Here is a 114,302-nt window from a genome sequence, read left to right on the forward strand (position 1 = left end):
GGTTCTACCTGGCCGGGTCGATGGCGTCCTTCCGCTGCCGGCACGCGCAGCTGTGGCAGCTGGTGCTGTCGCCGAACGGCGTGCCTGGGGGGTATGTGGCGCCGCGTTGAGTCTGGTGTGTTTGCCGCTGCCGGGGATGGCTCGGCGCTCCTTCGGCGTCAACAAAACGCCCAGCGACGACGGGCGCCCTTCGTACTGCGCGTCGTTGGAGCGACCGCCTGAATTCTCAACGTAGGCATAGCAGTCGGCCGAGAGTTCTCGCCGACTGAGAGCGCCTGGGTTGCGCTGCAGCTAATGTGCTGCAAGCGAAATGCGCTGACGCATGCAGCCTTGCGGCGGATGCAGATGGGTATGTTTGATCCTAGGGAAGGTCTGAACAAATATGCAAGAAATCTGATGGTAGTGCCGGCCGCTGGCCGGCAAGCTGTAGGTCCATCAGATCGACGTTGAGAGACCCGCCATGCAGCTGACATTCGGGGATGCCGAAGGCCTGAGCCAGCACAAGAAGACGCGCCGCGAGCTGTTCCTCAATGAGATGGATCAGGTGGTTCCCTGGAAGAAGCTGCTGGCGCTGATCGAGCCGCACTATCCGCTGACCGGACGGCGCGGTCGTCAGCCTTATCCATTGGCGACGATGCTGCGCATCCACCTTCTTCAGCAGTGGTACGCCCTGAGTGACCCTTCAATGGAGGAGGTGCTGTACGACACGCCTGCGATGCGGCGTCTCGCCAGCATCAACGGCGTGGAGTGAATTCCTGGCGAGACTACGTTCCTCAACTTCCGCCGGTTGCTGGAGACCCATGGGATTGCGGCGGACATGTTGGAGACCGTCAATGCATATCTGCGGCGTAAGGGCTTGAGCCTACGCACCGGCACGATCATGGATGCCACGATCATTCATGCGCCGAGCTCAACCAAGAATGCTGAAAAGGCGCGGGACCCGGAAATACAACAGGCCAAGAAGGGCAATCAATGGTACTTCGGCATGAAGGCGCACATCGGCGTGGATGAGTTCTCCGGCCTCGTACACCATGCCAAATGCACGGCAGCCAACGTCGGGGGCGTAACGGTCACCCACAAGCTCTTTCATGGCAAGGAAGACTGTGTCTTCGGTGACAGCGGCTATACCGGGGCAGACACCCGGCCAGAGCTGGAGGGCTGCAAGGCGGCCTTTTTCATTGCGAAAAAGCGCGGCAAAGTGAAGGCGATCAAGAGCGCCCGGACTCGTCACCAGGAAGAGCGCTGGGAGAGCTGCAAAGCCAGCATACCCGCGAAGGTTGAGCACCCATTCCGGGTCATCAAGCGGCAGTTCGGCTACACCAAGGTGCGCTACCGGGGCTTGGCCAAGAACAACGCTCAGGTGCTGACACTATTCGCCCTATCCAATCTATGGATGACGCGCCGGCAGTTCTTGCCGGCCCAGGGATAAATCCGCCTGAAGGAGCCCAACGGCACCTTCAAAACCCATTTTTCAATGAAATTTTCTGCGTCGAGCACGCGTAGAACGCGCGTGCCTCATGAATTCAGCACTGAGCGCGATCTGCTCAGACGATCCCTAGGGCACGACAGTTTCGCCCTCAGCCCGTTGCGTATGCGCCGGACTGCGAGTGATGCGGATGGCCCTGCGACTCCGTCGCCTTCAATCTTGTTTGCTGGCCGCGAGCTTAATGAAAGTGCCGTTCCTGCGTCGGGGTCAAGTCAATGCCTCACAAGCCTATGGCGTCGCTGGGGCGGCACAAGGATGGAAATTGAACACGAAAACGATGGTGGTGTACTCGCTCTACTTGCTGGGAGCTCTATTTTTCTCTCAGCGCTTAAGTGCCCAAGAGGGAGTGGAGCCAAGGTTTTGCCTCACTGGGCACGAAGGAGGCTGCTTTCCGACCCTTGTCCAGGCCGAAGCGCAAATGCGCAAAGTGTCGCCCTATGGCCGCTTCTTGAAGCGAAAGCAGACGACCATGTCCTCCCGGCTGGTGGGTCCCGTGCCCAGTCTTCAAATTCACTATTACGTCGAAAATCAATTGCCGGAGAAGTTCTTTCAAACGGGATACTCTGTCGGTTGGCCTGGGCCGCGGTTCGGAGTGTGCGAGGCGGCGGCGGTGCCGGGCAAATACGCGGACCACTACTGCAAAAGTGCCGAGGAAGCAGTCAATGGTTTTCTCGCATATCTGAATGCTGTAAATGGTTGGTGTAAGCATTCTCTCGATAGCATTACGGGTAGTTACCCGGAGCGCCCTCCAATTATCTCTGGCCATTGGGTGAGTTCGGGGATGGAGTCGTACTCGAGTCCCGACTTTCTCTATGGAAAAAAATACCAGTATACGCAGGACTGCGGAAGTGGTAGTCAGACGAAATCCTCAGGGTCGGTGACGAAGAATGTCTTCTTCAATTGCCCTGCGAATTTCAAGACGTTTACTCAATTTGATCCCGCGTATCATCCGGGTGATAGGAACTACCTTTGGCCATATGTCTGTACTCCCTACCCGGGAAAAACGGAAACCATATACGTCCACTATCCATCCCAGACTGAATCCTGTCCGATAAACAGCAATCCATGTTTCCCGGCTACCGGAGACAAAGTGCGTGATGAGGAGGACTTCATCTTCGCAGGCAGGGGGTTTTCCCGGCACTATCATTCCCTGGGGCAGTTGCAGGCAGGGTCAGAGCTCGGCGCAGGCTGGTCGCACAGCTACTCCGATTATGTTACAGCGCAAGGGGACGTCAGAATAACGGAGCGGGGTCATCTGCAAACGTATTATCGAGGCCGGGGAAGCCAGGCGGCTGGCGAGACGTTGCGGCGGCAGCCAGACTATTCGCACATACTCGTCGACGCACAAGGCATGTCGCGTGTTTACGATCCATACGGAAAGTTAACGGCAGTCGAAACGGGAGTGCCGATGAGTAGCGTTGCGCTCTCGTACGATTCGAAAGGTCGAGTTGAGCGGGTCGTAGATGGAACCGGCCGTTTTCTTACATTCGGCTACGACCACCACAAGCTCATCTCGATTACGCTGCCAGATGGCTCTCGCGCGATCTACAGCTACGATGCCGAGGGTAATCTGACGAATGTGGTGCGGCCCGACGGCTCATCGCGCAGTTACCTCTATGCAGAGGATGGGCATGCACCCGCTGAAGGTCGGCACCTTCTGACGGGGATCATCGAAGGCGATACGCGTTATGCCACCTTTACGTATGATGCCAACGGCAAAGTAACGGGCAGCGAACTGCATGCGGATGGCGCAAGCGTTGATGGAGTACGAATTACGTACAACGGCGATGGCACCGCGACCTCGATCAACAGTCTTGGTGAGGTCCGTCAGCACACTATCAGTGGCGGCCAGTACCGTGCGATCACCAAGACGGTAGATTCGCTCGGCGCGAGAAATCTAACCTTCGATACCATGGGGCGACTGACCTCCAAGGCTGATGCACTTGGCAACGTCACTTCTATCTCGTATGTCGACCGGAGCAGTGGCCCGATCTCCCAGATTGTCACTCGCACTGAGGAATCCATCGGGAGGATCAGCCGCGTAACGCGTGACGCAGACAACCGCGTAGTCGAGCAGAGCACGAGCCAAAAGACTCCGGAGGGGGAGCAGCTGTCGATGCTGTCCCGTCAGGTACATGATGCCCAGGGGCGTCTGCTGTTCGCCTGCCAGTACGACGTCAAGCAGACCGTCGACTATCTCTGCGGCTCACTGGCCACAGCACCGGCCAACGTGCGCCAGATCCAGAACACCTATTGCACAGATGCAGACGCGGCCGCCAGTCCAGGGCTATGCCCGCTGGCCGGGCTGAAGCTTTCAGGGCGCGATTCTGCCGGGGCGCTGACCCGTTTCGAGTACTACGCTGTCAATGATGCTGGTTGCGATGGCAATGGCGATTGCCGCTATCGGAAGGGCGATCTGGCGGCGGAAATCGACGCGCTGGGCCGCCGCACCGAGTACCTGGAGTACGACGCCGCGGGGCGTTCGCTGCAGGTGCGTGGCATTGATGGGCTGGTAGTCGAGCAGTTGTACGATGCCAGCGGCCGAGTGCTGAGTGAGACGATCAAGGGTGACGCGCCCTCTCGTGATCGCATTCGTCTGTATGAGTACAACAGCATGGGCCAGATAGCTCGCATCGTGGAGCCTGACGGAACCTGGGCTGCCAGGCATTACGACAGTGCAAGCCGTCTCATTGCGGTTGAGGATGCCGCTGGGAACCGCATCAATTATGCATTGGATAGCGCTGGAAACCAGATTCAAGAAGACGTTCGGGACAGCGACGGGAGTCTGAAGAAGACGCTTGAACGGAGGTTTGATGCGTCTGGCAGAATGATACGTATTGCCGGAGCGTCGGGTCACGCGACTCACGTTCGCTACGATGCCAATGGTTCGCCCTTGGAGGAGCAGAATCCGCTTGGTGTGGTGGCGCGCGCGCACTATGACGGCGCTGGGCGCCCCATCGAACACGTGCACGACGTCGATGGCATCGGGGCTCAGGTTCGCTACGGATATGGTCCGGAGGGGCTGCTGGAGAAGGTGTTGGATCCGAAGGGGCTGACCACGACCTATGCCTACAATGGCTTCGGTGAGCTTGAAGTGCAATCCAGCCCCGACACAGGCGTTACTCGTTTCACGCATGACCGTCTCGGAAGGGAGTTGACGCGCACTGATGCTCGCGGGGTCGTGGTGAGCTTCGAGTACGATCCGGTGGGGCGCCAGACTGCCACGCGCTTCGATGATCCGGAGTCCGACGTCCAATACGTCTATGACCAGCCATCCCTCAAATGCCCGCCAGGCGAGCGGTCAGGCATGGGGCGGCTGGGAAGCGTGATTGATGGTAGTGGTCGCACTGATTATTGCTATGACCAGACGGGCGACCTGTTGCGTCGCGTGCAGCGCACTGGCGGACAAGAGCTAGTCCTGCGTTACAGTTATGAATCGTCAGGTCGTATCCGTTCCATGACCTATCCGGATGGCAGTGTGGTCGACTATGCGTATGACGGACTCGGTCAGATCACCACTATAGGTGTAACCCCGTCGGGGGGTGTGCGTGAAGTGCTTCTGCACAGTGTTGTGGCACTGCCCTTTGGGCCATTGCAGTCCTGGACATATGGCAATGGCCGGCGCTTCAAGTATGAGCATGATATGGACTACCGGCCCGTGGCGATCAGTGATGATCGGAACGGTATGGACGTCAATATGGGACTGGATGCGGCCGGTAACATCTCAACCTTGGTAGATCGTCGCCACGAGGATCAAAGCGTAGTCCTCACTTACGACGCACTGGGTCGTGTGACCTCTTTCGAAGACGCAGAGTCCGGCGCGGTCATCGAGCAGTACAGCTATGACTCGACGGGCAATAGATTGAGCTTTGGCAATGCGGCTGGCGTGCAGCATTATGCTTACGCTGCAGATAGCCATAGGCTGATTGGGGTAGATGGTGTAGCACGATCTTACGATGAGGCTGGTAGTACGTTGCGCATCGGAGATGGCTGGGCGTACCGGTATGATCTTGCCGGTCGTCTAGCTGATGCGACCAATGCCGATGGTGGTGTGAGTCGCTACCTTCATAATGCGGCCGGTCAGCGGGTGTATCAGCAGACTGACTCCAGTACAGCACTACACTTGTATGGAAAAGGCGGTGAGTGGCTCGGTAGCTACGATGACGGTGGCAAACCCATTCAGCAGGTTGTATGGCTGGGCACGAAGCCGGTTGGCCTGATCCAATCGGGAAAGCTCCTTTATATCGAGCCCGACCATCTGGGCTCGCCGCGCACCGTGATTGACCCGCAGCGTGACGTGCCCGTCTGGGTTTGGAGTTTGCTGGGAGAGTCATTTGGCAGTGGAGTGCCGTCGGAGGATCCTGATCAAGATGGGGTTAGGCAATCATTCGACCTTCGATTTCCAGGCCAACGGTACGATCCCGCAACAGGGATGAACTACAACTACTTTCGGGATTTAGAGCCATCTACAGGGCGATATGCGCAGAGCGATCCCATTGGACTGGCAGCCGGGCCGAGCACGTACGGATACGCCTCTTCTTCACCCTTGGTTCATGCCGATCCATTCGGCCTATCAGATCGAGAGTTGGGCGATCACAAGAGCGGTAAGCAGTGGATAGAATGCGGCAAGGGTTGCAGCATTCGTATTGACTATAGGCTGGACATGCGGACTGGCCAGCGAGTTCGTCACCTTCACTGGAAGTGCCGTAGCGGAGACGAGGGGGTATGTGGCGAGAACGGTGAAGAGTCGCATGGCGGTGTTTGGGAGGACCCGCCTTGGCACATTCAGCAATGTGCGTTGCGGAATGGGTTTGCGGGTGCTCCCGCACCGACGCCAAGCCCGTCGCAGCGGATGGTTGTTCCTGAGATGACTCCTGGTGCAAAGGCGGCCACCATGGGAAGTACATTCATAGTTATTGGTGCGTTCTTTGGCTGGCTGATCGGAGGGTGAAGAAATGAGTGTTGTTTCATTTAGTGATTTGAGGGGTGTTGAATTTCATGACGCTGTCCTCATTGACATCTTTTTCTCTGTTAGGGACGAGACTTGTGTGGTCAAGTTGGAGATGTACGACACTAAAGAGTCTCAGGATCGAGTGGCCGTAACGCTGTCGTTTGAGGGGGTCGCAAGCTGCCTGACAAGATTGGATTTCCCTGCTCTTTTTGATAATTCTTCAGCGGGCAATGTCCAGAACTGCAGGGTCGATGTGGGCAGGGGAGTGGTACGGCTTTATTTGGTCGATGGGCTGATCGAGATTTCTGCCCGCTCCACGCGATTGACCAGGGGTTGATGATGTTTGAGTGCGGTGATGTGAAGGGCGTGGAGTTGATCAGTTCATTCAAGGAGCTTGTTGAATTGGACTTGGATAGCTCGGTGCTGGTTGAGGTTGAGTTTTGCGTACCTGAGCGTACTTGTTCGCTGAAGTTGTTGATCTGCAGAAGTCAAGATTCACTTGAGCGGGTAGCCGTCGTCCTTCATCTGGCGGGTGTTGCATCGTCCTTCGCAACGCTGGATATGCTGAATCTGGCCCGAGATGAGAGGTACGGGAACGTCCAGAACTGCAGGGTAGACGTCAGTCGACGATCCGTGAGTATCTATCTGAAGGATGGGCTGATTGAGGTCGTCGCCGAATCGGTATCCATGGTGGGCGATTGACGCTGCGCGGTCGAGTTAGCTGGCCGCCAAAGGTGGGCGCGGAACAGTCGAGGATTTCCTTCGATTCAACGCTTAAGACCCGCGGTCAACGGCTTGCGTCGGTGGGCACAGTCACCCAGGAGAAGGTCCGCAGACCAAGCCGGCAGAGCAGAAAATTGCACACCGTCCAGACATGCCATGTCGAAGTTCAACGGAACATAGTTCGGCTTTACTTGGCCGATGGACTGATCGAGATCACCGCTCGGGCGTTGCGGCTTGTGAAGGACTGAGATGACTTGGGTGTTCATTGCGGCGGCGTCGTTGTATCCGAAGCTGTGCAGGCGATGATGGTACGGGCCCTGCTCGAGACGCAATGAAAAACGCCCGGCAGTGCCGGGCGTTTTCCGTACAGCGCGTCGTTGGAACGGACGCTTACTTCTTGCTGTCACCCGAGGTCAGGCCGCGCTTCTCGAGCAGGGGCTCGATCTGCGGCTCATGCCCGGCGAAATTGCGGAACAGTTCCATCGCGTCGACGCTGCCGCCCTTGGACAGCAGGGTCTGGCGGAAGTGGTCGCCGTTCTTGCGGCTCAGGCCGCCGTTCTCGCGGAACCACTTCTGGGTGTTGGCGTCCAGCACTTCCGACCAGATGTAGGCGTAGTAGCCGGCCGAGTAGCCGCCCATGATGTGGCTGAAGTACGGGGTCTTGTAGCGCGGCGGAACCGGCGCGTAGTAGATGCCGTCCTTCTCCAGCGCGGCGCGCTCGAAGGCCATCACGTCCTTGGCCGCCGGCACCTTGTCGGCCGCCAGCTGGTGCCAGTTCTGGTCCAGCATCGCCGCACCCAGGTATTCGGTGGTGGCGAAGCCCTGGTTGAACTTGGCCGCGGCCAGCACCTTGTCCAGCAGCGCCTGCGGCATGGCCGAACCGTTCTGGTAGTGCTTGGCGTAGTTCTTCAGGATGGCCGGGTTGTCGGCCCACATCTCGTTGACCTGCGAGGGGAACTCGACGAAGTCGCGCGGCACGGCGGTGCCCGAGAAGTACGGGTACTTCACGTTGGAGAACATGCCGTGCAGGGCGTGGCCGAATTCGTGGAAGGTGGTGCTCACCTCATCCCAGGTCAGCAGGGTCGGCTGGCCGGCCGGCGGCTTGGGGATGTTCAGGTGGTTGGCCACCACCGGCTTGAAGCCGGTCAGCTTGGACTGCGAAACGTAGGAGTTCATCCAGGCGCCACCGCGCTTGGATGCACGCGCGTACGGGTCGAAGATGAAGATCGCCAGCTGGCTGCCGTCTGCATCGAACACGTCATAGACGGTGACGTCGTCGTGGTACACCGGCAGGTCGGTGCGCTGCTTGAAGGTCAGGCCGAATTCCTGGTTGGCGGCGTAGAACACGCCGTTCTCCAGCACGTTCTTCATCTCGAAGTACGGCTTCAGCTGCGACTCGTCGAAGTTGTACTTGGCCTGGCGCACCTTCTCGCTGTAGAAGGCCCAGTCCCACGGCTCAAGGGCGAAGGTGGCCTTGCCGGCGGCCTTCTGTTCCTTGTCGATCATCGCCTGCAGGTCGGCGGCTTCGCGCTTGGCGTTGGCCACGGCGGCCGGGGCCAGCTTGCCCAGCATCGCGTTGACCGCTTCGGGGGTCTTGGCGGTCTGGTTGGTCAGGTTGTAGGCGGCGAAGTTGGCAAAGCCCATGAGCTTGGCCTTGTCGGCGCGCAGCTGCATGATGCGCGAGACCAGCGCGGTGTTGTCGAACTCACCGCCGCGGCTGCCACGGCTGACCGAGGCTTCGTAGATCTTCTGGCGCAGCGCACGGTTGGCCAGGTTGGTCAGCGGCGGCTGGCCGGTGGTGTTGAGCAGGGTGATCACGTACTTGCCGTCCAGGCCACGGGCCTTGGCGGCTTCGGCGGCGGCGGCGATCTGCTCCTTGGACAGGCCGTCCAGCTGCTTGACGTCGTCGACGGTGATCGCCGAAGCGTTCACTTCCGACTGCACGTTCTGGCTGAACTTGGTGCCCAGGTTGGCCAGCTCGGCGTTCATCTTCTTCAGCGTGGCCTTGTCGGCCTCGGACAGCTTGGCGCCGGCGCGCACGTAGTTGTCGTAGTACTTCTCGACCAGGCGCACGCCTTCGGCGTCCAGGCCCAGCTGGGTGCGGGTGTCATACAGTGCCTGGATGCGGGCGAACAGCTTGCCGTTCAGTGCGATCGCATCGCTGTGCGCGGCGAACTTCGCCGAGTAGTCGGCCTGCAGCTTCTTGCGCGCATCGTTGGTGTCGGCGCCGACCAGGCTGAAGAACACGGTGGTCGCACGGTCCAGCACGTCACCGCTCTTTTCCAGGGCGATGATGGTGTTGTCGAAGGTCGGCTTGGCCTTGTTGTTGGCGATCGCGTCCACTTCCTTCAGCTGCTGCGCCATGCCGGCGTCGAAGGCCGGGGCGAAGTCGCTGTCCTTGATCTTGTCGAACTGCGGGAAGTGCAGCGGCAGCGGGCTGTCGGCGAAGAACGGGTTGGCCTGCTGGGCGTTGGCGGCAGCAGCCGGGGCGGCGCTGGCCAAATAGGCGGGCAGGGCAAGGCCGAGGGTCATGGCCACGGCAAGGGCAAGGCGGGTGGTCAAGGCGGTACTCCGGTAAGGCAAACAAGTGCCCGAGGGTAACCCGCCGGCCGCCGGCGCCACTTGTGTCAAAAGGCATGCCCGGCGCGCCGCGCGGCGTGGGCTGCGATTACCATGGGCCTCCCCACCCGGATCGCTGCCATGCCCAACGCGTTCGACTTCGGCTTCGTGGACCTGGACGGCCAGCCGCAGGCGCTTGCCCAGTACAAGGGCCGGCCGCTGCTGCTGGTCAATGTCGCCAGCCGCTGTGGCTTCACCCCGCAGTACACCGGGCTGGAAGCGCTCTGGCAGGATTACCGCGATCGCGGCCTGGTGGTGATCGGCTTCCCCTGCAACCAGTTCGGCGCGCAGGAGCCGGGGGATGCGGCGCAGATCCGCCAGTTCTGTTCACTGGATTACCCGGTCAGCTTCCCGTTGTCGCAGAAGATCGAGGTGAACGGCGAAGGCGCCGACCCGCTGTGGGCCTGGTTGTCGCACGAGAAGCGCGGGCTGCTGGGCATCGCCCGCATCAAGTGGAATTTCAGCAAGTTCCTGGTCGACCGCCAGGGCCAGGTGGTGGCGCGCTATGCCCCGACCACCAAGCCCGAACAGCTGCGCGGAGCGATCGACGCGCTGCTGTAAGCGGCGGCACGCGCAGGCCGCTCTCAGCTTTCCGCGGCGGTGGCCTGCGACTGGCGGTTGCGGACTTCCTCGGGCAGCGCTTCGATGATTTCCTCGAGGATGCCCGGCAGGCTGGCTTCGCTGTAGCCGCGATGGGCGTGGGCCACCTGTCCATCGCGGCCGATGATGAACATGTGCGGCACGGCAGCGATGCCGTACTGTTCGGCCAGCGCGCCACGCGGATCGTGCAGGTACTCCAGCTTCGGCCAGTCGCGGTGGCGCACCAGCCGGTTGACGTCGTTGCGCGGCTCGCCCCAGTTGATGGCGTAGACCTTCATCGCGTCCTCGCCGACCACCTTCTGCAGGTGCGCCAGGATCGGCAGTTCCTTGCGGCAGGGGCCGCACCAGGACGCCCAGAAGGTCACGATGACCACCTTGCCGCGCTGGTCGGCCAGGTTGACCGGCTTGCCCTGGCGGTCATTGCCCAGTGCCTGCGGCGGCACGTCGCCGGGCGCGGGTGACGCGGCCCAGGCCGGAATCGCCATCGCCGCAAGCACGCCCGCAATCACCCCAGCCCGCATCCACGGCGGGAGCCGCCTGATCTTCATCCCTGTTCCCCTGGTCGGGCCGGCGGCCCGTGCAGTGCAGACGATGCCGCCACAGCAGCGGCCGCGCAAGAGGGGCGTGCAGGGCTTACTTTTCGACGAAGGCGCGTTCGAACACGTAATGGCCCGGCTGGCCGATACGCGGCGACACCTGGAAGCCACGCGCATCGAGCACGGCGCGCAGGTCGGCCAGCATCTGCGGGCTGCCGCAGATCATTGCGCGGTCGTTCTCCGGGCTCAGTTCCGGCAGGCCCAGGGTGCGCTGCATCTCGCCGCTTTCCATCAGCTGGGTCAGGCGGCCCTGGTTGGCGAACGGCTCACGGGTCACGGCCGGGTAGTACAGCAGCTTGTCGCCGATCATCTCGCCCAGGAACTCATGCTCGCGCAGTTCCTTTTCGAAATAATCGCGGTAGGCCAGGTCCTTTTCGTAGCGCACGCCGTGGCAGAGGATCACCTTCTCGAAGCGCTCGTAGGTTTCCGGGTCCTTGATGACCGACAGCCACGGTGCCATGCCGGTGCCGGTACCCAGCAGGTACAGGTTCTTGCCCGGGTGCAGGTCGCTGATCAACAGGGTGCCGGTGGGCTTCTTGCCGACCAGCACCTTGTCGCCCGGTTTGATGTGCTGCAGGCGCGAGGTCAGCGGGCCGTCCTGCACCTTGATGCTGAAGAACTCCAGATGCTCTTCCCAGTTGGCGCTGGCGATGGAGTACGCGCGCAGCAGCGGCCGCGCCTCGGTCTCCAGGCCGATCATCACGAACTGGCCGTTCTCGAAACGGAAACCGCTGTCGCGGGTGAGGGTGAAGCTGAAGTAGGCATCGGTCCAGTGGCGGACCTCAAGCACCGTTTCGGCGCCGAAAGCGGAAGACATGGGGGCATTCAGGCAATGGATTCGTCCCCGCCATTCTACCTCAAATGAGAGGGGTTCTCATTATCCGGAACGAGAGGCGTTCTCACGTCCGTTCAGCGGTAGCCGGCTGCCTGCAGCTCGAACAGCTCGGCGTAGCGTCCGCCCTGGGCCATCAGTTCGGCGTGGGTGCCGCTGGCCTCCAGCCGGCCCTCGGCCAGCACCAGGATGCGGTCGGCCATGCGTACCGAGGAAAAGCGGTGCGAAATCAGCACCGCCGTGCGCTGCTCGGCCAGCTCGCGGAAGCGCTGGAATACCTCGAATTCGGCGCGTGCATCCAGCGCGGCCGTCGGCTCGTCCAGGATCATCACCTGCGCATCGCGCATCCACGCGCGGGCGATGGCGATCTTCTGCCATTGCCCCCCGGACAGGTCCACGCCCTGCTTGAAGCGGCGGCCGATCAGCTGGTCATAGCCGCCGGGCAGGGCATCGATCACCTCTTCGGCCATGCCACGGCGCGCGGCATCGGCAATGCGTGCCTGGTCCGTCATGGCCTCGACCTGGCCCACGCCGATGTTTTCGCCTGCGCTCAGGTTGTAGCGCACGAAGTCCTGGAAGATCACGCCCAGGTTGGCGCGCAGGTCGTCCAGGTCGTAGTCGCGCAGGTCGCGGCCATCGAGCAGGATGCGCCCCTCGTCTGGTTCGTACAGGCGTGCCAGCAGCTTCACCAGGGTGGTCTTGCCGGCCCCGTTCTCGCCCACCAGGGCCAGCACTTCGCCGGCGTGCAGCTGGAAATCCAGGTGGCGCACCGCCCACTGCTCGGCATCGGGGTAGCGGAAGCCCACGTTCTCGAATACGAAGCCCTGCTGGATCGGGCGCGGTACGGCCACGGCGCCCTCGCGCGAATGGATTTCCGGTTCGATCTGGAAGAATGAATACAGATCGTCAAGATACAGCGCCTGGCTGGCCACCTGCGAGAAACCGATCAGCAGGCCTTCCAGCAGCTGGCGCAGGCGCAGGAAGCTGCCGGCGAGGAAGGTCAGGTCGCCGATCGAAAAGTCGCCGCGCACCGTCCGCCAGGCGATGTACGCGTAGGCCGTGTAGTAGCCCAGCGTTCCCAGCGCCGCCAGCACCGTGCCCCAGAACGCGCGCCGCCGTGCCAGCGCCCGGTTGGCCAGGAACAGCGCCGCCGACAGCCGCCGGTAACGCTCCACCAGGAACCGGTGCAGGTTGAAGATCTTTACTTCCTTGGCCGTTTCCACGCTGGCACCCAGCTGGCGCAGGTAGTCCAACTGGCGCCGCTCGGGCGTCCACAGGAAGTTGAGGCTGTAGCCGGCCGCGTTGAAGTGCGATTCGCCGATGAAGGCCGGCACCAGCGCCACGGCCAGCAGCAGGATCAGCCACGGCGCGTAGACCAGCAGGCCCACGGCCAGGCTGGCCACGGTGATCGCATCCTGCACCTGGCCGAACAGCTGGCTCATCAGGTTCATGCGGCCCATGGTCTGCCGGCGCGCGCGGTCCAGCTTGTCCTGCAGATCCGGGTCTTCGAAGTCTTCCAGGTCCAGCGTGGCGGCGTGTTCCATCAGCCGCACGCTGGTGGCGTTGGCGAACAGTTCCGACAGCAGCGCATCGGCGTAGCTGACCAGCCGGCCGAGCAGGTCGGAGGCGATGGCCAGGCCAAATTCAAGCGCCAGCAGGCCCAGCAGGGGATTCAACAGACCGCTGGACAGCGCCTCGCCCAGCGGCGGAAAACCCGCACCGTGCTGGCTCAGGTGCAGCGCCGTATCGATGATCAGCTTGCCCACGTACAGCATCGCCACCGGCAGCAGGGCGCGGATCAGGCGCAGGCCCAGGCTGGTCAGCGTGAGCGCGGGGCTGGTCTGCCACACCTGGCGCAGGAACGGCGGCAGGTTGCGCATCGCCTTGAAGCGCTGGCGCAGGCTGGGTTTCTTTTCGGTGGCAGCAGGCATGCCGCCATTGTGCGCGCGCAAGGCGTGCAGAGGGGGTCAGATCCCTTTGCAGCGCAAAGGGATCTCACCCCGTCCTCCATCCATGGCATGAATCCATCGTGTCGACCGAGGTCGACACCTACCAACAGCAGCAGGAAATCTGTCGAAGGCGGGGTGGGTCAGGCCGCAGGGGCGTGAGCCGCATGGATGCGGCGACCGGGCTTACAGGGACGTACTTGCAGCGTCCCCTGCGACCTGACTCACCCCGCCATCCCAAGGAGAGCCAGCCGTTGACGTTGCCCTTGCTCTGGCTCTGGCTGTCGCCTCTGCCGGTGCCGGGCGCAGCCCGGCCCGAAGAACCCCCTTACGGCAGCGGCGGCAGCAGCCCGGCACCCAGCCGGTTCCAGGCATTGATCACCGCAATCCCCATGCTCAGGTCACTGATGCCCTTCTCATCGAAATGCGGTGCCAGCGCATTGAACGCCGCCTGCGACGGCGCTCCTTCGGTCAGCCGGGTCAGGGCCTCGGCCCAGCCCAGCGCGGCACGTTCGCGTGCATCGAAGAAACGGCTTTCGTGCCAGGCCGGCAGGGTGTCCAGCTTGCGTGGCTCGATGCCGCCCTTGCGCAGCGCGGTGCCGTGCATGTCCATGCAGTAGCCGCAACCATTGAGCTGGGATACGCGCAGGAACAGCAGTTCCATCAGCGTCGGGTCGATCGAACTGTCATGCACCGCCTTGCTGGTGGCCAGCAGGCCCTTGAACGCATCGGCGGCCAGGCGGGTGTAGGGGACGCGGGGAGAGGCATGGTCGGACATTTTCAGCTCCACGGCGGCCACGGTGGCCGTCTTACACTACAAGGACGCCGTACCGCTTCCGTTCGTGACAACCCCCTGCAGCTTTTCCGGATTCAGCACGCTGTACACGTTGGCGATGCGCCCATCGACCACCTCCACGGTGGTGACCGAGTGCAGCTGGTCGCCGTGGAAGCGCAGGATGGCCGGTTCGCCGTTCACATGGCCCAGCTGAGCGGTATGCCCCAGGCCGCGGCGGGCAATCGCCCAGAACAGGCGGCCGATGCGTTCGGCGCCCAGCAGCGGGCGTACCGCCGCGGTGACCACGCCGCCGCCGTCGGATACCAGCCGCGCATTGGTGTGCAGCAGGGCCTGGATGGCCTCGCTGTCGCCCCGCTGTGTGGCGTCCATGAAGCGCGCCAGCAATTGCCGGTGCTGGCCGGCATCGGCGTTGAAGCGCGGCCGCCCGGCCTGCAGGCGCTGCTTCGCGCGGTGCACCAGCTGCCGGCAGTTGGCTTCGCTGTGGCCGATCAGGGCGGCGATTTCGCGGTAATCGTGGTCGAAGGCCTCCTTCAGCAGGAAGGCGGCGCGTTCCTCCGGGCCCAGCTGCTCGAGCAGGGTGAGGAAGGCCACGGACACCTCATCGGCACGGGCGTGGGCCAGCGCGGGGTCGCTGAGCGGCTCTGCCTCCAGGCTGATGGCCAGCGGTTCAGCCAGCCAGGGCCCTACGTAGTCCAGGCGCTCGCGCTTGGCCGCGCGCAGCCGGTCCAGGCCCAGCCGGGTGGTGGTGGTGACCAGCCAGGCTTCCGGGTCGCGCACGCTGGCCGGATCGGCGCCGGACCAGCGCAGCCACGCATCCTGGACCACGTCCTCGGCATCGCTGCGGCTGCCCAGCAGGCGGTAGGCCAGGGCCATCAGGCGCGGGCGGTGGGTCTGGAAGGCGGTTTCTGTGTTCATGTCGACCAGGACGCCGAAGAGGGGGCAAGCGTGACAGGGAGGGTGGGGTCAGAGTCCCCTGCAGGGGATCCGGTCCCATGATTGTGATCCTGCAGCCGGGGGAGGGGGTAAAATGGGCGGATTACCCCCGCCAGCCTTCAGCAAGCGAGCAAGCCGTGACATCGATCAAGCAGGAAGACCTCATCCAGTCCATCGCCGACGCGCTGCAGTACATCTCGTACTACCACCCGGTCGACTACATCAAGAACCTCGCCGCCGCCTACGAGCGCGAGGAGTCGCCGGCCGCGAAGGAAGCGATGGCCCAGATCCTGATCAATTCGCGCATGTGCGCCGAAGGCCACCGTCCGATCTGCCAGGACACCGGCATCGTCACCGTGTTCCTGGAAATCGGCATGGACGTGCGCTGGGACGACGCGACCATGGGCGTGGAAGACATGGCCAACGAAGGCGTGCGCCGCGCCTACCTGCACCCGGACAACAAGCTGCGCGCCTCGGTGCTGGCCGATCCGGCCGGCAAGCGCATCAACACCAAGGACAACACCCCGGGCGTGGTCAACGTCAAGGTGGTGCCGGGCAATACGGTCGACGTGATCGTCGCCGCCAAGGGCGGTGGTTCGGAAGCCAAGACCAAGTTCGCCATGCTCAACCCGTCCGACTCGATCGTCGACTGGGTGCTGAAGACCGTGCCGACCATGGGCGCTGGCTGGTGCCCGCCGGGCATGCTCGGCATCGGCATTGGTGGCACCGCTGAAAAGGCGATGCTGCTGGCCAAGGAAGCGCTGATGGAGCCGATCGACATCACCGAGCTGCAGGCCCGTGGTGCGTCCAACCGCATCGAAGAGCTGCGCCTGGAGCTGTACGAGAAGGTCAACGCGCTGGGCATCGGTGCGCAGGGACTGGGTGGCCTGACCACCGTGCTGGACATCAAGATCAACGATTACCCCACCCACGCGGCCAACCTGCCGGTGGCGATGATCCCGAACTGCGCTGCCACCCGCCATGCGCACTTCACCCTGGATGGCAGCGGCCCGGTGATGCTGGACCCGCCGTCGCTGGAAGACTGGCCGAAGCTGACCTACGACGCGTCCAAGGGCACCCGTGTGGACCTGGACACGATCACCCCTGAAGACGTGGCCAACTGGAAGCCGGGCCAGACCCTGCTGCTCAACGGCAAGCTGCTGACCGGCCGCGACGCCGCGCACAAGCGCATGGTCGACATGCTCAACAAGGGCGAGCAACTGCCGGTCGACCTGAAGGGCCGCTTCATCTACTACGTCGGCCCGGTCGATCCGGTGCGCGACGAAGTGGTGGGCCCGGCTGGTCCGACCACCGCGACGCGCATGGACAAGTTCACCCGCCAGGTGCTGGAGCAGACCGGCCTGCTGGGCATGGTCGGCAAGGCCGAGCGCGGCCCGGCGGCGATCGAAGCGATCCGTGACAACAAGTCGGCCTATCTGATGGCCGTCGGCGGTTCGGCCTATCTGGTGTCCAAGGCGATCAAGGCGGCCAAGGTGGTTGGCTTTGCCGACCTGGGCATGGAAGCGATCTACGAATTCACCGTGCAGGACATGCCGGTGACCGTGGCGGTCGACTCCACCGGCGAATCGGTGCACAAGACCGGCCCGCGCGAATGGCAGGCCCGCATCGGCAAGATTCCGGTGGTGGTGGAGTAAGTCTTCCGCTTCCGTTTCAGGCAACGGCGCCCGCGTGGCGCCGTTGTTGTATCTGGAGCGGGGGTTAATGAATCTGCAGCGATCGTGCTGCTTCGGTTGGCATCCACCCAGGCAGGACAGCCAAGCGCACGCAGGCGCAGTGTGTGAACGAGACTGTTGTCGCGCTGAGCCTGACCCCCGAAGAGCAGACGAGCCCGGAGTTGAGCGTGAGCAGGGTTCAGGAAAACTCTATTTTGCAGTCCGACAGAGGGATCGAACGGCCGTCGGTAACAACGAACTGATCACCTTCGATTCGGGCCAACAACAAGCCAAGGCCTCTTGCACCGGCTTCGATATCTTTTCTCCATCCATCAAGATCGCCGTGATAGGAGATGGCATGGAAAAGAGGCCCGGACGGAGGAGTTATTCTGCAACCTCTTTCATTGACTCCGCCGCTAAGTGCGTTGGATGGTTCAGTAAAGAACGTTATGTCATCAAACTGCTTTCGAAATGTATTCTTGCCATTATCCGAAAAGTACACAACCTGCTGGCCCGCCACTCGCGTAGCGCCCGGCACAGTCCGCGAATCAGACTGCTCGATCGTCGCACCCAGAACCTGCTCCAGCACTTCCCGATCATTGTTCATTACACGCCTCATCTGGTCGTCCGAGAAATCGCAAGCTTGAAGTCTGCCATGCTCTCAGCATTCATTAAGCACAAGTCGGCCTACCTGATGGCGGTCGGTGGTTCGGGCTACCTGGTGTCCAAGGCGATCAAGGCGACCGAGGTGGTCGCTTTTGCCGACCTGGGCATGGAAGCGATCTACGAGTTCACCGTGCAGGACATGCCGGTGACCGTGGCGGTCGATTCCACTGGCGAGTCGGTGCACAAGACCGGGCCGCGCGAATGGCAGGCCCGCATCGGCAAGATTCCGGTGGTGGTGGAGTAAGTCTTCCGCTTCCGTTTCAGGCAGCGGCGCCCGCGTGGCGCCGTTGTTGCCTGTGGCCGACAGCCGGGGTGGCGCTCTGGTAACGTACGGACAGACGTAATGGAAGGGAGTCCATCGTGCCATCGTGGTTGCGTATTGTGGTGCTTCTGTTCGCTGCCTTGGCATGTGTTGCCTGCGGGCCGCGCTATTTCGTCGAGCCACCAACCCACGAGGCGGGGAAGATCTGTGCGTCGGTCTGCCAGAGCCAAAAGGCGACGTGCGACTTCCACAACCGCGCCCGTGCCGAGTCGGACCAGGGGAGCTGCGAAAGCGAGAAGAGCCGGATCATCAGCCGTTGCAGTGGTATTGCCGACGACAAGCAGCGGCACAACTGCGAAGGGGGCAACGGTGCCGGAAACTACTGTGGTCCTCCGGCGCTTCCTTCATGCAATGCTCCGTACGCCCAGTGCCTGCTCTCCTGCGGCGGCACGGTGAATGAAGTCCGCACCGACACCGGTGTTCCCGTGTACTGATCGAGGGCGTGTGTGGATGCCTGCACGAGCAACCGCAGTCTGCTAGGGTCCGCACATTCCTGTACTGGATGTGCCCATGCGCCTGCATCGATCCGTCGCGGCTGTGTTCCTGCTGGTCCTGGCCGGTTGCAGCACAACGTCATCCTACGAAGGCGAGGATTTCTCCGCGTCCGCGCAATGCCGCATGCAGTGCCAGGCCGGCTACCGCAGCTGCATGGGGCAGAATGATTCCATCGGTGGCCGCCAGAGCAATTGCGAGCAGCAGGTGGTGCCGGCGCCGGACAAGCGCTGCAAGGACGTCGCCAACCCCGAACTGCGTCGTGCCTGCGAACTGAAGGCGCATGACTGCACGATGCGCGCGCCGATGATGTCCTGTGGTGAACGCCGGGATTCGTGCATGAGCACCTGCGGCTGAACGCAGCGCTGCGACCGGGCGCATAATCGTCTGATCCTCCCGCACAGGATCCACCACATGAGCACCACGCTGTATGGTTCGACCAGCACCGCCGCCCTGGTGGTGCATTGGCTGTTGATCGAGCTGGGCATCGAGCACGAACTGGTGCTGCTGGATTTCGACGTGCGCGAGCACAAGTCGGCTCAGTACCTGGCGCTCAATCCGGCCGGTGTGGTGCCGACACTGCTGATCGATGGCCTGGTACTGACTGAAGCGGCGGCCATCGCGCTGTACCTGGCCGATCGCCATCCGGATGCCGGCCTGCTGCCCGCGGTGGGCACACCGCAGCGCGCCGACGCCTATCGCTGGATGTTCTGGTGCGCCAATACGCTGCAGCCGGCCTACCGTGCCTGGTTCTATCCGAACGAGGTGGCGGGCGAGGTAAACGCCGAGGCCAGCCGCGAAATGGCACGTCAGCGCCTTGAAGCGGCCTGGCAGCATGTCGCCGCGCACCTGGAGTCACATGGTCCATACCTGCTGGGTGCCACGCCCTGCGTGGTCGACTACATGCTGGTGATGCTGATGCGCTGGTCGCGCAACATGCCCAAGCCCAGCGACACCTGGCCGGTGCTGAAGGCGCATGCCACGTCGATGAAGGCGCGCCCGGCGTTCGCCGAGGTGTACCGCCGCGAAGGCATCACCGACTGGCTGTAGGCCCGTCCTGTAGAGCCGAGCCATGCTCGGCTGCATTCACGGTTTGCACGCAGGCCGCAGCCGAGCATGGCTCGGCTCTACCAGAGCGCGGCGGGTTACAGGATTTCCAGCACCGTTTCCGGTGGCCGGCACAGGCGCGTGCCCTTGTCGGTGCGCACCACGGGGCGGTTGATCAGCCGCGGGTGTTCGGCCATCGCCGCCAGCAGCGCGGCCTCGTCCGCATCTTCCAGGCCCAGTTCGGTGAACTGCGCTTCCTTGCTGCGCACCAGCGCCTGCGCGTCCAGCCCGGATTCGGCCAGCACCTGGCGCAGCGCGGCGACGTCCGGCGGGCTGTCCAGGTAGTCGATCACCACCGGCTCGAAGCCCGCATCACGTATCAGCTTCAGTGCGCCGCGCGAGTTGCTGCATGCCGGGTTGTGCCAGATCGTCACCGCCATCAGAACCACTCCAGCAGCGACACGCCCACGCCCACGTAGGTGGCTTTGTGGTTGTAGTCGATCATGCTTTCGCCATAGCCATCGAACACCTGGATGTGGCCACGCAGCAGGTTGCTGATCGGGAAGCCGTAATCGAGCTGCAGCGCGCCGTGCGAACGGTCGCCGGTGCGCAGCGAATGGCGCGCCATCAAGGCGACTTCATGGCCATTGCGGTTCCAGATCAGGGTTGCGTCGCCGCGGCCCATGTAATCCTCGATGTCCGGATTGTTGTCATCGCTGCGGCTTTCCGGAATGCGGTACCAGGGCCGCAGCACCAGCGCCCAGTTCTCGCGGTCCAGGCCGATGTTGAGCATCACCCGGTTCCAGCTGCGCGACAGCGGGTCGGGGCGGCCGTTGGACTGGTGGTTGAGGCTGATGCCGGTCATGCGCCCACGCCAGCCACCGATCGAGTAGCCGTTGCGGAACACCATCATCACTTCCGGTTCGTAATTGGTTTCGCGGAACGGGCGCGAGTTCTCGGCGTTGTAGGCCTGCCAGCGCGAGCTCTGGGTATAGCCGGCCCAGATGTCGCCGTTGTCGCCGAACAGGTTCTCGGCAATCTTGGTCTTGAAGCTGATCTGGAACTTCAGCTCGGTGCTGTCCAGCACCTGCGGCGTGGTTACGCTGTTGGCCGGGTTCGGCGACTGCGGCATCTGGTTCTTGTCGCTGGTCCAGAACGCGGGCAGCAGGTAGACCGGCTTGTAGGCGCGCAGCTGGAACGGGCCCAGCTTGGAGTCCTCGGCCAGTTCCCAGCGGCTGTCCAGCAGCGAACCGCGGCCGGCATTGGCCAGCGCGCTGTCATCGGGGGCGGGGCGGAAGATGTCGCCCACGCGGGCGCGCAGGTTCTCCTCGCCCTGGCTCAGGCGTGCGGCACGGCGTTCTTCGCGCAGGGCCTGGGCGGCCTGCTGGGCGGCGGCATCGGCCTCGGCGGTGGCCTGCGGGCTGCGGCCGAACAGGCGGTCGTAGCAGGCCAGGCGCGCAGCGTCGGTATCGATGGCCGCGCAGCCGGCCGGCGTGGTGTTGGCAGTGGGCGCGATTTCCTGCGCGGCCAGCGGTGCACTGGCCAGGGCCAGCGCCAGCGCCAGCGGCGCAAGGCGGGGAAGCAAGTTCGGCAGGGTCATTGCAGCAGGCCCTTCAGGGTGAATACGGGAAGACACACAGTGTGGCGGCTGCCCGCGGCAACGGCCAGCCCCAGCGGTTTATGCCCGTGCGGGGCGTGCGCGTGACGTGAAGGTCCGCGCCTCACAGGAACCAGGCGAAGGCGAACAGACCCAGCATGGCGATCACCACGGCCAGTTTCAGCGCCAGCCCCAACAGGATGCCCAGCCAGGTGGCCAGCCCGACCTTGGTCGAGCGGCCCAGTTCGCGGGTATGCCAGTACTCGCCCAGCAGGGCCCCCAGCAGCGGGCCGGCGAACAGGCCGATGGGCATGAAGAACAGGCCGACGATGCTGCCGATGAAGGTGCCCCATAGCGCTTTGCGGCTGGCACCGACCCGCTGCGCGCCGACCACGGTGGACAGGACATCGACCAGCAGGGACAGCGCGGTCAGGACACCGAGGGCGAGCAGGGTGGGCCAGCCGACATGGGCGAAGCCGTCGGCCCATGCCGCCAGCAGCAGGCCGACGAAGACCAGGGGCACGCCCGGCAAGGCCGGAAGGATGATGCCGGCGATGCCGACCAGGACAAAAATGACCGCTAGCAGATACAAGATGAATGAGAGGTCCATGCTGCCCCGTATGGTTGTCTTTTTGGGGTTGACAGTGAAGGATTTTGCCAGTTGCTTTTTCGTTTTGGCCGGGTTAAGTTGCAGTCGCTGAGCTTGGCAAGGTCACCGTGGATCGTGGCCTGATGAAGCAAGATCGTTCCGATCCGCTGCATCGATGCACCTCGCTTCCCCCTTGCTTGTCAGCCGCCCAACAGGCGTTTCCAACAACAAGAGAGAGTCACCAGGGAGTAGTGAGATGTCTGATCGCGAGAGCGGTACCGTCAAGTGGTTCAACGATGCAAAGGGCTTCGGCTTCATCAGCCGTGAAAACGGCGAAGACGTGTTCGTGCATTTCCGCGCCATCCAGACCCAGGGCTTCAAGAGCCTGAAGGAAGGGCAGAAGGTCACCTTCACCGTCGTGCAGGGCCAGAAGGGCCTGCAGGCCGACGCAGTGCAGCCGGTCTGACCGGTCCGCATCGCATCGCATGAAAAAGGCCCGCGCAAGCGGGCCTTTTTCTTTGCCATCGGCCCGTCCCCGATCAGCGCAGGATGACCCTGCCGTTGACCACGCGCACATAGGTGTTTTCGCGGATGCCGGCCAGGTCGCGCTGGTTGACCACCACGGTACGGCCATCATCCATGCGCACGGTGATGTCGTAGGTATCGCTGGTCACGTTCTTCTGGATCTGGTTGCCGGCAAGGGCGCCACCGACCGCGCCAGCGGCGGCGGCGATGTTCTTGTTGCCACGGCTGCCACCGGTGTGGTCGGAGATTTCATGGCCGGCCACGGCGCCGACGATGCCGCCCAGGATCGCGCCGGTGGCGCTGGGCGCGGTGCGGCCGGAGGCCACGGTGTTGATCTGGGTCACGATGCCGCAGTCGGCGCAGCGCCCCTGGTTGTAACCGCCGTTGTTGCCGTAGCCGCCGTTGTTGTAGCCATTGTTGTAACCACCGCCGCCGTAGCCGGGCGAGGTGGCACAGCCTGCCAGGGCAAGGGTAGCGATGGCGCTGGCGGCGATGAGCTGGATCTTCATGGGGCGTCTCCTGGCCGTGAAGGCGGGTGCATGGGGTGGTACTGCGTCGTGCAGCAGGGTGGTCGAATCGTCCGCTTTTCAACGTGAACGAGGCGCCAATCAGTCCCGCCTTCCCCGGCTGCAGGATGAATCAGCGGAAGTCCTGGTGGCAGGCCCGGCAGTCCTCCTGCACCGCCTGCACCACCTTGGCCAGCGCGGCGCAGTCGCTGGGCGGGGCGGCCAGGGCGGCATTGAGGCTGGCCCGGTACTGACTGGCGTGCTGCTGGAAGCGCGCATCGTCCTTCAGGCGCGGGAAGGCCAGATCCAGGTCGTTGGACAGCAGGCGCAGCGACTGCAGGCGCGGCTGGCTGTCGGCCAGGCTGCAGCGGTTCTGCTGCTGGGCCTGCTGCAGCAGTTCGGCCTGGCGCTGCATCACGTGCATCAGGCTGTGCGGGAAGGGATCGCCGCCGGCCTGCAGGGCACGGCCGACCATCACCGTGGCGACCAGGCCGATCAGCAGGCCGAGCACGAGCACTAACAGATAGCGCTGGGCGGTGGAAGGACGAGGGGACGGGCTGGCGTTCATGCGGGCTCCTCCATGGGTGATGCGCGGGCGTGCAACGGTGGGTTCGATGGCAGCTTGCTGTGGCCGCCGCTGCCTGCACGTTAAAATAGCCCGATGAACGAACAGGTCAAACAACGCTTTGCCGGCATCGAACGGCTGTATGGCGTGGGTGCGCTCGAGCGCCTGCAGGGCAGCCGCGTGGCGGTGGTGGGCATGGGCGGCGTCGGCTCGTGGGTGGTGGAGGCACTGGCGCGGTCGGCCGTGGGCCACCTGACCCTGATCGACGCCGACGATATCTGCGTGTCCAACACCAACCGCCAGCTGCCGGCGATGGAAGGCAACTACGGGCGCAACAAGTCCGAGGCCATGGCCGAGCGTTGCCGCGCCATCAATCCGCAGATCGACGTGGACGCGGTGCAGGCGTTCCTGACCACCGGCAACATGGCCGAACTGCTGGACCGCAACTTCGATCTGGTCATCGATGCCTGCGACAGCTTCCGGGTGAAGGTGGAAGCCATCGCCTGGTGCCGCCGCCGCAAGCTGCCGCTGCTGACCGTGGGCGCCGCTGGCGGCCGCACTGATCCGACCCTGGTGCGCATCCGCGATGTCTCGCGTACCGAGCATGACGCGATGCTGGCGCTGATCCGCAAGAAGCTGCGCAGCGAGTTCAATTTCCCGAAGAACGCCAAGCGCTATTTCGGTGTACCGGCGGTGTACTCGCTGGAGAACGTGAAGTACCCGCAGGCCGATGGCAGCGTCTGTGGCCTGCGCCCGAACCTGGGTGCCGATGCGGCGCTGAAGCTGGACTGTGGCGCCGGGCTGGGCGCGGCGACCCACATCACCGGCGCGTTTGCCTTTGCCGCGGTGGGCAAGGCGCTGGAAATGCTGCTGGAGCCAAAGAAGGCCAAGGCCGAAGCCGCCGAGGTTTGACCGGTAGCGCCGGGCCGTGCCCGGCGAAGCGGCGATCAGGCGGCGGGCAGCGCGAACAGCCGCCGTGCGTTCCCGCTCGTCACCCGTGCCACGGTTTCCGCGTCACTGCCGCGCAGCGCGGCCACGTGGCGCGCGATCACTGCCAGCCGTGCCGGTTCGTTGCGCTGGCCGCGGATGCCTGCATCGGGCTGGTCCGGCGCGTCGGTTTCCAGCAGCAGCTGCTCCAGCGGCATCTCGCGCACCAGACGCTGCAGGCGCTGTGCACGCTCGTAGGTCAGCGGCCCGCCCAGGCCCAGCAGAAAGCCCAGCTTGTGCAGCTGCGCGGCCTGTTCGGGACTGCCGGAAAAACTGTGCACCACGCCGCGCAGGCCGCCCACGCGCTTGATCGCGGCGATCACCGCATCCACCGCGCGCCGCGCGTGCACGATCACCGGCAGGTCGAACTCGCGGGCCAGTTCCAGCTGGCCGATGAAATAGCGCTGCTGCGCCTCGGCATCCAGCCCCTCGACGAAGAAATCCAGACCGCATTCGCCAATGGCGCACGGGCGTTCGCGTTCGATCCAGCCGCGCAGATCGGCCAGGTGCCCGGGCTGGTGTTCGGCCAGGAACATCGGGTGCAGGCCATAGGCGGGGTACAGGCCCGGCACCTGCTGGCAGACCTGGCGCAGCTTTGGCCAGCTGGCGGCCGTCACCGCCGGCACCACCTGCGCCTGCACGCCGGCGGCGCGGGCACGCGCGATCACCGCGTCGCGGTCAGCATCGAACTCGCTGGCATCCAGGTGGCAGTGGCTGTCGACCAGCACGCTCAACGCTGTTCCAGCGGTGGCGGTACCACCGCGCTGCGGTTCTTCCAGTTGGCCAGCAGCAGGGTGCCCAGGCCCAGCACCAGCTCGTCCACGAACGGGATGGGATCGGGAATGAACAGGGTCAGCGCGAACAGGCCGGCGGTCAGCTTGAACAGGGTGGGGTAGCGCAGCCGGCGCGCCCATTGCAGAACCGGCAGCAGCATCGGGTTGGCCATGGCGGGAATCCTCTCGGGGGAGATGCAAACGCTACCACGGGCGCAGCATTTCCCGATGCTGAATGGGTTACGGCCATGAGCAGGAAATGTGGAGATTCCGTTCAGGCAGGCCATGCTGCAATCTCCCCCGAGAACGTTGCGGGCGGTCCGCAAGGAGCAGGTCATGAAAAGCACAACTACAACGGTCCTGGTCGCAGCGGGCGCGCTGCTGGTCGGTGGCATCGCCACCGCCGCCTTCATGAAGAGTGGTGACAAGGCCCCGGCTTCGCTGGGCGCGGCAAACCCTTCGGAATCGCGCCTGGTGGATGGCAGCGCCACCGATGACGGCGCGCGCGGCGATGCGGTTGATGCCAGTGCACCGCGTGGTCTGGAATATGCCGATGTGCTGAAGGTCGACCCGATCACCGAAAAGCAGAAGGCCTACGCCACCGTGATCGGCACCGATCCGGTGCGTGAGACGTCCACCACCCAGACCCCGCATGAAGTCTGCGAGGACGTGGTGGTGCAGGAGCGCCTGCCCGAGCGCGACGGCAACGTCGGCGGTACCGTGGTCGGCGCCGTGGTCGGTGGCCTGCTCGGCAACCAGGTGGGCAAGGGCAACGGCCGCAAGGCCGCCACCGCTGCCGGCGCCGTGGCCGGTGGCTTCATCGGCAACCAGGTGGACAAGCGCCACGTGGGTGGCCGCGTGGTCAACCGCACCGAGCGCCAGTGCCACACGGAAACCGCCACGTCCGAGTCGAGCCGCGTGACCGGTTACAACGTGACCTACCGCAATGAAGACGGCACCACCGGCACCATGCGCATGGCCAGCAAGCCGGGTAACCGCATTGCCATGGGCACCAGCGACGTGGTGAAGGGCTACAACGTGACCTACCGCTACGACGGTGCCGAGAAGACCGTGCGCCTGGACAACAAGCCGGCCAGCGATCGCCTGCCGGTGGTCGATGGCCAGCTGGTCACCCAGACCGCCGCGGCCGGCGGTGCTTCGGCCAGTCGCCAGTAAGGCATCCCCTGCACGTTGCATCGAACAGGCCGGCACTTGCCGGCCTGTTTCGTTTCCGGTTTCCGGCACACGCCGATACGCGCAGGGCAGGGCAGGCGCGCCTGGATCGGCGATGATGGTGGGCCACGTGCATCCAAGGGAATCGGCATGAGCATCTTCGATCTGCGCATCGAAACCGAGCGGCTGATCCTGCGCCCGCCGCAGACGCAGGATCTACAGCCCTACCTGGCCTTCTGCGCCGATGAAGAAGTGATGCGCAGCCTGGGCGGCGTGCAGTTGCCTTCGGTGGCCTGGCGCAGCTTCTGCAGTCTGGCCGGTGCCTGGCAGCTGTTCGGGTTTTCCATGTTCAGCGTTATCGAGAAGTCCAGTGGCGAGTGGGTAGGCCGCATGGGGCCGTGGCAGCCGCTGGGCTGGCCCGGCCCGGAGGTCGGCTGGAGCATCCGCCGGCAGAGCTGGGGCAGGGGCTATGCGCCGGAAGCGGCGGTGGCCGCCATCGACTGGGCTTTCGACACCCAGGGCTGGGACGAGGTGATCCACACCATTGCCGAGGACAATGAAAAATCGAAGGCCGTCGCGCGCAAGCTGGGCAGCAGCCTGCTGCGCATGGGCCAGTTGCCGCCCCCCTACGAGGGCCCGCCGCTGCAGATCTGGGGGCAGTCGCGCGCGCAGTGGCAGCAGCGCACGCGCTGATGCTGCACCCGCGCTTGGCAGCGGCCGACGCGCTTGCCAGACTGCACGCAGCCGGCCGTCGGCCGGGATGTCCTGGAGCAGGCAATGGTGGATGAGCGCGTTCCGTTGACGGTGCATGGCATGTCGGTATCCGGCAACTGCCACAAGGTGCGGTTGCTGCTGGAGCAGCTCGGCAGCCGCTACCGCTGGGTGGAAGTGGACAGTGCGCATGGGCAGACCCATTCGCCTGAGTTCCTCGCGCTCAATCCGAATGCCAAAGTGCCGCTGATCGTGCGCGACGATGGGCGCGTGCTGACCGAATCCAACGCGATCCTGTTCTGGCTGGCCGAAGGCACGCCCTACCTGCCCAGCGATGGCTGGGAACGCGCGCAGGCGCTGAGCTGGATGTTCTTCGAACAGTACAGCCACGAACCCTGCGTGGCGGTGGCACGTTTCATCCGCGGCTGGACCGAGCTCGATTCCCCGCGCCGGGCGGAGCTGCCGCGCCTGCACGAACGGGCAGCCACCGCGCTGGCAGTGATGGAACAGCACCTGCGGCAGGCGCAGTGGTTCACCGGCCACCAGTACGGCATCGCCGATATCGCCTTGTTTGCCTACACCGATGTGGCGGCCGACGGGGGTATCGACCTGCGGCCGTTCCCTGAAGTGCGCGCATGGCTGCAGCGGGTGCGTGAACAGCCGCGCTTCGTGGCCATGCCGGCGGTGACCGCTGAGGTGCGCGCACGCATGGATGCACGCGGGTAACGCGGCGCCCGGCACGATAGCGCCGGGCCACGCCCGGCGGAATGCAACAACGACACGGAGGGTGTTCGATGTTCGCTGTGGTTCCCGATCCGATTCCCGCGCGCATGCGTGCGCTCAACCGCGCCGAAGTGTGCGATGTCAATTTCCTCGAGGCGGTGCGTGGCTGGCGCGGCCTGCCGCGGCCGCGACCGGCACCGGATGCGCCCATCCTGCCCGGCAGCACGTTGACCGCAGCGGCCTTCGATGACCTGTTCGATTCGCAGCTGGCCAGCCGCCAGCTGGACCTGATGGCGCGCGTGCTGCGTGTACAGAACCGGGTCTTCTACACCATCGGTTCGTCCGGGCATGAAGGCAACGCGCTGCTGGCGCGCGCCTGCCGCCATACCGATCCGGCCTTCCTGCATTACCGTTCCGGCGCGTTCATGGCCGAGCGCGCGCGGCAGGTGCCGGGCATGGACCCGCTGCGCGATGCCGCACTGTCCTTCGCCGCCAGCGCCGACGACCCGGCCAGCGGTGGCCGCCACAAGGTCTGGGGCAGCCGGCCGCTGTGGGTGCTGCCGCAGACCTCGACCATCGCCTCGCACCTGCCCAAGGCGCTGGGTACCGCGCTGGCCATCGAAAGCGGCAAGCGCCTGGGCCAGCCGCTGCCGATTCCCGCCGACAGCATCGTGTTGTGCTCCTTCGGCGATGCTTCGGCCAACCATGCCACGGCGCAGACCGCCTTCAACACCGCCATGTGGTCGGCGTACCAGAAGCTGCCGGCACCGATCCTGTTCGTGTGCGAAGACAACGGCCTGGGTATTTCGGTGAAGACCCCGGAAGGCTGGATTGCCGAGCGCTTCAGCCGCCAGCCGGGGCTGGACTACTACTTCGCCGATGGCCTGGACCTGGCGGCCGGCCACGCCCAGGTACAGGCAGCGGTCGAGCATTGCCGGCGCACGCGCCGGCCGACCTTCCTGCACCTGCGCACCACGCGCCTGATGGGCCATGCCGGCACCGACTTCGAAGTGGAATGGCGCGCGCTGGCCGACCTGTGCGCGGCCGAGGCGCAGGACCCGCTGCTGCGCTCGGCACAGATCGCGCTGGAATCGGGCTGGATGGATGCAGCGGCCATCGAAGCCGCTTACGAGACAATGCGCGTGCGCTGCATGGCGGCCGCCACCGATGCCGAAGGCCGGCCCAAGCTGCAGTCGCTGGATGAAGTGGTCGCGCCACTGGCGCCGTACACGCCGGCGGCGGTGATGGCCGAAGCGACGCGGGAGGTGCCGGCCGAAGCGCGCGAGGCCCTGTATGGCGGCGCCGACGCATTGCCCGAGCGGCAGCCGCCGCGGCACCTGGCCGTGCAGATCAACCATGGCCTGCAGGAACTGCTGTGCAAGTACCCGCAGGCCCTGCTGTTCGGCGAGGACGTGGCGCAGAAGGGCGGCGTCTACACGGTCACCCGGGATCTGCTGCGGCGCTTCGGCCCGCGCCGGGTGTTCAACACCCTGCTGGACGAAACCATGATCCTGGGCATGGCCCAGGGCCTGGCCAACGTGGGCCTGCTGCCGATACCGGAAATCCAGTACCTGGCCTACCTGCACAACGCCATCGACCAGCTGCGCGGCGAGGCGTGTTCGCTGCAGTTCTTCTCCAACGACCAGTTCCGCAACCCCATGCTGGTGCGGGTGGCCGGGCTGGGCTACCAGAAGGGCTTCGGCGGCCACTTCCACAACGACAACTCGATCACCACGTTGCGTGATATTCCCGGGCTGGTGGTGGGGTGCCCGTCGCGTGGCGATGATGCGGTGATGATGCTGCGGACGTTGTCGGCATTGGCCCGGGTGGATGGGCGGGTGGCGGTGTTCCTGGAGCCCATCGCGCTGTACATGACCAAGGACCTGCACGCGGCCGGCGATGGCCAGTGGCTGTTCGATTACCCGGCACCGGGGCAGGCGCTGGTGCTGGGCGAAGGACGGGTCTATGCCGCCGACGCCGACGATCTGGTGGTGTTCACCTACGGCAACGGCGTGCCGATGGCGCTGCGGGCGGTGCCGGCCATCCAGGCGCAGACCGGCTGGCAGGTGCGGGTGGTCGACCTGCGCTGGCTGGTGCCGCTGGATGCCGGTTTCATTGCCGGCCAGGCCGCCACCGCACGGCGGGTGCTGGTGCTGGATGAGGGCCGCCACAGTGGCGGGGTGGGCGAGGGCGTGGTCACCGCACTGGTCGAGGCCGGCCACGGCCACCTGCCGCTGCGGCGGGTCTGCGGGGCCGATACCTATACGCCGCTGGCGGGGGCAGCAATGTTCGGGCTTCCAAGCGACAATGCGGTGATAGGCGCCGCCCTCGACCTGGCGCAGGAACCCTGATGCATGTGTGGATTGGCGGGAATGTTGTTGCCGGCGCCGCAGTCGTCGGCCGAGGTGTTGCAGGCGCAGGCCCTGGCGATGGGCCAGGCGCTGCACCACCGCGGGCCCGATGACGGCGGCACCTGGGTTGATGCCAGCGCGGGCATCGCCCTGGCCCACCGCCGCCTGAGCATCCTGGACCTGTCACCGCTGGGCCACCAGCCGATGGCTTCCGCCGACGGCCGCTATGTGATGGCCTACAACGGCGAGGTCTACAACTTCGCCGCCCTGCGGGCCGAGCTTGAACCGCTGGGCCATGCCTTCCGCGGCCATTCCGATACCGAAGTGCTGCTGGCGGCCATCCTGCAGTGGGGCGTCGAGGACACCCTGCAGCGCGCCAACGGCATGTTCGCCATCGCCTTGTGGGACCGCCAGGAGCAATGCCTGTGGCTGGCCCGCGACCGGGTCGGCAAGAAGCCGCTGTATTACGGCTGGGCCGGCGACACCTTGGTGTTCGGTTCCGAACTGAAGGCGCTGTGGCAGCACCCGGCCTTTGACAACGATATCGACCGTGATGCGCTGACCCTGCTGCTGCGGCTGGATTACATCCCGGCCCCGCACAGCATCCACCAGCGCTGCTACAAGCTGATGCCGGGCCGCGTGCTGCGGCTGGATGCGGCGATGGTGGCCGCCGGTGCGTCCGCGCACCGCCCCGAGCAGGCCCAGCGCCCTTACTGGGATGCGCGCGCGCGCATGCAGGCGGCGCTGGCCGCACCGTTCCAGGGCCGCATCGAGGAGGCCGAGGAACAGCTGGACGGCCTGCTGCGCGATGCCGTGGCCCTGCGCATGGTGGCCGACGTGCCGGTGGGTGTGTTCCTGTCCGGTGGCACCGACTCATCGCTGGTGGCGGCGCTGATGCAGGCGCAGAGCACCCAGCCGGTACACAGTTTCAGCATCGGCTTCAGCGGCTCGCACCATGACGAGGCGCCGCTGGCCAAGGAACTGGCCGGCCACCTGGGCTGTGACCACACCGAGCTGTATGTCAGCGGCGCCGATGCGCTGGCAGTGGTGCCGCAGCTGCCGGCCATGTTCGACGAGCCCTTTGCCGATGCCTCGCAGGTGCCGACCGCGCTGGTCGCGCGGCTGGCGCGGCAGGGCGTGACCGTGGCCCTGTCCGGCGATGGTGGCGACGAGCTGTTCTTCGGCTACACCCGCTATGTACGCGCGCTGCGCAACTGGCAGATGCTGGGCCGGGTGCCGGCTCCGCTGCGGCGCTGGATGGGCGCACGCGCGCACCAGCAGGGCGAGGCCTCGCGTACCGGCGGGCTGGCTGCGCTGCTGGCCGAGACCGGCGCGCGTGGCATCGGCGATGTCTACCGCAACCGCATCTCGCGCTGGCGCGACCCGGCGGCGGCGGTGATCGGCGCACGCGAGGCTGGCAGCTTCTATGACCTGGCCGACCCGCTGCACGGCGCCGGCACCCCGGCTGACGCGATGATGCTGGCCGACTTCGTCAGCTACCTGCCCGACGACCTGCTGTGCAAGGTCGACCGCACCTCGATGGCGGTCAGCCTGGAGGCACGGGCGCCGCTGCTGGACTGGCGCGTGGCTGAATTCGCCTGGTCGCTGCCGCTGGATTTCAAGCGCAACGAGGACACCAGCAAGGTGCTGCTCAAGCGCGTGCTCGGCCGCTACGTGCCGCAGTCGATGGTGCACCGGCCCAAGCGCGGCTTCGGCGCGCCGGTGAGTGAATGGTTGAAGGGTGACCTGCGGCCGTGGGCCGATGACCTGCTGCAGCCGGCACGGCTGGAGCGCGAAGGCGTGCTGTCGGCGGCCGCCGTGCAGCCGCTGTGGCAGCAGTTCCTGGGCGGCCAGCGCAAATGGCATACCCACCTCTGGAACGTGCTGATGTTCCAGGCCTGGCAGGACCACTGGCGTCAGGTACGGGCCGGCGTGGCGCGCGGCTGATCTTCACCGGGGCGCATCGGGCCGGCCGCTAGGCTGGCCCTTTCCCCCGTCAGGAGTGTGTCGCCATGCCTGTTCCCACCATCGCGGTCTTCGTTGGCAGCCTGCGCAAGGAGTCCTGCAACCGCAGGCTTGCGCTGGCCCTGGAAAAACTGGCCGGTGATCGTGCGCGCTTCCAGTACGTGCGCATCGACGATCTGCCGCTGTACAACCAGGATTTCGACGGCAGCTACCCGGCCCAGGGCACGCGCCTGAAGGACGAGGTACGCAGCGCCGATGCGGTGCTGTTCGTGACCCCGGAATACAACCGTTCGGTGCCCGGCGTGCTGAAGAACGCCATCGACATCGGCTCGCGGCCCTATGGTGACAGCGCCTTCGGTGGCAAGCCGGCGGCGGTGATCGGTGCCTCCATCGGCCAGATCGGCACGGCGGTGGCCCAGCAGCACCTGCGCAACAGCCTGGCCTTCCTGGACATGCACGTGCTCGGCCAGCCGGAGGCGTTCATCCACTTCAAGGATGAGCTGATCGGCGCCGACGGCACGATCCACAACGAGGGCACGCAGAAATTCCTGCGGGGCTATGTGGACCGCTTCCTGACACTGATCGCGGTGCATGCCAAGGGCGATTGACGTGCTGTCGGGGTCGGTGCCCTCTGCTGCGCAGAGGGGGCCGACCCCATCGCCACGGGGTCGGATCCCGTCGCGCAGCGACGGGCTCTGACCCCATGCGATAATGGGATCCCATAGCCCGGACAGGCACGTCGCACCGCGACGGATATCCCCTGTTCGTCCACGGCTTATCCACAGGCTTGTCCATGCGCCGGGGTCGGCGCATGCCTACACTCGTCTGGCCCACTTTCGCAGGAAACACCGCAGCATGTCCGCCCGTTCCGGCTTCCGTTCCAACCGCAAAGAGCGCGGCGATGGCTTCGACCGCGATCGCGACGAATCGCGCATCGACCAGCTGCGCGTGCCGCCGCACTCGGTGGAAGCCGAACAGGCGGTGCTGGGTGGCCTGATGCTGGCCCCGGAAGCCTACGACCGGGTCAACGACCAGCTGACCGAGACCGACTTCTATCGCCGCGATCACCAGATGATCTACCGGGCGATCCGCGAGCTGTCCGAGCGCGAGCGCCCGTTCGATGCGGTGACCCTGGGCGAGTGGTTCGAATCGCAGGGCAAGATGGAGCTGGTGGGCGATGGCGCCTACCTGATCGAGCTGGCCAGCACCACGCCGTCGGCGGCCAACATCGTGGCCTACGCCGAGATCGTGCGTGACAAGGCGGTGCTGCGGCAGCTGATCCAGGTCGGCACCGACATCGTCAACGACGGCTTCCAGCCCGAAGGTCGCGACAGCAGCGAACTGCTGGCCTCGGCGGAAAAGAGCGTGTTCGCCATCGCCGAACAGGGCGCGCGCGGCCGCACCGATTTCGTGGCCATGCCCGGCGCGCTGAAGGATGCCTTCGAGGAGCTGCGCAACCGCTTCGAGAACGGCGGCAACATCACCGGCCTGCCGACCGGCTACACCGACTTCGATGCGATGACGGCCGGCCTGCAGCCAACCGACCTGATCATCCTGGCCGCGCGTCCGGCCATGGGCAAGACCACCTTCGCGCTGAACATCGCCGAGTACGCGGCGATCAAGTCGAAGAAGGGCGTGGCCGTGTTCTCGATGGAAATGTCCGCATCGCAGCTGGCGATGCGCCTGATTTCCTCCAATGGCCGCATCAACGCTTCGCGCCTGCGTACCGGCCAGCTGGAAGACGAGGACTGGAGCCGGGTCACCAGCGCGATCAAGATGCTGAAGGAAACCAAGATCTTCATCGACGATACGCCGGGCGTGTCGCCGGAGATCCTGCGTTCCAAGTGCCGCCGCCTGAAGCGCGAGCACGACCTGGGCCTGATCGTGATCGACTACCTGCAGCTGATGAGCGTGCCGGGCAACAGCGAAAACCGTGCGACCGAAATCTCGGAAATCTCGCGATCGCTGAAGGGCCTGGCCAAGGAACTGAACGTGCCGGTGATCGCGCTGTCCCAGCTCAACCGATCGCTGGAAACGCGTACCGACAAGCGCCCGGTGATGGCCGATCTTCGCGAATCGGGCGCAATCGAGCAGGACGCGGACATGATCGTGTTCATCTACCGCGACGATTACTACAACAAGGAAAATTCGCCGGACAAGGGCCTGGCCGAGATCATCATCGGCAAGCACCGTGGTGGCCCCACCGGTTCGTGCAAGCTGAAGTTCTTCGGCGAATACACCCGCTTCGACAACCTGGCCCACGATTCGGTCGGTTCGTTCGAGTAACGCCCGCGGCGTTACGGCAGCGCCGGGCCATGCCCGGCGGATTGCCCCGGTTTCGTCGGCTCCAGGCCGGTTTCGTCGCAAACCCTTTGCGGCCGGGCGGGCAGGGCGGCAAGGTGTCCTCAGGCGGCAGGGTGCCGCCCAAGGAGACCGTGATGAAGACCCTGTTCGCGCTGGGCGTGTGGTGCCTGCTGTTCGTGCTGTGCTGGCCGTTGGCGCTGCTGGCGCTGATCGCCTGGCCGTTCGTGTGGCTGCTGAGCCTGCCGTTCCGCCTGGTGGGCATCACCTTCTCGGCCCTGTTCGCCTTCCTGCGCGCGCTGTTCATGCTGCCGGCGCGGCTGCTGGGTGGCCGGCCGGTGGCGGCATGAGGGTGCTGCTGCTGGTCGGGTTGGCCCTGCTGGCCAGCCCGGCACTGGCCGAACCGCCGGCACCGACACCGTCCTCGGCGTGGCTGGAACGACAGCGGGCGGCTGGCGCCGACGAGGCGGATGCGGCCGCGGCACGATCCTCGAAAGCGCCCGTTGCCAAAGAGAGCTGTCGGGTCGTGAAGCAATGGAAGGTGGATGACACCGTGGTCAAGCACCGCATCTGTGACGACCCGCCCAAGCCGGCGCCGCCGGCCAAGCAAGGGTAGATACCGTGTCGTCCTTGCCTAGGCAAGGACGACTTCAGGCTCAAACGGTCGGCCGCTCTTCAGCACTCCCCAGACCAGATGTATGAGCTTGCGCATCAGTGCACACATGATGACCTTGAATGGCTTTCCTTTCTTGCTGAGGCGTTCTGCAAAGGCCTTCAGCGTCGGGTTGTAGGCCTTGCCGGTCAGCGCCGGCATGTACAACTTCTTGCGGAAATTGGCGTCGCCAACTCGCGATATCCTGGCTTTACCTTCGTAATTTCCTGATTGACGCTGCGCCGGATTCAGGCCTGCGTGGGCAACCACCTGACGCACGTCGCTGTATCTGTTGAGATCGCCTAGAAACGCCAGCAGTTGGGCACTGCTGGTATCGCCCACGCCGGGAATGCTGGTGAGCAGTTGATGGCGCCCGCGCAGGTCCGGATCGTTGTCGATGTGGTCCTGGATCGCCTTTCGCACCTGTCTGATCTGTTCCTCCAACGTCCGGATCACGTCGTTGATCCCTTGCTGGACGGAGATATCGGCAACTTCCAGGCGGTTTTGCTCCATCTGCAGCATTTCCTGGAGGTCATCACGTCGCCGGACAAGGGCTCGCAGCTTCACCTCCGAGGGCGTCGGCGGGACGTAGGGGTGCAGCTTTTCCGGGCGTTGAGCCTCGAAGAACCGGGCAATCAGCTTGGCATCGCTGCGGTCGGTCTTGGTCCGGACTCCCTCGGCCTGCCCAAATGCTTTCACCCGTGCGGGATTGGCGACATAAACCACTACCCCAGCCTCCACCAGGGCGCGCGCCAAAGCCTCGTGGTAGATACCGGTGGCCTCCATGCCTACCGCTGCGTCAGGCGCATGCTTGGCTCGCCACGCCAGAAATTCCGCATAACCCTTGGTCGTATTGGGAAATTTGGCTTTGGTGCGGTACTTGCCCTCGGACAGTGGCAAGGCGACATCAAAGGTCGCCTTGGCCATGTCATTGCCGATTACTTGCATGATCTTGCTCCAGCTTGAACTTACGATCGTGATCGGAAGCCGCCAGACTTGCCCTTGTGAGTGCAGGCTCTCACCCGAAGGTGGGCCTAAGATACCGTTCAAGTTCCAAGGCGGTGTCAGGCCGCCGACGCGCTGAATCTACTTTGCAAGCTCGAAGGCTTAAGAGCCGAGGCAGCGTCATCGGAGCCTCCCGGGGTCACCGGGGGAATTGTGCCTGATCAGGGCACCATTCCGAGACACAAGAGCCGAGCCTGCGCTCGGCTGCTTTTCGCAAGGGCCAGCCGAGCATGGGCTCGGCTCTACAACGGTTCGCGCATCAGGCCGCCTCTGCGCGCAGTGCGGCCTGCACCGCCGGACGCGCGTTGATCTGGCGGACATACGCCTCCAGCGCCGGCCACGCTGCAAGGTCGATCGCAAAGAACCGGCACCAGCCCAGCACCGTGAACAGATAGGCGTCGACCACGCTGAAGTCGGGCCCCATCAGGAATGGCTGCGTCGCCAGGGTGTCCTGCAGCAGGTCGAAGCGCTTGAACAACTTCTGCTGGAAGAATGCCTTGGCCGCTTCCGGCAGATCGGCATTGAACAGCGGCGCCGAGCCGCCGTGGATCTCGCTGGTCACGAAGTTCAGCCATTCCTGCAGGCGCACGCGTTGCCAACTGCCCGCTGCCGGGGCCAGACCGCTGTCCGGCCGCAGATCGGCCAGGTACTGGACGATGGCCGGGCCTTCGGTCAGCACCTGTCCATCATCCAGTTCCAGCGCGGCCACGTAGCCCTTGCGGCTGATGGTGAGGAAATCGCGACCATCGCTGGTGCGCTTGCTCGCGTTGTCGACCTTGATCAGTTCGAAGGGGAGGCCCAGTTCGCGCAGCACGATATGCGGTGACAGCGAGCAGGTGTAGGGGGCGAAGTACAGCTTCATGGGGGATCTCCGTTGGCAGGGAAGCAGGCGTGGGGCCTGCCGATGCAGGGCAGTCTGCCCAGCCGGGGAGGGGGGGTAAAATCAATGTTTGATTGGGTATGCATAAGCTGAGCTACTGCCGCACATGATGAATCTCGCGCATTGGCGGCTGCTGGTGGCCGTGGCTGACGAGGGCACGATCTCGCGCGCTGCCGAGCGCGTCGGCATCAGCCAGTCCGGTGCCAGCCAGGCCATCGGCCAACTGGAATCCTCACTGGGGTTTGCCGTGTTCGTGCGCGAACGTCGCCAGGTGGATGTCACCGCGCTGGGCCAGCAGGTGATCGAACACGCGCGCACCATGCTGGGCGGCCTGCAGGCCATCCGCGCGCTGGCCGACGACAGCCAGGGGCTGAGCGGGGCGCGCATCCGGCTGGCGACGTTCCCCTCGATCGTTTCAACCGTGCTGCCTGCGCTGCTGCGCGACTTCCAGCGCCGCCACCCTGGCATCGAAGTGGTCGTGGTGGAGGGCACGGACGAGGAGGTCGAGCAGTGGCTCGACTCGGGCGCTGTCGACGTGGGCGTGGTGATGAACCCCGCGCCAGCGCGCTCACCCGTGGCCCTGGGCAGTGACGCGTGGGTGGCGGTGCTTGCACAGACCCATCCGCTGGGGCGTCGCGCAACCGAGCGCGGGATCGCGCTGGATGAACTGGCCGCCGAGCCCTTCATCCTCGCCACCGGCGGCTGCACGGTGAACGGCCAGCGGCTGATGGAAGACGCGGGCCTGCACTTGGCCGACGTGCGGATCACGGTGCGCGACTGGGCCAGCGCCTGCGTGCTGGTGCGCGAGGGCCTGGGCGTTTCGCTGGTGCCCGAATCGACACTGCCGTTGGACCGTCACGGGCTGCGGGTGTTGCCCCTCGCCCCCGGCATCCGCCGCGTGTTCGGCCTGGTCTGCTCGGAGGTGGGGCGTGCATCGCGCGCCACGCCGGTCTTCGTGAAGGCGCTGGCTACCGCCGCTGCAGGCCGCGCGTCCTGATCAGCGTGAGCCCGCAGCCGGCGGTGCAGGGATGACCTGCTGCTGGCCATCGCTGTACATCATCATGATCTTCTCGCCGCGGTAGGGCAGCACGACTTCGGGCCGCCACGGATTGTCCTTGGGCGAGGTGGCCTTGGCCATCGGCTTGCAGCCGCTGTCCTTGATGCCGCAGCGGCGGATGGCAACCTGCAGGGTGCCATCGGCGGAGCGGTAATCGACCCCGGGGGAATGGAACAGGGTTTCGCCCGGCATGCTGTAGCGGATCCTGATCTGGTTGGCGCCGAGCACGCTCACTTCGACCGGCTGTACCGGGGCTCTGCGGAAATCGCCTTCCAGCGGTTCGGCTGCGCAGGCCAGCAGTGGAACCAGTGCGGCCATCAACATCGCCGCAGCTGTGCGCGATGCGCGGGCAAAGGGAATCGAGCGCATGCAATCTCCATCCTTGGGTAGGTGCCGCGATCATTGAACCGCAACATTGCGGCGTCAAGTCAGGCGGCGCCGTTGCAGGCAACAAAAAACCCCGCCGAGGCGGGGCTTTCTGCATCCAGTCATGCCGGCCAGCGGCCGGCACTACCCGCGAACCATCAGTTCGCCTTGTGGATGGCGCGCTTGCTGACCGCCATCGCCGCGTCGTGGATCACTTCCGACAGCGACGGGTGGGCGTGGCAGATGCGGGCCAGGTCATCGGCCGAGCCACTGAACTCCATGGTCAGCACACCTTCGTGCACCAGCTCGGAGACATTGGCGCCGACCAGGTGCATGCCGAGGATGCGATCGGTTTCGGCATGGGCGAGGATCTTCACGAAACCTGCCGGCTCGATCATCGCCACGGCGCGACCGTTGGCGGCGAACGGGAAGCTGCCGGCCTTGTACGGAATGCCTTCGGCCTTCAGCTGTGCTTCGGTCTTGCCGACCCAGGCCAGTTCCGGCTCGGTGTAGATGACCCACGGGATGGTGTCGAAGTTGACGTGGCCCGGCAGGCCGGCGATCAGTTCGGCAACCGCGATGCCTTCCTCGAAGCCCTTGTGCGCCAGCATCGGGCCGCGCACGCAGTCACCCACTGCCCAGACGCCGTTGACGCCGGTGTGGCAGTGCGCGTCGACTTCGATCTGGCCACGCTCGTTGACCTTCACGCCGGTGCCTTCGGCCAGCAGGCCCTTGGTGGCGGCGCGACGGCCGACGGCCACCAGCAGCTTGTCCACGGTCAGGGTCTTTTCGCCTTCGCTGTCGGTGTAGGTGACAACGACTTCCTTCTTCTTGCCCTTGCCGGTGATCTCGGTCTTGGAGACCTTGGCACCGAGGCGGATGTCCAGGCCCTGCTTCTTGAATTCCTTGGCAGCGGTCTTGGCCACTTCGGCGTCGGCCACGGCCAGGAACTCCGGCAGTGCTTCCAGGATGGTGACTTCAGCGCCCAGGCGCTTCCACACGCTGCCCAGTTCCAGGCCGATCACGCCGGCGCCGATCACGGCCAGGCGGTTCGGCACTTCGGTGAAGTCCAGGCCGCCGACGTTGTCGACGATGACGTCGCCGTCGAACTTGGCGAACGGCAGTTCGATCGAATCCGAACCGGCGGCGATGATGACGTTGGTGCCCTTCAGCTCGACTTCCGAACCGTCGTGCTGCTTCACCTTGACCACGTTGCCCGGCTGCAGTTCACCGAAACCGTAGTAGGTGGCGACCTTGTTGGCCTTGAACAGCATGCCGATGCCGCCGGTGAACTGCTTGACGATCTTGTCCTTGCGGCCAACCATCGCTTCGACGTCGATCTTGGCATCCTTGAAGCTGATGCCGTGGTCGCCAAAGATGTGGCCCATGTTCCAGAACTGGCGCGAGGAATCCAGCAGCGCCTTGGACGGAATGCAGCCCACGCGCAGGCAGGTGCCGCCCAGGGCCGGCTTGCCGTCCTTGCCCAGCGCTGCGTCGATGCAGGCGGTCTTCAGGCCCAGCTGTGCCGCGCGGATGGCAGCGTGGTAACCGGCCGGGCCGGCACCGATGACGACGACGTCGAATTGTTCAGCCATTGAATTATTCCTTGATGCATTACCAGAACCCCTCCGCGCAGGCGCGGAGGGGCGGGAGGTCTCTTACAGGCCGAACAGCATGCGGCCCGGGTTTTCCAGCTGGTTCTTGATGTCCACCAGGAACTGCACCGAGTCCTTGCCATCGATGATGCGATGGTCGTAGGACAGGGCCAGGTACATCATCGGCGCGATCACGACCTGGCCGTTCTGGGCGATCGGACGCTCCTTGATGGCGTGCATGCCCAGGATGGCGCTCTGCGGCGGGTTGATGATCGGGGTCGACAGCAGCGAACCGAAGGTGCCGCCGTTGGTCACGGTGAAGGTGCCGCCCTGCAGTTCGTCCAGGCCCAGCTTGCCGTCACGCGCCTTCTTGGCGTAGTCGGCGATGGTCTTTTCGATGTCGGCGAACGACATGCGCTCGACGTTGCGCAGGACCGGCGTGACCAGGCCCTTCTCGGTCGACACGGCGATCGAGATGTCCGAGTAGCCGTGGTAGATGATGTCGTCGCCATCGATCGAGGCGTTGACCAGCGGGAAGCGCTGCAGCGCGTTGGCGGCGGCCTTCACGAAGAAGCTCATGAAGCCCAGCTTGATGCCGTGTGCCTTGACGAACTCGTCCTGCAGTTCCTTGCGCGCCGCCGACACCTTGGACAGGTCGACTTCGTTGAAGGTGGTCAGCATGGCGGTGGAGTTCTTCGACTCCATCAGGCGTTCGGCAATGCGCTTGCGGATGCGGGTCATCGGCACGCGTTCTTCCGGACGTGCGCCACCGGCCTTGCCGGCGCCGCCGTTGCGGGCGAAGTTGACGATGTCTTCCTTGGTGACCGCGCCGCGACGGCCGGTGCCGTCCACGTCGGCCGGGTTCACGCCTTCAGTGATGGCGGTGAAGCGGGCGCCCGGGGGCAGGCTGTCGGCAGCCGACTTGGCAGCCGGGGCCGGAGCAGCAGCGGCGGCCGGAGCGGCAGCAGCCGGGGCAGCGGCGGCAGCCGGAGCGGCTTCAGCGGCCGGAGCCGGGGCAGCAGCCACGGCGCCTTCTTCGATGATCGCCACGACCTGGCTGGAGGTGACGGTGTCGCCTTCCTTGAACTTGATTTCCTTGATCACGCCGTCGACCGGCGACGGCACTTCCAGGACGACCTTGTCGGTTTCCAGGTCAAGCAGGTTTTCGTCGCGCTTGACGGCGTCGCCCACCTTCTTGTGCCAGGTGGCGATGGTGCCGTCGGCGACGGATTCGGGCAGTACCGGGGCTTTGACTTCGGTGGCCATTGCGGGAGCTTCCTGGTTTGTCTTCTAAATAGGGGGAGGATTATTCAGCGAACGTGTCGTTGAACGGGTTGACCAGTGCATCGGCGACCAGCTGCTGCTGTTCACGCACGTGGTCAGCCATGTGACCGGCAGCCGGCGAAGCCGAACGTGCGCGACCGGCGTAGTGCAGGTTCTGGCCATCGGCCAGGCAGAACTGCAGGTGGTGGCGGATCTGGTACCACGCACCCTGGTTCTGCGGTTCTTCCTGCGTCCACACCACATCGGTGGCCTTGCCGTACTTCTTCAGTTCGGCAGCCAGCAGCGCACGCGGGAACGGGTACAGCTGTTCCACGCGGATGATCGCCACGTCGTCCTGGCCACGCTTGGTCTGGTCTTCCAGCAGGTCGTAGTAGACCTTGCCCGAGCACAGCACCACGCGCTTGACGTTCTTGGCGTCCGCGTTGGCATCGCCGATCAGGTGCTGGAACTCGCCGTTGGCCAGCTCGTCCAGGGTCGACACGGCCAGCTTGTGGCGCAGCAGCGACTTGGGCGACATCACCACCAGCGGCTTGCGGGTGGTGAGGTGCTGCTGGCGGCGCAGCATGTGGAAGGCCTGTGCCGGGGTGGACGGAACCACGACCAGCATGTTTTCCAGCGCGCACAGCTGCAGGAAGCGCTCCAGGCGCGCCGAGCTGTGTTCCGGGCCTTGCCCTTCATAACCGTGCGGCAGCAGCAGGGTCAGGCCGGAAATACGGCCCCACTTGGCTTCGCCGGCGGCGATGAACTGGTCGATCACCACCTGGGCGCCGTTGGCGAAGTCGCCGAACTGGCCTTCCCAGATGCACAGGGTGTTGGGATCGGTGGTCGAGAAACCGTACTCGTAGGCCATCACCGCTTCTTCGCTCAGCAGCGAATCGATGATGGTGGCCTTCTCTGGCGAATCCACCAGCTGCCGCAGCGGCAGGTAGTAGTTGTCGGTCTTCTGGTCGTGCAGGATCGCGTGGCGGTGGGTGAAGGTGCCGCGGCCCACGTCCTGGCCGACCAGGCGCAGGGCATTGCCCTCGTCCAGCAGGGTGGCGTAAGCCAGGTTCTCGGCAAAGCCCCAGTCGCCCGGGATCTCGCCGGCGGCCATCTTGCGACGGTCGTCGTACACCTTGGCAACGCGCGAGTGCAGCTGCACTTCTTCCGGCACGTTGTTGATCAGCTTGGCCAGTTCGACCAGCTTGTCCTTGTCCACCTTGGTGGAGATCTCGTCGGACAGCTTGCCTTCCAGCAGCTTCGGCCAATCGACGAACAGCGGGCTGGTCGGCGGGGTCTTCTCGACCTTGGCCAGTTCGGTGGTCACTTCGCCACCGTCCAGCTTGTCGCGGTACGCATCGACCATCGCCTTGCCGGCGCCGGCGGCGATCACGCCTGCCTTTTCCAGCTGCTCGGCATACATCTCGCGGGTGGTCGGGTGCTTGCGGATCACCTGGTACATCAGCGGCTGGGTGATCGCCGGTTCGTCGGCCTCGTTGTGGCCCCAACGGCGGTAGCACATCAGGTCGATGACCACGTCCTTGGCGAACTTCTGGCGGAACTCGAAGGCCAGCTGCGCGGCAAACACGACCGCTTCCGGATCATCGCCGTTCACGTGCAGCACCGGGGCGGCGATCATCTTCGCCACGTCGGTGGCATAGCGCGTGGAGCGCGTATCCAGCGGGTTGGAGGTGGTGAAGCCGACCTGGTTGTTGACCACGATGTGCACGGTGCCACCGACGGCGAAACCGCGGGCCTGCGACATCTGGAACAGTTCCATGACCACGCCCTGGCCGGAGAAGGCCGCGTCGCCGTGGATCAGGATGGGCATGACCTGCTTGCGGGCGGTGTCCTTGCGGCGCTCCTGGCGCGAACGCACGGAACCGGCAACCACCGGGTCGGCGATTTCCAGGTGCGACGGGTTGAACGCCAGCGCCAGGTGCACCGGGCCGCCTTCGGTGGCCACGTCGGCCGAGAAGCCCATGTGGTACTTCACGTCGCCGGCCGAGGCGTGCTCGTCGTGCTCGAACTTGCCTTCGAACTCGTCGAACAGCTTGCGCGGGTTCTTGCCCAGGGTGTTGACCAGCACGTTCAGGCGGCCGCGATGGGCCATGCCGATCACCACGTCCTTGACGCCATCCTTGCCGGCGCTGCGGATGATGGTGTCCATCATCGGGATCAGCGAGTCGCCGCCTTCCAGCGAGAAGCGCTTCTGGCCGACGTACTTGGTGTGCAGGTAACGCTCGAGGCCTTCAGCGGCGGTCAGGCGCTCCAGCGTGCGGCGCTGGGTGTCCGCGTCCAGCTGGTAGTTGCCACCGGCCAGTTCCAGCTTCTTGTAGATCCACTGGCGCTGCTCGACTTCGGCGATGTGCATGAACTCTGCACCGATCGAGCCGGTGTAGGTCGCCTTCAGGCGTGCCAGCAGGTCACGCAGCTTCATGCGCGGCTGGCCGCCGACGCCGCCGGTGCTGAACTCGCTGTTGAGATCGCCGTCGGACAGGCTGTGGAACGGCAGGCCCAGGTCCGGGGTGTTGACCGGCGTGGTCAGGCCCAGCGGGTCCAGGCGCGCATCGAGGTGGCCGCGCGAACGGTAGGCGGTGATCAGACGACCGACATTGCGCTCACGCTCGTCGCCTGCACCCGTACCGGTGCCGGCTTTCAGCGCATCCTTGGCCGCGTCCGCGATGTGGGAGATGACGGCCGAGTGCGGAATGTCGCCTGCTTCACGGCCCTTGAAGCCGTCGAAGTAGGTTTTCCATTTGGGATCGACACTATCCGGGGAGACCAGGTACTGCTCGTACAGGTCCTCGACATAGGAGGCGTTGCCGCCGGCGAGTTGCGAAGATTGCGCAAACTGCTTCAGTTGATTGTCCACGATGGAGGGTGCTGATTCGCTTTGTGGGGTATGGCTTCAGAAGGACCCTGCAGGAAAATGAATAGCCCTGCACGGGCGCGTTCAAACGGCCAAATTGTACCCCCATCCGGACACGAAGGGGCACCGCCAGCGGCATCGCGCGTCCCCCGGTGTCGCTCCCAGACAGGTTTGTCCGGTGCCGCGCGCTCAGATGCCGAGCGCGCGCAGTTCGCTGCAATCGCGCGAACGGTCCCAGACGCGCTGCAATTGCTGCTCGAACGGCTGCGAACGTGCCGCTAGCGCGATGCCGGCCTCGCCATCGAGGCGATGGCCGATAAGACGAAAGTAGAAGTCGCCCGCGTCATTGACCAGGCAGGCCGAGGCCAGGGCACGGTCGATCGGATCACTCACCTCGCGGAACTGGATCACACTGGGCAGGCGCTGGGCCAGCGCCAGCAGCGGGGACCCGGCAGCCGCAATCGCGGCCGCGTCGTGCACGATCACCCGCAGCTGCTTGTCGTGGCGGGCGGTGACGAAGCGGCGCAGGGCCGCCTGCACCGGCGGCGCATCGAGCAGGCCCGGGTCCAGCTGGCGGCTGTGCAGCCACAGCTGGCGGCGGGCGCGGTGGATGATGGCCGTGGTGATGGCCACCGCCTCGGCACGGCTGTCGATGGCACTGGCCACGCCCAGCCGGCGGCGCATCTGCTGGTGGCCGATGCCGGCCTCCTCGAACACCTCGCCTTCGGGCAGGAAGCCCTGGCGGGCGTAGAAATCACGCGCCGGCAGCTGCGCGTGCAGGTGCACCTCGGCCAGGCCGAGCTGGCGCCCGGCCTGCACCAGCGCCTCCAGCAGGGCCTCGCCAACGCCCTGGTTGCGGTGGCTGGCCAGCACCGCCATGCGGCCGATGCGGCCGTCCGGGGCCAGGCGGCCGGTGCCGACGGGCTGGCCGTCGGCGTCCAGGGCCAGCACATGGGCGCAGACCGGGTCCAGCGCATCACGTTCCAGTTCGGCAGCGATGCCCTGTTCCTGCACGAACACCCGCTGCCGCACATCGTGGATGGCGACATGGGCGTCGGCGTGGCTGACCTGCTGGACCCGGATCGTGGCCATGGCTCAGGCGCGACCGGCGTCGCTGTCGTCTTCGTCGTGGTCTTCGAAGTTGACGATGACCTCGATCCCGTCGTCATGCACGGTCACGGTGTGGACATCGTCGGACACGACCTCGTCCTGGAGTTCGGCCACCTGGTCGTGGCCCTCGACCACTTCGCCCAGCACGCCGTCCTCGCCATCGGCCTCGTCCTCATCGTCGAACACCTCGTTCGGGTCGATCAGCTGGAACACACCGCCCACCAACAACTGCTGCAGCACGGCGCGGCCCTTGTCGGACAGGCCACGGTAGGCGGCCGCGTCGAGCTGTTCGGCACCGGCCAGACGCTGGGCGTCCTTCACCGGCAGGGCAAAATCCTGGCCGCTGACATACAGGCTGGCGCCACGCTTGGCCCGGCGCCAGGCCAAGCGCGCCCACGGGTGGCGCTGCAGCAGCAGGCCCGAGGCCAGCGCCTGCACCACTTCCTCCGGCGACGGCGCGGCCTGGTGGGCCATCACTTCGCCCGCCGCGCGGTAGGTGGTGATGAAGCGGCCGAACCAGTCACCCAGCTTGTCCGGATCGTTCATGCGGATGGCGTTGAGCGCGGTGATCACCCGTGCCATGGCCACCGTATCGATTTCGTTCGGGTCGGCCGGCACCTTCAGGTCCGGGTCCTGGTAGCGGATGTTCTCGTCGGCATCGGCGATGAGGGTGTCCAGGTAGTCGCTGATCAGCTCGGCCGAGGCCGGCGCGCGCATGCCGAAGGAGAAGGTCAGGCAGGGATCTTCGGCCACGCCGTGGTGCGGCACGTTCGGCGGCAGGTACAGCATGTCGCCCGGCGCCAGCACCCAGTCGTGGGTGGGCTTGAACACCTGCAGCAGCTTCAGTTCCACGTCCGGGCGGAAGCCCAGCGGCGGGCGCTTGCCCTTGATCGACTCGCTGGCATCGATCTGCCAGCGGCGGTGGCCGTGGGCCTGCAGCAGGAACACGTCGTACTGGTCGACATGGGCACCGACCGAGCCACCGGTGGCGGCGAAGCTGATCATCACGTCATCCATGCGCCAGCGCGGCAGGAAGCTGAAGTGCTCGATCAGGGCGCGCACGTCCGGGTCCCACTTGTCGACGTCCTGCACCAGCAGGGTCCAGTCGTGGTCGGGCAGGGCGGGGAACACGTCTTCCTGGAACGGGCCGCTGCGCACGCGCCAGCCGTCCTGGGCCTTGTCGTGCTGGATCAGGCGCGCCAGCACGCCTTCCTCGCAGGCCAGCCCGGCCAGGTCTTCCGGCTGCACAGGGGTCTGGAAATCGGGGAAGGCGTTGCGGATCAGCAGCGGGCGTTTCTGCCAGAAGTCGCGCAGGAAGGTGGCCGGGGCCATGCCCAGCGGCTTGCCGGGGCGGGCGGTGACTTCGATGAGGGGGGCGGAGGACTTGCGGGCGGCCATGGGGGATTCCTTGCAGCGGAAAGCGGGAGGGGCGGCGTGGCGGGCCGCCAAGGTCTCCATTGTCCGCCGTTCGCTGGGATTGCGCACGTGCGATGGTTTGTCGCGGGGTTCCGGCCAACGGCGGAGCCCCTCGTGGCGGGTGGGGCTCCCAACAGCAGAATCGCGCTTGGCCGGGCGGGTGGGCTGCGCGGGGGACGCCGTCAACCCTTCCATGGGGGCTTGGCCGCCGCATCCATGCGGCGGACACCCCCGCGCAGCCCACCCGCCCGGCCCCTGACAGTTTCCTGCGCGGCCCGCCACGGAAGGGAAGAAGAAAAGCAAAGGCAACAGCGGGTCGCGCGCTGCGCTTGCTCGCGTAGCGTCGAGCTTGCTCGACTGAGCGGAAGCAGTCGAACATGGCTCGACTCTACAAAGAGCCCAAAACAAAGAGGGACGCGGCGAAGCCGCGTCCCTCTCAATTCCGTCCCGACAACGTCATCCACGCATGGCGTGGATCTACTCATCCGTCACCGGAAATCTGTCAGGGGTGGGGCGGGTTGGGTTCGCGGGGGTGTCAGCCGCATGGATGCGGCTGCCAAGCCTCCACGGACGGATTCACGGCGTCCCCCGCGAACCCAGCCCGCCCCGCCAAGCACGACAACAATCCAGAGCCGCCTTTGACGTTGCAGTTGCTGTTGCCCTGGCAGTAAAGCCTGCCGCAGGCAGCGCCGCGGCCGCCGCCGCAAAGGAAACCCTTAGATCTTCTTCGCCAGCGACTCGGCCAGGCCGGTGTAGCTGCCCGGGGTCATGTCCAGCAGGCGCTGCTTGGCATCGGCCGGCAGCTCCAGACCCTGCACGAAGGCGCGCATCGATTCGGCCGTGATGCCCTGGCCACGGGTCAGCGCCTTCAGCTGCTCGTACGGGTTCGGCAGGCCGTGGCGGCGCATCACCGTCTGCACGGCCTCGGCCAGCACTTCCCAGGCCGCGTCCAGATCGGCATCCAGGCGCTGCGGGTTCACTTCCAGCTTGCCCAGGCCCTTGGCCAGCGAATCCAGTGCTACCTGGCCGTGGCCGAAGGCGGTGCCCAGTGCGCGCAGCACCGTGGAATCGGTCAGGTCACGCTGCCAGCGGCTGATCGGCAGCTTCGCGCTGAAGTGCTCGAACAGCGCATTGGCGATGCCGAAGTTGCCTTCCGCATTCTCGAAATCGATCGGGTTGACCTTGTGCGGCATGGTCGACGAACCGACTTCGCCTTCCTTCAGGCGCTGCTTGAAGTAGCCCAGCGAGATGTAGCCCCAGATGTCGCGGGCCAGGTCGATCAGGATGATGTTGGCGCGGCGGGCCGCGTCGCCGATCTCGGCGATGTTGTCGTGCGGCTCGATCTGCGTGGTGTACGGGTTGAACACCAGGCCCAGGCCGGTCACGAAGCGCTCGGCGAAGGCCGGCCAGTCCACCGCCGGGTAGCTGGCCACGTGGGCGTTGTAGTTGCCCACCGCGCCGTTGATCTTGCCGGTCAGCTCGACCGCGGCGATCTGCCGGCGCTGGCGCTCCAGGCGGGCGACCACGTTGGCCAGTTCCTTGCCCAGGGTGGTGGGCGAAGCGGTCTGGCCGTGGGTGCGCGACAGCATCGGCTGGCCGGCCTGGGCATGGGCCAGGGTGCGCAGGGTGGTGGCAATGCCGTCCAGGGTCGGCAGCAGCACCTCGCGGCGGGCCTGTTCCAGCATCAGGCCGTAGCTGAGGTTGTTGATGTCTTCGCTGGTGCAGGCGAAATGCACGAATTCCAGGGCCGGGGCCAGCTCGGCGTCGTCCTTCAGCTGTTCCTTGATGAAGTACTCCACCGCCTTGACGTCATGGTTGGTGGTGCGCTCGATCTCCTTCACGCGCGCGGCCTGGGCCGGGGTGAGGTTGGCGGCCAGGGCGCGCAGGCGGGCGGTGGTGGCGTCGGAAAAGGCGGCCAGTTCGACGATGCCCGGCTCGGCGCCCAGGGCCAGCAGCCACTCGACCTCGACCGTGATGCGGGCCTTGATCAGACCGTACTCGGAGAAGATCGGGCGCAGGGCGTCGACCTTGCCGGCATAGCGGCCATCGAGCGGGGACAGGGCGAGCAGGGCGTAATCGGACATGTCGGCAGGGCTGGGGCGAGCGGCGGGGGCCATATTCTACGACGCTCCGGGCTGGCGTGTTCTGTAGAGCCGGGCCCACGCTCGGCTGCTTTGGGCAATCGGCCGCCCACGGGCAGCCGAGCGTAGGCTCGGCTCTACAGGACGGCCCAGCGGACGGAACGGTCTGGCCCGTCCGCGGCATCCCATGCTGCGGACAAGGGAGTATCGTTGGCACAGCCGCCAGCCCCGGGAAGCGACCCGCTGCCAGCCGCCGCTTCCCTTTCCCCAACAGAAGTAGTGCGGAGTCGATGCAATGAGCAAAGCTGCAAGCAAGGGCAAGACCGCCGGTTTCCGGATCGAACATGACAGCATGGGCGAACTGCAGGTGCCTGCCGACGCCCTGTGGGGCGCGCAGACCCAGCGCGCCGTACAGAATTTCCCGGTCTCGGGCCAGCGCATGCCGCGCGGTTTCATCCGCGCCCTGGGCCTGGTGAAGGGCGCCGCCGCCGGCGTCAACGCCGAGCTGGGCCACCTGCCGAAGGTCGTGGCCAAGGCCATCCAGGTGGCCGCTGCTGAAGTGGCCGCCGGTGACTGGGACGCGCATTTCCCGATCGACGTGTACCAGACCGGTTCGGGCACGTCCTCGAACATGAATGCCAACGAGGTCATCGCCACCCTGGCCAACCGCGCGGGCAAGGCGGGCAAGACGGCGGTGCACCCCAACGACCACGTCAACCAGGGGCAGAGCTCCAATGACGTGATCCCGACCGCACTGCGCGTGTCGGCGGTGCTGGCCGCGCACGAGCAGCTGCTGCCGGCGCTGGTGCACCTGCGCAAGACCCTGGACAAGAAGGGCCGCAGCCTGCGCAAGGTGGTCAAGACCGGCCGCACCCATCTGATGGATGCGATGCCGCTGACCTTCGAGCAGGAATTCGGTGCGTGGTCGGCGCAGCTGGCCTCGGCACAGGAGCGCATCGAGGACAGCCTCAAGCGCGTGCGCCGCCTGCCGCTGGGCGGCACCGCCATCGGCACCGGCATCAATGCCGACCCACGCTTCGGTGCACAGGTGGCCAAGGCGCTGAAGCAGCAGACCGGTTTCAAGTTCGACAGCGCCGAGAACAAGTTCGAAGGCCTGGCCGCGCAGGACGACGCGGTGGAGCTGTCCGGCCAGCTCAATGCGCTGGCGGTGGCCCTGATCAAGATCGCCAATGACCTGCGCTGGATGAATGCCGGTCCGCTGGCCGGGCTGGGCGAGATCGAACTGCCGGCGCTGCAGCCGGGCAGCTCGATCATGCCGGGCAAGGTCAATCCGGTCATTCCCGAAGCCACCGTGATGGCCTGCGCGCAGGTGATCGGCCACCACACCGCGATCACCGTGGCCGGGCAGACCGGCAACTTCCAGCTCAACGTCACCCTGCCGCTGATCGCGGTGAACCTGCTCGATGGCATCGGCCTGCTGGCCAACGTGTCCACCCTGCTGGCCGACAGCGCCATCGCCGGCCTGAAGGTGCGCGAGGACCGCGTGGCCGAGGCGCTGGCGCGCAATCCGATCCTGGTGACGGCGCTGAACCCGATCATCGGCTATGAGAAGGCGGCGGCGATCGCCAAGCGTGCCTACAAGGAACAGCGCCCGGTGCTGGACGTGGCGCTGGAGGACAGCGGGCTGGACGAGGCCGAGCTGCGCCGCCTACTGGACCCGACCGCGCTGACCGCCGGTGGCATCCAGGCCGGTGGTGGTGGCGCCGGCGGCTGATCGCGTGATCGGGTAGCGCCGGGCCATGCGCGGCGGGTTGCCGGATAAATGAAAAACGCCGCCCCGAGGGGCGGCGTTTTCGTATCAGCGACGGTCGGCAACGATGTTGTCGAAGGTCTCGGTGTAATCCTTGAACTCCGGAATGGTCTGCACCAGGTCCGGTGGGATCACCACCATGCCCTCCGGTGGCTGGATCTTCACCGGCTGCATGTTCGGGTCGGCCGGGGCGGCCACCAGCGTGTTCTGGCGCAGCACCTGCAGCTTGCCGAACATGGTCTGCAGCATCTGCCGCTGGCCATCGTTGAGCGGGATCTGGATCTCGTCGATCTTCATCGTGCCGTCGGGCAGGATGATGATGTTCGGCGCCGGCTGGCGGCGCACGGTCACCATGCTGTCGCTCACGGAGATCTTCGGCTTGCCGCGCTCGGCGCGGTGGTTGCGGTAGTCCTGGTCGCAGCCGGCCAGGCCCAGGCAGAGCAGGGCGGCCAGCAGCAGAAACAGCTTCTTCATGGCGGTTCGATCGGGTGCATCGGGGGCCGCCATTGTAAGCCCGGGCGGCCCGGTGCGGCCGGCAACGGGTCAGGTTGCCGGCCGGGTGCGGCGAAGTGTCACAGGGTCAGCGGTTGACGACGGTGTCCTTGCCGCAGTCGTCGACATCACTCTGGTCCATCGTGGCGTAGGGCTTGAACGCCGGCAGGTCGCGGGCCAGGGCCTGCTGGCTGGCCAGCATCGCCGGCAGCCGGTTGCACAGCTGCTTGGCCTGCGCCTCGATCTTCGCCGCTTCGGCATTGATGCGCTTTTCAATGCCGTCGGTATCGCCGCTGAACACGCCCTTCAGCGCTTCACCGGCCGCGCTGGCGCCCAGCTTGGCGCCGGCCACCCCGATATCCATGCCGTCCTGGGCAATGCCGGCGACATGGCCGCGGTAATCCAGCAGCTGGCCGCGCTGGGCTGCGGTGGTCTCCACTTCCTTGCCGCCGATCAGCAGGCGGCCGTCGGGGGTGATTTCCGCCTGCGGCTGGTTGTCGGCGGAGATCTTGATGTTGCCCTTGGCGATCTCCTGGCGGGCCTTGTCGGTGGCGTCCTTGACGGTCTTGCCGACATTGCCGGTGGCTTCGGCCACGGCCTTGCCCGGCGAGGTGTCCGATGAGGATGAAGCGTTGTCACCACAGGCGATCAGCGGCAGGCACAGCAGCAGGGCGGGCATCAGGCGCAGCAGGTTCATGGCGTTCCCCTTGAAGGCAGTGGATGAGAGGTTTACTTGCCGCGCGGCAGGGTGACCTGGCCGCCGATGTCGCGGTGGCGGACTTCGCCGCTGCCGCTGTGGTCGACCGTCAGGCTGCCACCGGCGCCGTTGACGCTGATGTCGCCCGAACCGTGGCTGCGCACGTGCACGTTGCCGCCGGTCTGATCGATGTCCACATCGCCGGAGCCGATCACGCCCACCTCCACGTTGCCTTTCACCTGGCGGAAGCCGATGTCGCCCGAGCCGACCGTATCCAGCCGTGCGTTGCCGCGGACATCGCTGATCTTCAGATCACCCGAACCGACGGTGCCGACCACGGCGTCGCCGCCGATGTTGCGGGCCTTCACGTCGCCCGAGCCCAGCGACAGCAGGTTCAGCGATGCAGCGCCGTCGATGTCCAGGTCACCGGAACCGACGGCGGCATGCACGCTGCCACGGGTGCCGCGGGCGATGCCATCACCGGAGCCGACATCCATGCTCAGCGACTGCGCGTTGTCCACGCTGGCATCGCCGGAGCCGATGCGGAACTGCAGTGGCACGTTGTCCGGCACGCTGCCGCGGATGTCCAGCCAGGCATAGCTGTTGCCCATGCTCAGGCCGGTGTTGCCTTCACGGCGCAGGCTGACCACCAGCTTGTCGCCGACCCGGCGCTGGTCCAGCACCAGCTGCGCCAGCCAGTCCTTGTCCGAGGCGCAGGCGCGGCCGTCCAGCTGGCCGCCACCGGCATTGGCGATCACCTTCAGGTCATGCTGGTTGACCTCGAACACCACGGCCTTGGCGCCAGCGGCGTCCAGCTTCAGCGTGCGCGGGGCGGAGAACTTGCAGTTCGGCGCATCGGCGGCCTGCACCGACAGCGGCAACAGCAGCAACAGGGCACTACAGGCGAGCAGGGAACGCATGGTGGTTTCTCCGTAAGGGAATCAGATTTCGCCGGCGCGCCGGCGCAGGCGGATGGCCAGGAAGATGAAGACCACGCCGACGGCTGCGCCGATCCATAGGTCGGGCATGGCCAGCGACTTCAGCTGCTCGGCCGGGTTCATCAGCGAAACGATGGAATCCAGGCTCTTGCGCTCGTTGCTGCCGGCCAGGCGGTAGACCAGGTCCACGCCGGGCACGGTGCCCAGCAGCAGGCGGCCGACGATGTGCTGCCAGAACCAGCCGGTGCTCATGTCGAACAGGTGCATCAGCTTGGTGGTGCTGACCACGATGCCGGTGAACAGCGGCAGCAGCACCGCCCACAGGAACGGCTTGCTCTTGGCCCAGGCCGAGCACAGCAGCAGCCAGCCGGCGGTGGGCAGCGCCCACAGGGCGTACACCGGGATGGCGGCGAGCAGGCCCGCGCCGATGGTGAGCGGGCTGGCCGGGCCCCAGATCAGGGTGGTCGGGCTGCCGCCGTGGGTCAGCGCGACGATGCTGATGATGATCATGAAGCCGATCATGGTGGCGATGCCGGCCAGGGTGGCCACCAGCGGGGCCACGATCAGCGCGCTGATCACCTTGGACAGCACGGTCTGGGTGTCCGACAGCGGCAGCGACTTCCAGAACAGGATGCTGCGGTCGCGACGGTCGTCGTACAGGGCGCCCAGGCAGTAGAAGAACACGACGAAGGCCAGCACCAGGAAGGGCCAGGTGGAGCTGAGCAGCAGGGTCAGGTCCAGCCCGTTGCCCAGGTCGGCCATGTCCTTGGGGCTGATCTTCTGGGTCAGCAGGGCCAGGTCCAGGCCGTTGATGTTCACGTCCTGGCCGTCCACATGCAGACCGCCGTCACGGGCGGCGCGGTGCAGGGCGAACAGGCCCAGGCCGATGCCCACTGCGCTCATGAACAGCGAAACGACGCCGGCGATGAGCGGTGCGTAGAAGAAGCCGCCGCGGTTTTCCCAGTATTCGCGCTTGAGCAGCCAGCGCAGGGTGCCTGCGGGGCTGACCGGATGGTTGACGGCATTCATGCGTAGGTCCCCTTCATGACAGCGACGAACAGATCGGCCAGGCCCGCGTTGCGGGTTTCGCCCAGGGTGGAAAGCTGGCTGCGCGGCACGCCGTCATACAGCAGCACGGTCTTGCCGAAGGCCTGGCTGCGCTCGTCGATCGGCTTGAGCGCGCGGGCGGTTTCCAGCTGTTCGGCACCCACCAGCAGTTCGGTGTAGCGTTCGCCGACGTCTTCCATTTCCGCGCTCAGCACGATGCGGCCATCGCGGATGAACATCACGTCGCTGAGGATGTGCTCGATCTCCTCCACCTGGTGGGTGGTGACGATGATCGTCTTCTGTTCGTCGAAGTAATCTTCCAGCAGGCGCTGGTAGAACTCCTTGCGGTACAGGATGTCCAGGCCCAGGGTCGGCTCGTCCAGCACCAGCACGCGGGCGTCGATGGCCATCACCAGGGCCAGGTGCAGCTGCACGATCATGCCCTTGGACAGCTCGCGCACGCGCTGCTTGGGCTGCAGCTTGGTATTGGCCAGGAAACGCTCGCAGCGGGCGCGGTCGAAGCGTGGGTGCACCCCGGCGACGAAGTCGATGGCCTCACGCACCTTCATCCAGCGCGGCAGCACGGCCACGTCGGCGATGAAGCAGATGTCCTTCATCAGGTCATCGCGGTGCACGCGCGGGTCGCGGCCCAGCACGCTCAGTTCGCCGTCCACCGAGGTCAGGCCGAGGATGGCCTTCAGGGCGGTGGTCTTGCCGGCGCCGTTGGGCCCGATCAGGCCGACGATGCGCCCGGCCGGGATCGAGAAGCTGGCGTTGTCGAGAGCGACGGTGTTCTTGTAGGCCTTGCGCAGGCCTTTGGCGATGATGACGGCTTCGCTTGCTACGGTACTCATCAGATCTTCCCCTTGGGCAGCAATTCGTCGAGGCTCAGGCCCAGGCGCTGGATGCGTTCCAGGACCGCCGGCCATTCTTCGTTGAGGAAGCGGTCGCGCTCGCTGCTGCGCAGCTGCGTGGCCGCCTGCTCGGTCATGAACATGCCCAGGCCGCGGCGCTTCTCGACCAGGCCTTCATCGGCCAGTTCCTGGTAGGCGCGCGAAACGGTGATGGGGTTGAGCTGGTAGTCGGCGGCCACCTGGCGCACCGAAGGCAGGGCATCGCCCGGCTTGAGGATTCCGTCGAGCATCATGGCGATCACGCGCTCCTTCAGCTGGCGGTAGATGGGAGCGCCGTCGCTCCACTGGATGTCGCTCATATTCAGCTCCGTGGGGTCAGCGGCTGTGCGAACGAGAAGTACGGCATGGACAGGGAGCTGTGCAGCCGACGCGGGGGAGGGGGGGAGGGTTCGGCATTCCCGGCCGTGAAGGGTGTCGCGTCCTGGGGGGTATCGGGGGAGGAAGAGGAGGCCGCCGGCGGTGCCGGCAGCGCCAGCCAGAGCACGGCGAACAGGGTCGAGACGACGGTGACCGCGGGGGCGGTGTGACTGCGGCGCATCCGGGTGTTCATGGTTTCCCCCTGTCTCAGGTGACTGGTGTTGTATGCAACTATAACACCGGCACGCCGGGGTGCAAGCCCCGACACCACCCAACTGATGGCAGGGGTGGTCAGATACGTGTCATCTTCATCCAAGTTGTTGATCTTCATGGAAAAGGCGTTTCGCACAGCCGCGTTCCCCGGCCCGCCTTCCATTCAGTCACATCAATCGTATGTCAATGAAAGTGCGCGGTGCCCGTTTCCCACCGGCTGTCGCCAAGCCCGGCAAAGCCTTGCCAGGGCGGTGCCAACAGGCGCCACAGGGCCCGGTGCTATAGTTCGGCCGATTCCCGGCCGGTGCTGGCCGGACCCCTGAAACGGCTATTGCGGAACGTTCCCCATGCCCCTGTCGACTGCCTTCCCGCGCCGCCTCCGCGGCCTGTCCCTGTTGACCCTGCTGGCCGTCGGCCTGGCGGGTTCGGCCAGTGCCCTGGCCGCTGACCTGCTCGACGTCAGCTACCGGCCGCTGGCCGGCAAGCAGCAGGTGAACCTGCAGCAGCGCTACCACGGCCAGGTGCTGCTGGTGGTCAATACCGCCAGCAAGTGTGGCTATACCCCGCAGTACGAAGGCCTGGAGGCGCTGCACAAGCAGTACGCCGGCAAGGGCTTTGCCGTGCTCGGCTTCCCGTCCAACGATTTCAAGGGCCAGGAGCCTGGCGACGAGAAGCAGATCCAGGACTTCTGCACGCTGACCTATGGGGTGAAGTTCCCGATGTTCGAGAAGGTGCACGTGACCGGCGCGCAGGCCACGCCGCTGTACCAGCGCCTGACCGCAGCCACCGGTGTCGCCCCCGGCTGGAACTTCCACAAGTATCTGGTGGGGCGCGATGGCAAGGTCATCGCCCAGTTCCCCAGCAAGGTGACCCCGGATGATCCGCAGCTGAAAGCGGCCATCGACAAGGCACTCGCGGTGCCGGCACCCCGTTGAATGACGGCACGCATGCCTCGACATCTCCGGCATGCGTGCGACAATGTTTCTTTTCGCGCCGACGTCGGCGCCCAGACACTTCCAGGAACGCAGCAAATGAAGATGGGAATGCGCGGCGCAGCGGCGTCGGTTCTGATTCTGGCGATGGGCACCTCCGGTGTCGCCCTGTCGCAACAACCGGCCGCACCGGCGGCCGCCAAGGAGACCGCAACCTTGAATTCCCCCAAGCAGAAGCTCGGCTACGCCATCGGTCTGGACGTGGCCAAGTCGTTCGCGCCGATCGCCGATGAAATCGACGTGGCTGCCCTGCGCACCGCCGTCGAGCGTTCGTTCGAAGGCCTGCAGCCGCAGATCACCCAGGAACAGGCCAAGGCCACCGATGCGGCCCTGCGCCAGGTCGTGATGGCCCGCAGCGGCCAGCAGGTGCCGGGCATGGCGCCGGGCTCGCAGCCGGCCAAGGTCGACCGCGTCAAGGTCGCGCAGATGATCGGTTCGTACTCGGTGGGCCCGTCGCTGGCGCAGCTGAAGGACGACATCGACACCGCCTCGCTGTTTGACGCGATCAACACCGGCCTGACCAAGGGCCAGCCGAAGATGACCGAGGCCGATGCCACGGCCACCATCCAGGCGTTCATGGGCACCAAGCAGGCTGAAATGCAGGCCAAGGCCGCCCAGGCCGCGCAGACCAACCGCCAGGAAGGCAATGCGTTCCTGTCCAAGAACAAGACCCAGCCGGGCGTGGTGACCACCGCCTCGGGCCTGCAGTACCAGGTGATCCGCCCGGGTAGCGGCGAGCGCCCGCTGCCGAGCAGCAAGGTGCGCGTGAACTACGAAGGCAAGCTGCTGGACGGCACCGTGTTCGACAGCTCCGCCGGTCGTGGCCCGGCCGAATTCGGCCTGGACCAGGTCATCAAGGGCTGGACCGAAGGCGTCGCGCTGATGCCGGTCGGTTCCAAGTACCGCTTCTGGATTCCGGGCGAACTGGCCTATGGCGAGAACGGTACGCCGGGTGGCCCGATCGGCCCGAACGCGACCCTGACCTTCGACGTCGAACTGCTGGGCGTCCTGCCGTAAGCCCCCACGGAGTCAGCACGGATATGCGCGTTGCGATTTTCGGTACCGGTTACGTCGGCCTGGTGACGGGCACCTGCCTGGCCGACGTCGGCCACCAGGTGGTCTGCGTGGACATCGACCAGGCCAAGGTCGATGGCCTCAACCAGGGCATCATCCCGATCTACGAGCCGGGCCTGGAGCCGATGGTGAAGGCCAACCATGCCGCATCGCGGCTGGCGTTCACCACCGATGCCGCGGCCGCCATCGGCCATGGCCAGGTGGTGTTCATCGCCGTCGGCACGCCGCCCGATGAGGATGGCAGCGCCGATCTGCAGTACGTGCTGGCCGTGGCCCGCACCATCGGCCGGCACATGACGGTGCCGACCGTGGTGGTCAACAAGTCGACAGTGCCGGTCGGCACCGCCGACAAGGTGCGCGCGGCCATTGCCGCCGAACTGGCCGCACGCGGTGCGGACATCGCCTTCGATGTGGTGTCCAACCCGGAATTCCTGAAGGAAGGCGACGCGGTCGCCGACTGCATGCGCCCGGACCGCATCATCATCGGTGCCACCAGCGCCGAGTCGGTGGCGGTGATGCGCCGCCTGTACGCGCCGTTCAACCGCAACCACGACCGCGTGGTGGAAATGGACGTGCGTTCGGCCGAGCTGACCAAATACGCGGCCAATGCGATGCTGGCGACCAAGATTTCGTTCATGAACGAAATCGCCAACATCGCCGAGCGCGTCGGTGCCGACGTCGAGCAGGTCCGCCAGGGCATCGGCTCGGATCCGCGCATCGGCTGGCACTTCATCTATCCCGGCGCCGGCTACGGCGGTTCCTGCTTCCCCAAGGACGTGCAGGCGCTGGCCCGTACCGCGCAGCAGTCCGGCCTGGAGCCGAAGCTGCTCAATGCGGTCGAGGCGGTCAACGAAGCACAGAAGGGCCATCTGTTCGCCCTGATCCAGCGCCATTACGACAAGGGCGAGGATGAGGGTGTGCGCGGCAAGACCTTCGCCGTGTGGGGCCTGGCCTTCAAGCCCAACACCGATGACATGCGCGAGGCCTCCAGCCGCCGCCTGCTGGCCCAGCTGTGGGAAGGCGGCGCGACGGTGCGGGCCTACGACCCCGAAGCGATGCACGAATCGCAGCGCATTTTTGGCGAACGCGACGACCTGGTGTTCTGCGCCAGTGCCGACGAGGCACTGCAGGGCGCCGACGCGCTGGTCGTGGTGACCGAGTGGAAGCAGTTCCGCAGCCCCGACTTCCAGAAGCTGCGCGAGCAGTTGAAGGACGCGGCGGTGTTCGACGGCCGCAACCTGTACGAACCGGTCGAGGTTGAAGCGGCAGGCCTGGCGTACTACGGCATCGGCCGGGGGCGTTCGCTGCATGTCTGACCTGTTGCCGACCGAACGCGAGCAGGCGCTGGAAGCGCGCCTGGTCGAGCTGGAAATGCGTGTTTCCTTCCAGGAACACGCGCTGGCCGAGCTGAGCGATGCGCTGGCCGACGCGCGCATGCAGGGCACCCGCAACGCCGATGTGCTGCGTGTGCTGCTGGAGGACCTGGGCAAGGTCCGCAATGCACTGAATTCTTCCGATCCGGCAAGCGAACCGCCGCCGCCGCACTACTGATCCGAATCCTATGAGCGATACCCTCCGCGACCAGCTGATGGGCCTGGGCTTCAAGCCCGCGCCCAAGCCCGAGCGCAAGAACGATGGCCCCCGCCGTGATGGCCGCCCGCAGGGCAAGGGTGGCAATGGCAATGGCAATGGAAAGCCGCAGGGCGCTGGCAGGGGCGAGCACAAGCCGGGCGAGCGCCGTGGGCAGGGCCAGGGTCATGGCGGCCTTGGCAAGCCCGGCAAGCCCGGTGGCCCCTCGCGTGGCCACGGCCCGCAGGGCCCGCGCAAGCCGCGCAGCGCCGAAGAAATGGACCTGGCCAAGGCTTATGCCATCCGTGCGCAGAAGGAAAAGGAAGAGCGCATCGAGAACGAGCGCCTGAAGCAGGAAGAAGCGCGCCTGCGCCGCGAGGCCAAGGGCAAGCTGGAAGAACTGCTGAAGGACAAGGGCCTGAATGACGAAGCGGCCGATATCGCCCGTCATTTCCCCTACGGCGGCAAGATCAAGCGCATCTACGTGACCGCCGCGCAGCTGACCGCACTGAACGCGGGCGAGCTGGGCGTGGTCCAGCTCAACGGCCGCTACCTGCTGGTGACCGCCGAGGTGCTGGCCCAGTCCGAAGCGGTGTTCGCCGCATCGGTGGCGCTGAAGGTCGATCCGAATGCGCCGGCCGAGGAAGATCCCTACGCCGATCCGCAGTACCAGGTGCCGGACGACCTGGTCTGGTAAGCGGACCTGCAGGAAGACGAAGACGCCGGGCATTGCCCGGCGTTTTTTTTCAGTGCGCGCGGGCGGCGGCGCGGCGCGCGCGGATCAAAGGCAGGCTCAGCGCGAAGAAGCACAGCAGCGCGCCGACCAGGGCGAAGCCGCTGCCCGCCAGGAAGGCGGTGCGGCCGTTGTCGATCATCCACAGCTGGCCGGCGATGAGCGCGCCCAGCACGCCGCCGACCCCGGACGAGAAGCCATACAGCAGGCCCTGGCCGTGGCCGTTGAGGCGCCCGGGGAAGTAGGTCGCCAGCATCTGCATCGCTGCGGCGAAGAAGGCGGCGAAACCCAGCGCATGCGCGGTCTGCGCCAGCAGCATCACCGGCAGGTTTTCCGGGAACAGCGCCGTGACCGCCCAGCGCAGGCAGGAACTGGTCAGTGCGATCAGCAGCATCCAGCTGGCGTCATAGCGGCGGAAGAAGCGGCCGATGGTGAAGAACACGCCCACCTCGAACACCACGCCGATGGTCCACAGCAGGCCCAAAGTGGAGGTGCGGTAGCCGTGGTGGTCCATGTAGACCGAGAAGAAGGTGTAGTACGGCCCGAACGACAACTGTTCCATGAAGGCGGCCAGGAAGAAGGCCAGCACCGGTGGCCGCCGCACGATCTGCCAGAAGCCGCTGGCATCGCCGCCGGCCTTGCCGATGTCACGCGCATAGTGGTTGCTGAAGGCCGAGGCGACCAGCAGGGCGAACAGCGGCAGCATCATCCATGGCAGCAGCCCGGCACGGCCGGTGGTGCCGTCGCCTTCGATCAACCAGCCGAACAGGGTCACGATGGCGATGAAGCCCAGCGAACCCCAGACCCGGATCAACCCATAGCGATGGCTGTCATTGCCCAGATGGGTGAGGGTGATCGATTCGAACTGCGGCATCACTGCGTTGTAGAAGAAGCAGAACACGATCATCGCCGGGTACATCCACGGCAGCGGCAGCGGCAGCAGGAATGCGGCGAAGCTGAGCAGGGTCAGCACGCAGCCGATGCGCAGCAGGCGGATCGGCCGCGGCGAGGCCGCCGCCAGCGAGGTCCAGGTGCTGGGCGCGATTACCCGGGTGGCGTACCACAGGCCCATCATCACGCTGATGGCGGTCACGCTCATGCCGCGCGCGGTCAGGAACAGGCTCCAGTACGGAGTGAACGCGCCCAGCGCCGCGTAGTAGAACAGGTAGAAGCTGGACAGGCGGGCAGCGGGAACGGTCATCGCGGGAATAGTGCACGGTAGCGCCGGGCCATGCCCGGCGGAGGTGGGGATGACGTCGGGCATGCCCGGCGCTGCCGCCTCATTCGGGATCGTAGTCGAGGTTGGAGGCCAGCCAGCGTTCGGCCTGCGCGCGGTCCACGCCCTTGCGGCGGGCGTAGTCGCTCACCTGTTCGCGGCTGAGGCGGCCGACCACGAAGTACTGGCTCTGCGGATGGCTGAAGTAGTAGCCCGACACTGCCGCCGTGGGCAGCATGGCAAAGCTCTCGGTCAGCTCCATGCCGGCGTTGGCTTCGGCCTGCAGCAGGTCGAACAGGCGCCGCTTCTCGCTGTGCTCGGGGCAGGCCGGGTAACCCGGTGCCGGGCGCACGCCGCGGTACTGCTCGTCGATCAGCGCCTCGTTGTCCAGCGTCTCGGCGTGGTCGTAGCCCCAGAATTCCGTGCGTACGCGCTGATGCAGGCGCTCGGCCAGGGCTTCGGCGAAGCGATCGGCCAGGGCCTTCAGCAGGATCGCGTTGTAGTCGTCGTGTTCGGCTTCGAAGCGGGCAACGTGGGCATCGATGCCGATGCCGGCGGTGACCGCGAACGCGCCGATCCAGTCCTGCCTGCCACTGTCGGCCGGGGCGATGAAATCGGCCAGGCAGAAATCCGGGCGCTCGGCCGGCTTGTCCACCTGCTGGCGCAGGAAGTGCAGGGTGGTCTCGCCCTGCGGGTGCTGCACGCGCACGTCGTCGCCGACGCTGTTGGCCGGCCACAGGCCGAACACGGCCTTGGCCTGCAGCCACTTCTCATCGACGATGCGGGTGAGCATCGCGCGTGCATCGCGGTACAGCTCGCTGGCCTGGCTGCCGACAATCTCATCGGTGAGGATGGCCGGGTACTTGCCCGCCAGTTCCCAGGCCTGGAAGAACGGCGTCCAGTCGATGTAATCGACCAGTTCGGTCAGCGGGTAGTCATCGAACACGTGCAGGCCGGGCTGCTTCGGTGCGGGCGGAGTGTAGTTCGCCCAGTCGCCCTGGAACTTCTGCCCGCGTGCATGTTCCAGCGACACCAGGCGCTTGGCATCGCCTCGGTTGCGGTGGCGGGCGCGGATTTCGGCATAGTCGGCTTCATTGGCCGCGACGAAGGCCTCGCGCAGGTCGCGCGAGATCAACGACTGGGCCACGCCGACGGCGCGCGAGGCGTCCTTCACCCAGACCGTGGGCGCCTTGTAATGCGGGTCGATCTTCAGCGCGGTATGCGCGCGCGAGGTGGTGGCCCCGCCGATCAGCAGCGGCAGGTCGAAGCCCTGGCGCTCCATCTCACGCGCCACGTGGCTCATTTCCTCCAGCGACGGCGTGATCAGGCCGGACAGGCCGATCAGGTCGGCGTTGTGTTCGCGCGCGGCATCGAGGATCTTCTGCGCCGGTACCATCACCCCCAGGTCCACGACTTCGAAGTTGTTGCAGGCCAGGACCACGCCAACGATGTTCTTGCCGATGTCGTGCACATCGCCCTTCACCGTGGCCATGATGATCTTGCCATTGCTGCGGGCGGTATCGCCGCTGCGTGCCTTCTCCGCTTCGATGTAGGGCAGCAGGTAGGCCACGGCCTTCTTCATCACGCGGGCGGATTTCACCACCTGCGGCAGGAACATCTTGCCGGCACCGAACAGGTCACCTACCACGTTCATGCCGTCCATCAACGGGCCTTCGATCACGTCCAGCGGGCGGCTGGAGGCCTGTCGTGCCAGCTCGGTGTCTTCTTCCACGAAGGCATCCAGGCCGTGCACCAGTGCATGTGCCAGGCGCTGCGCCACCGGCTTCTCGCGCCAGGCCAGGTCTTCGGTCTTCGCCGCGCCCTTCTTGCCCTTGTAGCGCTCGGCGATTTCCAGCAGACGCTCGGTGGCATCGCTGCGGCGGTTGAGGATCACGTCCTCCACGCGCTCGCGCAGCTCCGGCTCCAGCTCGTCGTAGATCGGCATGGCGCCGGCGTTGACGATACCCATGTCCATGCCGGCGGCGATGGCGTGGTACAGGAACACCGAATGGATCGCCTGGCGCACTGTTTCGTTGCCGCGGAACGAGAACGAGACGTTGGAGACGCCGCCGGACACGTGGCAGTGCGGCAGCGTCTGCTTGATGATGCGGGTCGCTTCGATGAAGTCGACCGCGTAGTTGTCATGCTCTTCGATGCCGGTGGCGACGGCGAAGATGTTCGGGTCGAAGATGATGTCCTGCGGCGGGAAGCCGATTTCATCGACCAGGATGCGGTAGGCGCGGGTACAGATCTCGACCTTGCGCGCGCAGGTATCGGCCTGGCCGGCTTCGTCGAAGGCCATCACCACGGCGGCCGCGCCGTAGCGCAGGACCTTGCGTGCGTGCTCGCGGAACAGCGCCTCGCCTTCCTTCAGCGAGATCGAATTGACCACGCTCTTGCCCTGCAGGCATTTCAGGCCAGCCTCGATCACGCTCCACTTGGACGAATCGACCATCACCGGAATGCGCGCGATATCCGGCTCGGACATGATCAGGTTGAGGTAGCGGGTCATCGCCGCTTCCGAATCGATCAGGCCCTCGTCCATGTTGACGTCGAGGATCTGCGCGCCGCTGGCGACCTGCTGGCGGGCCACGTCCACCGCTTCTTCGTAGCGGCCTTCCTTGACCAGCTTGCGGAACTGCGCGCTGCCGGTGACGTTGGTACGTTCGCCAACGTTGATGAACAGCAGGTCCGGGGTGATGACCAGCGGTTCCAGGCCGGACAGGCGGGTGTAGGGCGAAGTGCTCATGCGGCCTGCTGCTCCTGTGCGCCGGGCAGGACGCGCGGCGGCAGACCGGCCACCGCCTGGGCGATGGCGCGGATGTGGTCGGGCGTGGAGCCGCAGCAGCCGCCGACCAGGTTCAGCAGGCCGTCCTCGGCGAAGCCGCGCAGGGTGGCAGCCATTTCCTCGGGCGTTTCGTCGTACTCGCCGAACGCATTGGGCAGGCCGGCGTTGGGGTGCGCGCTGACATGGCAGTCAGCCACCTGCGACAGCGTCTCCACATGCGGGCGCATGGCATCGGCGCCCAGCGCGCAGTTCAGGCCGATCGACAGCGGCCGCGAATGGGCGAGCGAGGCATGGAAGGCATCGGCGGTCTGCCCGGACAGGGTGCGGCCGGAGGCATCGGTGATGGTCCCGGAGATCATCACCGGCAGGCGCGCGCCGCGCGCATCGAAGGCTTCTTCCAGTGCGTAGAGCGCCGCCTTGGCGTTGAGCGTGTCGAAGATGGTCTCGACCATCAGGGTGTCGGCGCCACCGTCGATCAGGCCTTCGATGGCTTCGCGGTAGGTATCGCGCAGTTCGTCGAAGCTGGTGTTGCGGAAGCCGGGATCGTTCACGTCCGGGCTGATCGAGGCGGTGCGGCTGGTCGGCCCGATCACCCCGATGACGAAGCGCGGCTTGTCCGGGGTGGTGGCGGCCACCGCATCACAGCAGGCACGGGCAACGGCGGCACCGGCCTTGTTCAGTTCGTACACCAGGTGTTCCAGGTGGTAATCGGCCTGGCTGACCGAGGTGGCATTGAACGTATTGGTTTCCACCAGATCAGCACCGGCCTGCAGGTAGGCGGTGTGGATGCCGGCGATGATCTGCGGCCGGGTCAACAGCAGCAGATCGTTGTTGCCCTTCAGGTCATGGCCTTCCGGCGCCGCGTGGTCGCAGCCGGGGCCATGGGCGTGGTCGTAACCGCCGGCGAAACGCTCGCCGCGGTAGTCGTCTTCCTGCAGGCCATGGCGCTGGATCATGGTGCCCATCGCGCCGTCGATGATCAGGATCCGCTCGCGCAGTGCGGCGAGCAGGGCGTTGGCACGTTCGGGATGCAGCCAGGGCAGGGCGGACACGGCGACCTCAGGGCTTGTTGGCGATCAGCGAGATGACTTCGAAATGCGGCGGGCGCTTTTCGCGGGTGACGGTCTCCAGGCTGGACACCTGCAGGCCGGCCTTGTCGACGAACTTGCGCAGTTCCTTGTCGCTGAAGCCGAGGTTGACGTGGCCGTAGGCCTCTACCGCCGCCTTGTGCTCGTGGCGGGCCAGGCTGCACAGCAGCAGGCGCCCGCCCGGACGCAGCACGCGCGCGGATTCGGACACCGCCTGCGCCGGCTTGCTGGCGTAGGTGAGGGCGTGCATCAGCACGACCAGGTCGAAGCTGCGGTCCTTGAAGGGCAGGGCGTGCATGTCGCCCTCGCGCACTTCCACGTTGGGCAGGCGGCGCAGGCGCTCGCTGGCGGCGGCCACCACGCGGGCACTGGTATCGATGCAGACGTAACGGCTGGCGTGCGGCGCCACCAGTTCGGCCAGCACGCCATCGCCGGAGGCGATGTCCAGCACGTCGCCGGTTTCCAGCAGCGGCAGGGCGGTACGGGCCAGGGCTTCCCAGGTACGGCCGGGGGAGTAGTGGCGCTCCATGTCGCCGGCCACGCTGTCGGCCCAGTTCTGGTCGGCAGCGCGGCTGGCCATCACCGCAGCCACACGTTCAGCATCCTGGCGCAGCAGCGGGTCGTCGCTTCCGTTGCTCAAGGCATGCCACAATGCGCGCTGCGCCGGGTCCAGCTGGGCATCGTCGAAGCGGTAATAGGCCGACACGCCGGCACGGCGGTCGCGCACCAGGCCGGCTTCCTTCAGGCGCGCCAGGTGGGTCGACACCCGCGGCTGGGCCAGCCGGGTGATCGCCGACAGTTCGGCCACGGTCAGCTCTTCCTGTTCCAGCAGCGCCAGCAGGCGCACACGGGTGGCGTCGGCGAACACCTTCAGGCGGATCGACCAGTCTTCAAGATCCATAAATATCTACCTATCGCGATATAGAGATATATTCGCTGACGGCGTGTGCCCCGGTCAAGCCGCCGCTGCCGGCCAGTCAGCTGGCGATGCCCGGCCCCGGTACAATCGGGGCACCTGGGCGCGCGCTGAGCGGCCCATAACATCATGTACCCGGGAGGGTGTTGTGGATTTCAGCTTTACCGAAGAGCAGTTGATGCTGCAGGACGTGGCGCGGCGCATCGCGCAGGAAAAGATCGCCCCCAGCGCGGAGCACCATGACCGCACCGGCGAATTCCCTCTGGACAACATCCGCCTGCTGGGCGAGAACGGCCTGATGGGCATCGAAGTGCCGACCGAATACGGCGGCGCGGGCATGGACCCGATTGCGTACGTGCTGGCGATGGTGGAGGTCGCCGCCGGTGATGCTGCGCATTCGACCATCATGTCGGTCAACAATTCGCTGTTCTGCAACGGCATCCTGACCCACGGCAGCGAAGCACAGAAGCAGAAGTACGTGCGTGCCATCGCCGAAGGCGAGGCCATCGGCGCGTTCGCGCTCACCGAGCCGCAGTCTGGTTCCGATGCCACCGCCATGCGCTGCCGCGCGATCAAGCAGGCCGACGGCACCTACGTCATCAATGGCAAGAAGAGCTGGATCACCTCCGGCCCGGTGGCCAAGTACATCGTGCTGTTTGCGATGAGCGAGCCGGACAAGGGCGCGCGCGGCATCACCGCCTTCCTGATCGACACCGACAAGGCCGGTTTCGGCCGCGGCAAGACCGAACCCAAGCTGGGCATCCGTGCCTCGGCCACCTGCGAAATCGAGTTCAACGATTACGTGGCGCAGCCTGAAGACGTGCTGGGCCAGGAGGGCGAGGGCTTCAAGATCGCCATGGGCGTGCTCGACGCCGGCCGCATCGGCATCGCCTCGCAGGCCATCGGCATTGCCCGTGCCGCCTATGAAGCGACCCTGGAATACGTGAAGGACCGCAAGGCCTTCGGTGCCGCCATCGGTACCTTCCAGATGACCCAGGCCAAGATCGCCGACATGAAGTGCAAGCTGGACGCAGCCCTGCTGCTGACCCTGCGCGCTGCATGGGTGAAGGGCGAGGGCAAGCGCTTCAGCAACGAAGCGGCCATCGCCAAGCTGACCGCTTCGGAAGCGGCGATGTGGATCACCCACCAGGCCGTGCAGATCCACGGCGGCATGGGATATTCCAAGGAAATGCCGCTGGAGCGTTACTTCCGTGATGCCAAGATCACCGAGATCTATGAAGGCACTTCGGAAATCCAGCGCCTGGTGATCGCCCGCAACGAGACGGGCCTGCGCTGAGTTCGAGCGGCCGCGCCGCCGCAACGGCGGCGCGGCCAGTAGATCCACGCCATGCGTGGATGGCGTCATCGCCACTGGCCGCCGACCGTCTGATCTGTTTCAATGCGGGCCGTTTTTCTGCAGGTAGTTGCACGATGATCTATCGCGGTTGGGGATTCATGACGCTGGTGACACCGATCGCGGTGATCCTGCTGCTGGCGTACTTCTTCCCGCATGACGGCCCGAAGGGCAACATCCCGCTGCAGCAGGTGCTGCTGGGCGGTGGCATCGGCGCTGGCGTGAACGTGCTGCTGGGCCTGTGGCTGAACCGGGCGCCGCGGCAGAAGGGCGAGGCGGCGCCGCATCATTTCTTCTTCGTGCCGATGCAGTGGGTGGCGCTGGTGATCGTGGCCGTGTGTGCGGTGATCGCGCTGCTGCGCTGAGGGACGGTCGTTGCTCTGGTAGGTGCCAACCTTGGTTGGCACGAATCCAAGGGCGCCAACCAAGGTTGGCGACTACCGTGGCCTCGCGACGCGGCAACAACAAAAAAAGGCCCCGGATCGCTCCGGGGCCTTTTCATTTCAGCCTACCGCCGGATCAACGATCCGGGCGGTGTGCGGCTTCCGCGTCGCGCTGGCGCTCCATGAACTCCTTGGAGGGTTCATCCAGCTTGTCGCCCAGCATGCGGCGCACGACCACGAAGAACACCGGGATCATCAGCAGGCCCAGCAGGGTGGCGAACAGCATGCCGCCGATCACGCCGGTACCGATGGCGTGGCGGGAGTTGGCGCCGGCGCCGGTGGAGATCGCCATCGGGATCACGCCCATGATGAACGCGAAGGACGTCATCAGGATCGGGCGGAAACGCAGGCGGGCCGCTTCGATGGTGGCATCGCGCAGGGTCTTGCCCGCTGCACGCTGCTCCACCGCGAACTCCACGATCAGGATCGCGTTCTTCGCCGCCAGGCCGATCACCGTGATCATGCCGATCTTGAAGAAGATGTCGTTGGGCAGGCCGCGCAGCATCGACAGGCCGATGGCACCCAGCACGCCCAGCGGCACCACCAGCAGCACCGCCACCGGGATCGACCAGCTTTCATACAGTGCGGCAAGGCACAGGAACACCACCACCACCGACAGCACCAGCAGCAGCGTTGCTGCGTTGCCCGCCAGGATTTCCTGGTAGGACATGCCCGACCAGTCGTAGCCGTAGCCGGCCGGCAGGTCGTTGGTGACGATGTCTTCCATCGCGGTCATCGCTTCACCCGAGCTCTTGCCCGGTGCCTGCGAACCGACGATGTTGATGGCCGAGTAGCCGTTGTAGCGGCTCAGCGACGGCGGTGCCGACACCCATTCGGACTTGACCACCGTGTTCAACGGGATCATGGCGTTGGTGCCGTCCGCATTGGTGGTCAGGCTGGAGGGGCTGTAGAAGCTCTTCAGCGATTCCTGTCCGGTACGGAACGGCGCGTCGGCCTGCATGGTCACGCGCTTGATGCGGCCCTGGTAGAAGAAGTCGTTGACGTACACCGGGGCCAGCATCAGCTGGATGGTGCTGTACACGTCCGACACCGACATGCCCATCGACTGCGCCTGCACGCGGTCGACATGCAGCGCCAGCTGCGGGGCGTTTTCCAGGCCGTTCGGACGCACGCCGGTCAGCTTGTCGCTTTCCTGCGCGGCCTTGCCCAGCAGCATGTTGCGCGCCTGGGTCAGCTGTTCGTAGCCCTGGCCACCACGGTCCTGCAGCCACATGTCGAAGCCGCCGAACTGGCCCAGGCCCTGCACGGTCGGCAGGTTGACCACGAAGATCTGCGCTTCCTTGATGCCGTAGAACGCGCCGTTCATGTTCTGGATGAACTCGGGCACGGTGACCTTGCGGTCGGCCCACGGCTTGAGGCGGATGAAGCCCATGCCCACGTTCTCACCGGAACCGACGAAGCTGAAGCCGGCGATCTGCATCAGGCCTTCGTAGCCTTCCTGGTCCTTCAGGATGCCGCGCATCTGCGCGAAGACTTCGTTGGTCTGGCCCTTGGTCGAACCCGGCGGCAGCTGCACGATGGCCAGTGCGTAGCCCTGGTCTTCTTCGGGCAGGAAGCTGCCCGGCATGCGGGTGAACAGGAAGCCGCACAGCGCGGTCAGCACCACCGCCAGGATCATCCAGCGCGGCGCATGCTTCACCGCCGAGGTGATGTGGCCGACGTAGGTCCCGCTGATCTTGTCGTAGTACTTGTTGAAGGTACGGTAGACGATGTTCGGGTTGTCGTTGTGGGTCGGCTTGAGGAAGGTCGCGCACAGGGCCGGGGTGAAGCCCAGCGCCAGGAACGCGGAGAACGCCATCGAGATGGCGATGGTCAGTGCGAACTGCTTGTAGATCTCACCGGCCGCACCACCCTGCAGGGCCGAGGGGATGAACACTGCGGCCAGCACGACGGTGATGGCCACCACCGCGCCGGTGATCTGGGTCATCGCCTTCTGCGTGGCCGGCTTCGGCGTCAGGCCTTCCTCGGTCATGATGCGTTCGACGTTCTCGATCACCACGATCGCGTCATCGACCACGATGCCGATGGCCAGCACCATCGCAAACAGGGTCAGCTGGTTGATGGTGAAGCCGATCAGCCACATGCCCAGGAAGGTACCCAGCAGGGCCACCGGGATGACCAGGGTGGGGATGATCGTCGCGCGGAAGTTCTGCAGGAAGATCAGCATCACCAGGAACACCAGCAACACCGCTTCGAACAGGGTCTTGACCACTTCCTCGATGGAGATCTTGACGAAGGTGGTGCTGTCGTACGGCGAGAACCAGCTGACGCCGGCCGGGAAGCTGGGCTGCAGCTCGTCCATCTTGGCGCGCACGGCATCGGCCACGTTCAGGGCGTTGGCGCCCGGCAGCAGCTGGATGGCGAAGGCGCCGGCGGCCTGGCCGTTGTACTGGGTATCGAAGCCGTAGTTGTTGGCACCGAAGGCGACGCGGGCGATGTCCTTCAGCAGCACGCGCGAGCCGTCAGCATTGGCGCGCAGGATGATGTTCTCGAATTCCTCCGGCGAACTGAAGCGGCCTTCGGCCGACACGGTGGCGGTGAAGTGGCCGTCCGGGGACGGATCCGAGCCCAGCGAACCGGCAGCGAACTGCACGTTCTGCGCACGTACCGCCGCCAGCACCTGGCTGGCCGACAGGCCGTAGCCCTGCATCTTTTCCGGGTTCAGCCAGATGTTCATGGCGTACTCGGAACCGAACTGCTGGGTGCTGCCCACGCCGGGGATGCGCGAGACCTGGTCGAGCACGCGCGAGCCGACGATGTCGTTCAGCGCGTCACGACTGATCGTGCCGGTATCCGAACGCAGGCCGACCACCATCAGGAAGCCGGCATTGGCCTTGGCCACCACCACACCCTGCTGGGTCACTTCCGAAGGCAGTCGCGGCGTGGCCAGCGACACCTTGTTCTGCACCTGCACCTGGGCGATGTCCGGATCGGTACCGGTCTCGAAGGTGAGGGTGATCTGCGCACGGCCGTTGGAGGACGAGGACGAACTGAAGTACAGCAGGTGATCGATACCGGTCAGCTGCTGCTCGATCACCTGGGTGACCGATTTTTCAGTGGTGTCCGCGCTGGCGCCGGGGTAGGTGGCCGAGACGGTCACCTGCGGCGGGGCGATGTTGGGATAGGACTCGACGCCCAGGTTGAGGATCGCGATCACGCCGCTGAGCGAGATCAGGATCGCCACCACCCAGGCGAAGACTGGATGTTCGATGAAAAATTTAGGCATGACGGAAGGTTCCCGTTACTGCTTGGTCGATTCGGTGGCGGCCGGCTCGGCCTTGTCGGCCGCCTCGGGCTTGGCCGGCGCCTGCTCGGCGCCTGCAGCCGGGGCTGCCGGGGCGGCACCGCCGGCGGCGGGCTTGCCGTTGGCGTCCTGGCCCGGGGTCCAGGGCTTGGCCGTGGCCGGCGCCCCTTCCTTGACCTTCTGCACACCGGCCACGACCACCTTGTCACCGGCGGCCAGGCCGTCACTGACCAGCCAGTTGCCGCCCTGCGCGCCTTCGGTCTTCACGTTCTTGCGGACCACCTTGCCGTCCGCACCGACCACCATCACGTAGCCGCCGGCACTGTCACGCAGCAGGGCCTGCTGCGGCACAAGGTAGGCGTTGTTGCGCTCGCCCAGGTTGGCCTGGAAGCTGACGAAGGCACCCGGCAGCAGGATGCGCTGCGGGTTGGGCAGCACCGCACGCAGCGAGACTGCGCCGGTGGTCGGGTCGACCGTGGTGGAGGAGAAGTCCAGGGTGCCGGCTTCACCGTAGGCGGTGCCGTCGGACAGCTTCACGTTCACCGTGGCCTTGCCGTCGCCGGACAGCGCCAGTGCGCCCTTGGCCTGCTGCGCGCGCAGCTGGCTCAGTTCGTCCACGCTCAGCGAGAAGTTGACGTACAGCGGGTCCAGCTGGTCCACGGTGGTCAGCAGGGTGACATCGCCCTGGCCGACCAGCGCGCCTTCAGTGACCTGCTGCTTGTTGGCCACGCCGCTGATCGGCGCGGTCACTTCGGCATAGCCCAAGCTGATGCGCGAGGAGGTGACCGAGGCTTCGGCCTGCTTGACCGCCGCCAGGGCGGTGCGTTCGGCGGCTTCGGCGCTGTCCAGGTCGGACTTGGACACGTACTGCTGCGGAGCCAGCGAACGGGCGCGGTCGGCGGCAACCTTGGCATTGGCATAGGTCGCGCGGGCCGAGGCCAGCTGTGCTTCGGACGCATTGAGGCTGGCACGCAGCGGCGCCGGGTCGATCAGGAACAGGGTCTGGCCCTGCTTGACCTCGCTGCCTTCCTGATAGACACGCTTGAGCAGCACGCCGGGGACACGCGCACGCACGTCGGCGCTGCGGAACGGCGACAGGCGGCCGACCAGTTCACGCTGCAGCGGCAGGGTCTGCGGCTTGGCGTCGATCACGCCCACCTCCGGCGGCGGGGGCGTCTGCTGTTCCGGCTTCTTGCAGGCAGCCAGAGCGACAGCAACGGCGCACGTCAAGGCAAGGGTGCGGAGTGGGGCGGTCATCAGGAGGAACTCCGGGGTTGGTTTGTAGTGGGGGCCACCGACGGCGTTGGCGCAAAGGCGCGCAGGAAGCTGTCGACGGAGAATTCTGCCCAGCGCCGACGCAGCTGCGCGTCATCGCGGTGGGGGGTATGGAAGCGCTGTTTGTCGAAATCCTGTCCGGCGATCATGCTCAGCAGCAGTTCGGCCATGAAGTGCGGGTCGTCATGCCGGAGCTGGCCTCGCATGCAAACGGTTTCAATCCATTCAGCAAGATGAAGCGTCAATGCGCCGGCCCCATGCCGGTACAGCGTACGCGCCTCTTCGGGGAACTGCGCCGCGTCGGCGGCGATCACCCGGCAGGCCTGTCCCACATGCGGCTGGTTGAAATGCTCCAGGAAGTCGGTGGCGAATTGCAGCAGGCTGGCACGCAGGTCGTCAGTGCGGAGTGCACGGACCATGGCCCCGGTGGCGTGGCCGACGTGGCGCTGCATGACCCGCCGCAGCAGGTCCTGCTTGTTGCCGTAGCGCGAATACAGGGTCTGCTTGGAGCAGCCGGCGTGCTGGGCTACCGCATCCATGCTGATCTGCATGCCCTGCTGGGCCAGCAGTTCGCGCACGGCATCGAACACGCGCTGGTCGCGCGCGTCGAGGGCAACGGGGAGGTAGGCCGGATTCACGCGGTGGACTATACCGTCCAGTTCAGGATTGTGGAATCGTGCCGATGTTCCTGCGTGTGTCTTCCGGTAACACGTTTTGCCGATCCTGTCGGTAGCGTGCTGCCGGTGCCCGACGCCATACCGGTGCGAACTGAATAGGCGTCTAAACCGCAGCAAACCCGATTTTTTTTATTCCGTCCTGCAGCAAGGCCTTTTCCTGCGGTAGGGCTACAATTTCATTTTCCCAACTGAGCAAGCGCCCCGCTCTGCCATGAAACCGCAAAAAACCGCAGCCAAGACCGTGAAAAACAAAACCAAGCCAGCTGAGTCGGAGGTCGCAGTGACCGCTGGTTTCTCCCTGGAGCCGGTGTACACGGCCTTGCGCAAGCGTTACCCCGCGGCCGCACAGGCCGAGGCAGTGGCATTCGCCGCCGATTTCTACAAGCGCATGGAGTCGGACGAGTTCCCGCACCACACCGCTGAAGAGTGGGCGGCCCTGGCGGCAGACACCCTGGAGTTCGCGCGTGCACGCAAGGCCGGCAAGGCCAACGTGCGCGTGTTCAACCCCACGGCCAAGGCCAACGGTTGGGAATCGCCGCACACCGTGCTGCAGATCATCAACGATGACATGCCGTTCCTGGTCGACACCGTGACCATGTCGCTGGCCGAACAGGGCGTGGGCGTGCATGTGCTGGGCCACCCGGTGCTGCGCTTCACCCGCGACAAGGCCGGCAAGCTGTCCAAGGTCGGGCAGGGCGAAGCCGAATCGGTGATGCTGCTGGAAATCGACCGCCAGCCGGCCGAAGCCATGGCCGCCATCGAGCAGGCCATCAACAAGGCGCTGGATGAAGTGCGCGCGATCGTGCGTGACTGGCAGCCGATGAAGGACAAGGCGCTGGCCCTGGCCGACGACCTGGGCAGCCGCACGCTGCCGGTGGACGATGCCTCGCGCGCTGAAGCACAGCAGTTCCTGCGCTGGGCCGCCGACAACCACTTCACCTTCTTCGGCTACCGCGAATACCGCGTGGAGAAGCAGGGCAAGGAAGACGTGCTGGCGCCGCTGAACGATACCGGCCTGGGCCTGATGCGTGGCAAGGACAAGTCCGCCGCCCGTCCGGTCAAGACCCTGGCCGCGCAGGGCCTGAACGCCACGTCCGGGCTGAAGGACGCGCTGATCCTGACCAAGACCAATGCCCGTTCGCGCGTGCACCGCGCCGGTTACATGGACTACATCGGCGTGCTGGAATTCGACGCCAAGGGCAAGATCATCGGCGAACAGCGCTTCCTGGGCCTGTTCACCTCCAGTGCCTATAACCGCCGCCCGTGGGAAATCCCGCTGGTGCGCCAGCGCCACGAATATGTGATGAAGCAGTCCGGCCTGGCCCCGGCCAGCCACAGCGGCAAGGCCCTGCGCCACATCCTGGAAACCCTGCCGCGCGAAGAACTGTTCCAGTCCAGCGAGGACGAACTGTTCCGCACCGCCATGGGCGTGCTGGGCCTGCAGGAACGCGTGCGCAGCCGCCTGTTCCTGCGCCGTGACAAGTACAGCCGTTTCATTTCCGCACTGGTCTACCTGCCGCGCGAGCGCTTCAACACCGACGTGCGCCTGCGCATCGAAGCGATGCTGAAGGAAGCGCTGCACGGTGAATACGTCGACAGCTCGGTGGTGCTGGGCGAATCGCCGCTGGCCCAGGTGCACCTGATCGTGCGCCCGAAGCCGGGCGAAATGCTCGACGTCGATACCGCCGAACTGGAACAGAAGCTGGCCCAGGTGCTGCGCAACTGGCAGGACGACCTGCGCGAAGCGCTGGTGACCCGCCATGGCGAAACCGAAGGCCTGCGCATCGCCGCCCGCATCGGCAAGGCGCTGCCGGCCGGCTACATCGAGGACAACAGCACCGCCGTTGCCGCCAACGATGTCAGCCAGCTCGACGCCCTTACCGGCCCGGACGACCTGCGCCTGAGCCTGCAGGCCGTGCCGCGCGAAAACGGCGATGGCCTGCGCCTGAAGCTGTACCGCCAGCTGGACGACATTCCGCTGTCGGACGCGCTGCCGATGATGGAAAACATGGGCCTGCGCGTGATCGCCGAGCGTCCGTACCGCCTGTCGGTCGACAACGCCCCGGTGTACGTGCAGGACTTCGAGGTCGAATCGACCGCGGGTGCCATCGATGCCGCCCGCGTCGATGAGGCCTTCGGCGAGACCTTCGCCCGCGTCTGGCACGGCGATGCCGAAAACGATGCCTTCAACCGCCTGGTGCTGGCCGCCGGCCTGCACTGGCGCCAGGTCGCCATGCTGCGTGGCTACTGCAAGTACCTGCTGCAGACCGGCGTGCCGTTCTCGCAGGCCTATGTGGAAGGCACCTTCGCCCGCTACCCGCTGCTGGCCCGCCTGCTGGTCGAACTGTTCGAAGCCCGCTTCGATCCGGCCACCGGCCATGAAAGCAAGGAAGACATCGCTGCCGGGCAGGCCCAGCTGAAGGCCCACCTGGAGGTGCTGGCCGCCGGTGACGAAGCCACCCTGAAGGTGCTCAAGACCGTGGTCGACGCCCGCAAGGGTGACCGCGATACGCAGATGCAGGCCGCGCGCGAAGCGCTGCTGAAGCTGATGGACCGCGTGTCCAGCCTGGACGAGGACCGCATCCTGCGCTCGTTCATGGGCGTGATCGACGCGACCCTGCGTACCAGCTACTACCAGACCGATGCCAACGGCCAGCACGGCCATGTCATCAGCTTCAAGTTCGATTCGGCCCTGGTGCCGGACCTGCCGAAGCCGCGCCCGTACCGCGAGATCTTCGTCTACGGCCCGCGCGTGGAAGGTACCCACCTGCGCTTCGGCGCCGTGGCCCGTGGTGGCCTGCGCTGGTCGGACCGTCGTGAAGACTTCCGTACCGAAGTGCTGGGCCTGGTCAAGGCGCAGATGGTCAAGAACACCGTCATCGTGCCGGTCGGCGCGAAGGGTGGCTTCTTTGCCAAGATGCCGCCGGTGAACGGTGACCGCGATGCGATCTTCGCCAACGGCGTGGCCTGCTACAAGCTGTTCATCCAGGGCCTGCTGGACATCACCGACAACATCGTCAACAACAAGATCGTGCCGCCGGTGGATGTCGTGCGTCATGACATGGACGATCCGTACCTGGTGGTGGCTGCCGACAAGGGCACCGCGACCTTCTCCGACATCGCCAACGGCCTGGCCATCGCGCACGGCTTCTGGATGGGCGATGCGTTCGCCTCCGGTGGTTCGGTCGGTTACGACCACAAGGGCATGGGCATCACCGCCCGCGGTGCATGGGAATCGGTCAAGCGCCACTTCCGTGCGCTCGGCCGTGACAGCCAGAGCCAGGACTTCACCGCCGTCGGCGTGGGTGACATGTCCGGCGACGTGTTCGGCAACGGCATGCTGCTGTCGCGCCACATCCGCCTGGTTGCCGCGTTCGATCACCGCCACATCTTCCTGGACCCGAACCCGGATGCAGCCGCTTCGTTCGTCGAGCGTGAGCGCATGTTCACCGTGCCGCGTTCGAGCTGGGCGGACTACGATGCCAAGCTGATCAGCAAGGGCGGCGGCATCTTCCCGCGTACCCTGAAGTCGATCGAGATCACCCCGCAGGTGCGTGAAGCGCTGGGCCTGGACGAGAACGTCAAGGCACTGTCGCCGAACGATCTGATGAGCGCGATCCTGAAGTCGCCGGTCGACCTGCTGTGGAACGGCGGTATCGGTACCTACGTCAAGGCCGCCAGCGAGCAGCACAGCGATGTCGGCGACCGCGCCAACAACGCCCTGCGCGTGAACGGTGGCGAGCTGCGCTGCAAGGTGGTGGGCGAGGGCGGCAACCTGGGCATGACCCAGCTGGGCCGCATCGAAGCTGCCCAGGCCGGCGTGCTGCTCAACACCGACTTCATCGACAACTCGGCCGGTGTGGACACCTCCGACCATGAAGTCAACATCAAGATCTTGCTCAACGATGTGGTGCGCGCCAAGAAGCTGACCGTCGAGCAGCGCAACAAGCTGCTGGCGTCGATGACCGACGAGGTCGCCGACCTGGTGCTGAACGACAACTACCGCCAGAACCAGGCCCTGAGCCTGATGGAGCGGATGGCGGTCAAGCGCCTGGGTTCCAAGCAGCACTTCATCCGCACCCTGGAACAGCAGGGCCTGCTCGATCGCCAGATCGAGTTCCTGCCGTCCGATGCCGAGCTGTCCCAGCGCAAGGCACGCGGCCAGGGCCTGACCCGTCCGGAACTGTCGGTGCTGCTGTCCTACTCCAAGCTGGTGGCGTTCGCCCAGCTGCTGGATTCGGACATCCCGGAAGATCCGTACCTGTCCAAGGAACTGCAGCGCTACTTCCCGACCCCGCTGCAGAAGAAGTACGCCGACGCAATGGAGCGTCACCGCCTGAAGCGCGAAATCATCGCCACGGCCGTGACCAACCAGACCATCAACCGCATGGGCGCCACCTTCCTGATGCGCATGCAGGAAGACACCGGCCGCACCATCGCCGAGGTCGCCAAGGCCTACACCATCAGCCGTGAAACGCTGGATGCCCGCGCGCTGTGGGCGCAGATCGACGCCCTCGACGGCACCCTGCCGGAGTCGGTGCAGATCGACGCACTGGAAGTGATCTGGAAGCTGCAGCGTTCGTTCGTGCGCTGGCTGCTGTCGCGCCCGGGCCCGATGCCGGGCATCACCGAGGCGGTCAACCGCTACCAGGGCCCGTTCAACGACATCCGCGTTGCTTCGGGTGTGCTGCCGGATTCGCAGCGTCCGACCTACGAAGCCCTGGTGGCCGAGTGGAAGGAAAAGGGCCTGCCGTCCGCGCTGGCCCAGCAGCTGGCCGAACTGCACTTCCTGGAGCCGGCGTTCGACATCATCGAACTGGCCCGTACCCGCAAGCTGAAGCCGGTGGACGTGTCCAAGGTCCACTTCCGCCTGGGCGACGCCCTGCAGCTGCCGTGGCTGTTCGAGCAGATCGACGCGCTGGAGGTCAATGGCCGCTGGCACGCCGTGGCACGTGGCGTGCTGCGTGACGAACTGGCCGCACACCACCGCAACCTGGCGGGCCAGGTGCTGGGCACCAAGGGCAGCAGTGCGGAAGCCAAGGTCGCCAGCTGGATCGGCCGTGACGACAGCAGCCTGCGCTTCACCCTGGCGATGCTGGCCGAACTGGCCGAGCAGAAGACCCTGGACTACCCGACCGTCTCGGTCGCGGTGCAGCGCCTGGGCCAACTGGCCGCGCATGGTGCGTAAGCGCATTCGCGCTGACGCCCCACGGTTTGCTCTGCAAACCGTGGGCCCCATGCCAACCATGCTCCCAGATCCCCGCGCCGTTGGCGCGCCCCCCTGACTCAGGGGGGCTCCTGATCTGCTGCAGTTGGAGGAACGGCCCCGCGAAAGCGGGGCCGTTCTGCATTGTCGGGTAGTGCCGGCCGCTGGCCGGCAACCGCATGAACCGCAGCCGGGTGCAGCGGCCGGCCAGCGGCCGGCACTACCGGGTATGCTCTTGCTGGCACACCCACCCGGATCCACCGATGAGCGACACCCCCCGCATCGCTTTCCTGGCCAGCACCACCGAACCTGCGCAGATGGCCCGCGCGGCGATGGTGTCGCGCTACGGCGACCACGCACCGGACCAGGCCGACGTCCTGTGCCCGCTGGGCGGCGATGGCTTCATGCTGCAGACCCTGCATCGCCATGGCCACCTGGGCAAGCCGGTGTTCGGCATGAAGCTGGGCACGGTCGGCTTCCTGATGAACCAGTACCACGCCGACGGCGACGTGGTCGCCCGCATCGCGCGCGCCGAGCCGGCCAACCTGCGGCCGCTGGAAATGCTGGCCCTGACCGAATCGGGCACCACCACCGGCTCGCTGGCCTACAACGATGTGTCCCTGCTGCGGCAGACCCGCCAGGCCGCGCATATCGGCATCGATCTGAACGGCCAGGAACGCGTGGCCGAACTGATCGGCGATGGGGTGCTGGTGGCCACCCCGGCCGGCAGCACCGCCTACAACTACTCGGCGCACGGCCCGGTGCTGCCACTGGGCTCGCACACCATCGCACTGACGCCGCTGGCCCCTTACCGGCCCCGGCGCTGGCGCGGGGCCATCCTCAAGGCCGACACCGAAGTGCGCTTCCGTGTGCTGGACCCGTACAAGCGCCCGGTCAGCGTCACCGCCGATTCGCACGAGACCCGCGATGTGGTGGAAGTGACCATCCGCGAGTCCAAAGACCGCCGGGTGACCCTGCTGTTTGACCCGGAGCACAACCTGGAAGACCGGATCCTGAGCGAACAGTTCGTTTTTTGACGACAATAGGCCGCCGGCCCCGCCGATCGCTTGAAGGACCCCCACCGATGGGCGACAACACCCCCCGTTTGCTGACCGTCGCGGTGACGTCGCGCGCCTTGTTTGACCTGGAAGAAAGCCACTCGCTGTTCGAGAGCGATGGCGTGGCGGCCTATGCCGAATACCAGCGCCAGCATGAGGACGACATCCTCGGCCCCGGCGTGGCCTTCCCGGTGGTGCGCAAGCTGCTGGCCCTGAACCAGGGGGCCAGCCCGGAGAACCCGCGGGTCGAGGTGATCCTGCTGTCGCGCAATTCGGCCGACACCGGCCTGCGCATCTTCAATTCCATCCAGCATTACGGCCTGGGCATCATCCGTGCGACCTTCACCGCCGGTGAGCCGACCTGGCCGTATGTGAAGCCGTTCGGCACCGACCTGTTCCTGTCGGCCAACCCCGAATCGGTGCGCAGTGCACTGCGCCACGGCATCGCCGCGGCGACCATCCTGCCCAAGCCGCCGGGTGAAACCGCCGCAGCGGCGGCTGACCAGATCGATATCACGCGTCCGGCCGGCCAGCTGCGCATCGCCTTCGATGGTGACGCGGTGATCTTCGGTGACGAGAGCGAGCGCATTTCGCGCGAGCAGGGCGTGGAAGCCTTCGGCCGCCACGAGCGCGAGCGTGCCCGTGAGCCGCTCAGTGGCGGCCCGTTCCGTGGCTTCCTGTCGGCCCTGCACACGCTGCAGGAAGTATTCCCGGCCGGCGACAGCGCACCGATCCGTACCGCGCTGGTGACCGCGCGTTCGGCGCCCGCGCACGAGCGGGTGATCCGCACCCTGCGCGAATGGGGGGTGCGCCTGGACGAGGCGCTGTTCCTGGGCGGCCGCCACAAGGGGCCGTTCCTGCAGGCCTTCGGCGCGGACATCTTCTTCGATGATTCGCAGCACAACATCGACAGCGCCCGCGAACACGTTGCCGCCGGCCACGTTCCGCACGGCGTCGCCAACGAGGGATAAGGCGGAACCGGCCGCCGGGCCATGCCCGGCGAGCGCAGCGGGCGCGCGTTACGGGCTGCCCGACATTCCCAGCTGCAGGTCCACCACCTTCCAGCGCAGGCCCTGCGGTTCCAGCACCACCTTCAGCGGGGGCTCGCCGGGGCCGCGGTCGACATCGATCACGAAGCGGTCCAGCGCCTCGAAATGATGCTCGGCATTCTTCAACGGCCGTGCCGGTTCGGTCGGGCCGAAGGCATCGCCGCCCTGCAGTTCATTGCGGCCGCGCTTCCACAGCACATGGCCCTGCAGCATCGCGCCGATGCCGGTGGGGGTCACCAGGGTGTCCACGGCGGCGCCACCGATCCTGTCGCCCAGGCCGTACAGCAGTGCGCCAAACGGGCTGGTGGCCACGTCCGGCCCGGCCTGGCGCACCATGTAATCGTTGAGCTGGGCGCGCAGGCTGCTGCGCACGCGCGGGAAGTCCACGTAGCGTTCGAGTTTCGCGGTATCCCGCTGCTCGATGGCCTTGGACAGGCCATGCACGGTCAGATAGGGGCCGCTGAACCACCACGCGACGATAGCCAGGACCAGGGCGACCAGGATGCCGATGAGTTTCTTCATGGCGCCCAGACTGCCGCAACCGCGGCCGCAGCGGGTTAAGCGTCAGTGACTGGGTGAGCCGCGGCCATCGCCGAAGGCGGCCACCAGCCGCTGCCGCTCGGCACCCTCCAGCGCCTGCACACGGGTCTGCAGCACCTGGTCCAGGCTGCCGACACGGGTGGTGCCAAGGATGCCGCTGGCCACGCCAGGGTGCTGCAGCACATAGGCGAAGGCGGTCTGCGCGGGGCGCTGGCTGCGCACGGACGCCACCGCGCGGCGCATGTCGCGGGCGCTGCGCATCAGTGCGCGGCTGCTGGGTTTCAGCCAGGCCCGGGCCAGGTACCAGGCATCGGCCAGGCGCGGCAGGCGTGGCCGTGCCGGCAGCAGGTGGCCCTGCGCGAGTACGGTGCCGGCCAGCACGCCGATGCCCGCGGCCTGCAGCTGGTCGATCAGCGGTTCGCGGTCCTGCTGCAGGGCGTTGTAGTCCAGCAGCACCACATCGAATACATCCGGGTGGGCGATCATCCAGCGCAGGGTCGACGCCGAATGGGTGTTGATGCCGGTGTGGCGGATCAGGCCGCGCTCGCGCAGGCGCTGCAGGGCCTGCAGCAGGTCGTCGTTGATGTCGTGCTCGCTGGCGCCGTGCAGCTGGTAGATATCCAGATGGTCCAGGCCCAGGTTGCGCAGCGAGGCTTCGCAGCTGGCAGTGATCGCGGCGGCGGAGAAGTCGCGCTGCTCGGCACCGCTGATGCCGGCCTGGCCGGTCAGCGTGCCGCCCTTGCTGGAGACCACCAGGGATTCACGCGGGTAGCGCGACAGCAACGGGCGCAGGATGCGGCCCAGGCGCGGTTCAGCATGGAAAGCGGAATAGTTGTGGCCGGTGTCGAGCAGGTTCACGCCCTGCGCCAGCGCGTGTTCGACCACGGCGGCAGCAGCGCCCTCATCGAAGCGACGATGGCCCCAGAAGCCTGAACAACCCAGCCCGATCGGGGAGACCGACAGACCGGTACGTCCCAGCGTACGGCGTTGCCGGCCCAGCGGCAGATCGTTCGCCATCAGAACTCCAGGTCCAGGGCGGCGCACAGGTAATCAACGAACGGGCCCAGCGTGGCCAGGTCCTTGCCCAGGGTGGACAGCAGGCGCGGGCCGGTCATGGTGTCGTCGTCCAGCGAGCGCCACATCACCCAGTTGCGGTGCTTGAGGTCATCGATGAACTCGAAATCGGCGGGGAAACCGCGCGGCGGCCGCACCAGCTTTTCGGTCTGCTCGAAATCGAAGCGCTTGCGCAGGGCACTGCCGTGCGCGGCGGCCTTCCAGCTGCCGGGGTTGTCCAGGATGAAGTGGCGCACGCGGCGCTGGGTATCCGGTTCCGGGTGCCACAGGCCGGCGCCGACGAAGCTCTCGCCCGGCTGCAGGTGGATGTAGAACGACGGCGCGGCCACTTCGCGGCGGCGCTCATGGAACAGGCGGGCACCCTGCCAGGTCTTGTACGGCGACTTGTCGTGCGAAAAGCGCGCGTCGCGGTGGATGCGGAACAGCGAGCCGCCGACACCGCGCGTGTCCGAACGGAAATGGTCGCTGACTTCGGTCAGGGCCGGCTGCAGATCGCCCAGCAGGCGCAGGAACGGCTGCCGCACGTGGTCTTCGTACTGCTGGCGGTGGTCGTTGAACCAGGTCTTGTCGTTGTGCCGCGCGAGGCTGCGCAGGAACTTGAAACTGGCATCGGAGAAATAGGTGCTCACAGCGTCTCCTGCAGGTGGTGGCCCCAGTCGCGCAGCGATTGCAGCAGGGCGGCCCGGCGCGCGTCATCGGGCGCTTCGGCGGCCAGCGCGTCGATCTGCTGCTCGTATTGGGGCAGGTTCAGTTCGCCCAGGCCGCTCTCGCCGAGCAGGCGCTGGCGGCGGTAATCCAGCCAGCGCTCGCGTTCAGCCGGTGCGAGGCTGTCGGGATGGTTGCGTGCGCGGTAGCGGAACAGCAGCTCGGGCAGGCGTGGGTCGCGGAAGCGGCCTTCCAGCGCGGCCAGCAGCTGCGGCGCGCTGGTGCGGGCCAGGGCAAGCAGGGGCTTGTCGCCGGCGCCGAGGAAGCCGTCGTACAGCGAGGCATCCACGTCCGAGACGGTGGCTGGGCGCGGCTGGTTGAACACCTGGCGGGCCTTCTCGGCCAGCTGCGGCGCGACCGCGCGCAGGCGCTCGGCCTTGGCTTCGATCGCGGCCACGTCCAGGCCCAGGCGGGCGTGGTCGTCGGCACGCAGGTGGTTCCAGGCCACCAGGGCCGGCACCTTGTTCAGATGCACTTCCTTCAGCGGCACGCGGGCCACGCCTTCGGGCAGTTCGCTGGCGCGCATGTACAGGCGCTGGGCGATCAGCTCGGCCGGCAGTTCCAGCAGATCGTCGATCTCGCCTTCCAGGTCGAACACGATCACCCGGTTGTTGATGGTCGGGTGCACCGCCAGCGGCAGCACCGGCGCGGCGCACAGGCGGCTGGCCGGGTAGCGCATGGAAATGTGCAGCACCGGGTTCATCGCGGCCACATCCAGCAGGCTGCCGACGAAGCGCTTGTCGCGCAGCTTCAGTGCGTAGTCCCACAGCCGCGGCTGCGACTGCTTGAACAGCCGCGCCATGCCGATGGTGGCGCGCACGTCCGACAGCGCCTCGTGCGCATCGCCTTCGCGCACGTTGTTGGCCTCGGCCAGGTGCTCAAGCTTGAAGGACGTTGCACCATCCTCGCGCAGCGGCCACTGGATGCCGTCCGGGCGCAGGGCGCGCATCAAACGCAGCATGTCCAGCAGGTCCCAGCGTGAATTGCCGTTGCGCCACTCGCGTTCGTAGGGATCGTGGAAATTGCGGAACAGGCCGTAGCGGATGAACTCATCGTCGAAGCGGAGCGTGTTGTAGCCCAGCGCGCAGGTGCCGGGCCGTGACAGTTGCTCGTTGATGCGGTCGAAGGCCTCCGCTTCGCTGATGCCCTCGGCCATCGCCTGCTGCGGGGTGATGCCGGTGACCATCGTGGCCATCGGCGAGGGCAGCAGGTCGTCGGCAGGGCGCACGAAGAAACTGACCGGGGTGTCGATCTCGTTGAGGTCGGCGTCGGTACGGATCGCGGCGTACTGCGAGATGCGCGTGCGCCGCGGGTCCTGGCCGAAGGTTTCCAGGTCGTAGAACAGGAAGCTGTCGGCCATCAGTGTGCGCCCTCCAGCACCGGCAGCTGCACGTGGATCTGCGCTTCCAGCGTGCCCCAGTCGATGTTGTCCAGTGAGTCGTGGCCGGCCGTGGCTGCCACCAGCATGTCGCGCTGGATGTCGGTGCGGCGCAGGGCCTCGGCGTACGGCGTGTGCAGGAACGTGACCATGGTGTAGTGCGGTACGAAGCGCGTCGGCCAGCGGCGCTGCAGTTCCTGTTCGAGCTCGCGCTGCAGCAGGAAGGCCGGGTCGGCCACGCGGTCACGCATTTCCAGGTAGTTGTCCAGCGCCATCTGCTGGATGGCCTGGGCATTGGGCTTGCGCTCGGCCTCGAAGGCGGCGAAGGCGCCCTCCAGATCGTCTGCGTCCATCAGGTGCCGGGCCAGCGCCACGCAGTCCTCGAAGGCGCAGTTCATGCCCTGGCCGTGGAACGGCACCATCGCATGGGCGGCATCGCCGATCAGTACCGCGCGGCCGCCCTGGTGCCAGCGCTCCAGGGTGAGCGTGCCGAGCAGGCCCGGCGGGTGCTGTTCCCAGTCGGCACGCAGGTTCGGGATCAGCGGCAGGGTGTCGGCGAACTCGCGCGCGAACAACGTCTCGGCCTGCGCACCGGTGTTGACCGTGGCAAAGCTGGGATCGCCCTTGTTCGGCAGGAACAACGTGACGGTGAAGGTGCCTTCGTGGTTGGGCAGGGCGATGCACATGTAGTGGCCGCGCGGCCAGATGTGCAGCGCATTGCGCTCGATGCGGAAGCTGCCATCGGCGGCCGGCGGGATCTCCAGTTCCTTGTAGGAATGGTCGAGGAAGGCGATGTCCTCGCCCAGCGGCGCGCGCCGGTTCATCGCGGCACGCAGCGCCGAGCCGGCGCCATCGGCACCGATGAGGGTATCGAAGCGGATGTCGTGCGGGCTGTCGTCGCGGTCGTCGATGAAGCGCGCGTAGCCGGCGTCGAAATCGACCGTGTGCAGGCGGCGGTGGAAGTGCACGGTGGCACCGGCCTGTTCGGCCAGTTCCAGCAGCGTGGTGTTCAGGTCGCTGCGGTGGATCGACCAGATCACTTCGCTGTCATCACGGCCATAGCGCTGCAGCTGCGGTTCGCCCTCGCGCGGGTGCACCATGCGCCCGCGCATCATCACCGCGCGGGCCATCACCTCGTCTTCCACGCCGGCCTGGCGCAGCGCGTTGCGCCCGCGCTCGGCCAGTGCCAGGTTGATCGAACGGCCGCTTTCGTAGTCGGCCACACGCGGGTCGCCGCGGCGTTCGTACAGGGTGATGCGCCGGCCCTGCCGCGACAGCAGGATGGCCAGCAGGGAACCGGCCAGGCCGGCACCGATGATGCTCAACGAGCGGGATGCATGTGCGATCAACGAACTGTCCAGCAGTAAGGGAGGGGGCGGCTTACAGGCCGGCCCAGGCTTCCACTTCCTCGACGAAGTGGTGCACGTCCAGGTAGCGGTTGTAGAGCGGGGTGGGCGAGATGCGGATCACGTCCGGCTCGCGCCAGTCGCCCAGCACGCCGATGCCGCGCAGGTGTTCGAACAGGGCGCGGCCACGCTCGCGGCCGTCGATCACCCGCAGCGACAACTGGCAGCCGCGGCGCTCCGGTTCGGCCGGGGTGACGATGTCCAGCACCTGCGGCAGGCGCGCACGCACCAGCGCGTCGAGCAGGCCGGTCAGCGCCTGCGACTTGTGGCGCAGCGCTTCCATGCCAGCGCGCTCGAACAGGTCCAGCGAGGCACGCAGCGGCGCCAGGCCAAGGATGGGCGGGTTGCTCAGCTGCCAGCCTTCGGCACCGATGGCCGGGGTGAACTGCGGCGCCATCTGGAAACGGGTGGCTTCATCATGGCCCCACCAGCCGGCGAAGCGGGGCAGCGTGGTATCACGATGGTGGCGTTCGTGCACGAAGGCACCGGCCACGGCGCCCGGGCCGCTGTTGAGGTACTTGTAGTGGCACCACACGGCGAAGTCCGGCGCGACATCATGCAGGTGCAGCGGCAGGTTGCCCACCGAGTGCGCCAGGTCGAAGCCGATGCGTGCACCCTGCAGGCGCGTGGCGCGGGTGATGGCATCCAGGTCGAAGGCCTGGCCGGTGCGGTACTGCACGCCGGGCCACAGCACCAGCGCCAGGCGCGGGCCGTGTTCGCCAATGGCGCGTTCGATGGCGGCCATCGAGATCGTGCCGTTGGCTTCGTCCGGCTGTACTTCCACCAGGCAGTCGGCCGGGTCGAAGCCGTGGAAGCGGATCTGCGCTTCCACCGCATGGCGATCGGTGGGGAACGCGCCGGCTTCCATCAGGATGACCGGGCGCTCGGCCGTGGGGCGGTAGAAGCTGACCATCATCAGGTGCAGGTTCACGCTCAGCGTGTTCATCGCCACCACTTCGCTGGGCAGTGCGCCGACCACGCGGGCCAGCTGTGCGCTGACCAAGCGGTGGTAGGACAGCCACTGGGTGGGGCCGGTGAAATGGCCTTCCACGGCAAGTTCGCCCCACTGCTTCATCACTTCCTGCACGGCGGCCTGCGCGCCGCGCGGCTGCAGGCCCAGCGAGTTGCCCACGAAGTAGGTCTGTTCGCCGCCGCCATGGCGCGGAATCAGGAATTCGTTACGCAGCGGGCGCAGCGGATCGGCGGCGTCCAGGGCGATGGCGTGGGTGCGGCTGAGCAGGTCGGACATGGTCGGGCAACAGGCTGCAACGGGGCTGCCAGTGTAGCGCCTGGGGCTGGCGTGCCGCTGTTGTTGTAGAGCCGAGCCCATGCTCGGCTCTGCGGCCCGGCAGCCGAGCGTGGGCTCGGCTCTACAACGGCCATGCCCGGCGGCGGTTCAGCCCGCTGCGGGCACCGGCAACGGGTCCACGTGCCCGCATTCGCTGCAGGTGCGCAGCTCCAGGCTGGCCTGGTAACGCGCGAACACCTTGGGCAGGTCGGTTTCGATGTTCTGCAGCGGGAAATACTCTTCGTGCAGCTTGTGGTTGCAGCGTTCGCAATGCCAGATCACGCCGTCCTTCTCGTGCGGCAGGCGCTTGCGCTCGACCACCAGGCCAACCCCGCCGGGCGGCCGCCGCGGCGAGTGCGGCACCTTCGCCGGCAGCAGGAAGATCTCGCCGGCGCGGATCGGGATGTCGCGTACCGCGCCATCCTCCTGCACCTTCAGCACCATATCGCCTTCCAGCTGGTAGAACCACTCCGGGCCTTCGTCGTAGTGGTAGTCGGTGCGCGAGTTCGGCCCGCCCACCACCATCACGATGAAATCACCGTTCTCGATCATCTTGTTGCCCACCGGCGGCTTCAGCAGGTGGCGGTGTTCTTCGATCCAGGCGTGCAGGTTGATCGGCGAGGCGAGCATGGTCGGGTTCCCTGTGGGGTCAGTCGCGCTTGCCCTTGCGCGGCACGTAGGACAGGGCCTTTTCGTAGGCCGGCTGCAGCTCTTCCGGCGCGCCGACGTCGATGCCCATTTCGCGCACGCGGCCATCCTTCAGGCTGTACACCCAGCCGTGCACCATCAGCTTCTGGCCGCGGGCCCAGGCATCCTGCACGATGGTCGAGCGGCACAGGTTGGCCACCTGCTCGATCACGTTCAGTTCGCACAGGCGGGCGTGCTTGAGTTCGTCGGTCTCGATGGCATCGATGATCGAGGTGTGCTTCTGCATCACATCGCTCACGTGGCGCAGCCAGTTGTCGGCCAGGCCGACGCGGGTGTTGTGCAGGCAGGCATGCACGCCGCCGCAGCCGTAGTGGCCGACGATCAGGATGTGCTTCACCTTCAGCTGGTCCACCGCGTACTGCACCACGCTCAGGCAGTTCAGGTCGGTGTGGGCCACGACGTTCGCCACGTTGCGGTGCACGAACACTTCGCCCGGCGCCATGCCGATGATCTGGTTGGCCGGTACGCGCGAATCGGAACAGCCGATCCACAGGTATTCCGGGTGCTGCTGCTTGGCCAGCTGGTGGAAGAAGTCGGGGTCTTCCTTCTCGATGCGGTCGGCCCAGTCGCGGTTGTTCTGCAGCAGCTTGTGGATGTCTTTCATGTTCGGGTCCCTGGCGTCGGGTGGGCGAGAGGCGCGGCCATCCGGCTGCGTCGTCGCGGGAAACAATGCGTTCAGCCGCTGGCGGCGGCCTGTGTGCGATGCCAGCGCATCCACTGCGCCAGCTCGGTGAAATGCGGGCTGTCGAGCGCCTCCAGTTCGGCGATCACCGCCTGCTGGTTGGCCTCGGGGTGGTTCTGGCTCAGTTTCAGCTTCAGCTGCACCTGTTCAACCTGGAAGCGGAAGCCGATGATGCCGCGCAGCTGGCGGCGGTGGTCGTCGCGCTTCGGTTCGAACTGCCAGGCCTGGCCCACGCTGACTTCGAAATGGTCGCCGATGTCGGCCACCAGCTGGGCCAGTTCGTCGGTGTCGTCGAAGCGCTGCAACTGGCCGCGCAGTTCGGCGGCGGCGTAGTTCCAGGTCGGCACGCGCGCGGCGGCTTCCTTGTCCGGGTACCAGCTGGCCGACACATAGCCGTGCGGGCCATCGACCAGCACCTTGGCCACGCCATCGCGGCGCGCCTGCGGGTCGGCGCGCGCCCAGTGGCCGCGCAGTTCAACCTGGCTGCCGTCGCGCCGGTACAGCACCGGCACCCGGGTCAGTTCGGGCAGGCCGTCGGCGCCGGTGGTCAGCACGGTAACGAACGGATCACGCGCCAGCAGGCGATCCAGCCAGAGCAGGTCGGTCGCGGCGAAGTCGCGTGGGGTGAACATGGGGTGCGCCTTACGCGCGTGCGCCCAGCGACTGCACCATGCGCCCGCGCAGGCCTTCATCGCTGCCAGCCTGCGGCGGCTGCACTTCGTGCAGGCTGAAGCCACGCACCAGTGCGTCCTCTTCGTCCAGGCCGTCGTACTCGACGAATTCGGCATCGAACAGCTGCGAACGCGCGGTGTCTTCGCTGTCATAGCTCAGCGTGTTGCCATCGCTGTCCAGTACTTCGGCGGTGCCGGCCGGGCGTACCCGCAGGCGCGCCCAGATCAGGGTGTTGCCCAGGCTGGCCAGCCACCAGCTGTCGCGTGCGTCGTTGTTGTCGTTCATGAGTGTGTTACCAGAGCGAGACCAGCCAGAGCAGGGCGGCCATGCCCAGTCCGGCCAGCAGGGTCAGCAGCGATACCCAGGCCGGCGTCGCCAGCCCGGACAGCGAACGGTCGGGCTGCTGGCGGTAATCGCGGCGCAGCAGCCAGGCCAGGGCGTCGGGCTTGAGGAAGGCGCCATTGCCGAAGCGCGCGGCGAGCGCCGGGTGGCGGTCGCGCACGTGTACCAGGGTCAATGGCCAGAAGATCACGAAGGCACTGAACCCGGCCACTGCCACGCCGACGAAACAGAGGGCGAAGAACAGGGTCATGGGGGCGGTACCTCCGTGGTCGTGGGGTGTGGCTTAGAAGTCCGCGCTGCCCGGGGCACGCGGGTAGGGGATCGCATCGCGGATGTTGGACAGGCCGCAGACGTAGACCACCAGGCGCTCGAAGCCGAGGCCGAAGCCAGCGTGCGGCACCGAACCGTAGCGGCGGAAATCGCGGTACCAGCTGTAGTGTTCGCGGTCCAGGCCGAACTGGGCCATGCGCGCGTCCAGCACGTCCAGGCGCTCTTCACGCTGGCTGCCGCCGATGATCTCGCCGATGCCCGGGGCCAGCACGTCCATCGCGGCAACGGTCTTGCCGTCGTCGTTCAGGCGCATGTAGAAGGCCTTGATGTGCTCGGGATAGTTGGTCACCACCACCGGGCGGCCGACGTGTTCCTCGGTCAGCCAGCGCTCGTGCTCGGTCTGCAGGTCCAAGCCCCATTCGACCGGGAAGTCGAACTTCCTGCCCGACTTCTGCAGCAGGCTGACCGCATCGGTGTAGTCGATGCGCTCGAACGGTGCGTTGATGAAGTCTTCCAGCTTGGTGATCGCGTTCTTGTCCACGCGCTCGGCGATGAAGGCCAGGTCGTCACCGCGCTCGTTCAGCACCGCACGGAACAGGTACTTCAGGAACTCTTCGGCCAAGCGCGCGTCTTCGGCCAGGTCGGCGAAGGCGATTTCCGGCTCGATCATCCAGAACTCCGCCAGGTGGCGGGTGGTGTGGCTGTTTTCGGCGCGGAAGGTCGGGCCGAAGGTGTAGACCTTGCTCAGCGCCAGGCAGTAGGCCTCCACGTTCAGCTGGCCGGACACGGTCAGGAAGGTTTCCTTGCCGAAGAAGTCGCGGCTGAAGTCGATCGCGCCCTTCTCGTCGCGCGGCAGGTTCACCATGTCCAGGGTGGACACGCGGAACATCTGGCCGGCGCCTTCGGCGTCGGAGGTGGTGATGATCGGGGTGCTGATCCAGTTGAAGCCGTTCTCGTGGAAGAAACGGTGCACGGCCTGGGCCAGGCAGTTGCGGATGCGGGTGACCGCGCCGAACAGGTTGGTGCGCGGGCGCAGGTGCGCCACTTCACGCAGGAACTCCGGCGACATCGGCTTGGGCTGGATCGGGTAGGTCAGCGGGTCTTCGACCCAGCCGACCACTTCCAGCGCGCTGGCCTGGATCTCGAACGACTGGCCCTTGCCCTGCGACTTCACCAGAGTGCCGGTGGCGATGACCGAGCAGCCGCTGGTCAGGCGCTTGATCTCTTCGAAATTGGCCAGGGTATCGTTGGCCACCACCTGGATCGGCGCGAAGCAGGAGCCGTCGCTCACATTCACGAAAGCCAGATTCGCTGAACCGCGCACCGTGCGCACCCATCCGCGTACCGTGACTTCGCCGCCTTCCGGGATCTTCCCGGCAAGCGCATGTTCAACGCTGACCACCGTCATGACTTGAATCCTCTGCTGATCGACTCGATCTGTGAACACGGGAGTTTACCGGTTGCAGCGTTCTGCTTGCGAGGCATTTTTCGCGGCCTTGGCTCCTTATAATGTCCCCGTACCCTTGGAGTGAGCCTCATGGCCGTCAGCCTGACCCCCATCGCCTTCGAGCGCGTGCAGCGCTTTGTCGCCCAGACCCCCGGCGCCCTGGGCCTGCGCTTCGGCGTGACCAAGACCGGTTGCTCCGGCTGGGGCCACGTGACCGACCTGGCCCGTGACGAGCGCGAGGGCGATACCGTGTTCGAACAGGAGGGCGTGAAGATCTACGTCGATGCCAAGAGCCTGGCCCTGGTGGACGGCACCGTCATCGACTTCGGCAAGCACGGCCTGAGCGAGACCTTCACGTTCAGCAACCCGAACGCCACCGCCGAGTGCGGCTGCGGCGAAAGCTTCACCACCGACGCCGACAAGGCCTGAGCCTGGTCCTGAGGCCGCCGCGCATGGCCCGGCGCTGCCGGGTTCAGCTTCGCCCGGCCCCGGCCGGTTGCCCGGCACCCCCATCTGCGCCATAATGCGCGGCTTCCTGCCTTCCTGGCGGGAACCCTTGCCCCACCGCGGTATTTACGGCGGGGGGCTGTCCGGCCGCAAGGCCACATCCGAAAGGTAGAAAAAACATGAGTCGTCATTACGAAATCGTGTTCATGGTCCACCCGGACCAGAGCGAGCAGGTCCCGGCCATGATCGAGCGCTACAAGTCGCTGGTCGAGAACGGCAACGGCACCATCCACCGTCTGGAAGACTGGGGCCGCCGCCAGCTGGCTTACCCGATCCAGAACCTGGTGAAGGCGCACTACGTGCTGCTGAACATCGAAGCCGACCAGGCCGTGCTGAACGAGCTGACCGAAAGCTTCCGCTTCAACGACGCCGTGCTGCGCAACCTGGTCATCAAGCGTGACGAGGCTGACACCGAGCAGTCGCTGATCATGAAGAGCAAGGACGAGAAGGGCGACAAGCCCGAGCGTGGTGAGCGTCGTCGTCGTGATGACGAAGAAGGCGAAACCACCCCCGCCGCTGACAACGATGCCGGCGACGACGCCGCTTCGGCCGCCTAAGGAGCACTGACATGTCCAAGTTCTTCCGTCGCCGCAAGTTCTGCAAGTTCACCGCCGAAGGTGTCAAGGAGATCGATTACAAGGATCTCAACACCCTGCGCCAGTACCTGACCGAGAACGGCAAGATCGTGCCGAGCCGCGTCACCGGTACCAAGTCGAAGTACCAGCGTCAGCTGGCGACCGCCGTCAAGCGCGCTCGCTTCCTGGCCCTGATCCCGTACACCGACAACCACGACGTCTGATGCCCGGCGGGGCGGCCCGGTGCCGCCCCCGCTGTGCCAGCTATTCGGACAGCCTTTGTTGCGGGGCATCGCCTCGCTAACGAATAACTTATCTGGAGCAATACCATGCAGCTGATCCTTCTGCAGAAAGTCACCAACCTCGGCAACCTGGGCGACCTGGTCGACGTGAAGCCGGGCTACGGCCGTAACTTCCTCGTGCCGCAGGGCAAGGCCGTTCCGGCCACCGAGAGCAACAAGGCCGAGTTCGAAGCCAAGCGCGCCGAATACGAAGCCAAGGCCCAGGCCATCCACGCCGACGCTGACGCCCGCAAGGCCAAGCTGGAAGGCGCGAGCGTGACCATCGCCGCCAACGCTTCGACCGAAGGCAAGCTGTACGGCTCGGTCGGCGCCCGCGAAATCGCTGAAGCCTTCACCGCTGCCGGCTTCGAGCTGAACAAGAGCGAAGTCATCCTGGGCGAAGGCGCCTTCCGCAACATCGGTGAGTACGACGTCCTGGTGCACCTGCACGCCGACGTCGAAACCACCGTCAAGGTTGTGGTTGAAGCCGAAAAGGCCTGATCCCAAGCCGCAAGGCCTGGTGTCACCAGAACGGGCGCCCGCAAGGGTGCCCGTTTTGTTTTGTGGCAGGCCCTGATCCGCGGCGCCGCGCCACGCCTGGCCGCTGCTGCGGCCGGGGAATGTTCCACGCCCCTGGTGGAACTTGTCTCGTAGAAACGGGCCACATCGGTATACTCAGGGCGTCACACCCGTTCCACGGCCGGCGATCCCAGCAGGATCAATGACTTGGAGGGTAAGCAGGCCGCTCGCCGGCCCCAGTCCGGAACCTCTATGCGTCTTTCCACGATCAAGCTGTCCGGCTTCAAGTCCTTCGTCGATCCGACCACCCTGCACCTGCCGACCAACATGACCGGCGTGGTGGGGCCCAATGGCTGCGGCAAGTCGAACATCATCGACGCCGTGCGCTGGGTCATGGGTGAGAGCTCGGCCAGCCGCCTGCGCGGCGACTCGCTGACCGACGTGATCTTCTCCGGCTCCAATGCCCGCAAGCCGGTTTCGCAGGCGACCGTCGAGCTGATCTTCGACAATTCCGACCACACGATTTCCGGCGAGTACGCCTCGTTCAACGAGATCTCGGTCAAGCGCACCGTCAGCCGTGACGGCAGCAGCAACTATTACCTCAACGGCACCAAGTGCCGCCGTCGTGACATCACCGACCTGTTCCTCGGCACCGGCCTGGGGCCGCGCAGCTATTCGATCATCGAACAGGGCATGATCAGCCAGATCATCGAGGCGCGCCCGGAAGACCTGCGCGTGTATCTGGAAGAGGCTGCCGGCATTTCCAAGTACAAGGAACGCCGCAAGGAAACCGAAACGCGCATCCGCCATACCCGCGAAAACCTGGACCGGCTGGGCGACCTGCGCGACGAGATCAGCAAGCAGCTCGAACACCTCAAGCGCCAGGCCAAGCAGGCCGAGCAGTACCAGGCCCTGCAGGAAGAGCGCCGGGTGAAGGATGCCGAGTGGAAGGCGCTGGAGTTCCGGGGCCTGGACGGCCGCCTGTCCAAGCTGCGCGAAGGGCTGTCGCAGGAAGAGACCAAGCTGCAGCAGCTGATCGCCGACCAGCGTGATGCCGAAGCCCGCATTGAAACCTCGCGCGTGCGCCGCGAGGAAGCTGCCGACGCGCTCAACACCGCGCAGGCCGCGGTCTACCAGGTGGGCAGCACGCTGGCCCGCCTGGAGCAGCAGATCCAGCACCAGCGCGAACTCTCGCAGCGCCTGCACAAGGCGCGCGATGAAACCCGCCAGGCGCTTGCCGAACTGGGCCGGCACATCAGCGGCGACGAAGCCAAGCTGATCGTGCTGCGCGAAGCGGTGGATGCCGCGACCCCGCAGCTGGAAGAACTGCAGGAAGAAAACGAGATCAAGCAGGAAAGCCTGCGCGAAGCAGAAGATCGCCTGGCCCATTGGCAGCAGCGCTGGGAGCAGCACACCTCGCAGAGCTCGGAAGCCTCGCGTGCCGGCGATGTCGAACGCACCCGCGTGGACTACCTGGACAAGCAGATCCTCGATGCCGACCGCCGCCGCGAAGCACTGGCTGCCGAGCGCGCCGGGCTGGACGTGGATGCGCTGGAAGAAGCCTTCGAGCAGCTTCACCTGCAGCACGAAACCCAGAAGACCGCGCTGGACGAACTGTCCGAACAGGTCGAGCTGCGCAAGCAGGGCGTGACCGGTGTGCAGGAACAGCAGCGTAACGGCCAGAACGAACTGGCCGAACTGCGCAAGCAGGTCAACGGTCTGCGTGGCCGCCTGGCATCGCTGGAAACCCTGCAGCAGGCCGCACTGGGCCAGGAGCAGGGCGCTGCCGTGGCCTGGCTGAAGGCGCGCGGCCTGGACTCGGCCGCCCGTGTGGGCGAGCGCCTGGACGTGGACGCGGGCTGGGAAAACGCCGTGGAAAGCGCACTCGGCCAGCTGATCGAAGGCGTGCTGGTGGATGATCCGGCCCGCCTGGTGGATGCGCTGGGCGAACTGGGCGAAGGCCGCATCGCGCTGGTGGCGGACGACGGCGCCGAGCTGAAGGTCGCGCCGACCTCGCTGGCGGCGCGCGTGCGCGGCCCGGCCGCGATCCGCCGGCTGCTGGCGCACCTGCACGGTGCGAAGGATCTGGCCGAGGCCAAGGCGCTGCAGGCCAGCTTGCCCGAAGGCGATTCCATCATCACCCAAGGTGGCGAACGCCTGGGCCAGGGCTGGCTGCGCGTGTCGCGCTCCGGTGCGGCCCAGCAGGGTGCGCTGCTGCGCGAACGCGAGATCAACGAACTGCGCGAGCAGATCGAAGCGCTGCAGGACCGCGAAGCCGAGCTGGAAGAGCAGCTTTCCGGCTTCCGTGAGCAGCTGCTGGCGGCCGAGCAGCAGCGCGAGGACGCGCAGCGTGCGCTGTACCAGGCCCATCGTGCGGTGTCCGAACTGGCGGGCCAGTTGCAGGGGCAGCAGGGCAAGGTGGAGGCCGCGCGCACGCGCATCGACCGCATCGAAGGCGAACTGAAGCAGCTGCTGGAAACGCTGGACGCCAACAACGAACAGGCGCGCGAAGCGCGTTCGCGGTTGGAAAACGCCGTCAGCAGCATGGGCGACCTGGAGTCGAACCGGCAGGGTCTGGAAGGCGAGCGCCGCCAGCTGACCGATGCCCGCGACATGGCCCGCGAAGCCGCGCGTACGGTGCGTGAGCGATCGCACTCGCTGGCACTGACCCTGGAATCGCAGCGGGCCCAGTTGGCCTCGCTCAGCCAGGCGCTGGAGCGCATGGGCACCCAGCGCGGCCAGCTCGACTCGCGCCTGGGCGAACTGCATTCGCAGCTGGATGAGGGCGATTCGCCGGTCGAATCGCTGCAGGCCGAACACCAGAACGCACTGGAAGAGCGCGTGCGCGCCGATCGCGTGCTGACCGAGGCCCGCACCCTGCTGGATGGCATCGACGCCGAGCTGCGCAACTACGAACAGACCCGCCACCAGCGCGACGAACAGGCATTGGCCCAGCGTGAGCGCATCTCGCAGCGCAAGCTGGACCAGCAGGCGCTGGTGCTCAGCGCGGAGACCCTGCAGGGTGCGGTGGAGAAAGCCGGTTTCGTGCTGCAGGACGTGCTCAATGCGCTACCCGAAGATGCCCGACTGGGCGACTGGGAGCAGGCCGTCCACCAGATCGATGGCCGCATGCGCCGGCTGGAGCCGGTCAACCTGGCGGCCATCCACGAGTACGGCGAGGCGTCGCAGCGCTCGGACTACCTGGATTCGCAGCACACCGACCTGACCACCGCGCTGGAAACCCTGGAAGATGCCATCCGCAAGATCGACCGCGAGACCCGCGGCCGCTTCAAGGACACCTTCGACCGCGTCAATGCCGGCGTGCAGGCGCTGTACCCGCGCCTGTTCGGCGGTGGCCACGCCTATCTGGAACTGACCGGCGAAGACCTGCTCGACACCGGCGTGACCATCATGGCGCGCCCGCCGGGCAAGCGCGTGTCCAGCATTTCGCTGCTGTCCGGCGGCGAGAAGGCGATGACCGCAGTGGCCCTGGTGTTCGCCATCTTCCAGCTCAACCCCGCGCCGTTCTGCCTGCTGGACGAGGTGGACGCGCCGCTGGACGAGGCCAACGTTGGTCGCCTGGCCAACATGGTCAAGGAAATGAGCGAGAAGGTGCAGTTCCTGTTTGTCAGCCATAACAAGGCGACGATGGAGGCCGCGCACCAGCTGTCGGGCGTGACCATGCGCGAGCCGGGCGTCAGCCGCCTGGTCAGCGTGGACCTGGAAGAAGCCGCGCGATTGGCGGGCGCGGCCTGACGTGCCATTCTAGTTACCTGAATGAACTAGCCGGAGAACCTATCGAATGTCCGACACGGCACTGTTGCGCATCGGCATCCTGGCCGCCGGCCTGCTGCTGGTCGCTGCGATCTTCCTGTTTGGCCGTCCGAAGAAGAAGCCCCAGGGGCGCCGCGTGGAAAGCGCCGAACCGACCAGCGGCGAGCGCCGCGAGCCGGTGCTGGGCGAAGACGGGGCGGCCCTGGCCGAGACCCGCAGCGAACCGGGGCTGGGCGATGAAGGCCAGCAGGCCGAACTGGGCCTGGCCGACACCGACCCGGGCGCCGCCAGCGATCTGGGCAAGCGCGCCACCCAGGACTTCGACAAGATCGTGTCGCTGTTCGTGGCCGCCCGTGCCGGCGAACAGCTGCGCGGCGAAGACATCGTGGTGGCAGCCGAAAAGACCGGCCTGGTGTTTGGCCACATGAACGTGTTCCACCGCCTGGTGGAAGGCCACCCGGAACGCGGCCCGATCTTCTCGATGGCCAGCATCATGAAGCCGGGCAGCTTCGACATGGCCAACATCCGCGCCATGGAAACCCCGGCCATTGCCTTCTTCCTGACCCTGCCGGCGCCGCTGACCGCGCTGGACGCCTGGGAAAAGATGCTGCCCACCGTGCAGCGCATGGCCGAACTGCTGGACGGCGTGGTGCTGGATGACAGCCGCAACGCCCTGGGTCGCCAGCGCATCGCCCATATCCGCGATGAGCTGCGCGCCTACGACCGCCAGCACCAGGCCCCGCCGCTGACCAAGACCCCGCGCTGGTAAAACCGTTTTTTCCGGTGTGCCGACCAACGGTCGGCACCCACCCGGGTAGATCCACGCCATGCGTGGATGGGTTACGCCGGTACGCCGGCGACCTTCGCGAACGCCTGGCGGAACGCCGCCATTTCTTCTTCGGTACCGACGGTCACCCGCACGCGTTGCGGCCAGATCGGCCAGCTGCGGCCGATCACCACACCGTTGTCCGCCATGGCCTTGGCGAAGGCGGTGCCGTCACGTTGCACGTCCACCACGAAGCAGTTGGCTTCCGACGGTACGCAGCTGAAACCGCGCTTGCCCAGCCACGCGATCGTGGCCTGGCGCACCCTGGCGTTCTGCAGACGACGCTGCGGAATCAACTCTGGGTCACGCAGGCTGGCCAGTGCCGCGGCCAGGGCGGGTACCGGCAGGGGGTTGTCGCCCAGGCGGGCCAGTTCACGCAGGCGGTCCGGGTGGGCTGCGGCCAAGCCCAGGCGCAGGCCGGCCATGCCGTACAGCTTGGAGAACGTGCGCAGCACGATCAGATCATCGCGCTGGGCTACCTGTGCGATCAGGCTGGGCTGGTCGCTGTACTGCAGATAGGCCTCGTCGACCAGCACGCGTGTGGCGGATGGCTTGTTGGCCAGCAGCCAGGCCAGCTCTTCCGGTGGGCTGATGGACCCGGTGGGATTGTTGGGATTGCACACGTAGATCAGCCCCGTCGGTTGCGAATGCGCGGCCGCCGCCATCGCGCGCAGATCGTGCGCGCCGTCCGCACGCAGCGACACCTTCTGCACGTGTGCACCGCAGGCCTTGGCCATATCGCCCAGGGTTTCGAAGGTCGGGTCGGCCACCACCAGCGCTGCCTGCGGGCCGGTCCACAGCGTCGCGGCGCGGTTCAGCGGCTCGCTGGAGCCCGGGTACAGGCGGATGTGGTCCGCCGCAACGGCGGCCTGCGCGGCAACGGCGTCGCGCACCTGCCCGGCCAGCGCGAACTGGTAACGGCCACTGCCAGCGATGCTGTCCCGGGCAGCCTGCTGGGCTACGGGGGAGGGGCCATACGGGCATTCGTTGAAGTTGAGCAGCACCGCGCCGGGCGCGATGGTCGCGGCGGGCTGGGCGTGGCCGGGGAGGGGCACGCCCGTGCTGGCCACGGCCAGGCCGGCACCGGCCAGTTGCAGGAAGTGGCGACGGGAGGTGGGCAGGGTCACGGGCGGGATTCCGAAGGGCAACCGCCGCACGCTAGCGCTGGCGGGGGCGGGCGGCAAGCGGGGATTCTGTAGAGTCGAGCCATGCTCGACTGCTCTACCGGCCCAGTCGAGCATGGCTCGACTCTACAAAGGCGGCAGTCGAGCATGGCTCGACTCTACAAGGGCGGCAGTCGAGCATGGCTCGACTCTACAAGGGCGGCAGTCGAGCATGGCTCGACTCTACAAGGGCGGCAGTCGAGCATGGCTCGACTCTACAAGGGCGTGGGCATTACCGGGCCTGACGCCGGGGCGCGGTAGAATTCACGGCCATCCCAGAACCCGCGGATCCCGATGAGCCCCAGCCCCGCCGAACGCGCCGAAGACCTCCGCCGGCAGATCGCCCAGGCCAACCGCGCCTACCACGAGCTGGATGCGCCGGAGATCCCCGACGTCGACTACGACCGGATGGTGCGCGAACTGGAAGCGCTGGAACGCGAGCATCCCGAACTGGCCCGCGCCGACAGCCCGACCCAGCAGGTGGGCGCGCGTCCCTCCGGCCGTTTCGCCGAAGTGCGCCACGCGATGCCGATGCTGTCGTTGTCCAATGCCTTCAGCGATGAGGAAGTGGCCGATTTCGTGCGCCGCATCGACGAGCGCCTGGGCCGCCGCAGCCTGCAGTTCTCGGCCGAACCGAAGATGGATGGCCTGGCCATCAGCCTGCGCTATGAAGACGGGCAGTTCGTGCTGGGCGCCACCCGGGGCGATGGCAGCACCGGCGAGGATGTGACCGCCAACCTGCGCGAGATCGGCGATATTCCCAAGCGCCTGCACGGCCAGGATTGGCCGGATGTGCTGGAAGTGCGTGGTGAGGTCTACATGGCCCGCGCCGATTTCGAGGCCTACAACGAGCGCGCGCGCCTGCATGGCGGCAAGGTGCTGGCCAACCCGCGTAACGCCGCGGCCGGTTCGCTGCGCCAGCTGGATGCAAAAATCAGTGCACAGCGCAGGCTCAGCTTCTTCGCCTACGGCACTGGCGAAGTGCAGGGCGGTGAACTGCCCGACACTCATTCGGGCACGCTGGCCCAGCTCGGCCAGTGGGGCTTCCCGGTCAGCACGCTGTGCAAGGTCGTGGAAGGCACCGACGGGCTGCTGGGCTATTACCGTGACATCGGCGAACGCCGCGATGGTCTGCCGTTCGATATCGACGGCGTGGTCTACAAGCTGGACGACCGCGCCGGGCAGCAGGCCATGGGCTTCGTCTCGCGCGCACCGCGCTGGGCCATCGCGCACAAGTTCCCCGCGCAGGAACAGAGCACCACGGTGGAGGCCATCGAGATCCAGATCGGCCGTACCGGCGCCGCTACCCCGGTGGCGCGCCTGGCCCCGGTGGCCGTGGCCGGGGTGATCGTGTCCAACGCGACCCTGCACAACGCCGACCAGATCGAGCGCCTGGATGTGCGCGTGGGCGACAGCGTGATCGTGCGCCGTGCCGGCGATGTCATTCCGGAAGTGGTGAGTGTCATCCTCGATCGCCGCCCGCAGGGCACCACGCCCTGGCAGATGCCCACCCGCTGCCCGGTGTGCGGTTCGGAAATCGTGCGCGAAGAAGGTGCGGCCGCCTGGCGGTGTTCGGGCGAGCTGTCCTGCCCCGCGCAGCGCAAGGAGGCCATTGCCCACTTCGCTTCGCGCCGTGCCATGGATATCGACGGGCTGGGGGACAAGTACATCGAAACCCTGGTCGACGCCGGCATCGTCACCCGCGTGGCGGATCTCTACCAGTTGACCCGCGACCAGCTGCTGCACCTGAAGCTGGTCCTGGACGCGGAAGATCCGTCGGCACTGGCCAACAGCCTGAAGCCGCATCTGCCGGCCGAAGGCAGTGGCGCGGTGCTCAACGCCGTACTCAAGCTGGATGGCAGCGATCCGGCGTGGCGCGCGCAGGCGCTGGTGCAGCCGGTTCCGTTCGAGTGGAACACGAAGAAGATCGCGACCAAGTGGGCCGACAACCTGATTGCCGCCATTGATGCCAGCCGTGATGCCAGCCTGGAACGGCTGCTGTTCGCGCTGGGCATCGAGCACGTGGGCGAAAGCACCGCCAAGGCCCTGGCGGCGTGGTTTGGCGATCTGGCGCTGATCCGCCGCCTGCCGTGGCCGCTGTTCAAGCGCGTGCCGGATATCGGCGGTGAGGTGGCGCGATCGCTGGGTCATTTCTTCGAACAGCAGGGTAACCAGCAGGCCATCGACGCATTGCTGCAGGTCGGCCAGGTGCGCATCCGCGATGCCCATCCGCCCAGCGCCAAGCTGCGCGAGGGTCTGGATCTGGCGCAGCTGCTGGTAGAGGCGGAGATCCCCGGCATCACCCGCCTGCGTGCGGAAAAGCTGGTGGCGGTGCTGCCCAGTGCGCAGGCGGTGCTGGATGCCGAGCACGGCCAGTTCGTCAACGCCGGCCTGCCCGATGACACCGCGCGTGGCGTGGCCGAGTGGCTGGACAGCGATGGCCACGGCGCGCTGCTGCTGGCCGCGGAAACCGAGATGCAGCACATTCTGGCCAACGCACCGGCACTGGCCGAAGTGGTGGCCGGACCGCTGGATGGGCAGACCGTGGTGCTGACCGGCACCCTGGCCCAGCTCACCCGCGATGCCGCCAAGGAGCGCCTGGAAGCGCTGGGCGCGAAGGTGTCCGGCAGCGTGTCGAAGAAGACCAGCTTCCTGGTGGCCGGTACCGAGGCCGGCTCCAAGCTGGACAAGGCGCAATCGCTGGGCGTGCCGGTATGGGATGAAGACCGCCTGCTGGCCTACCTGGCCGAACACGAGTGATGACCCCGCCGGGTGCGGCATGCGCCCGGCTTGAAGTACGAGAGGACAACCGATGCAGACCGCCCCGCTGGATTTCCGCCTGGCCACCCGCGCAGACGAGGAGCTGCTGATCTCGTTGATGCGCGAGTTCTATGCCGAAGACAAGATCGAATTCGACGATGCGCGCGTGCGCCGTGGCGTTGATGCACTGCTGGCCGACCCGCGCAATGGCGAAGTACTGCTGTGGCTGGATGAGGCAGGCGAGGTGTGCGGCTATGCGGTGATCGCGATGGGCTTCAGCCTGGAGCAGGGCGGTCATTTCATGCTGCTGGATGAACTCTATCTGGCGCACCGTGCGCGCGGCCGTGGCCGCGGCAAACAGGCCCTGGCCACCTGCGAACAACGTGCACGTGGCCGCGGTGTCAGCCGCCTGCGCCTGGAAGTGAACCACCACAACGAACTGGCCCGTCGCCTGTACCTGGCCAGCGGTTACATCGACGATACCCGTGACCTGCTGACCCTGCCGCTGGACCACCCGCGCCCGGAGGGCATCCTGTGAGCGAGGCCCTGCTGCGCACGCTGCAGCAGCGCGCCGCGCTGAACGCGCTGGTGCGCCGCTTCTTCGCCGAACGCGATGTGCTGGAAGTGGAGACGCCGATCCTGTCGGTGGCCGGCAACACCGAACCGAACATCGACAGTTTCCATACCGACTTCAGTGGCCATGTGGATGCCGGCGGCCGCCGCCGTTGGCTGCGCACGTCGCCGGAATATCCGCTCAAGCGCCTGCTGGCTGCCGGAGTGGGCGATTGCTACGAGCTGGGCCGCGTGTTCCGCAACGGCGAGGCCGGTGGCCGCCACAACCCCGAATTCACCATGCTGGAGTGGTACCGCGTAGGCTGGGATCACCATCGGCTGGTGCAGGAAACGGCCGAGCTGGTCGGCCAGGCGCTGGCGCTGGTCGGCCGCAGCGCCACGCTGCGGGTGCTGAGCTACCGCGAACTGTTCCAGCAGCACGCGGGCGTGGATCCCTTCGGCGCGGATGACGCGGCATTGCGTGCGGCGCTGGGGGATGTGCACATCGATCCGGTCGGCCTCACCCGCGATGACTGGCTGGACCTGCTGATGACCCATCGCATCCAACCGCACTTCGATGACGCGGTCATGACCGTGGTGCACGACTGGCCGGCCAGCCAGGCTGCGCTGGCGCGCATCCGTGCCGGCACGCCGCCGCTGGCTGAACGTTTCGAGCTGTACCTGGGCGCAGTGGAACTGGCCAACGGCTATCACGAACTGAACGATGCACGCGAACAGCGCGCGCGTTTCGAGCGCGATCAACAGCGCCGCCATGAACGCGGCCAGGTACAGCCGGCACTGGACGAAGCGCTGCTGTCGGCCCTGCCCGCGATGCCTGCCTGCGCAGGTGTGGCGGTAGGCATTGATCGCCTGCTGATGGCGATGGCACGCACGCCGCGCATTGCCGATGTGCTGGCTTTCGATTTCGCACATGCCTGAACACCGCGCGCGCAGCGCAAGGCTGAACGGAAACGGCCGTTTTCGCGCTTGATTCAGCCAGCACGATGATGCTCTTATCACGCCTGATGCCCGACACTGGCATCGTGGTTCATCCACTCCGATGGGGAAGGCTTTGTTCAAGTGGTTCGCGGTTGTGGCGGCACCGGTGTACTCCATGGCGATATGGGGCGGCGTGCTGCCGTCGTCGGCGTCGGCCCAGCAGGCCGGCTATGACGGCGAAGTGATCACCTGCGAATCGCGCGACATGGGCTGGGTGCACTGCGATATCGACGTCAGCAACGGCGTGGACCTGATCCGCCAGCTGTCCAGCAACAGCTGCATCCGTGGCAGCGAGTGGGGCACCGACCGCAGTGGCGTGTGGGTCACCCTGGGGTGCCGCGCCGAATTCCGCGCCCGTCCCGCCGAAGGCGCGGTGGCCGCCACCACCCCCGATGCAAAGGCCAAGCGCCTGGTGCGCCGCGTGGTGCGTTGTGAATCCAATGGCCGCCCGCAGAGCTGTCCCGTCCGCCTGGACGGTGCGCCGGTACGCCTGCTGCGCCAGCTGTCGGTGCTGCCGTGCCGCGAGGGGCAGGGCTGGGGCTACAAGCGCAACGAAGTCTGGACCAGTCGCGGCTGCCAGGGCGATTTCGAAGTGGCCGACGAGGACGGCCGTTTCGTCGACGTGGCGCGCAAGCTGACCTGCGAATCCAAGTCGAAACGGCGCCGCTTCTGCGGTGCGACCATTTCCACCGAAGCCCGGGTGATCAAGCAGCTGTCCGGTACCCCCTGCGAGGAAGGCAGTACCTGGGGCTGGAGCCGCAACGGCATCTGGGTGGATGGCGGCTGCCGCGCCGAATTCTCGGTGAATTGAGGCCCGGGCAGGCTCCAACCACGCGGGGCGTGGCTCTACAATGGGCCCATGAACACTGCCTCCGACATCGACTACGCCCGTTACGACCACATCCGCCCGATCCTGTGGACCGGCGATGCCCTGCAACTGCTGGACCAGCGCAAACTGCCGTTCGTGGTCGAGCACGTGGTCTGTCATGGCAGCGATGAAGTCGCCGCCGCCATCCACGCGCTGACCGTGCGTGGCGCGCCGGCCATCGGCATCGCCGCCGCTTGGGGCGTGGTGCTGGCCGCGCGCGACGTGCAGGCCGCCGACGGCGTCCATGCCCTGCAGCAGCTGGAACCGGCCCTGCAGCGCCTGAACGCCTCGCGCCCGACCGCCGTGAACCTGGCCTGGGCGCTGGCACGCATGCGCCGCTGCCTGAACGCCGCCGGCGCCGACTGGAAGGCGCTGCTGGAAGCCGAAGCCCAGGCCATCGCCGAGGAAGACCTGGCCGCCAACCGCCACATGGGCGCGCTGGGCGCGGGCCTGATCGACGCCGGCAGCGGCGTGCTGACCCACTGCAACACCGGCTCGCTGGCCACTGCCGGCTTCGGTACCGCCCTGGGCGTGATCCGTGCCGGCATGGCCCAGCACCGCATCGCCCGCGTGTTCGCCGGCGAGACCCGGCCGTGGCTGCAGGGCGCGCGCCTGACCGTGTGGGAACTGCAGCAGGACGGCATCGACGCCACCCTCATCGCCGATTCGGCCGCCTCGCACCTGATGAAGACCGGTGCCGTGCAGTGGGTGATCGTCGGTGCCGACCGCATCTGCGCCAACGGTGATACCGCCAACAAGATCGGCACCTACCAGCTGGCCATCGCCGCCCGCCACCACGGGGTGAAGTTCATGGTGGTCGCGCCGTCGTCCACCGTGGACATGGACACCGTGGATGGCAGCCAGATCGAGATCGAACAGCGCGACCCCGGCGAGCTGTACGGCGTGGGCGGTACCCGCACCGTGGCCGAAGGCATCGCCGCCTGGAACCCGGTGTTCGACGTGACCCCGGGCGAGCTGATCGACGCCATCGTGACCGAGCGCGGGGTCATCCTGAACCCGACAGCCGACAACATGCGCGCCGCCTTCGGCGGTTGATGCAGGTGGGGGAGGGAGGTCTGTAGAGCCGAGCCCATGCTCGGCTCAGCCGGCCATTCCACCGCAGCCGAGCGCAGGCTCGGCTCTACAGGGGCTGCTGAACCCCCTAAGTTCCTGATTTGTGCCGGTAAAATCCCCGTAATGGGAGGCGGAAAACGGCCTGTTGTGGTAGTATCCACAGGTTGAATCGAGGTTCCGGCACGACCCCCTCCCGCAGAGGGCTGCGCCGGACTGGACCGCTACCAGACAACGGAACCCGAATGGCAGAAACCGCCAAGGAAATCATCCAGGTCAACCTGGAAGACGAGATGCGCAAGAGCTACCTCGATTACGCCATGAGCGTGATCGTGGGCCGCGCGCTCCCGGATGCGCGCGACGGCCTCAAGCCGGTGCATCGCCGCGTGCTGTTCGCGATGAACGAGTTGAACGCGCACAGCAACAAGCCCTACTTCAAGTCGGCGCGTATCGTCGGTGACGTCATCGGTAAGTACCACCCGCATGGCGATCAGTCGGTGTACGACACGCTGGTGCGTCTGGCACAGCCATTCTCGCTGCGTTACATGCTGGTCGATGGCCAGGGTAACTTCGGCTCGATCGATGGCGACTCCGCCGCGGCCATGCGATACACCGAAGCGCGCATGTCGCGCCTCGCGCACGAGCTGATGGCCGACATCGACAAGGAAACCGTCGATTTCCAGCCCAACTACGACGAAAAGGAACTGGAGCCGACGGTCATGCCGACCCGGTTCCCGAACCTGCTGGTCAACGGTTCGGCCGGTATCGCGGTGGGCATGGCCACCAACATCCCGCCGCACAACCTGAGCGAGTCGATCAACGCCTGCATCGCGCTGATCGACAACCCGGAAATCGATGTCGACGGCCTGATGGAGTACATCCCGGGCCCCGATTTCCCGACCGCCGGCATCATCAACGGCACGGCCGGCATCGTCGCCGGTTACCGCACCGGCCGTGGCCGTGTGCGCATCCGTGCCAAGGCCGATATCGAAGTGGCCGACAACGGCCGCGAATCGATCATCGTCACTGAAATTCCTTACCAGGTGAACAAGGCGCGTCTGATCGAAAAGATCGCCGAGCTGGTCAAGGAAAAGAAGATCGAAGGCATCAGCGAGCTGCGCGATGAGTCCGACAAGGACGGCATGCGCATCTACATCGAGATCAAGCGCGGTGAATCTGCCGAGGTTGTGCTGAACAACCTGTATCAGCAGACGCAGATGGAATCGGTGTTCGGCATCAACATGGTGGCGCTGGTCGATGGCCGCCCGCAGTTGATGAACCTCAAGCAGATGCTGGAGGCCTTCGTCCGCCACCGTCGCGAAGTGGTCACCCGCCGCACCGTGTTCGAGCTGCGCAAGGCGCGCGCCCGTGCCCACGTGCTGGAAGGCCTGACCGTCGCGCTGGCCAACATCGACGAGATGATCGAACTGATCAAGACCTCGCCGAACCCCAACGAGGCGCGCGAACGCATGCTCGCCCGCCTGTGGGAGCCGGGTCTGGTCGGTTCGATGCTGGGCGCCGCCGGCGCCGAAGCCTCGCGCCCGGAAGACCTGCCCAAGGGCGTGGGCCTGATCGAAGGCGGCTACCAGCTGACCGAGATCCAGGCCACCCAGATCCTGGAAATGCGCCTGCACCGCCTGACCGGGCTGGAGCAGGACCGCCTGACCGACGAGTACAAGCAGCTGCTGGAAGTGATCGCCGGGCTGATCCACATCCTGGAAGATCCCGACCGCCTGCGCCAGGTCATCCGCGAGGAACTGGTCAACGTCAAGGCCGAGTTCGGCGACGAGCGTCGCACCGAAATCCGCCACAGCGAAGAAGACCTGGACATCCTCGACCTGATCGCGCCGGAGGACGTGGTGGTTACCGTGTCGCACGCCGGTTACGTGAAGCGCCAGCCGGTGAGCGTGTACCGCGCGCAGCGCCGCGGTGGCCGTGGCCGCAGCGCGGCGTCGACCAAGGAAGAGGATTTCATCGAACAGCTGTGGCTGGTCAACACGCACGATACGCTGCTGACCTTCACCAGTTCGGGCAAGGTGTTCTGGCTGCCGGTGTACCAGCTGCCCGAAGCCGGTTCCAACGCCCGCGGCCGTCCGATCATCAACTGGATTCCGCTGGAACCGGGCGAACGCGTGCAGGCCGTGCTGCCGGTGCGCGAATACGCCGATGGCCAGTTCGTGTTCTTCGCCACGAAGAACGGTACGGTCAAGAAGACCCCGCTGGGCGAATTCGCCTTCCGTCTGGCCCGCGGCAAGATCGCGATCAACCTGGACGAAGGCGATGCCCTGGTCGGCGTCGGCCTGACCGATGGCGAGCGTGACATCCTGCTGTTCGCCTCCAACGGCAAGACCGTGCGCTTCGGCGAGGACAAGGTCCGTTCGATGGGCCGTACCGCCACCGGCGTGCGCGGCATCAAGATGCCGGCCGGCGAGGAAGTGGTCAGCCTGATCGTGGCCGAAAGTGCCGGCGGCAGCGAGGACGAGAACGAGGACGACAACGGTGTCGAGGAAGCCGCAGCCAATGGCGATGCGGTGATCGACGGTGCCGACGACGCCGGCGTGCAGTACATCCTGACCGCCACCGAGAACGGCTACGGCAAGCGCACCCCGCTGCCGGACTACCCGCGCAAGGGGCGTGGCACGCAGGGCGTGATCGGCATCCAGACCACCGAGCGCAACGGCAAGCTGGTTGCCGCGGTGCTGATGGGCTCGGATGACGAAGTGCTGCTGATCTCCGACGGCGGCACCCTGGTGCGTACCCGTGGCTCGGAAATCAGCCGCGTCGGCCGCAACACCCAGGGCGTCACCCTCATCCGCCTGTCCAAGGACGAGAAGCTGCAGGCGGTGGAACGCATGGATGCTTCCATCGAAGAGGATGAGGACGAGGTGGCTACCGCCGCCCCGGCCGCGACCGACGGCGCCCCGGCTGCAGCCAGCAGCGAGGACGCCGCGCAGGAGTGATCCTGCCGCGATGACCGCAGTACCGACGACGCCGGCCGTGTGCCGGCGTCGTCGTATCCGGGGGCATGAAAGAACGCACGCGCTTCACGGTGGCGGTGGGATAAGGGCGCATGCTGCCCCCGGAGATCGACGATGTCCGCCACGCCGCAGTCTGCTCCGTCCCCGACACCCCGCCACCCCCTCGTTACCGTGCTGTCGCTGCTGCTGGTCGCGCTCGGCCTCGTCATCGGCGGCCTGGGGGCGTGGCTGCTCAGCCTGGGCGGTTCCTGGTACTACGCCATCGCCGGCCTGGGCCTGCTGGTCTGCGGGTTCCTGCTGTGGGGCAACCGCCGCAGCGCCGCGCTGCTGTACGCGCTGGTCTTCGTCGGCACCCTGCTGTGGACCTGGTGGGAATCGGGCAGCGACTACTGGCGCTGGGTGCCACGGCTGGGCCTGATCACCGCGCTGGGCATCGTGCTGGCCCTGCTGGCGCCGACACTGCGGGCACCGGTGCCCAAGCGCCTGTCGCGCAGCATTGCCGGCGTGCTGATGCTGGTGTTCGTGGCCGCCTTCGCTCTGGCCTTCACCCCGCACGGGGTGGTGGACGGCCACCAGCCGTTCCCGGAAGGAATTGCCAGCGCCGGCCTGGACCCCACCCGCGATACCACCGGCCTGCAGCCAGCCGACCAGCCTGCCGATGGTGACTGGCCCGCGTGGGGGCGCAGCAATGCCGCCACCCGCTACTCGCCGCTGCAGCAGATCACCCCGGAAAATGTCGGCACCCTGCAGCTGGCCTGGCAGTTCCGCACCGGCGACGTGCCGAAGAAGCGCTGGGGGGCCGAAACCACGCCGCTGAAGATCGGCGATCGCCTGTACCTGTGCTCGGCACGCAACCAGCTGATCGCCCTGGATGCGGCCAGCGGCAAGGAACTGTGGCGCTTCGACCCGAAGGTGCGGGACGCGTCCATTCCCTATACCGCCGCCTGCCGCGGCGTGTCCTATTACGAACAGCCCAGCGCGCCGGCCCTCTTCGATGCTGCACTGGCCGACGCCGCTGCCGATCTGGCCCTGCCGGCACCGCCGCCCACACCGGTGGGCCGCAGCGCTGCGCCCGGCGCGCGGCCAGCATGCAGTGCCCGCATCATCGAAGGCACGCTGGATGGTCGCCTGATCGCCGTCGACGCCGACAGCGGCCGGCCCTGCGCCAACTTCGGCAACAACGGCCAGGTCGACATCACCCTGGGCATGGGCGACGTGCCGCCGGGCTATGTGTCCATCAACTCGCCGCCGGCGATCGTGCGCGGGGTGATCATCACCGGCCACCAGGTGCTGGATGGCCAGCGCCGCGATGCGCCGTCGGGCGTCATCCAGGCCTACGATGCGATCACCGGCAAGCTGCGCTGGGCGTGGGACATGGATCAGCCGGATCGCAGCGGCCTGCCCCCGCGCGAGCAGACCTACACCCGTGGTACGCCCAACATGTGGACCGCCGCCACCGGCGATGAACAGCTGGGTCTGGTCTACCTGCCAATGGGTAATTCCGCAGGCGATTACTGGAGTGGATCGCGCACTGAAAACCAGAACCGCTATGCCACCTCGCTGGTCGCCCTGGACGTGGCCACCGGCAAGCCGGCCTGGCACTTCCAGGCCGTGCGCAAGGATGTCTGGGATTACGATCTGGGTTCGCAGGCCAGCCTGGTTGATTACCCCACGGCCGCTGGCAAGGTGCCAGCGATCCTGCTGCCCACCAAGCAGGGCGATCTGTACATCCTGGACCGCCGTACCGGTGAACTGCTGACCGCAGCCGAAGAGCGCAAGGTGCCCGTGGGCGGGGTGGAGCCGGAGCAGCGCTCGCCCACCCAGCTGTTCTCCCTGTACCACACCCTGCGCCGCGACCACGACCTGACCGAGCGCGACATGTGGGGCATCACTCCCATCGATCAGCTGGTCTGCCGCATCCAGTTCCGCAAGGCCTATTACGAAGGCTTCTACACGCCGCCGACCAGCGACCGCCATTCCATCGAATACCCCGGCTACAACGGCGGTTCGGATTGGGGCAGCGTGGCGGTGGACACGCGCCGCGGGGTGATCGTGGCCAACTACAACGACATGCCCAACTACAACCTTCTGGTGCCGCGTGCCGAAGCCGATCGCAAGGGCTGGCTGCCGCGCGAGCAGATCCGCGCCGACAAGGGCGGCGCTGAAGGGGCAGGGGACCCGCAGGTGGGAACGCCTTACGCCATCGACGTCAACGCTGGCTGGCGGCTGCCGTTCACCGGCCTGCTGTGCAAGCAGCCCCCCTATGGCGGCATCCGCGCCATCGACCTGCGCACCGGCAAACTGCTGTGGGACCGCCCGTTCGGCAGTGCCCGTGGCAATGGTCCGTTTGGCATCCGTTCCGGGCTGCCGATCGAAATCGGCACGCCCAACAACGGCGGTTCAGTGGTCACCGCCAGCGGCCTGATCTTCATTGCGGCGGCAACAGACGACCTGTTGCGCGCCATCGATCTGAAGACCGGCAAGGAGCTGTGGCATGCCAAGTTGCCCGCCGGTGGCCAGGCCAACCCGATGGTGTACGAACAGGGTGGGCGGCAGTATGTGGTGATCGTGGCCGCTGGCCACCATTTCATGGAAACGCCGAAGGGCGATTACGTGATGGCCTACGCGTTGCCCAGGTAGCCGCTGCTGGGGGCCGCCGGGTACCAGGGACGGCGCCGAGCTGGCGGGCTGAATGGCAGCTGTGACCGGCGTAGCCGAAGTTGAGCGCATATTCGTGCAGCATCCATCATCGGACAAGGACGGGGCCAGCCCAGTGCCCCCAGGGAAGGAAATGCATGTTGATGTCTGATCGCGTGCGCGGGCAGCGCACCTGGTTGCCGGCCGCTCTGCTGCTTCTGGCGACATGCCTTGGTACGTCTGCGCAGGCAGCGCCCCAGGCGGCGGCGCGCAAGGTGCCCAGCGGTGCCGAGCTGCTGGCCGGCGATGCGCGCTACTTGGGGCCGGCGTACGCGCCGTGCATGGCCGCCGCCCATACGGTCGATGCCCGCCGGCGCTGTGTCGACACTGAACTGAAGATTCATGACGACGCCCTCAACGCAGCCTATGCTGCGGCGTTTTCGACGCTGCCCGCTGTTGACCAGGGCGTGCTGCGCGTTCTGCAGCGGCAATGGATTGGCCAGCGGGACAGCCGTTGCCCGCAGGGCGGGGACGCCGCTGCCCAGCTGGATGCACAGCAGTGCCGCACCCACATGACCCTGCTGCGTGCGCGCCAGTTGCAGGGCGGCGGAGCGGCGGCACTGGTTGCCGAAGCCAAAGCGGCACGGCCCCCGGCGCAGGCCGCGAGCCATACCGCTGATGGCGCGCCGGACGGCCAGGGCAGGATCACCCTGCAGCCCGGCCAGGGCGAAATCTCGCCTGCGCTGCAGGTCGTGTTCAAGGTCGCCGACTGCAGTGGCGCCGACAACGTGAGCACCTGCCAGGTACAGGCCATGGATGTGACCCGCGGTGGTCGCAAGGTGGCGGTCACCGGCGTGCAGCCGCGCCTGACCCGGGCGGGGGCCGGTCCGCAGGGTGCCGCCTCCGTGCTGCTGACCGTCGAGGACTTCAACGGCGATGGCGTGCCGGACCTGCAGGTGTGGCTGGACAACAACGGTATCTACAACGTTCCCGTCCATGCGTTCTACCTGTTCGATGCCAAGCGCAACCGCTATGTGCGGGCCACGGCGCTGGAAGCGGCCATCGGCGGGCGCGATATCGACCACATCGACAACGGCCGGTTTGTCCTGCACGCAAAGGTCAGCCCGTGCGAGCGCGAGGACAAGGTGATCCAGCTGCTTGGAACCCAGCCACGGACACTGCTGGAACGCCGTTACGATACCTGCAGAGGCGAGCGACCGACCGAATCGGACCTGCTGGAGTAGCGTCGACCATTGGTCGACGGCCCTCTGCGATCAGCTGAAAACCTGCGCTGCGCGCGGTAGTCGACCAACGGTTGACTCTACCCCGTCGCCAGGCGCCAGCTTTGGGCTAGGATGGCCGCACGCCTCGTCTGCGAAGGAATCGCCATGTTCGTGCGCTGTCTTTCCGCCCGCCCATTGCTCTGGGCTTTGGTGATGCTGCTGTGCATGGGTGCCGCGCACGCTGCGCCGCCCGCTCCTGAGGCACGGCGTGTCGCCGATGACTGGCTGGCTGCCTTCAATGCTGGCAGTCTTGAGAAATTGCAGGCGTTCGCCGAACGGTACGCCAAGAAGGATGGCAGCACCCCGCAGGATTACCTGGAGTTCCGCGAGTCCACCGGCCCACTGCAGCTGCTGGAAGTGCATGAGAGCACGCCGCTGCAGGCGAAGCTGCTCGTGCTGGCGCAGCAGACCGAGCGTGCGATGCTGGTGACGGCGGAGATAGATCCGGCCCATCCGCAACATCTGAAGCTGTTCCAGCTCGAAGGCACGCCCACGCCGGAAAAGTACCAGCCCGCACGCATGGCCTTGCCGCAGCTGATGGCTGATGCCCGCACCAAGCTGGACGCGTTGGCCGCCGAAGACGCGCTGTCGGGTAGCGTGCTGGTAGCGCAGAACGGGCGCGTGCTGCTGGATTGGCACGGTGGCCTGGCCGACCGCAGCGCGAACAGGGCGGTCGAGGCGCAGACCCGATTCCGCCTGGCCTCGTCCAACAAGATGTTCACCTCGGTGGCCCTCCTGCAGCTTGTGCAGGCCGGCAAAGTGAGCCTGGACGATACGATCGGCAAGCACCTGCCGGACTATCCGAACAAGGTGGTTGCCGATACCGTGACGGTGCGCCAGCTGTTGACCCACACCAGCGGGCTGGGTGATTTCTTCGGCGATGATTTCGACCAGTACTCGGCTTCGTTGAAGACGCTGGATGACTATGTGCAGCGCTTCGCCAAGGATGCGCCGCAGTTCGCGCCCGGCAGCCAGGACAGCTATTCGAACTATGGCTTCATCGTCCTCGGGCGCATCATCGAAGCCGTATCAGGGCAGTCGTACTACGCATATGTAGACGATCACATCCTGCGCCCGGCAGGAATGATGGCCACGGGCTTCGAGCCGGAAACGGTGGACGTTGCGCAGCGTGCTGTCGCCTACACCAGGAAGGACGGGAACTGGGTGCGCGAAACGAAGACACTGCCCTGGCGCGGCATGTCGGCCGGTGGCGGCTACAGCACCGCCGCTGACATGTTGAAATTCTGCGAGGCGCTGCGCAGCGGCAAGCTGGTAGCGCCGGCGATGCTGCAACAGGCCACCACCGCGCAGAACCACAAGGGCTGGTATGGCTACGGCTTCGTCGTGCAGGGGCAGGGCCGCCAGCACCAGTATGGGCACGAGGGCGGCGCGCCGGGTTCGAACAGCGCCATCGTGGTGCTGCCCGAACAGGGCTACGTGGTCATCGGCCTGGCCAACGTCGACCCGGATGCGATCGGCAACGTGGTCAACTACATCGCGCGGCGTTTGCCGCTGTAGCGTTCGCGCACAACCGCGCGCTGCAGGAACAGCGCACAGTGCGATAGGTGGGTCGCCCCACACCGGTTTCATGGACGAAGCATGAGCGATCGCCACGCATTGGCGAATTGCCCCGCCCGTTGAACAGCGGGACTGGCATCCGTTCGCTGCCCAGTGCGCCATACTCCAGCAGGTTGCCGCCACGCGTCATCGTCGATCTGGCGCCGCACGTTTCAGCGAGTAGACGATGGCATGCCGGTAGCAGATCGTCGGTCGGCATCTTCACCACAATCAGCGAAGGATCGTTCTTGATGTCCGTTACCACGCCAAAGCATGCCGCCTGTTTCCTGCTGCTGGCGTGGATCGTGCTGTTGCCCCGCGCGAACGCGCTTGCGCAGCAGACCCCTGCCCAGGCGCTGGCGGAGTGGAATGCACAGGGGCGGGCGGATGGCCTGGCGCGACCGGATACCCCGTGCCAGGACTTTCTGCAGGCGATAAACAGGAGGCCTGACAGTCTGGAATACCTGGGATGCAGCCAGGACGACGCGTCCTACATCAAGCCGATGGAAGCTCGCTACCGCGTGGCGGGTGCGCGGGCTGCAGAGGTCGAAGCCTATCTGCACGCCACGTTCGGCATGCCGCTGCTGCGATACGTCTGCTGTGGCTGGAGCAACGGCGCGCCTTACTACTGGCGCGAAGGTCCGCAGGCGGTGAGATACCAGATCGACATGGGAGTGGAGTCGCTGCCGCATGCGCGGAATGAGTGGCAGCGCATCGAAGCGTTCAACGTGACCGTTGCGGTGATGCGGCAGAGCCCGTAGCGCCGATGCAGGAGCAGGCAGCCAACGCCAGTACGGGCGTGAAGGCGCCGCGCCGGGTTCGAACCGTGCCATCGTGGTGCTGCCCGGACAGGGCTGCGTGGTCATCGGCCAACGTCGATCCGGATGGGATCGGCAACGTGGTCAACTGCATCGCGCTGCGGTTGCCGCTGTAACTCCGCTGGCCAACATGCGCGATGCAGGAAACGCGTGGTGTGCGGTACGCTGGACGATCAACACCGGTTTCATGGACGAAGCATGAGCGATCGCCACGCATTGGGTATCGAACACGAGAGCGAACTCGTTCGCCTCTACAACGCCGTGGAAGCGGGGGATCTGGATCGGGTGCGCGCCATTGCCGCCGCGCAGCCTGCCCTGCTGCGGCTGGCCTACTTTGGCAACGCAGGCGGCAAAAGCGTGCTGCACATGGCGGCGGCGCGCGGCCAGGAAGCGGTCTGCCACTGGTTGCTGGCGTGGGGCCTGCCGGTGGATCTGAGCTTCAACGGCAACGACGGTGAGAGGCCCTTGATGGCCGCCGTGAACAACGGTCATGTGGCCGTCTGCAAACAGCTGTTGCAGGCCGGTGCCGACCCCGACGGTGGGGCCCTGGCCTGGTGCCCACCGCTGTACGCTGCCGCCGTAAGGGGGCAGAGCGATATCGTCGATCTGCTGCTGCAGGCCGGTGCCGACGTCAACCGCCTGCACCGGCAGATGAACCAGTCGCCGTTGGACGTGGCGCGCATCTGGAATCACCCGGCAGTGGCTGACACGTTGGAGCGCCACGGAGGCAGGAGCGTGCGTGACT

96 protein-coding genes and 3 pseudogenes (2 of these 99 cut by a window edge) are annotated in these 114,302 nt (G+C 66.2%); 49 read left to right on the top strand and 50 right to left on the bottom strand.

What is annotated here, in order from left to right:
* The 3 genes and pseudogenes from cfa to ACM2ZB_RS01070 form a co-directional block, all read left to right on the top strand.
* Positions 1–110, top strand: partial view of a cyclopropane fatty acyl phospholipid synthase gene (gene cfa, locus ACM2ZB_RS01060; RefSeq protein ID WP_416057082.1) — the 3' portion only. Its footprint begins 1,006 nt before the window's first position; only the last 110 of its 1,116 coding nucleotides appear in the window; the start codon falls outside the window, past its left edge; its stop codon occupies positions 108–110.
* A 350-nt stretch (positions 111–460) separates the two neighbouring features.
* A pseudogene (locus ACM2ZB_RS01065) lies at positions 461–1,429 on the top strand (IS5 family transposase).
* A gap of 238 nt (positions 1,430–1,667) precedes the next feature.
* Positions 1,668–6,437, top strand: a complete 4,770-nt coding sequence (locus ACM2ZB_RS01070; protein ID WP_416057083.1) for an RHS repeat-associated core domain-containing protein — start codon at positions 1,668–1,670, stop codon at positions 6,435–6,437.
* Between the two features lie 1,113 nt (positions 6,438–7,550).
* On the opposite strand, the gene ACM2ZB_RS01075 is transcribed toward ACM2ZB_RS01070, so the two are convergent.
* Positions 7,551–9,722, bottom strand: a complete 2,172-nt coding sequence (locus ACM2ZB_RS01075; RefSeq protein WP_416057084.1) for a M3 family metallopeptidase — start codon at positions 9,720–9,722, stop codon at positions 7,551–7,553.
* 138 nt (positions 9,723–9,860) lie between these two features.
* On the opposite strand from ACM2ZB_RS01075, the gene ACM2ZB_RS01080 reads away from it, so the two are divergent.
* Positions 9,861–10,340 (top strand): glutathione peroxidase, encoded by a 480-nt coding sequence (locus ACM2ZB_RS01080; protein WP_416057085.1) that lies wholly within the window; start codon positions 9,861–9,863, stop codon positions 10,338–10,340.
* Between the two features lie 23 nt (positions 10,341–10,363).
* Here ACM2ZB_RS01080 and ACM2ZB_RS01085 read toward each other — a convergent pair whose 3' ends face one another.
* From ACM2ZB_RS01085 to ACM2ZB_RS01105, 5 genes are all read right to left on the bottom strand, one after another.
* Positions 10,364–10,927 (bottom strand): TlpA family protein disulfide reductase, encoded by a 564-nt coding sequence (locus tag ACM2ZB_RS01085; protein WP_416057086.1) that lies wholly within the window; start codon positions 10,925–10,927, stop codon positions 10,364–10,366.
* An 85-nt stretch (positions 10,928–11,012) separates the two neighbouring features.
* Complete coding sequence (locus ACM2ZB_RS01090; RefSeq protein ID WP_049444779.1) at positions 11,013–11,792, bottom strand: ferredoxin--NADP reductase; 780 nt, start codon at positions 11,790–11,792, stop codon at positions 11,013–11,015.
* Between the two features lie 92 nt (positions 11,793–11,884).
* Positions 11,885–13,738, bottom strand: coding sequence for an ABC transporter ATP-binding protein (locus ACM2ZB_RS01095; RefSeq protein WP_313437635.1), 1,854 nt, complete (start codon positions 13,736–13,738; stop codon positions 11,885–11,887).
* Between the two features lie 343 nt (positions 13,739–14,081).
* Positions 14,082–14,531 carry a carboxymuconolactone decarboxylase family protein gene (locus ACM2ZB_RS01100; protein WP_416057087.1) on the bottom strand — a complete coding sequence of 150 codons (450 nt, stop codon included), beginning with the start codon at positions 14,529–14,531 and terminating at the stop codon, positions 14,082–14,084.
* Between the two features lie 36 nt (positions 14,532–14,567).
* Entirely contained in the window at positions 14,568–15,464 is an 897-nt protein-coding gene (locus ACM2ZB_RS01105) for an RNA polymerase sigma-70 factor (RefSeq protein WP_416057088.1), read from the bottom strand.
* 155 nt (positions 15,465–15,619) lie between these two features.
* Between ACM2ZB_RS01105 and ACM2ZB_RS01110 the strand changes: the two genes are divergently transcribed.
* Positions 15,620–17,137: a fumarate hydratase gene (locus ACM2ZB_RS01110; protein WP_416057089.1), complete on the top strand. Its 1,518-nt coding sequence runs from the start codon at positions 15,620–15,622 to the stop codon at positions 17,135–17,137.
* A 217-nt stretch (positions 17,138–17,354) separates the two neighbouring features.
* On the opposite strand, the gene ACM2ZB_RS01115 is transcribed toward ACM2ZB_RS01110, so the two are convergent.
* Positions 17,355–17,762, bottom strand: coding sequence for a hypothetical protein (locus ACM2ZB_RS01115; RefSeq protein WP_416057090.1), 408 nt, complete (start codon positions 17,760–17,762; stop codon positions 17,355–17,357).
* A 72-nt stretch (positions 17,763–17,834) separates the two neighbouring features.
* Between ACM2ZB_RS01115 and ACM2ZB_RS01120 the strand changes: the two are divergent.
* The 4 genes and pseudogenes from ACM2ZB_RS01120 to ACM2ZB_RS01135 all read left to right on the top strand — a co-directional run.
* Positions 17,835–18,065: pseudogene (locus tag ACM2ZB_RS01120) on the top strand (fumarate hydratase C-terminal domain-containing protein); the annotation flags it as partial.
* Positions 18,066–18,181: 116 nt separating this feature from the next.
* Positions 18,182–18,577: a hypothetical protein gene (locus ACM2ZB_RS01125; protein WP_416057091.1), complete on the top strand. Its 396-nt coding sequence runs from the start codon at positions 18,182–18,184 to the stop codon at positions 18,575–18,577.
* A gap of 76 nt (positions 18,578–18,653) precedes the next feature.
* A complete protein-coding gene (locus tag ACM2ZB_RS01130) occupies positions 18,654–18,992 on the top strand; it encodes a hypothetical protein (protein ID WP_416057092.1) in 339 nt (112 codons plus the stop codon).
* 57 nt (positions 18,993–19,049) lie between these two features.
* Positions 19,050–19,685 carry a glutathione S-transferase family protein gene (locus ACM2ZB_RS01135; protein WP_416057093.1) on the top strand — a complete coding sequence of 212 codons (636 nt, stop codon included), beginning with the start codon at positions 19,050–19,052 and terminating at the stop codon, positions 19,683–19,685.
* 95 nt (positions 19,686–19,780) lie between these two features.
* Here ACM2ZB_RS01135 and arsC read toward each other — a convergent pair.
* The 3 genes and pseudogenes from arsC to ACM2ZB_RS01150 all read right to left on the bottom strand — a co-directional run.
* Positions 19,781–20,137 (bottom strand): annotated as a pseudogene (gene arsC, locus ACM2ZB_RS01140) (arsenate reductase (glutaredoxin)); the annotation flags it as partial.
* Complete coding sequence (locus ACM2ZB_RS01145) at positions 20,122–21,282, bottom strand: phospholipase A (protein ID WP_416057094.1); 1,161 nt, start codon at positions 21,280–21,282, stop codon at positions 20,122–20,124. The pseudogene arsC and the gene ACM2ZB_RS01145, both read right to left, overlap by 16 nt.
* Before the next feature lie 121 nt (positions 21,283–21,403).
* Positions 21,404–21,889 carry a DUF456 domain-containing protein gene (locus ACM2ZB_RS01150; RefSeq protein WP_313437615.1) on the bottom strand — a complete coding sequence of 162 codons (486 nt, stop codon included), beginning with the start codon at positions 21,887–21,889 and terminating at the stop codon, positions 21,404–21,406.
* Positions 21,890–22,124: 235 nt separating this feature from the next.
* On the opposite strand from ACM2ZB_RS01150, the gene ACM2ZB_RS01155 reads away from it, so the two are divergent.
* Complete coding sequence (locus ACM2ZB_RS01155; RefSeq protein ID WP_065197592.1) at positions 22,125–22,334, top strand: cold-shock protein; 210 nt, start codon at positions 22,125–22,127, stop codon at positions 22,332–22,334.
* A 73-nt stretch (positions 22,335–22,407) separates the two neighbouring features.
* On the opposite strand, the gene ACM2ZB_RS01160 is transcribed toward ACM2ZB_RS01155, so the two are convergent.
* Positions 22,408–22,902, bottom strand: a complete 495-nt coding sequence (locus tag ACM2ZB_RS01160; RefSeq protein ID WP_313437611.1) for a glycine zipper 2TM domain-containing protein — start codon at positions 22,900–22,902, stop codon at positions 22,408–22,410.
* 130 nt (positions 22,903–23,032) lie between these two features.
* On the bottom strand, positions 23,033–23,467 hold the full coding sequence (locus ACM2ZB_RS01165; RefSeq protein WP_416057095.1) for a cytochrome c: 435 nt from the start codon (positions 23,465–23,467) through the stop codon (positions 23,033–23,035).
* A gap of 93 nt (positions 23,468–23,560) precedes the next feature.
* Here ACM2ZB_RS01165 and ACM2ZB_RS01170 point away from each other — a divergent pair, with 93 nt between their 5' ends.
* Positions 23,561–24,376 (top strand): ThiF family adenylyltransferase, encoded by an 816-nt coding sequence (locus ACM2ZB_RS01170; RefSeq protein ID WP_416057096.1) that lies wholly within the window; start codon positions 23,561–23,563, stop codon positions 24,374–24,376.
* Between the two features lie 35 nt (positions 24,377–24,411).
* Here the strand turns inward: ACM2ZB_RS01170 and ACM2ZB_RS01175 are convergent, their stop codons facing one another.
* Together ACM2ZB_RS01175 and ACM2ZB_RS01180 are read right to left on the bottom strand one after the other, a co-directional pair.
* A complete protein-coding gene (locus ACM2ZB_RS01175) occupies positions 24,412–25,185 on the bottom strand; it encodes a TatD family hydrolase (RefSeq protein WP_416057097.1) in 774 nt (257 codons plus the stop codon).
* On the bottom strand, positions 25,182–25,397 hold the full coding sequence (locus ACM2ZB_RS01180) for a DUF6116 family protein (protein ID WP_313437599.1): 216 nt from the start codon (positions 25,395–25,397) through the stop codon (positions 25,182–25,184). Before ACM2ZB_RS01180 ends, ACM2ZB_RS01175 begins: the two co-directional genes overlap by 4 nt.
* A 163-nt stretch (positions 25,398–25,560) precedes the next feature.
* Between ACM2ZB_RS01180 and ACM2ZB_RS01185 the strand changes: the two genes are divergently transcribed.
* The 9 genes from ACM2ZB_RS01185 (at position 25,561) to ACM2ZB_RS01225 (ending at position 35,064) form a co-directional block, all read left to right on the top strand.
* A complete protein-coding gene (locus ACM2ZB_RS01185; protein ID WP_313437597.1) occupies positions 25,561–26,400 on the top strand; it encodes a glycine zipper 2TM domain-containing protein in 840 nt (279 codons plus the stop codon).
* A 147-nt stretch (positions 26,401–26,547) separates the two neighbouring features.
* A complete protein-coding gene (locus ACM2ZB_RS01190; protein WP_416057098.1) occupies positions 26,548–27,090 on the top strand; it encodes a GNAT family N-acetyltransferase in 543 nt (180 codons plus the stop codon).
* 84 nt (positions 27,091–27,174) lie between these two features.
* On the top strand, positions 27,175–27,834 hold the full coding sequence (locus tag ACM2ZB_RS01195) for a glutathione S-transferase family protein (protein ID WP_416057099.1): 660 nt from the start codon (positions 27,175–27,177) through the stop codon (positions 27,832–27,834).
* Between the two features lie 68 nt (positions 27,835–27,902).
* Positions 27,903–30,182: a thiamine pyrophosphate-dependent enzyme gene (locus tag ACM2ZB_RS01200; protein ID WP_416057100.1), complete on the top strand. Its 2,280-nt coding sequence runs from the start codon at positions 27,903–27,905 to the stop codon at positions 30,180–30,182.
* 3 nt (positions 30,183–30,185) lie between these two features.
* Complete coding sequence (gene asnB, locus ACM2ZB_RS01205; protein WP_416057101.1) at positions 30,186–32,129, top strand: asparagine synthase (glutamine-hydrolyzing); 1,944 nt, start codon at positions 30,186–30,188, stop codon at positions 32,127–32,129.
* 65 nt (positions 32,130–32,194) lie between these two features.
* Positions 32,195–32,755, top strand: coding sequence for an NADPH-dependent FMN reductase (locus tag ACM2ZB_RS01210; RefSeq protein WP_416057102.1), 561 nt, complete (start codon positions 32,195–32,197; stop codon positions 32,753–32,755).
* Positions 32,756–33,002: 247 nt separating this feature from the next.
* Complete coding sequence (locus ACM2ZB_RS01215) at positions 33,003–34,433, top strand: replicative DNA helicase (RefSeq protein WP_416057103.1); 1,431 nt, start codon at positions 33,003–33,005, stop codon at positions 34,431–34,433.
* Between the two features lie 152 nt (positions 34,434–34,585).
* Entirely contained in the window at positions 34,586–34,798 is a 213-nt protein-coding gene (locus ACM2ZB_RS01220) for a hypothetical protein (protein ID WP_416057104.1), read from the top strand.
* Positions 34,795–35,064 carry a hypothetical protein gene (locus ACM2ZB_RS01225; RefSeq protein ID WP_416057105.1) on the top strand — a complete coding sequence of 90 codons (270 nt, stop codon included), beginning with the start codon at positions 34,795–34,797 and terminating at the stop codon, positions 35,062–35,064. The genes ACM2ZB_RS01220 and ACM2ZB_RS01225 overlap by 4 nt, the downstream gene beginning before the upstream one ends.
* An 18-nt stretch (positions 35,065–35,082) precedes the next feature.
* On the opposite strand, the gene ACM2ZB_RS01230 is transcribed toward ACM2ZB_RS01225, so the two are convergent.
* Together ACM2ZB_RS01230 and gstA are read right to left on the bottom strand one after the other, a co-directional pair.
* Positions 35,083–36,048, bottom strand: coding sequence for an IS110 family transposase (locus tag ACM2ZB_RS01230; RefSeq protein WP_416056183.1), 966 nt, complete (start codon positions 36,046–36,048; stop codon positions 35,083–35,085).
* Positions 36,049–36,364: 316 nt separating this feature from the next.
* On the bottom strand, positions 36,365–36,967 hold the full coding sequence (gene gstA, locus ACM2ZB_RS01235; RefSeq protein ID WP_416057106.1) for a glutathione transferase GstA: 603 nt from the start codon (positions 36,965–36,967) through the stop codon (positions 36,365–36,367).
* Between the two features lie 127 nt (positions 36,968–37,094).
* On the opposite strand from gstA, the gene ACM2ZB_RS01240 reads away from it, so the two are divergent.
* Positions 37,095–37,982: a LysR family transcriptional regulator gene (locus ACM2ZB_RS01240; RefSeq protein WP_416057107.1), complete on the top strand. Its 888-nt coding sequence runs from the start codon at positions 37,095–37,097 to the stop codon at positions 37,980–37,982.
* Here ACM2ZB_RS01240 and ACM2ZB_RS01245 read toward each other — a convergent pair whose 3' ends face one another.
* From ACM2ZB_RS01245 to purB, 7 genes are all read right to left on the bottom strand, one after another.
* On the bottom strand, positions 37,983–38,411 hold the full coding sequence (locus ACM2ZB_RS01245; RefSeq protein ID WP_416057108.1) for a hypothetical protein: 429 nt from the start codon (positions 38,409–38,411) through the stop codon (positions 37,983–37,985).
* A gap of 155 nt (positions 38,412–38,566) precedes the next feature.
* Positions 38,567–40,003 carry a dihydrolipoyl dehydrogenase gene (gene lpdA / locus ACM2ZB_RS01250; RefSeq protein WP_416057109.1) on the bottom strand — a complete coding sequence of 479 codons (1,437 nt, stop codon included), beginning with the start codon at positions 40,001–40,003 and terminating at the stop codon, positions 38,567–38,569.
* Between the two features lie 63 nt (positions 40,004–40,066).
* Positions 40,067–41,269: a dihydrolipoyllysine-residue succinyltransferase gene (gene sucB, locus ACM2ZB_RS01255; protein WP_108750050.1), complete on the bottom strand. Its 1,203-nt coding sequence runs from the start codon at positions 41,267–41,269 to the stop codon at positions 40,067–40,069.
* A gap of 40 nt (positions 41,270–41,309) precedes the next feature.
* Positions 41,310–44,141 (bottom strand): 2-oxoglutarate dehydrogenase E1 component, encoded by a 2,832-nt coding sequence (locus ACM2ZB_RS01260; RefSeq protein ID WP_416057110.1) that lies wholly within the window; start codon positions 44,139–44,141, stop codon positions 41,310–41,312.
* Positions 44,142–44,327: 186 nt separating this feature from the next.
* Positions 44,328–45,230: a GNAT family N-acetyltransferase gene (locus tag ACM2ZB_RS01265; RefSeq protein ID WP_416057111.1), complete on the bottom strand. Its 903-nt coding sequence runs from the start codon at positions 45,228–45,230 to the stop codon at positions 44,328–44,330.
* 3 nt (positions 45,231–45,233) lie between these two features.
* Entirely contained in the window at positions 45,234–46,646 is a 1,413-nt protein-coding gene (locus tag ACM2ZB_RS01270) for a JmjC domain-containing protein (protein ID WP_416057112.1), read from the bottom strand.
* 734 nt (positions 46,647–47,380) lie between these two features.
* Positions 47,381–48,748 (bottom strand): adenylosuccinate lyase, encoded by a 1,368-nt coding sequence (gene purB / locus ACM2ZB_RS01275; protein ID WP_416058599.1) that lies wholly within the window; start codon positions 48,746–48,748, stop codon positions 47,381–47,383.
* A gap of 292 nt (positions 48,749–49,040) precedes the next feature.
* Between purB and ACM2ZB_RS01280 the strand changes: the two genes are divergently transcribed.
* Positions 49,041–50,480, top strand: a complete 1,440-nt coding sequence (locus ACM2ZB_RS01280) for a class II fumarate hydratase (RefSeq protein WP_313437543.1) — start codon at positions 49,041–49,043, stop codon at positions 50,478–50,480.
* Positions 50,481–50,564: 84 nt separating this feature from the next.
* On the opposite strand, the gene ACM2ZB_RS01285 is transcribed toward ACM2ZB_RS01280, so the two are convergent.
* From ACM2ZB_RS01285 to ACM2ZB_RS01315, 7 genes are all read right to left on the bottom strand, one after another.
* Positions 50,565–50,990: a hypothetical protein gene (locus tag ACM2ZB_RS01285; RefSeq protein ID WP_313437540.1), complete on the bottom strand. Its 426-nt coding sequence runs from the start codon at positions 50,988–50,990 to the stop codon at positions 50,565–50,567.
* Positions 50,991–51,096: 106 nt separating this feature from the next.
* A complete protein-coding gene (locus ACM2ZB_RS01290) occupies positions 51,097–51,705 on the bottom strand; it encodes a hypothetical protein (RefSeq protein WP_416057113.1) in 609 nt (202 codons plus the stop codon).
* Between the two features lie 32 nt (positions 51,706–51,737).
* Positions 51,738–52,625, bottom strand: coding sequence for a GIN domain-containing protein (locus ACM2ZB_RS01295; RefSeq protein WP_313437535.1), 888 nt, complete (start codon positions 52,623–52,625; stop codon positions 51,738–51,740).
* Positions 52,626–52,646: 21 nt separating this feature from the next.
* Positions 52,647–53,672 (bottom strand): ABC-2 transporter permease, encoded by a 1,026-nt coding sequence (locus tag ACM2ZB_RS01300; protein WP_416057114.1) that lies wholly within the window; start codon positions 53,670–53,672, stop codon positions 52,647–52,649.
* The gene (locus ACM2ZB_RS01305; RefSeq protein WP_313437529.1) at positions 53,669–54,544 is read right to left on the bottom strand and encodes an ABC transporter ATP-binding protein; all 876 of its coding nucleotides are present in this window, start codon (positions 54,542–54,544) and stop codon (positions 53,669–53,671) included. Before ACM2ZB_RS01305 ends, ACM2ZB_RS01300 begins: the two co-directional genes overlap by 4 nt.
* Positions 54,544–54,903, bottom strand: a complete 360-nt coding sequence (locus tag ACM2ZB_RS01310) for a GntR family transcriptional regulator (protein ID WP_416057115.1) — start codon at positions 54,901–54,903, stop codon at positions 54,544–54,546. The genes ACM2ZB_RS01305 and ACM2ZB_RS01310 overlap by 1 nt, the downstream gene beginning before the upstream one ends.
* A gap of 2 nt (positions 54,904–54,905) precedes the next feature.
* Complete coding sequence (locus ACM2ZB_RS01315; protein WP_416057116.1) at positions 54,906–55,292, bottom strand: hypothetical protein; 387 nt, start codon at positions 55,290–55,292, stop codon at positions 54,906–54,908.
* Between the two features lie 229 nt (positions 55,293–55,521).
* Here ACM2ZB_RS01315 and ACM2ZB_RS01320 point away from each other — a divergent pair, with 229 nt between their 5' ends.
* The 5 genes from ACM2ZB_RS01320 to ACM2ZB_RS01340 all read left to right on the top strand — a co-directional run bounded on the left by ACM2ZB_RS01320 (position 55,522) and on the right by ACM2ZB_RS01340 (position 59,506).
* Positions 55,522–56,109 (top strand): glutathione peroxidase, encoded by a 588-nt coding sequence (locus tag ACM2ZB_RS01320; protein WP_416057117.1) that lies wholly within the window; start codon positions 55,522–55,524, stop codon positions 56,107–56,109.
* A 96-nt stretch (positions 56,110–56,205) separates the two neighbouring features.
* Positions 56,206–57,183, top strand: coding sequence for an FKBP-type peptidyl-prolyl cis-trans isomerase N-terminal domain-containing protein (locus ACM2ZB_RS01325; protein WP_416057118.1), 978 nt, complete (start codon positions 56,206–56,208; stop codon positions 57,181–57,183).
* Positions 57,184–57,206: 23 nt separating this feature from the next.
* Positions 57,207–58,556, top strand: coding sequence for a UDP-glucose dehydrogenase family protein (locus ACM2ZB_RS01330; RefSeq protein ID WP_416057119.1), 1,350 nt, complete (start codon positions 57,207–57,209; stop codon positions 58,554–58,556).
* Positions 58,549–58,791 carry a SlyX family protein gene (locus ACM2ZB_RS01335; RefSeq protein WP_416057120.1) on the top strand — a complete coding sequence of 81 codons (243 nt, stop codon included), beginning with the start codon at positions 58,549–58,551 and terminating at the stop codon, positions 58,789–58,791. Before ACM2ZB_RS01330 ends, ACM2ZB_RS01335 begins: the two co-directional genes overlap by 8 nt.
* Before the next feature lie 10 nt (positions 58,792–58,801).
* Positions 58,802–59,506: a DUF2058 domain-containing protein gene (locus ACM2ZB_RS01340; RefSeq protein WP_416057121.1), complete on the top strand. Its 705-nt coding sequence runs from the start codon at positions 58,802–58,804 to the stop codon at positions 59,504–59,506.
* 49 nt (positions 59,507–59,555) lie between these two features.
* On the opposite strand, the gene ACM2ZB_RS01345 is transcribed toward ACM2ZB_RS01340, so the two are convergent.
* The 4 genes from ACM2ZB_RS01345 to ACM2ZB_RS01360 all read right to left on the bottom strand — a co-directional run bounded on the left by ACM2ZB_RS01345 (position 59,556) and on the right by ACM2ZB_RS01360 (position 65,535).
* On the bottom strand, positions 59,556–60,743 hold the full coding sequence (locus ACM2ZB_RS01345; protein ID WP_416057122.1) for an MFS transporter: 1,188 nt from the start codon (positions 60,741–60,743) through the stop codon (positions 59,556–59,558).
* 79 nt (positions 60,744–60,822) lie between these two features.
* Positions 60,823–63,507, bottom strand: coding sequence for a methionine synthase (gene metH / locus ACM2ZB_RS01350; RefSeq protein ID WP_416057123.1), 2,685 nt, complete (start codon positions 63,505–63,507; stop codon positions 60,823–60,825).
* The gene (locus tag ACM2ZB_RS01355) at positions 63,504–64,598 is read right to left on the bottom strand and encodes a homocysteine S-methyltransferase family protein (protein ID WP_416057124.1); all 1,095 of its coding nucleotides are present in this window, start codon (positions 64,596–64,598) and stop codon (positions 63,504–63,506) included. The genes metH and ACM2ZB_RS01355 overlap by 4 nt, the downstream gene beginning before the upstream one ends.
* A gap of 7 nt (positions 64,599–64,605) precedes the next feature.
* Entirely contained in the window at positions 64,606–65,535 is a 930-nt protein-coding gene (locus tag ACM2ZB_RS01360) for an ArsR/SmtB family transcription factor (RefSeq protein WP_416057125.1), read from the bottom strand.
* A gap of 136 nt (positions 65,536–65,671) precedes the next feature.
* Between ACM2ZB_RS01360 and ACM2ZB_RS01365 the strand changes: the two genes are divergently transcribed.
* Positions 65,672–66,847, top strand: a complete 1,176-nt coding sequence (locus ACM2ZB_RS01365) for an acyl-CoA dehydrogenase family protein (RefSeq protein ID WP_416058600.1) — start codon at positions 65,672–65,674, stop codon at positions 66,845–66,847.
* A gap of 134 nt (positions 66,848–66,981) precedes the next feature.
* Complete coding sequence (locus ACM2ZB_RS01370; RefSeq protein WP_116864473.1) at positions 66,982–67,269, top strand: hypothetical protein; 288 nt, start codon at positions 66,982–66,984, stop codon at positions 67,267–67,269.
* Positions 67,270–67,423: 154 nt separating this feature from the next.
* Here ACM2ZB_RS01370 and ACM2ZB_RS01375 read toward each other — a convergent pair whose 3' ends face one another.
* The 3 genes from ACM2ZB_RS01375 to ACM2ZB_RS01385 are packed head-to-tail and all read right to left on the bottom strand — an operon-like array spanning position 67,424 to position 72,525.
* Positions 67,424–70,594 (bottom strand): multidrug efflux RND transporter permease subunit, encoded by a 3,171-nt coding sequence (locus ACM2ZB_RS01375; protein WP_416057126.1) that lies wholly within the window; start codon positions 70,592–70,594, stop codon positions 67,424–67,426.
* Positions 70,595–70,609: 15 nt separating this feature from the next.
* Positions 70,610–71,869: an efflux RND transporter periplasmic adaptor subunit gene (locus ACM2ZB_RS01380; protein WP_416057127.1), complete on the bottom strand. Its 1,260-nt coding sequence runs from the start codon at positions 71,867–71,869 to the stop codon at positions 70,610–70,612.
* A complete protein-coding gene (locus ACM2ZB_RS01385) occupies positions 71,869–72,525 on the bottom strand; it encodes a TetR/AcrR family transcriptional regulator (RefSeq protein ID WP_313437780.1) in 657 nt (218 codons plus the stop codon). Before ACM2ZB_RS01385 ends, ACM2ZB_RS01380 begins: the two co-directional genes overlap by 1 nt.
* 250 nt (positions 72,526–72,775) lie before the next feature.
* On the opposite strand from ACM2ZB_RS01385, the gene ACM2ZB_RS01390 reads away from it, so the two are divergent.
* The 3 genes from ACM2ZB_RS01390 to ACM2ZB_RS01400 all read left to right on the top strand — a co-directional run bounded on the left by ACM2ZB_RS01390 (position 72,776) and on the right by ACM2ZB_RS01400 (position 79,799).
* Entirely contained in the window at positions 72,776–77,752 is a 4,977-nt protein-coding gene (locus ACM2ZB_RS01390) for an NAD-glutamate dehydrogenase (protein ID WP_416057128.1), read from the top strand.
* Positions 77,753–78,033: 281 nt separating this feature from the next.
* Positions 78,034–78,807 (top strand): NAD kinase, encoded by a 774-nt coding sequence (locus tag ACM2ZB_RS01395; RefSeq protein WP_313437486.1) that lies wholly within the window; start codon positions 78,034–78,036, stop codon positions 78,805–78,807.
* A 47-nt stretch (positions 78,808–78,854) separates the two neighbouring features.
* Positions 78,855–79,799 (top strand): 5'-nucleotidase, encoded by a 945-nt coding sequence (locus tag ACM2ZB_RS01400; protein WP_313437485.1) that lies wholly within the window; start codon positions 78,855–78,857, stop codon positions 79,797–79,799.
* Positions 79,800–79,847: 48 nt separating this feature from the next.
* On the opposite strand, the gene ACM2ZB_RS01405 is transcribed toward ACM2ZB_RS01400, so the two are convergent.
* The 12 genes from ACM2ZB_RS01405 to asnS all read right to left on the bottom strand — a co-directional run bounded on the left by ACM2ZB_RS01405 (position 79,848) and on the right by asnS (position 90,350).
* Positions 79,848–80,399: a DUF2939 domain-containing protein gene (locus ACM2ZB_RS01405; protein ID WP_416057129.1), complete on the bottom strand. Its 552-nt coding sequence runs from the start codon at positions 80,397–80,399 to the stop codon at positions 79,848–79,850.
* A 42-nt stretch (positions 80,400–80,441) separates the two neighbouring features.
* Positions 80,442–81,434 (bottom strand): aldo/keto reductase, encoded by a 993-nt coding sequence (locus ACM2ZB_RS01410; protein ID WP_416057130.1) that lies wholly within the window; start codon positions 81,432–81,434, stop codon positions 80,442–80,444.
* Positions 81,434–82,120 (bottom strand): DUF2461 domain-containing protein, encoded by a 687-nt coding sequence (locus ACM2ZB_RS01415; RefSeq protein WP_416057131.1) that lies wholly within the window; start codon positions 82,118–82,120, stop codon positions 81,434–81,436. The genes ACM2ZB_RS01410 and ACM2ZB_RS01415 overlap by 1 nt, the downstream gene beginning before the upstream one ends.
* Positions 82,117–83,556, bottom strand: coding sequence for an exodeoxyribonuclease I (gene sbcB / locus ACM2ZB_RS01420; protein ID WP_416057132.1), 1,440 nt, complete (start codon positions 83,554–83,556; stop codon positions 82,117–82,119). Before sbcB ends, ACM2ZB_RS01415 begins: the two co-directional genes overlap by 4 nt.
* A complete protein-coding gene (locus ACM2ZB_RS01425) occupies positions 83,556–84,923 on the bottom strand; it encodes an FAD-dependent oxidoreductase (protein ID WP_416057133.1) in 1,368 nt (455 codons plus the stop codon). The genes sbcB and ACM2ZB_RS01425 overlap by 1 nt, the downstream gene beginning before the upstream one ends.
* A 31-nt stretch (positions 84,924–84,954) precedes the next feature.
* On the bottom strand, positions 84,955–86,229 hold the full coding sequence (kynU, locus tag ACM2ZB_RS01430; protein WP_416057134.1) for a kynureninase: 1,275 nt from the start codon (positions 86,227–86,229) through the stop codon (positions 84,955–84,957).
* 147 nt (positions 86,230–86,376) lie between these two features.
* Complete coding sequence (locus ACM2ZB_RS01435; protein WP_416057135.1) at positions 86,377–86,898, bottom strand: 3-hydroxyanthranilate 3,4-dioxygenase; 522 nt, start codon at positions 86,896–86,898, stop codon at positions 86,377–86,379.
* A 19-nt stretch (positions 86,899–86,917) separates the two neighbouring features.
* On the bottom strand, positions 86,918–87,580 hold the full coding sequence (can, locus tag ACM2ZB_RS01440; protein ID WP_416057136.1) for a carbonate dehydratase: 663 nt from the start codon (positions 87,578–87,580) through the stop codon (positions 86,918–86,920).
* Positions 87,581–87,651: 71 nt separating this feature from the next.
* Entirely contained in the window at positions 87,652–88,290 is a 639-nt protein-coding gene (locus tag ACM2ZB_RS01445; RefSeq protein WP_416057137.1) for an FMN-binding negative transcriptional regulator, read from the bottom strand.
* A gap of 10 nt (positions 88,291–88,300) precedes the next feature.
* Positions 88,301–88,615: a hypothetical protein gene (locus ACM2ZB_RS01450; protein ID WP_313437461.1), complete on the bottom strand. Its 315-nt coding sequence runs from the start codon at positions 88,613–88,615 to the stop codon at positions 88,301–88,303.
* Positions 88,616–88,622: 7 nt separating this feature from the next.
* Entirely contained in the window at positions 88,623–88,922 is a 300-nt protein-coding gene (locus tag ACM2ZB_RS01455; protein WP_108769256.1) for a hypothetical protein, read from the bottom strand.
* A gap of 33 nt (positions 88,923–88,955) precedes the next feature.
* Positions 88,956–90,350 carry an asparagine--tRNA ligase gene (gene asnS, locus ACM2ZB_RS01460; protein ID WP_416057138.1) on the bottom strand — a complete coding sequence of 465 codons (1,395 nt, stop codon included), beginning with the start codon at positions 90,348–90,350 and terminating at the stop codon, positions 88,956–88,958.
* 129 nt (positions 90,351–90,479) lie between these two features.
* On the opposite strand from asnS, the gene ACM2ZB_RS01465 reads away from it, so the two are divergent.
* From ACM2ZB_RS01465 to zipA, 6 genes are all read left to right on the top strand, one after another.
* Positions 90,480–90,818, top strand: a complete 339-nt coding sequence (locus ACM2ZB_RS01465; protein WP_111207035.1) for a HesB/IscA family protein — start codon at positions 90,480–90,482, stop codon at positions 90,816–90,818.
* A 197-nt stretch (positions 90,819–91,015) separates the two neighbouring features.
* On the top strand, positions 91,016–91,453 hold the full coding sequence (gene rpsF, locus ACM2ZB_RS01470; RefSeq protein ID WP_006376493.1) for a 30S ribosomal protein S6: 438 nt from the start codon (positions 91,016–91,018) through the stop codon (positions 91,451–91,453).
* An 11-nt stretch (positions 91,454–91,464) separates the two neighbouring features.
* Complete coding sequence (gene rpsR / locus ACM2ZB_RS01475) at positions 91,465–91,695, top strand: 30S ribosomal protein S18 (protein ID WP_002804494.1); 231 nt, start codon at positions 91,465–91,467, stop codon at positions 91,693–91,695.
* A gap of 105 nt (positions 91,696–91,800) precedes the next feature.
* The gene (gene rplI / locus ACM2ZB_RS01480) at positions 91,801–92,253 is read left to right on the top strand and encodes a 50S ribosomal protein L9 (RefSeq protein WP_164075111.1); all 453 of its coding nucleotides are present in this window, start codon (positions 91,801–91,803) and stop codon (positions 92,251–92,253) included.
* Positions 92,254–92,523: 270 nt separating this feature from the next.
* A complete protein-coding gene (gene smc / locus ACM2ZB_RS01485; RefSeq protein ID WP_416057139.1) occupies positions 92,524–96,027 on the top strand; it encodes a chromosome segregation protein SMC in 3,504 nt (1,167 codons plus the stop codon).
* Positions 96,028–96,073: 46 nt separating this feature from the next.
* Positions 96,074–96,814 carry a cell division protein ZipA gene (gene zipA, locus ACM2ZB_RS01490; protein WP_416057140.1) on the top strand — a complete coding sequence of 247 codons (741 nt, stop codon included), beginning with the start codon at positions 96,074–96,076 and terminating at the stop codon, positions 96,812–96,814.
* 71 nt (positions 96,815–96,885) lie between these two features.
* On the opposite strand, the gene ACM2ZB_RS01495 is transcribed toward zipA, so the two are convergent.
* Positions 96,886–97,998, bottom strand: coding sequence for a pyridoxal phosphate-dependent aminotransferase (locus tag ACM2ZB_RS01495; RefSeq protein ID WP_416057141.1), 1,113 nt, complete (start codon positions 97,996–97,998; stop codon positions 96,886–96,888).
* A gap of 324 nt (positions 97,999–98,322) precedes the next feature.
* On the opposite strand from ACM2ZB_RS01495, the gene ligA reads away from it, so the two are divergent.
* The 11 genes from ligA to ACM2ZB_RS01550 all read left to right on the top strand — a co-directional run.
* Positions 98,323–100,794 (top strand): NAD-dependent DNA ligase LigA, encoded by a 2,472-nt coding sequence (gene ligA / locus ACM2ZB_RS01500; protein WP_416058601.1) that lies wholly within the window; start codon positions 98,323–98,325, stop codon positions 100,792–100,794.
* 52 nt (positions 100,795–100,846) lie between these two features.
* Positions 100,847–101,332: a GNAT family N-acetyltransferase gene (locus ACM2ZB_RS01505; protein ID WP_313437447.1), complete on the top strand. Its 486-nt coding sequence runs from the start codon at positions 100,847–100,849 to the stop codon at positions 101,330–101,332.
* On the top strand, positions 101,329–102,285 hold the full coding sequence (gene epmA / locus ACM2ZB_RS01510; RefSeq protein ID WP_416057142.1) for an EF-P lysine aminoacylase EpmA: 957 nt from the start codon (positions 101,329–101,331) through the stop codon (positions 102,283–102,285). Before ACM2ZB_RS01505 ends, epmA begins: the two co-directional genes overlap by 4 nt.
* A gap of 133 nt (positions 102,286–102,418) precedes the next feature.
* Positions 102,419–103,156, top strand: a complete 738-nt coding sequence (locus ACM2ZB_RS01515; RefSeq protein WP_416057143.1) for a DUF3011 domain-containing protein — start codon at positions 102,419–102,421, stop codon at positions 103,154–103,156.
* Positions 103,157–103,204: 48 nt separating this feature from the next.
* A complete protein-coding gene (gene mtnA / locus ACM2ZB_RS01520; RefSeq protein ID WP_416057144.1) occupies positions 103,205–104,269 on the top strand; it encodes an S-methyl-5-thioribose-1-phosphate isomerase in 1,065 nt (354 codons plus the stop codon).
* A 260-nt stretch (positions 104,270–104,529) separates the two neighbouring features.
* A complete protein-coding gene (gyrA, locus tag ACM2ZB_RS01525) occupies positions 104,530–107,244 on the top strand; it encodes a DNA gyrase subunit A (protein WP_416057145.1) in 2,715 nt (904 codons plus the stop codon).
* Between the two features lie 132 nt (positions 107,245–107,376).
* Positions 107,377–109,902, top strand: coding sequence for a membrane-bound PQQ-dependent dehydrogenase, glucose/quinate/shikimate family (locus tag ACM2ZB_RS01530; protein ID WP_416057146.1), 2,526 nt, complete (start codon positions 107,377–107,379; stop codon positions 109,900–109,902).
* Between the two features lie 155 nt (positions 109,903–110,057).
* Positions 110,058–111,143: a lysozyme inhibitor LprI family protein gene (locus ACM2ZB_RS01535; protein ID WP_416057147.1), complete on the top strand. Its 1,086-nt coding sequence runs from the start codon at positions 110,058–110,060 to the stop codon at positions 111,141–111,143.
* Between the two features lie 204 nt (positions 111,144–111,347).
* On the top strand, positions 111,348–112,700 hold the full coding sequence (locus ACM2ZB_RS01540; protein ID WP_416057148.1) for a serine hydrolase domain-containing protein: 1,353 nt from the start codon (positions 111,348–111,350) through the stop codon (positions 112,698–112,700).
* A 290-nt stretch (positions 112,701–112,990) separates the two neighbouring features.
* Entirely contained in the window at positions 112,991–113,500 is a 510-nt protein-coding gene (locus ACM2ZB_RS01545) for a DUF4952 domain-containing protein (RefSeq protein WP_416057149.1), read from the top strand.
* A 255-nt stretch (positions 113,501–113,755) separates the two neighbouring features.
* Positions 113,756–114,302, top strand: partial view of an ankyrin repeat domain-containing protein gene (locus ACM2ZB_RS01550; RefSeq protein ID WP_416057150.1) — the 5' portion only. It continues 629 nt past the right edge of the window; 547 of the gene's 1,176 nt are visible here — the first part of the coding sequence; the start codon lies at positions 113,756–113,758; its stop codon lies beyond the right edge, outside the window.

The sequence above is a fragment of the Stenotrophomonas maltophilia genome, from assembly GCF_047782825.1.
In the GTDB taxonomy this organism is placed as follows: Bacteria; Pseudomonadota; Gammaproteobacteria; order Xanthomonadales; family Xanthomonadaceae; genus Stenotrophomonas.

What these genes read in the sequence shown, in the direction of transcription:
- ACM2ZB_RS01380 (WP_416057127.1), bottom strand. Translation starts at nt 71,869, where the DNA reads ATGACCGCCCCACTCCGCACCCTTGCCTTGACGTGCGCCGTTGCTGTC.
- lpdA (WP_416057109.1), bottom strand. Translation starts at nt 40,003, where the DNA reads ATGGCTGAACAATTCGACGTCGTCGTCATCGGTGCCGGCCCGGCCGGT.
- asnB (WP_416057101.1), top strand. Translation starts at nt 30,186, where the DNA reads ATGTGTGGATTGGCGGGAATGTTGTTGCCGGCGCCGCAGTCGTCGGCC.
- ACM2ZB_RS01295 (WP_313437535.1), bottom strand. Translation starts at nt 52,625, where the DNA reads ATGCGTTCCCTGCTCGCCTGTAGTGCCCTGTTGCTGCTGTTGCCGCTG.
- sbcB (WP_416057132.1), bottom strand. Translation starts at nt 83,556, where the DNA reads ATGGCCGACAGCTTCCTGTTCTACGACCTGGAAACCTTCGGCCAGGAC.
- ACM2ZB_RS01080 (WP_416057085.1), top strand. Translation starts at nt 9,861, where the DNA reads ATGCCCAACGCGTTCGACTTCGGCTTCGTGGACCTGGACGGCCAGCCG.
- ACM2ZB_RS01405 (WP_416057129.1), bottom strand. Translation starts at nt 80,399, where the DNA reads ATGAAGAAACTCATCGGCATCCTGGTCGCCCTGGTCCTGGCTATCGTC.
- ACM2ZB_RS01330 (WP_416057119.1), top strand. Translation starts at nt 57,207, where the DNA reads ATGCGCGTTGCGATTTTCGGTACCGGTTACGTCGGCCTGGTGACGGGC.
- ACM2ZB_RS01170 (WP_416057096.1), top strand. Translation starts at nt 23,561, where the DNA reads ATGAACGAACAGGTCAAACAACGCTTTGCCGGCATCGAACGGCTGTAT.
- ACM2ZB_RS01160 (WP_313437611.1), bottom strand. Translation starts at nt 22,902, where the DNA reads ATGAAGATCCAGCTCATCGCCGCCAGCGCCATCGCTACCCTTGCCCTG.
- ACM2ZB_RS01340 (WP_416057121.1), top strand. Translation starts at nt 58,802, where the DNA reads ATGAGCGATACCCTCCGCGACCAGCTGATGGGCCTGGGCTTCAAGCCC.
- ACM2ZB_RS01285 (WP_313437540.1), bottom strand. Translation starts at nt 50,990, where the DNA reads ATGAAGAAGCTGTTTCTGCTGCTGGCCGCCCTGCTCTGCCTGGGCCTG.
- mtnA (WP_416057144.1), top strand. Translation starts at nt 103,205, where the DNA reads ATGAACACTGCCTCCGACATCGACTACGCCCGTTACGACCACATCCGC.
- ACM2ZB_RS01240 (WP_416057107.1), top strand. Translation starts at nt 37,095, where the DNA reads ATGAATCTCGCGCATTGGCGGCTGCTGGTGGCCGTGGCTGACGAGGGC.
- ACM2ZB_RS01465 (WP_111207035.1), top strand. Translation starts at nt 90,480, where the DNA reads ATGGCCGTCAGCCTGACCCCCATCGCCTTCGAGCGCGTGCAGCGCTTT.
- ACM2ZB_RS01450 (WP_313437461.1), bottom strand. Translation starts at nt 88,615, where the DNA reads ATGAACGACAACAACGACGCACGCGACAGCTGGTGGCTGGCCAGCCTG.
- ACM2ZB_RS01225 (WP_416057105.1), top strand. Translation starts at nt 34,795, where the DNA reads ATGAGGGTGCTGCTGCTGGTCGGGTTGGCCCTGCTGGCCAGCCCGGCA.
- ACM2ZB_RS01070 (WP_416057083.1), top strand. Translation starts at nt 1,668, where the DNA reads ATGAAAGTGCCGTTCCTGCGTCGGGGTCAAGTCAATGCCTCACAAGCC.
- ACM2ZB_RS01210 (WP_416057102.1), top strand. Translation starts at nt 32,195, where the DNA reads ATGCCTGTTCCCACCATCGCGGTCTTCGTTGGCAGCCTGCGCAAGGAG.
- ACM2ZB_RS01310 (WP_416057115.1), bottom strand. Translation starts at nt 54,903, where the DNA reads ATGAGCGACATCCAGTGGAGCGACGGCGCTCCCATCTACCGCCAGCTG.
- sucB (WP_108750050.1), bottom strand. Translation starts at nt 41,269, where the DNA reads ATGGCCACCGAAGTCAAAGCCCCGGTACTGCCCGAATCCGTCGCCGAC.
- ACM2ZB_RS01115 (WP_416057090.1), bottom strand. Translation starts at nt 17,762, where the DNA reads ATGAACAATGATCGGGAAGTGCTGGAGCAGGTTCTGGGTGCGACGATC.
- ACM2ZB_RS01545 (WP_416057149.1), top strand. Translation starts at nt 112,991, where the DNA reads ATGTCCGTTACCACGCCAAAGCATGCCGCCTGTTTCCTGCTGCTGGCG.
- ACM2ZB_RS01090 (WP_049444779.1), bottom strand. Translation starts at nt 11,792, where the DNA reads ATGTCTTCCGCTTTCGGCGCCGAAACGGTGCTTGAGGTCCGCCACTGG.
- asnS (WP_416057138.1), bottom strand. Translation starts at nt 90,350, where the DNA reads ATGACGGTGGTCAGCGTTGAACATGCGCTTGCCGGGAAGATCCCGGAA.
- ACM2ZB_RS01320 (WP_416057117.1), top strand. Translation starts at nt 55,522, where the DNA reads ATGCCCCTGTCGACTGCCTTCCCGCGCCGCCTCCGCGGCCTGTCCCTG.
- ACM2ZB_RS01195 (WP_416057099.1), top strand. Translation starts at nt 27,175, where the DNA reads ATGGTGGATGAGCGCGTTCCGTTGACGGTGCATGGCATGTCGGTATCC.
- ACM2ZB_RS01100 (WP_416057087.1), bottom strand. Translation starts at nt 14,531, where the DNA reads ATGTCCGACCATGCCTCTCCCCGCGTCCCCTACACCCGCCTGGCCGCC.
- ACM2ZB_RS01395 (WP_313437486.1), top strand. Translation starts at nt 78,034, where the DNA reads ATGAGCGACACCCCCCGCATCGCTTTCCTGGCCAGCACCACCGAACCT.
- ACM2ZB_RS01435 (WP_416057135.1), bottom strand. Translation starts at nt 86,898, where the DNA reads ATGCTCGCCTCGCCGATCAACCTGCACGCCTGGATCGAAGAACACCGC.
- ACM2ZB_RS01085 (WP_416057086.1), bottom strand. Translation starts at nt 10,927, where the DNA reads ATGAAGATCAGGCGGCTCCCGCCGTGGATGCGGGCTGGGGTGATTGCG.
- ACM2ZB_RS01265 (WP_416057111.1), bottom strand. Translation starts at nt 45,230, where the DNA reads ATGGCCACGATCCGGGTCCAGCAGGTCAGCCACGCCGACGCCCATGTC.
- ACM2ZB_RS01370 (WP_116864473.1), top strand. Translation starts at nt 66,982, where the DNA reads ATGATCTATCGCGGTTGGGGATTCATGACGCTGGTGACACCGATCGCG.
- ACM2ZB_RS01315 (WP_416057116.1), bottom strand. Translation starts at nt 55,292, where the DNA reads ATGAAGATCAACAACTTGGATGAAGATGACACGTATCTGACCACCCCT.
- ACM2ZB_RS01335 (WP_416057120.1), top strand. Translation starts at nt 58,549, where the DNA reads ATGTCTGACCTGTTGCCGACCGAACGCGAGCAGGCGCTGGAAGCGCGC.
- ACM2ZB_RS01280 (WP_313437543.1), top strand. Translation starts at nt 49,041, where the DNA reads ATGAGCAAAGCTGCAAGCAAGGGCAAGACCGCCGGTTTCCGGATCGAA.
- ACM2ZB_RS01095 (WP_313437635.1), bottom strand. Translation starts at nt 13,738, where the DNA reads ATGCCTGCTGCCACCGAAAAGAAACCCAGCCTGCGCCAGCGCTTCAAG.
- ACM2ZB_RS01390 (WP_416057128.1), top strand. Translation starts at nt 72,776, where the DNA reads ATGAAACCGCAAAAAACCGCAGCCAAGACCGTGAAAAACAAAACCAAG.
- smc (WP_416057139.1), top strand. Translation starts at nt 92,524, where the DNA reads ATGCGTCTTTCCACGATCAAGCTGTCCGGCTTCAAGTCCTTCGTCGAT.
- ACM2ZB_RS01290 (WP_416057113.1), bottom strand. Translation starts at nt 51,705, where the DNA reads ATGAACCTGCTGCGCCTGATGCCCGCCCTGCTGCTGTGCCTGCCGCTG.
- ACM2ZB_RS01540 (WP_416057148.1), top strand. Translation starts at nt 111,348, where the DNA reads ATGGGTGCCGCGCACGCTGCGCCGCCCGCTCCTGAGGCACGGCGTGTC.
- ACM2ZB_RS01220 (WP_416057104.1), top strand. Translation starts at nt 34,586, where the DNA reads ATGAAGACCCTGTTCGCGCTGGGCGTGTGGTGCCTGCTGTTCGTGCTG.
- ACM2ZB_RS01130 (WP_416057092.1), top strand. Translation starts at nt 18,654, where the DNA reads ATGCGCCTGCATCGATCCGTCGCGGCTGTGTTCCTGCTGGTCCTGGCC.
- metH (WP_416057123.1), bottom strand. Translation starts at nt 63,507, where the DNA reads ATGAGCACTTCGCCCTACACCCGCCTGTCCGGCCTGGAACCGCTGGTC.
- ACM2ZB_RS01270 (WP_416057112.1), bottom strand. Translation starts at nt 46,646, where the DNA reads ATGGCCGCCCGCAAGTCCTCCGCCCCCCTCATCGAAGTCACCGCCCGC.
- rpsF (WP_006376493.1), top strand. Translation starts at nt 91,016, where the DNA reads ATGAGTCGTCATTACGAAATCGTGTTCATGGTCCACCCGGACCAGAGC.
- ACM2ZB_RS01375 (WP_416057126.1), bottom strand. Translation starts at nt 70,594, where the DNA reads ATGCCTAAATTTTTCATCGAACATCCAGTCTTCGCCTGGGTGGTGGCG.
- ACM2ZB_RS01200 (WP_416057100.1), top strand. Translation starts at nt 27,903, where the DNA reads ATGTTCGCTGTGGTTCCCGATCCGATTCCCGCGCGCATGCGTGCGCTC.
- ACM2ZB_RS01325 (WP_416057118.1), top strand. Translation starts at nt 56,206, where the DNA reads ATGAAGATGGGAATGCGCGGCGCAGCGGCGTCGGTTCTGATTCTGGCG.
- ACM2ZB_RS01145 (WP_416057094.1), bottom strand. Translation starts at nt 21,282, where the DNA reads ATGACCCTGCCGAACTTGCTTCCCCGCCTTGCGCCGCTGGCGCTGGCG.
- purB (WP_416058599.1), bottom strand. Translation starts at nt 48,748, where the DNA reads ATGTCCGATTACGCCCTGCTCGCCCTGTCCCCGCTCGATGGCCGCTAT.
- ACM2ZB_RS01165 (WP_416057095.1), bottom strand. Translation starts at nt 23,467, where the DNA reads ATGAACGCCAGCCCGTCCCCTCGTCCTTCCACCGCCCAGCGCTATCTG.
- ACM2ZB_RS01230 (WP_416056183.1), bottom strand. Translation starts at nt 36,048, where the DNA reads ATGCAAGTAATCGGCAATGACATGGCCAAGGCGACCTTTGATGTCGCC.
- ACM2ZB_RS01410 (WP_416057130.1), bottom strand. Translation starts at nt 81,434, where the DNA reads ATGGCGAACGATCTGCCGCTGGGCCGGCAACGCCGTACGCTGGGACGT.
- ACM2ZB_RS01245 (WP_416057108.1), bottom strand. Translation starts at nt 38,411, where the DNA reads ATGCGCTCGATTCCCTTTGCCCGCGCATCGCGCACAGCTGCGGCGATG.
- ACM2ZB_RS01535 (WP_416057147.1), top strand. Translation starts at nt 110,058, where the DNA reads ATGTTGATGTCTGATCGCGTGCGCGGGCAGCGCACCTGGTTGCCGGCC.
- ACM2ZB_RS01345 (WP_416057122.1), bottom strand. Translation starts at nt 60,743, where the DNA reads ATGACCGTTCCCGCTGCCCGCCTGTCCAGCTTCTACCTGTTCTACTAC.
- ACM2ZB_RS01150 (WP_313437615.1), bottom strand. Translation starts at nt 21,889, where the DNA reads ATGGACCTCTCATTCATCTTGTATCTGCTAGCGGTCATTTTTGTCCTG.
- ACM2ZB_RS01185 (WP_313437597.1), top strand. Translation starts at nt 25,561, where the DNA reads ATGAAAAGCACAACTACAACGGTCCTGGTCGCAGCGGGCGCGCTGCTG.
- ACM2ZB_RS01215 (WP_416057103.1), top strand. Translation starts at nt 33,003, where the DNA reads ATGTCCGCCCGTTCCGGCTTCCGTTCCAACCGCAAAGAGCGCGGCGAT.
- ACM2ZB_RS01300 (WP_416057114.1), bottom strand. Translation starts at nt 53,672, where the DNA reads ATGAATGCCGTCAACCATCCGGTCAGCCCCGCAGGCACCCTGCGCTGG.
- ACM2ZB_RS01505 (WP_313437447.1), top strand. Translation starts at nt 100,847, where the DNA reads ATGCAGACCGCCCCGCTGGATTTCCGCCTGGCCACCCGCGCAGACGAG.
- kynU (WP_416057134.1), bottom strand. Translation starts at nt 86,229, where the DNA reads ATGTCCGACCTGCTCAGCCGCACCCACGCCATCGCCCTGGACGCCGCC.
- ACM2ZB_RS01190 (WP_416057098.1), top strand. Translation starts at nt 26,548, where the DNA reads ATGAGCATCTTCGATCTGCGCATCGAAACCGAGCGGCTGATCCTGCGC.
- ACM2ZB_RS01445 (WP_416057137.1), bottom strand. Translation starts at nt 88,290, where the DNA reads ATGTTCACCCCACGCGACTTCGCCGCGACCGACCTGCTCTGGCTGGAT.
- ACM2ZB_RS01305 (WP_313437529.1), bottom strand. Translation starts at nt 54,544, where the DNA reads ATGAGTACCGTAGCAAGCGAAGCCGTCATCATCGCCAAAGGCCTGCGC.
- rplI (WP_164075111.1), top strand. Translation starts at nt 91,801, where the DNA reads ATGCAGCTGATCCTTCTGCAGAAAGTCACCAACCTCGGCAACCTGGGC.
- ACM2ZB_RS01155 (WP_065197592.1), top strand. Translation starts at nt 22,125, where the DNA reads ATGTCTGATCGCGAGAGCGGTACCGTCAAGTGGTTCAACGATGCAAAG.
- ACM2ZB_RS01530 (WP_416057146.1), top strand. Translation starts at nt 107,377, where the DNA reads ATGTCCGCCACGCCGCAGTCTGCTCCGTCCCCGACACCCCGCCACCCC.
- gstA (WP_416057106.1), bottom strand. Translation starts at nt 36,967, where the DNA reads ATGAAGCTGTACTTCGCCCCCTACACCTGCTCGCTGTCACCGCATATC.
- ACM2ZB_RS01360 (WP_416057125.1), bottom strand. Translation starts at nt 65,535, where the DNA reads ATGGATCTTGAAGACTGGTCGATCCGCCTGAAGGTGTTCGCCGACGCC.
- ACM2ZB_RS01105 (WP_416057088.1), bottom strand. Translation starts at nt 15,464, where the DNA reads ATGAACACAGAAACCGCCTTCCAGACCCACCGCCCGCGCCTGATGGCC.
- zipA (WP_416057140.1), top strand. Translation starts at nt 96,074, where the DNA reads ATGTCCGACACGGCACTGTTGCGCATCGGCATCCTGGCCGCCGGCCTG.
- ACM2ZB_RS01400 (WP_313437485.1), top strand. Translation starts at nt 78,855, where the DNA reads ATGGGCGACAACACCCCCCGTTTGCTGACCGTCGCGGTGACGTCGCGC.
- gyrA (WP_416057145.1), top strand. Translation starts at nt 104,530, where the DNA reads ATGGCAGAAACCGCCAAGGAAATCATCCAGGTCAACCTGGAAGACGAG.
- can (WP_416057136.1), bottom strand. Translation starts at nt 87,580, where the DNA reads ATGAAAGACATCCACAAGCTGCTGCAGAACAACCGCGACTGGGCCGAC.
- rpsR (WP_002804494.1), top strand. Translation starts at nt 91,465, where the DNA reads ATGTCCAAGTTCTTCCGTCGCCGCAAGTTCTGCAAGTTCACCGCCGAA.
- ACM2ZB_RS01180 (WP_313437599.1), bottom strand. Translation starts at nt 25,397, where the DNA reads ATGGCCAACCCGATGCTGCTGCCGGTTCTGCAATGGGCGCGCCGGCTG.
- ACM2ZB_RS01135 (WP_416057093.1), top strand. Translation starts at nt 19,050, where the DNA reads ATGAGCACCACGCTGTATGGTTCGACCAGCACCGCCGCCCTGGTGGTG.
- ACM2ZB_RS01455 (WP_108769256.1), bottom strand. Translation starts at nt 88,922, where the DNA reads ATGACCCTGTTCTTCGCCCTCTGTTTCGTCGGCGTGGCAGTGGCCGGG.